Genomic DNA, 102,479 nt, shown 5'->3' on the forward strand with positions numbered 1-102,479 from the left:
TCCTTCCGCGACGGGATGATCGCGGTGTGCGGGATGGGCAGGCCGAGCGGATGCCGGAAGAGCGCGGTGACCGCGAACCAGTCCGCCAGCGCCCCGACCATCCCGCCCTCCGCAGCCGCTCGCAGGTAGGCCATCGCGGGCACCGCGTCTTCGAAGGCGAAGCCGGCGACGAACAGCGCGGCCATGAGGATGAGCGCCCCGAGTGCGACAGCTTTCATTCGGCGGAGCGATGCGCGGCGCGCCTGGTCGGCGATGGTCAGCAGCTCGGTCGGTGTGCGCGGCATGGCCCGATCCTCGCACGATGCCTTCGTGCGGCGGCAGGCGGTGCCGCTTCGCGCGCGAGGGATGTACGCTTGCGCGGTGATCGACGACATCCACAAGCGCGCCCTGCACCGCACCCGCATCCTCGAGGGACAGCTGCGCGGACTCGGCCGGATGATCGAGGACGAGGAGTACTGCATGGACATCATCACGCAGTCACGCGCCATCCAGCGCTCGCTCGAGTCGCTGAACCGGCTGATCCTCGAGAACCACCTGCGCACCCACGTGACCGACATGTTCGAGAGCGGCGGCGACGAGCGAGAGAAGGCGGTCGGCGAGCTGCTGCGCGCCTTCGACTTCGACGGGAAGTGACGCCGGCTCACGCCTCCATCGGGCCGAGCCAGGCGCTCGCGACGGTGCTGTGGGCCGACTCCGGGTCCGATGGGTGGAACGCGCCGGCGAGCACGTCGCGATAGAGACGCGACAGCTCGCTGCGTGAGAAGTAGGACGACCCGCCTCCGACGAGCATGGCCTCGTCGACGATCGTGCGCGCGGTCGTCGTCGCGCGGTGCTTGAGACCCGAGAGCAGCGAGAACCAGCGCGCGCCGTGGTCGACCCGGCCATCGACATCCGATGCGATCGCGGTCAGCTGCGGCGGAAGGGCGTCGTAGGCGAGAGCCATCTCCGCCACGCGCCAGCGGATGTCCGGATCCTGACTGTAGGGGAGGCCCGTCCGCTTCGAGCGTCGACGGTGAGCGCTCTCGATCGCGAGCTCGAGCGCGCGCCGGGCGATGCCCGTGTAGACGGAGGCGAGCAGCACCTCGAACACGGCGAAGATCGCGAAGGCGAGGGGATCGGCGCTCGGCCCGGCCGGCATCGTGCGCACCACGCGCTCGGCCGGTGCCACGACGCCGTGGAGCTCCGTCGTGCGGCTCTGCGTCCCTCGCATGCCCAGGGTGTCCCAGTCGTCGCGTGTGACGACCCGCTCGTCGCGGTCGACGAAGGCGAAGACGAGCTTCGGGCCATCCGGCGAGGTCGTGTCGAGCCCGTGCAGCCCGAGCCAGGTCCAGACCGGGGCGAGCGACGTGAAGATCTTCGTGCCGGTGAACGCGTATGACCCATCCGGCCCGGGGGCCGCCGCGGTGTCGCTGCCGAAGAGCACGAGGTCGTTGCCCGCCTCGCTGATGCCGAAGGCGAAGACCGCGCCGTCGGCGGCCTGCTCTTCCACGAATGCGAGGTCGTCGATGCCGCGATCGCGGAGGACCTTCGCCACGCCCGTCCAGACCAGGTGCATGTTGACGGCGAGTGCGGTGGCAGGGGCGGCGTGCGCCAGACGCTGCTGCAGCTCCGACGCCTGCGCCAGCGACAGCCCGGCGCCGCCGCGCTCGACGCTCACCAGGATGCGGAGGTAGCCGGCCTCACGCAGCTCGTCGAGGTCGGCCTGCGGGAAGACGTTCTCTGCGTCGACCGCAGCTGCTCGCGAGCGGATCCGCGCGAGCAGCTCGTCGGACAGGTGATCGGCAGGGTCGAAGCGAGCGCTCATGGCGCCAGCCTACGGGTGGGTCTGCACAGGCTCCGTGTCGGGGATGGGGGACGCGTCGCGATGGCGGAGGTCTGGGAAGCCCTTCACGAACACCGCCGCGACGATGAGGCCGACCAGCACGAAGGCGAAGCTCGTGAGCATCGCGCCACGCGCGCCCACGCCGTCGATCATGAAGCCCGCGACCGCCGAGCCGAGAGCTGCGCCGATGAGCTGGCCGGTGTTGATCCAGCCGTACGCCTCGGCGGTCTCGCTGAACTTCACGCTGGCCGACGTGATCGCGAACGACATCGCCAGCACCGGGGCGATGCCGAGGCCGGCGAGGGCGAGCGAGCCGCCGAGCCACCAGGCGTTCAGGGAGACCAGGGTGAGCGCGATCCCCGCGGCCACGATGGTGAACCGGCGCGCCATGGACCAGGGCGACATCGGGATGTTGCCGAAGGCGAGCCCGCCCACGAAGCTGCCGACCGCGAAGACGGCCAGGATGAAGCCCGACTCTAGGGCGCCCTCGCCGAAGGAAGCCACCACGCCGGCCTCAGCGGCCGAGGTCGCCCCGATGAGGAGGAAGCCCAGCACCGTGGTGAGGATGACCGTGGGCGTGCGCAGCACGCGGCCGAAGGACCGGCGGCTGCGGGGGATGCGCACGCGGCCGAGCTCGGGGGAGAGGATGAACCAGAGCCCGCCGGCCAGCGTGACGGCGACGATCATGAGCAGTCCGACCACGGTCGAGACCTGCGTGGAGACGAACGTGATGAGCACGGGGCCGGCGATCCAGATGATCTCCTGCAGCGAGGCATCCAGGGAGTACAGGGCAGTCAGGCGCGAGGCGTTGACCATCTTCGGGTAGATCGTGCGCACGGCCGACTGGACGGGCGGTGAGGCCAGCCCCGCGATGAGACCGAACAGGATGGTCACCGGCAGCGGGGCGGGGACGAGCGCGAGCGCGGCGATGGCCGCCGCGGTGACGAGCGTCGTCGCGACGAGCACGCGGCGCATCCCCCAGCGGCCCATCCATCGGCTGGTCACGGGGCCGGCGACGGCCTGTCCGATCGACGTCGCGGCGAGGACCGTTCCGGCGGCGCCGTAGGAGTGGTGGATGTGCTCCACGTGCAGGAGCACGGCGAGTGCCAGCATGCCGCTGGGAAGCCGAGCGGCCAGCTGCGCAGCGATGATGCGCGCGACTCCCGGGGCGCGCAGCAGATCCCGATAGCCAGACACGCTCCCACGTTATCCGCTCGCGCTGGGCGCTCGGCGCGGTCGCCGCGACACGCCGGTCTGGCTGCTTCACAGCGGGGCGGATGTCGGTGGTCGCCGATAGCGTCCGGCCTGTGGAGAACGTCGGCGGCGGGACAGGAGATCCGCGCGAACCGGGCATTTTCGAGGGCCCGTCAGCGTTGTACTCCTGTGGAGGCATCGGTGGATGGAGCTGTGGGGAACGGTGGAGAATCACACGGATGTAACTACTAGCCCTAGTGGTGCCCCCGAAGGTCGGCACCCATATGTAGTATTGGAAGCCCGGCAGGGCATGCCGGCCGAAAACGGATCTGAGGGGAAAGACATGGCGATCACGGTCTACACCAAGCCTTCCTGCGTGCAGTGCAACGCGACGTACCGCGCGCTGGACGCCAAGGGCATCGAGTACCAGGTCACCGACCTCTCGCAGGACGCCGACGCGCTCGAGCAGGTCAAGGCGCTCGGGTACCTGCAGGCGCCCGTCGTCGTCACCGACGAGGACCACTGGTCGGGCTTCCGCCCCGACAAGATCGACGAGCTCGCCGCCCGCCTGGTCTGAAGCGCCGGGGAGGGGAGCGATGTTCACATGACCGCGACTCCCACAGCCACGGCGGCGCCCCTGCTCGTGTACTTCTCGAGCGTGTCTGGAAACACGGCGCGCTTCATCGAGAAGCTCGAGCAGCGCTCGCCGGGCATCCGCTCCCGGCGCATCCCGCTGCATCCGGGTGAAGGCCCTCTTCTCGTCGACGAGCCGTACGTGCTCGTCACCCCCACCTACGGCGGGGGAGCAGGACGCGGCGAGGAGAAGGGCGCCGTCCCCAAGCAGGTCATCCGCTTCCTCAACGATGAGGGCAACAGACGACTCATCCGCGGCGTGATCGCCGCGGGCAACACGAACTTCGGCGATGCGTTCTGCCTCGCCGGCGACATCATCAGCCGCAAGTGCCACGTGCCGCACCTGTACCGGCTGGAACTCTTCGGCACTCCGGAAGACATCGATCGCGTGAGCGACGGATTGGAACGATGGTGGAAGCAACAGCACTGACCGAGGCGGACTTCAAGCACAACGCGCGGTTCGACGGCATGGACTACCACGCCCTCAACGCGATGCTGAATCTGTACGACGCCGAGGGGCGCATCCAGTTCGACGCGGACAAGCGCGCCGCTCGGGAGTACTTCCTCCAGCACGTCAACCAGAACACGGTCTTCTTCCACTCGCTGCGCGAGCGCCTCGACTACCTCGTCGAGAAGGAGTACTACGAGGGCGCTGTCATCGAGCAGTACCCCTTCGAGTTCGTCGAGAAGCTCAACGCCTTCGCCTACGGCAAGAAGTTCCGCTTCGAGACCTTCCTCGGCGCGTTCAAGTACTACACGAGCTACACGCTCAAGACGTTCGACGGCAAGCGCTACCTCGAGCGCTTCGAGGACCGCGTCGTGATGACCGCCCTCGCGCTCGCCGACGGCGATCAGGACCTCGCGTGGAAGCTCGTCGACGAGATCATCTCGGGCCGCTTCCAGCCGGCGACGCCCACGTTCCTCAACGCCGGCAAGGCGCAGCGCGGCGAGCTCGTCAGCTGCTTCCTCCTCCGCATCGAGGACAACATGGAGTCCATCGCGCGCGGCATCAACTCCGCGCTGCAGCTCTCCAAGCGCGGCGGCGGCGTGGCGCTGCTCCTGTCCAACATCCGCGAGGCGGGCGCTCCGATCAAGCAGATCGAGAACCAGTCCAGCGGCATCATCCCCGTGATGAAGCTGCTGGAAGACTCGTTCAGCTACGCGAACCAGCTCGGTGCGCGTCAGGGCGCCGGCGCGGTGTACCTCTCCGCGCACCACCCCGACATCATGCGCTTCCTCGACACCAAGCGCGAGAACGCCGACGAGAAGATCCGCATCAAGACCCTCTCCCTCGGTGTCGTCGTGCCCGACATCACGTTCGAGCTCGCGCGCAACGACGAGGACATGTACCTCTTCTCGCCCTACGACGTCGAGCGCGTCTACGGCGTGCCCTTCGGCGACATCTCGGTCACCGAGAAGTACCGCGAGATGGTCGACGACCCGCGCATCAAGAAGACGAAGATCAACGCGCGCAAGTTCTTCCAGACGCTCGCGGAGATCCAGTTCGAGTCGGGCTACCCGTACATCATGTTCGAGGACACGGTGAACCGGGCCAACCCGATCAAGGGCCGGATCAACATGTCGAACCTCTGCAGCGAGATCCTGCAGGTGAACACGCCGACGACGCTCAACGAGGACCTCTCGTACGACCAGATCGGCAAGGACATCTCCTGCAACCTGGGCTCGCTGAACATCGCGCTCGCGATGGACTCGCCCGACTTCGGGCAGACCGTCGAGACCTCGATCCGCGCGCTCACCGCGGTGAGCGACCAGAGCCACATCCGCTCGGTGCGCTCGATCGAAGACGGCAACGACAAGTCGCACGCGATCGGCCTCGGGCAGATGAACCTGCACGGCTACCTCGCTCGCGAGCGCGTCTTCTACGGCTCGGAAGAGGGCGTCGACTTCACGAACATCTACTTCTACGCGGTGCTGTTCCACGCCCTGCGGGCGTCGAACAAGCTCGCGGCCGAGCGCGGCCAGGCCTTCGACGGGTTCGAGGACTCGACGTACGCCTCGGGCGAGTTCTTCGACAAGTACATCGAGCAGGAGTGGGTGCCGCAGACGGAGAAGGTGAAGCAGCTCTTCGCGAACCACCACATCCCGACGCAGCAGGACTGGATCCTCCTGAAGGAGTCCATCCAGAAGCACGGCATCTACAACCAGAACCTGCAGGCGGTGCCTCCGACCGGCTCCATCTCGTACATCAACAACTCGACGTCGTCGATCCACCCGATCGCGTCGAAGGTCGAGATCCGCAAGGAGGGCAAGCTCGGCCGCGTCTACTACCCGGCGCCGTTCATGACGAACGACAACCTGGAGTACTACCAGGACGCGTACGAGATCGGCTACGAGAAGGTCATCGACACGTACGCCGCGGCCACGCAGCACGTCGACCAGGGCCTCTCGCTCACGCTGTTCTTCAAGGACACCGCGACCACGCGCGACATCAACAAGGCCCAGATCTACGCATGGCGCAAGGGCATCAAGACGATCTACTACATCCGTCTCCGTCAGATGGCCCTCGAGGGCACGGAGCTGGACATGTGCGTCAGCTGCACGCTCTGACCTCCGGTCACCGAGCGACGCGAGACGAAACGGAAGAGGAACAACGAGGATGACCGAGAAGCTGCAGCTTCTGGACCACGTCCAGGCGATCAACTGGAATCGCGTCGAGGACGAGAAGGACGTCGAGGTGTGGAACCGCCTCACCGGCAACTTCTGGCTGCCGGAGAAGGTGCCGCTGTCCAACGACATCCAGTCGTGGAACACGCTGACCGAGCACGAGCAGCTGCTCACCATGCGCGTATTCACGGGTCTGACGCTGCTCGACACAGTGCAGGCCACCGTAGGCGCGGTGTCGCTCATCCCCGATGCGCTCACCCCGCACGAGGAGGCCGTCTACACGAACATCGCGTTCATGGAGTCGGTGCACGCGAAGAGCTACTCGTCGATCTTCTCGACGCTGTGCTCGACGCAGGAGATCGATGAGGCCTTCCGGTGGTCGGTGGAGAACCAGAACCTCCAGAAGAAGGCCCAGATCATCATGGAGTACTACCGGGGTGACGAGCCGCTCAAGCGCAAGGTCGCCTCGACCCTGCTCGAGAGCTTCCTCTTCTACTCGGGCTTCTACCTCCCGATGCACTGGTCGAGCCGCGCCAAGCTCACCAACACCGCCGACCTCATCCGCCTCATCATCCGCGACGAGGCCGTGCATGGCTACTACATCGGCTACAAGTTCCAGAAGGGCCTCGAGCGCGTCGACGAGGCGCAGCGCGCGGAGCTCAAGGACTACACGTTCTCGCTGCTGTACGAGCTCTACGACAACGAGGTGCAGTACACGCAGGACCTCTACGACTCCGTCGGCCTCACCGAGGACGTCAAGAAGTTCCTGCACTACAACGCCAACAAGGCGCTGATGAACCTCGGCTACGAGGCGATGTTCCCGTCCTCCGTGACCGACGTGAATCCCGCCATCCTGTCGGCGCTCTCGCCGAACGCCGACGAGAACCACGACTTCTTCTCGGGGTCGGGCTCGTCGTACGTCATCGGCAAGGCCGTCGCGACCGAGGACGACGACTGGGCGTTCTGAGGAGGCCGAGTCGGAGAAGGATTCGGACATGAAAGAGGCCCCCGCCCCACTGCTCTCCAAAGAGCGGTTGGGTGGGGGCCTTTCTCATGTCTGGCCACATATCGGACACGCACACGAGGAGAGGAGGTGAACATGGCCGGAAGCGGACACGCGCGTAGCGCGATCACCGGACGCTACGTGAAGGCCCCCGGTCGGCTGCTCCTATTGAGCGGTCGACCGGGGGCCTCTTCGTCTTATGTCACCGTGGCGGCCGTCCGAGTGCACCGATGAGGAAGCGGAGCACGGTGCCCAGCGTCCAGATGGCGATGGCGGGCCATGCGGCCGCGGCGAAGACGGCTACGTGGTCGGTCAGCGTAGGTCACCGGCCCCTGTTTCCCCCATTTTTCCGCTGATGCCGTCCGAGGTGCTTCGGGGGTGAAGGGAACCACCAGCGCGACGCCGAGTGGCGGTCGCGGCGCATGAGCTTACCTCTGCCATGAGTGGCAGTCACCCCCGGTGGCTGCCGCTTCGGCCGTCGGTATCCTGCGGGCATGAACCGACTGTCTCGGACGGCGCTCACCCTGGGCGTACTCGCCCCTCTTCTTCTCTCCGGATGCAGCGCCAGGGAATCAGGAGAGGATTCGCCCGAGCCCACCGCGACCGTCACGCCCTCGGCGCAGCCGACGCAGACGTCCGACACGCACGACGCGGATGATCACGGGGACTCCGACGACCGCGATGACTCCGACGACCGTGATGGCTCCGACGACCGTGATCCCGACGACACGGACGATCCCAACGACAGATAGCGCGAATTCGAGCCCGCGTCTACCGCGGCGCCGCGGACGCCTGACGACGGCGGCAGGGGGGGCACTCGCGCCCGCGCGTGATGCGCTCGAGCCGGCTGCCGGGCTTCGGACGCTGGAAGCGATTGCAACGGGGGTCGGTCCGCAGGTGCCAGTTCTGCACGGCGGCGGCCCGCTGCGGGGTGAGGGCCTCGATTCCGATGATGATCCAGGCGCTCAGCATCGCCATCCGCCCCCGTCTCGCACAGCACGAGATTACGCGGTCCGACCTGGGACGAACCAGGAAGGGCGCGTGACACCGGCGACGTCGGAGGGGTCTCGTACCCTGGAGTCGTGCTCGTGGGTGTGATCAGAAGAGATGATGGCGGACAGCTCGAGGCCGAGGCCGAGACGCAGGCCGAGGTGAGGGAGGCGCTCGAGGCGCAGGTGCCGGCGGGCCACGTGCTCACCGATGCGCGGGTCGCCATGGTGAAGCGCTCCACGCGGATCAGCGCGGTCGGCCGCTACCGTCACACCGAGATCGCCGAGATCGAGGCCGACGACATGACGGCGCTCGAGGCGAAGGTTCCCGAGGGTTGGAAGCTCATGTCTGTCCGGTCGCTCTGACCGGAGAGGCATCGAGGGCTCCCCGCGCGCACGCGGGGAGCCCTCTGTCAGAACGCGTCAGCCCAGCGGCACCGATCCGACGAGGATGCCGACGGCGAGCATGACGAGCGAGACGACGAGGGCACGCCACAGCACCTTCTTGTGGTGATCGCCGAGGTTGACGTTCGCCAGCGAGACCAGCAGCAGGATGGCCGGGACGAGCGGGCTCTGCAGGTGGACGGGCTGGCCGATCACCGATGCGCGCGCCATCTCGACCGGCGCGATGCCGTAGGTCGCCGCGCTCTCCGCGAGGATCGGCAGGATGCCGTAGTAGAACGCGTCGTTCGACATGAAGAACGTCATCGGGATCGACAGCAGCCCGGTGATGACGGCGAAGAACGGGCCGAGCGCCGGCGGCACGATCTCGACGACCCAGTCGGCCATCGCGGTGACCATGCCCGTGCCATCCAGCACGCCGACGAGCACGCCGGCGGCCAGCACCATCGAGACGACGCCCACGATGCTCGGCGCATGCGCGACGATCTCCGCGCTCTGCTCCTTCAGCTTCGGGAAGTTCAGCACGAGGGCGACGCCGGTGCCGATCATGAAGACGAACGCGAGCGGCATGACGTCGAGCACGAGCAGCACCATGACGGCGACCGTGAGCGCGAGGTTCAGCCAGATGAGCTTCGGCCGCAGCGTCGGCCGGTCGGGGCTCAGCATGGTGTCGGCCATCGCGGTGTCGCGCTCGTCCTCGGTGAGGACCGCGGGGCCGGCCGAGCCGGAGCCCTGGATCGTCAGCATGTTCGTGGTGCCGAGCACGGCGCGCGCACCGGGGGTGCCGACGCCCGAGCGGAGCTGGGGAACGCGCATGCCGAAGCGTCCTGCGCGCGTGCTGCCGCCGTCCGCCGGGATGTCGTCGAGCGCATCGAGCGAGAGCCTGCCGATGCGGCGGCGCTCGGAGAGCCCGAGCAGCCACGACAGACCGAGCGCGACGGCGAGGCCGACGGCGAGGGACGGGATCATCGGCACGAACACGTCGGTGGGCTGCAGGCCGAGCGCGGTGGCGGCGCGGACGGTCGGGCCGCCCCACGGCACGATGTTGAGCGTGCCGTTCATGAGGCCGGCGACGCACGTGAGGACCACGGGGCTCATCCCGAGGCGCAGGTAGAGCGGCAGCATCGCCGACGTCGTGATGATGAACGTGGTCGAGCCGTCGCCGTCGAGCGAGACCGCACCGGCGAGGAGCGCCGTGCCGAGCACGACCTTCGCCGGGTCGTTGCCGAGCGTGCGCGTGATGAAGCGGATGAGCGGGTCGAACAGGCCCACGTCGATCATGATGCCGAAGTACATGATCGCGAACATCAGCAGCGCGGCGGTGGGCGCCATGTCGCCGATGGCCGAGAGGACCATGTCGCCGATGCCCAGCCCGGCGCCCGCGAAGAGGCCGAAGATGGTGGGCACGAGGATGAGCGCGACCATCGGCGTGAGCCGCTTGGTCATGATGAGCACCATGAACGCGAGGATCATGGTGAAACCGAGGATGACGAGCATCTGACGTCCTTGTCGTCGTGCCGCGTTCGCGTCGTCGCGTTGCGGCGGTGGAGCGTACGCGGCGACGATACGGCGAGCGGACGGCCCGGGTCGGGATGCGCGCATTGCGCGAGGATCTGCGCGTTGAGTCAGTTGTGCGCATTCTGCTCACTCGGTCGCGCGACGATACTCGACGTATGCGGTTCACCACGCGCGTGTTCGCGATGCAGCTCCTCGCCGCCACCGCGGTCATCGCGGTGTGCGTGTCGGCGTTCGCGCTGCTCGGCATCGGACAGCTGCGCGACGAGGCCGAGTCGACGGCGCTCGCGGTCGCCCGCACGGTCGCCAGCGACCCGCAGGTGCGCGCCGATGTGGCGGGCTTCGCGGGGCGGAGCGATCTCGACGCGGCGACCCTCGCCGACGGCGCGCTGCAGGAGTACGCGGCAGGCATCGTCGACCGCACGCAGACGCTGTTCGTCGTCGTCGCGAACGACCTCGGGCTGCGTCTCGCGCACCCGGATCCGGACCTCCTCGGTCGGCGGGTCAGCACCGACTTCGCCTCCGTGATCGCGGGCGAGGAGGTCATCGCCTGGGAGCGGGGGACGCTGGGGGAGTCGGTGCGCGCGAAGGTCCCCGTCTTCGCTCCGGATGGCGGCAGGATCGTCGGCGAGGTGAGCGTGGGGTTCGCGCCGGCTCGGGTCTTCGCCGACGCGCCGCTCCTCGTCGGCCTGTTCGTGCTGATCGCGGTGGTGGCGCTCGCGGTGGCCGCGCTCGTCTCGGTCGTCATCCGCCGTCGGCTCGAGCGCCTGACGCGCGGCGTGCAGCCGGAGGAGCTGGGCGGTCTGCTGCAGAGCAGAGCCGCGGTGCTCGAGGGGGTGCACGACGGGGTGCTCGCGGTGTCGGACGACGGGGTCGTCCGCGCGGCCAACGCGCCCGCGCTGCGGGTGGTCGGCGACGATGACGCGGTGGGGCGGCACATCGACGAGCTGGACCTCCCGCCGCGCCTCCGTACAGCGCTCGACCGCGCCCTGGGCGGCGACTCCCTCGTCACCGGCGAGCTCGTGCTGTCGGAGCAGGTCGTCTACGTCGAGGTCCGCCGGGTGGGGCACGAGGGGCGCTCGCTCGGAGTCGTCGCGGTGCTGCGCGACCGCACCGACGTGGTGGCGCTGGCGGAGCGGCTCGACGCCGTGCGCGCGGCGACCAACGCCATGCGTGCGCAGCGGCACGAGTTCGCGAACCGGATGCATGCGGTCCGCGGCATGGTCGCGGCGGGGCGGACCGCGGAGGCGCAGGAGCTCCTGTCGGAGTTCGCCGCCCGGGGTGCTCTGCCGGAGGAGGCGGGGGTGCCCGTCGCCGAGCCGTTCCTGCGCTCGTTCCTCGCGTCCAAGAGGATGGAGGCGCGCGAGCGCGGCGTGGAGCTGCGTGTGGGAGAGGACACCCTCCTCCTCGGCGTCGTCGCCGAACCCGAGGATGTGGCCGCGGTGCTGGGCAACCTCGTGGACAACGCCGTGACGGCGGCCGCCGCCGGGGAGGAGCCTCGGTGGGTGGAGGTCTCGCTGCTGGACGACCGGGACGAACTCGCGCTCACGGTGACGGACTCGGGGATCGGCGTCGACCATCCCGAATCGGTCTTCGATCGCGCTCGGGCGGCGGAGGAGGACGAGACCGGACGGGTGCACGGACGGGGGATCGGCCTTCCGCTCGCCCGCCGCTTCACGCGTCGACGGGGCGGCGAGCTCTGGCTCGCGGAGGCGCGTGGCGGCGGCCACGGCGCGGTGTTCGCCGCCCGGCTTCCCGGGGTCATGCGGGCCGCGGGCGACGACGAGCTCGATGGTGCCATCACATCGGAAGAGGGAACGGCATGACGAACGAGATCCGCGTCCTGATCGTCGACGACGACTTCCGCGTCAGCGGCATCCACCGAGACCTCGTCGCCGCTCGGCCGGGCTTCACCGCCCTGCCGCCCGTGAGGGACGCGGCATCCGCACGCATCGCCATCCGCGACATGCGCCCCGACCTGCTGCTGCTCGACGTCTACCTGCCGGATGGCGATGGCATCGAGATCGGACGGGAGGCCGGGATCGATCGGTTCGTGCTGAGCGCCGCTGACGACGTGGCGACGATCCGCCGGGCGCTGACGAGCGGCGCACTTCACTATCTCGTGAAGCCGTTCGACCCCCGCGCACTTCAGGATCGGCTCGACCGCTATGCGCGCTTCCGCAATCTGCTCTCCACCGGCAGTGCGACGCAGGAGACCATCGACCGCGCGGTGAGCGTGCTCCACGGCGGCGCCGTGCCGGCGCCGGCCCGGGCGGGGACGCAGCAGGTCATCCTCGATGCGCTCGCCGCGGGGGAGGCGTCGAGCGTGGAGATCGCCGAGCGCGTCGGCGTCTCGCGTGCGACCGCGCAACGACACCTCGCGGAGCTCGCGGCCCGTGGGGCGATCGACGTGACGCTCCAGTACGGATCCGCAGGGAGGCCCGAGCATCGGTACCGGCTGAGCTGATCCCAGTTGTTCTTCTGTTCGATTTTGTGGCGCTAATGTCGGCGGTCTGTGCTAGCGGCGAGTGCTCGCGATTGACCTTTTGATCTGGGAAAAGTGGTTGTCCTAGTCGTATCTCTGTTCTATAATGAGGGCATGGCGAAGAAGCCAGTGCATCTCGACCCGAGCGACGCGGCCCGGCAGGCCGCCGCGCAGCTCGACGGCGCTGCTCCCTCGGTTCGCGAGCTGAGGGATGCGGATCTCGTCGCCCTGGTCGGCGTCGTCGAGCATCTCGGTCGAGCCGTCGACGCTCTGCGCGTTCGAGTCGCCGGGGAAGTGGCTTTCCGGTCGTGCCGGGCGGATGACGCGGCGCTGGCAGACCGGTACGGGTGTCGCACGGGGACCGAGCTGCTCGAGCGCCTCACCGGCGCCTCGTCGCGCGAGCTGCGCGGGCGCGCTCGGCTCGATGAGAGCACCCGCACGCGCACCGCGCTCACCGGAGAGGACCTCGCGCCTCGCCTGGAGCACGTGGCCGCGGGCCTCGCCTCCGGGCTGCTGGGAATGGAAGCCGCGGCCGGGATCATGAAGGCGGTCGACACCGCTCGTCGTGGCGGTGGCGACCCGGAGCGCGTCGAGCTGATGGAGCGGCACCTCGTCGCGATCGCGACCGGGACGATCGATCCCGACGCGCAGCCCGGCGATGGGGCGGACGACGAGGAGGGCCGCTCCGAGGCGGATCCGCTGGCGACGCTCGCCCCGGTGCCGCCGCTGTCGGTCGTCAACCTGCACGCGCAGGCGTGGATCGACGTGCTCACCGCCGACGGTGCGGAACCCGATCACGACGGCGCCATGCGTCAGCGGTCGCTGACCCTCACGCCGCTTCCGAGCGGCGCGTTCCGCATCAACGGCGTGCTCGTGCCGGAGGCGGGGGCGCTGCTGCAGGCGCTGCTCTCCGCTCACACCAACCCCGCTCGGAATGTGCGCTTCACGTCGGATGGCGATGTGCGCGGGGAGAGCGATGGCGGCGGCGCGGGAGAGGGCGGCGAGGGCGGTGCTGCGCAGTGGCCGGAGGTGGAGCTCCCGCCGCCGGATGCGATGCCCGATACGCGCAGCGCGACCCAGAAGCGCCACGACGCGCTGATGGCCATGCTGGAGGCCGCGTCGCGCGCGGCGGAGACGCCGAGTCTGGGCGGGGCCGCGCCGACCGTCATGGTGCACGTCAGCGCGGATGATCTGGCCCGGCAGGCGAACGCGTCAGGGGCGGCGTTCACCCGGCCGGTGGCGCACCTGGATGGTGTCGACGCGCCGGTGCCTCTCGGGGTGGCCGAGCGCATCGGCTGCACCGGCGACATCCTCCGGGCGGTGTTCACCGCGGAAGGTCGGCTGCTGTCTCTCTCCAGCGTGCAGCGGATCTTCACCGCGACGCAGCGGAAGGCGATCGTCGCCCGCGATGGCGGCTGCGTCATCCCGGGCTGCACGATCCCGGCGGCCTGGTGCGAGATCCATCACGTGCAGGATTACGCGCAGGGTGGCCCGACGACCACGGACAACGGTGTCCTGCTCTGCTGGTGGCATCATCACCACCTCGAGCAGTCGGGATGGGCCATCCGGATGAGGGGCGGCGTGCCGTACCTCGCCCCGCCCGCCTGGATCGACCGCGCGTGCCGGCCGCGTCCCGCGCAGGGCTCCGCGACCCGGCTGCGCAGCAGGCTGCGCCGCACCCTGGTGTCGAGGCGGACGTGAGCCGCAGCGCTCGCCGGGGCAGCGAGCGGGAGGGTCCGGGTTCAGGCGTCGATGCCGAGTTCGCGGCGCAGGCGCGCCACGTGACCGGTGGCCTTGACGTTGTAGAGAGCCTTCACGATGACGCCGTCCTCGTCGAGGACGAATGTCGAGCGGATGACGCCCTGCACGATGCGGCCGTAGTTGCTCTTCTCGCCCCAGGTGCCGTACGCCTCGTGCACCGAACGCTCGGGGTCGCTGAGGAGCTCGAAGGTGAGTCCGTCTCGGTCCCGGAAGCGGCGCAGCTTCTCGGGCAGGTCGCGCGAGATCCCGACGACCGTGTACCCCGCCGACGCGAGCGACCCGAGGCTGTCGCGGAAGTCGCAGGCCTGCTTCGCGCAGCCGGTCGTGAGCGCCTCGGGGTAGAAGTACAGCACGACCCTCTGCCCGCGCAGGTCGGAGAGCGAAAGGCTCTTCTCGTCCTGGTCGAGGAGCGTGAAGTCAGGGGCGGGGGTACCGGGTTCGAGGCGGGTCGTCATAGCGTTCCAGCCTATCGACCATGACGGATGTCACGTCGCGGTCGTGACATCGGCCTCCGGCGCCGGCGACGACTCCGCGGTTGGCTGAAGGCATGAGCATCACCCATACCTCCACCGCCGCAGGCCCGGACCTGCACGCCGGCGGAACCTCGGCGATCTCGCTGTCGCGCCTTGTCCGTCGATTCGACTCGGGCGACAGCCCGGTCGTCGCTGTCGACGGCGTCGACCTGCGCATCGCGCGCGGCGAGATCGTCGCCCTCCTCGGTCCGAACGGCGCCGGGAAGACGACGACCATCGACATGATGCTGGGACTGTCCGAGCCGAACGAGGGCGAGGTGCGGGTGCTCGGCGAGGCCCCGCGTCTGGCGGTGGCCACCGGTCGCCTCTCCGCGGTGCTCCAGACCGGAGGACTCCTCGCGGACCTCACCGTGCGGGAGACGGTGGCGGTCGTCGCCGGCATCCACGGCGCCCGCGACCGCGTGGACGCCGTCATCGAACGCGCCGATCTCGCCGGCATCGCCCGCCGCCGGGTGAGCAAGTGCTCCGGCGGCGAGCAGCAGCGGCTCAAGTTCGCACTCGCGGTGCTGCCGGACCCGGACGTGCTCGTGCTCGACGAGCCCACGGCGGGCATGGACGTCACCGCGCGGCGCCGCTTCTGGGACGCCATGCGCGAGGACGCCGCGGCCGGCCGCACGATCGTCTTCGCCACGCACTACCTTGAGGAGGCGGAGCAGTTCGCCCGCCGCACCATCGTCATGAGCAGGGGGCGGATCGTCGCGGACGAGGACACCGCGCGCCTGCGCGCCTCCCTGGGCGGGCGCACCGTCTCGGCCACGCTCCCCGGTGCGTCCGAGAGCGTCGTCGCCTGCCTGCGCGAGGACGCGTCCGTCTCCGACCTCTCGCTGAGCGGCGGCCGACTGACCGCCCGCACCTCGGCATCCGACGCGCTCGCGGCGCGGCTCCTCTCCCTCGGCGCGTCCGATCTCGAGATCGCCGCCCCCACCCTGGAAGACGCCTTCACATCCCTCACGGAGGACCGCTCATGACCGCCCTCGTCTCGTCGCCGCTCTACCGCACGGAGGCCCTGCGGCAGATCCGGAACCCCTACACGCTCGTGTTCACGCTCGTGATGCCGGTGGCCATGTACGTCCTGTTCGGTGCGGGCATGGAGTACGGGTCCCAGGGGGTCGGCCACGCCAACGTCGCGTTCTACATCATGGTCTCGATGGGCGCGTTCGGCACCGCCACGGCGATGAGCTCGCTGTGCTCGCTCGCCGCCGCCGAGATCGGCCAGGGGTGGGGTCGTCAGCTCGCGCTCACCCCGCTCACCACGACGGCGTACGCCGCCACGAAGCTCCTCACCGCGCTGAGCTTCGCCGCGCTGTCGCTCGCGGCGGTCTATGTGGCCGGCCTGACCACGGGCGCCGCGGCCGACGACGCCTGGCGCTGGTTCGCCGCGGCCGGGCTCACCCTCGGACTGGGTCTCGTCTACGGGCTCTACGGTCTCGGCGTCGGCCTGGCATTCAACTCCGATTCCGGCGCCGCCCTCGCCTCGATCTCCATCTCGTTCTTCGGCTTCTTCGGCAACGTCTTCGTGCCGCTGGAGGGCGGCATGCTGGATGTGGCGAAGTTCACCCCCATGTACGGCTTCGCCGCGCTCGTGCGCTGGCCCGCGACCGCGGGGCAGCTCGTGTCGGGCGGTTCCGATCCTCTCTGGGCGGTCACGCTCAACGTGCTGGTGTGGGCCCTGCTGTTCGCCGCGCTCGTCCGCCTCGGCGTGCTGCGCTCGCGCGCGCGTCGATAGGCTCTCCCGGTGGCGGCGATGGCGATGACGGGTGCGCGGGACACAGGCGCGCCGTGGGAGCGGTGGGGATGGCTGATGGCCGTCGTCTGGATGGTCTTCCTCGTCTATCCGGTCGTCTCCCTGGTCGACTCCGTCGCCCCGCTCGGCTGGCGTCTGCTGGGCTGGGCGAGCCTGGTGCTCTTCGCCTTGCTGTACATCATCGGGTTCGTCCACGGGATGCGCGGCACCTGGCACCGGCCGGGGAGGCTGGTCGTGGCGATCTTCTGGGTGCTCCTGCTCTGCGCGGCGCTCGCCGTGCCCGCCATCGGCAGCCAGGCGCTGAGCTTCGTGCCGTTCCTGATGTCCTACGCGGCGTACGGCCTCGGGCGGACGTGGCACTGGTGGGCCTCGGCGGGCGGCCTCACCGCCGTGCTCGGCGCGATCCTCCTGACCGGCGACCTCCCGCAGCACGGCCAGATGCTCGGGATCATCGTCATGATCGCCGTCGTCAACACGATCAGCACCTGGCTGATCGGCCGGTCGCTGCGCTCGGAGGAGCTGCGGGTGCAGATGGCGGCCAGCGAGGAGCGCTCGGTGGTGGCGCGGGACGTGCATGATCTGCTCGGCCACTCGCTGACCGCCGTGAAGCTGAAAGCCGAGCTGGCGCGGAGGCTCATCGACGAGGATCCCTCCCGGACGAAAGCCGAGCTCGATGACATCGTGCGTCTGGCCACGGAGGCGATCGGCGGGGTGCGCAGCACGGTCACCGGCCTTCGGGGAGCCGGCTTCGCCGAGGAGCTGACGGCGTGTGCGGCGGCGTTCGAGGGGGCGGGCATCGCCGTCGAGACCACTGGCGACCCCGACGCGCTCTCGCCTGCGCAGTCGCTGCCGGCCGGGTGGATCCTGCGGGAGGCGACCACGAACGTCCTCCGTCATGCCGCCGCTACCGTTGTCCGCATCACGGTCGAGCCCGGGACGGTCCTCGTGGAGGACGACGGCCGCGGCCTGCGCGGACCCGCGGGGAACGGCCTGCGCGGGATGGCCGAGCGCGCCGCCGCGGCCGGAGCGACCCTGCGCGTGGAGGAAGCCGCATCCGGCGGCACGAGGGTGAGCGTGGTCTGGTGAGCGCGCCCATCCGCCTGCTTCTCGTGGACGACCAGGCGCTCATCCGCGGCGCCCTCGGCGCCCTGCTCGGATTGGAGCCCGATCTCGTCGTGGTGGGAGAGGCGGGCGACGGCGGGCGGGCGGAAGCCGAGGCCGCTCGCCTGCGCCCGGACGTCTGCCTCATGGACATCCAGATGCCCGGCATGGATGGACTCGCAGCGACCCGTGCGGTGCGCGCTTCCAGTCCGAACACGCGGGTGCTCATCGTGACGACGTTCGCCCGTCCGGGGTACGTGCGCGAGGCGCTCGCCGCGGGGGCATCCGGATTCGTGGTGAAGGACGCGCCGGCGGTCGAGCTCGCCGACGCCGTCCGCCGCGTGCACGCCGGGCTCCGCGCGGTCGATCCCGGGCTCGCGGAGGCATCGCTGTTCGACGGCGCGAACCCGCTCACCGAGCGCGAGCAGCAGGTGCTGCGCCTGTCGGTCGACGGGCGGACCGTCGCGCAGATCGCGGCGGAGGTGTTCCTCTCCGCCGGCACGGTCCGCAATCACCTCTCCTCCGTCATCGGGAAGACCGGCGGCGTGAACCGCGCGCAGGCCGCGCGCATCGCGCACGACAAGGGCTGGATCTAGAAGAGGTCGCCGAGCTCGACCCGCTCGCCGGTGGTGTCGGCGATCGCGAGGCGCGCGGCCTCCCAGCCCGCGGTCCCATGCACGCCGGGGCCCGGGGGCGTCGACGCCGACGCGAGGTACACGCCCTTCATCGGCGTGCGCCACGGCGCGGTGCTGAGAAGGGGGCGGGCGATGAGCTGCCCGAAGCTGACCGCGCCGCCCGCGTAGTCGCCGCCGATCGACGACGGGTTCTCCTCCGCGTGCTCGACGGCGGTCGTCGCGTGAGACGCGAGGATGCGATCGCGGAACCCGGGCGCGAAGCGCTCGATCTGCCGGGTGATCACCTCGGTCGCGTCGAAGGTCGAGTTGGGCGGCACGTGGATGTACGTCCACAGCACGCTCTTCCCCTTCGGTGCGCGCGTGGGGTCGAGAACGGATGGCTGCACCGTGAGCACGTAGGGGCGCTCGGAGATGCGGCCGCGCGCGACCGCGTTCTCGCTCGCCTCCACCTCCGCGCGCGTGCCGCACACGTGCACGGTGGGGGAGCGGCGCACGTCGGGATTGGTCCATGGCACGTCGCCGTCGAGCGCGAAGTCGACCTTCGCGGCCCCCGGTCCGTAGCGGTACGAGCGGATGGCGTGGGCCCAGCGAGCGGGCACGTCGGGGAGCGTCAGCGCGAGTCGCGGCGGCGCGTCCAACACGACGACGTCGCCGCGCTCGGGGTCGCCCCAGTCGAGGGTCGACAGGTCGTCGACGCGGTGCCGAGTGACGATGCGGCCGCCGTGCGCGTGCAGGTCCTCTGCCAGCGCGTCCGGGATGGCCTGGGCCCCGCCGACGGGGTAGCCCCAGCCGTCCGCATGCGCCTGAGACGCCAGCAGCAGCCCGGCCGCTGCCGCGCCGACCGTCGGCAGCCGCGTGTTCGCGTGGGCGATCACCCCGGAGATCAGCGCGTGCGCCTCTTCGGTGCGGAAGGAATGTCGGCCGAGCGCGGTCCCCAGCTCGAGCGCGCGCAGGCCGAAGCGGGCGGCCGTGACCGGATGCCGCGGGACGCGCAGCATCTGGTGGCCGGTGAAGTCGACGACGCCCTCGATGCGACGCGACAGCGGGCGGAGCATCGCCTTCCACGCCCCGGCGTCGACGCCGAGCTCCGCCGCCGTGCGGCCGATGTCGCGCCAGGCGACCGCCGCGCGCCCGCCGTCCAGCGGATGCGCGTAGGAGGCGTCGGGGACGAGCCATCCGATCTTCTCGCGCATGCCGAAGGCCTGGAAGAAGGGCGAGGTGAGGGCGGCGGGATGGACGGCCGAGCAGACGTCGTGACGGAAGCCCGGCAGCGTGAGCTGCGCGGTCCGCGTGCCGCCGCCGACCCCGTCCTGCGCCTCGAGCACCGTCACCTCGAACCCGGCGCGCGCGAGCACCACGGCCGCGGAGAGCCCATTCGGTCCGCTGCCCACCACCGTCGCCCGACGTGTCGCCATACGGCCATCCTGCCAGCCTCGGGCGGCGGTGGCTCAGACGAATGCGCCGACGCCGGTGAGATCGCGGCCGAGGAGGAGCGCCTGGACGCTCTCCGTCCCCTCGTACGTGTGGATGGCCTCGATGTCGGCCAGGTGCTGCATGACGCCGTTGTCGAGGAGGATGCCGTTGCCGCCGAGCATGTCGCGAGCGGTCCGCGCGATGTCTCGAGCGGTTCGCGTGCAGTGGTACTTCGCCAGCGACGCCTGCGTCGGCCGCATCGCGCCCGCGGCCTCGAGGTCGGCCAGACGCCGCAGGAAGAGCTGCATCGACGTCAGCTGCGCGAGCATCTGCGACAGGCGCTCCTGGATCATCTGGAAGCGGGCGAGCGGCCGCCCGAACTGCTCGCGCTGCGTCGCGTACGAGAGCGCGGCCTCGAAGCAGGCCGTGGCGTGACCCAGCGCCGACCATGCGACGCCCGAGCGCGTGGCGAAGAGCACGGTGCTGGCGTCCTTGAAGGAGTGGGAGCCGGGCAGGACGCCGTCGGCGGACAGCCGCACGTCGTCGAGGAGCACGTGCGCCTGATGGATCGCGCGCAGCGCGCCCTTGCCCTCGATGACAGTGCCGACATAGCCGGGGGTGCTCTGCTCGACGAGAAAGCAGCGCACGCTGCCGTCGTCGGGGTCGCCCGCGCACTGCACTCGCGCCCAGACGAACGAGATCCCGCCGGAGGCGCCGTTCCCGATCCACTTCTTGGCGCCGCGCAGCAGCCATCCGTCGCCGTCGCGCCGGGCGATCGTCTCGAGAGAGGTGGAGTCGGACCCGTGATCGGGCTCGGTGAGCGCGAACGAGCCGAGCACCTCGCCCCGCTGCAGCGGGCCCATCCAGCGCGCCTGCTGCTCGCGGCTGCCGAAGAGCGCCAGGGTGCGCAGCGCCAGCCCGCCCTGCACGGCGACGATCGTGCCGAGCGACCCGTCGTGACGGGAGATCTCCATGTTCACCAGCCCCGCCGCCAGCGGCGTCATCGCCGGCACGTCGGGATGGTCGACCGCGTCGGCGAAGAGGTGCGCCGCGCCGAGCTCGGGGACGACGTCGAGCGGGTACTCCGCGCGGTCCCACGCGGCGCGCATCCGCGGCGCCAGCCGCTGCCCGATCTCGCGGGCGCGGGACCAGATCTCGCGATCGGCGCCCGTGACATCGGCGAACACCGCGTAGTAGTCGACGTCGAGGATCTTCTTCGCGACGTCGTACGTCGGCACCTTCTCTCCGGGGAACAGCTCCGTTGCCATGGCCACAGGCTAGGCGCAGTCCCCGGCGCGGATCATCTAAGCTGGAGGAAGTCTTCAAGAAGGAGCAGAGATGTTCATCGTGGCTTTTGTCCTCTTCCTCGCCGGCATGGCGCTGTTCGCGGTCGCCTTCATGGTCTCGGCGTTCCAGGGGCTCGTGTTCGCCGCCGGCATCCTGCTGATCTGCCTCGCCATGGCGCTGCCCATGCACGTCAAGGCGAAATAGCCCGCGACTTCGGCATCGAAAGAAGCGGCTCCGGATCATCCGGAGCCGCTTCTTCGCGTTCGGGGCGGGGCGCCGAGGGGAGCCGCTTTCGGGCGGTAGTAGGCTGGGAGGGTCGGTCGAGATATCTCGACGTCGAGACGTTTCCACGCGTCTTGCCCCGTCGCCCCATCGAAGGAATGCAACGTGGATCTGTACGAGTACCAGGCTCGAGACCTTTTTGAGAAGTACGACGTGCCGGTGCTCGCCGGCATCGTCGCCGACACCCCGGAGGAGGTGAAGGCGGCAGCCGAGAAGATCGGCGGCGTCGTGGTGGTCAAGGCCCAGGTCAAGACCGGCGGTCGCGGCAAGGCCGGCGGCGTCAAGGTCGCGAAGACCCCCGACGAGGCGTACGAGGCGGCCCAGGCCATCCTCGGGCTCGACATCAAGGGCCACGTCGTCAAGCGCGTCATGGTCGCCCAGGGCGCCGACATCGCGCGAGAGTTCTACTTCTCGGTGCTGCTCGACCGCGCCAACCGCACCTACCTGTCGCTCGCGAGCGTCGAGGGCGGCATGGAGATCGAGCAGCTCGCCGTCGAGAAGCCCGAGGCGCTCGCGCGCGTCGAGGTGAACGCCCTCACCGGCATCGACCACGCCAAGGCGCTCGAGATCGCCCGCGCCGGCGGCTGGGAAGAGGACCTCGTCGAGAAGGTCGCCGACGTCTTCGTCAAGCTCTACAACGTCTACAAGAGCGAGGGCGCGACCCTCGTCGAGGTGAACCCGCTCGTCCTCACCGGCGCCGGCGACATCGTCGCCCTCGACGGCAAGGTGTCGCTCGACGACAACGCCAGCGAGGTGCGCCACCCCGAGCACGAGGAGCTCGAGGACAAGGGCGCGGCCGACCCGCTCGAGGCGAAGGCCAAGGAGTCCGGCCTCAACTACGTGAAGCTGGATGGCCAGGTCGGCATCATCGGCAACGGCGCGGGCCTCGTCATGTCGACGCTCGACGTCGTCGCGTACGCCGGCGAGAAGCACGGCGGCGTGAAGCCGGCGAACTTCCTCGACATCGGCGGCGGAGCCTCGGCGACCGTCATGGCCGCGGGTCTCGACGTCATCCTCGGCGACGAGCAGGTCAAGAGCGTCTTCGTCAACGTCTTCGGCGGCATCACCAGCTGCGTGGCCGTGGCGGAGGGCATCGTGAAGGCCCTCGAGATCCTCGGCGACGCGGCCACCAAGCCGCTCGTCGTGCGACTCGACGGCAACCAGGTCGAAGAGGGCCGTGCCATCCTCGCCGGGGCGAACCACCCGCTGGTCACCCTCGCGGCGAGCATGGACGACGGCGCCGACAAGGCCGCCGAGCTGGCGAACGCCTGAGACGGAAGAGGACACACAGAACATGTCGATCTACCTCAACAAGGACTCCAAGGTCATCGTCCAGGGCATCACGGGCGGTGAGGGCACCAAGCACACCGCCCTCATGCTCAAGGCCGGGACGAACGTCGTCGGCGGCGTGAACGCCCGCAAGGCCGGCACCACGGTCACGCACCAGGACAAGGACGGCAACGACGTCGAGCTGCCCGTCTTCGGATCGGTGGCCGAGGCCATCGAGAAGACCGGCGCCGACGTGTCGATCGCGTTCGTGCCCCCCGCGTTCACGAAGGACGCCATGGTCGAGGCCATCGACGCCGAGATCGGCCTCCTCGTCGTGATCACCGAGGGCGTGCCCGTCGGCGACTCGGCCGAGGCGTGGGCGTACGCGATCGAGAAGGGCAACAAGACCCGGATCATCGGCCCGAACTGCCCCGGCATCATCACCCCCGGCGAGGCGCTCGTGGGCATCACGCCCGCGAACATCACCGGCAAGGGCCCGATCGGCCTCGTGTCGAAGTCGGGCACGCTGACCTACCAGATGATGTTCGAGCTGCGCGACCTGGGCTTCTCCACCGCCATCGGTATCGGCGGCGACCCCATCATCGGCACCACGCACATCGACGCCCTCGAGGCGTTCGAGGCCGACCCCGAGACGAAGGCCATCGTCATGATCGGCGAGATCGGCGGCGACGCCGAGGAGCGCGCTGCCGAGTACATCAAGGCCAACGTCACCAAGCCGGTCGTCGGCTACGTCGCGGGCTTCACCGCCCCCGAGGGCAAGACGATGGGCCACGCCGGCGCGATCGTGTCCGGCTCCGCCGGCACCGCGCAGGCGAAGAAGGAGGCCCTCGAGGCCGCCGGCGTCAAGGTCGGGAAGACCCCGAGCGAGACCGCCGCGCTGATGCGCGAGATCATCGAGTCGCTGTAACACGCAGCGAGCGAAGCGAGCCGATCCCGGGACTTCCCGGGGTCGGCTCGCTGCATTCAGGGCTTCTTCGCCCGGGACGGCTGCACGCGGGGCGGCTCGCCGGGCATCTTCGGGAACTCGGGCGGGAACGGCAGCTCGCCCAGGCCGTCCGCCAGATCCCGCTCCCACCAGCCGAGGAGCGCGTCGATGCGGCCGGGCTTCGCCTCCCGCAGCGCCGCCCAGGGGTCGCCGACCTCGGCGAGACGCCGCGGCGTGGTCTTCACCGTGAAGGCGAGCGGGTCCACTCCGTCGAGCTCGTCCCACGTGACGGGCGTCGACACGGTCGCCTGCGGCAGGGCGCGCGGACTGTAGGCGCCCGCCATCGTCCGGTCGCGGTTGGTCTGGTTGAAGTCGACGAAGATGCGCTCGCCGCGCTCCTCCTTCCACCAGCTCGTCGTCACGCGGTCCGGGTGACGGCGCTCCAGCTCGCGCCCCGCGGCGATGACGGCGTGCCGCACGTCGAGGAACTCCCACTCGGGCTCGATCGGGCTGAACAGGTGGATGCCGCGGTTGCCGCTCGTCTTGATCCACGACTCGAGCCCCGCCTCGCCCAGCACCTCGCGCATGGCGTGCGCGGCGAAGACGGCGTCGGCGAAGTCCGTGCCGGGCTGGGGGTCGAGGTCCACGCGCAGCTCGATCGGGTGGTCGGAGTCGCCGGCAGCGGACGACCACGGGTGGAAGACGACGGTGTTCATCTGCGCCGCCCACACCACCGCCGCGGGTTCCGTGAGCACGAGCTGCGGATGGCGGCGCCCGCTGTTGTAGGTGACCGTCACCGACTCGACGTAGTCGGGAGCGCCCTTCGGAGGGTTCTTCGAGAAGAAGCTCTCGCCATCCACCGAGCCGGAGTAGCGCTCGAGCGACACGGGGCGGTCGCCGTTGTGGGCGAGGAACGGGCCCGCCACCGCGATGAGGTACTCGGCGAGGTCCCGCTTGGTGACTCCCGCCTCGGGCCAGACGAGCCGCCCAGGGCTGGAGAGCCCGATCTCGCGGTCGCCGTGCGGGCCGGGGACGGTGAGGGCGATGCGCTCGGATGCCATGACCCGACCCTAGGCCGCGCGGGCGCCGCCCGTCACTCCCCGAATCCCGAGGCGACGAGCTCGCCGATGGCGTCGATCGCGCGGTCGGCGTCAGGGCCCTCCGCGGTGACGTCGATGGCGTCGCCCTTGCGCGCGCCGAGAGCCATGAGCCCGACGAGGCTGCGGCCGTCGACCGCCGGCTTCGTGGCGGTGCCGATGCGCACGACCGCGTCCAGGCCGCGCAGGGCGCCGGCGAGCGCCGCGGCGGGGCGCGCGTGCAGGCCGATCTGGTTCGTCAGCACGAAGGACTCCGACCGGCCGCGCGGCTCGGGCAGCTCCTCCGCCGCCGGGTCCACGCCGAGGTGACGCAGCTTCGCCTCCAGTGCGCGGCGCGCCTCCCGCTCGACCTCCGCGAGGTCGCCGCCCGCGGCGGCGCGCGCGACGGCCGCGACGAGCCCCTCGACGAGGGGAGCGGCGGCGAGACGCACCTCGCCCGCGTCGACGAGCTCGAGCGCGAGCTCCGCGCTGAGGATGGCGGAGCCGAGGTCGGTGAAGACGAGCGTCCCGTCGTCGGAGGCGACCGATTCGATCGCGCGGGCGATGAGCGCGGCGTCCGTGCCCGTGCCGCCGTCGGCGGTGCCGGCTGCCACCGCGATGGGCGGCGGGGTCGGCGTGGCCATCTCGCTCGCGAGGGCGACGGCCGCCTCGGCGAGCGCCACGCTGTGGGAGACGACGACGAAGCCGATCATGCGCGCTCCTCCGCGAGGGCGTCGGCGAGCGCTTCGAACAGCAGCGCCGACGAGACGGATCCGGGATCGAGGTGGCCGGCGCTCCGCTCGCCCAGGTAGCTGGCCCTGCCGCGGCGGGCGACGAGCGCCTCGGTCGCGTCGCTGCCCTCTCGGGCCGCGCGAGCGGCGGCCGCGGCAGCGGCTGCGATGTCGTCGGCACCCGCCTCGAACGCGGCCACGGCCGGAGCGAGCGCGTCGATCATCGTCTTGTCGCCGGGTTCGGCCCGCCCGCGCGAGACCACGCCGTCGAGCCCCGCGCGCAGCGCGCGGGCGAGAGCGGGGCCGTCGAGCTCGTCCAGGCCGTCGCCGGCGGTGCCGAGGCGGAGGAAGAAGGTGCCGTAGAGCGGGCCGCTGGCTCCGCCGATCGACGAGACCAGGGCCATGCCGACCGCCTTGCCGAACTCGGCGACCGTCTTCGGCCGCGTCTCGGCGACGTTCGCGGCGGCGGCCATGGTGCCGCGTGCCATGTTCGCGCCGTGGTCGGCGTCGCCGATGGCGGAGTCGAGGGCGGTGAGCCGCTCCTGCTCGGCCGCGATGCGGTCGCGGAACAGCGCGACCCAGCGGGTGAGCGCGGTGATGTCGGCGGCCATGTCACCGCCCCCAGCGCAGGCCGGGGGTCTCGACGGGCGCGTCCCACAGGCGCAGCAGCTCGTCATCCGCGCGCAGCAGGGTGAGCGAGCACCCCGCCATGTCGAGGGAGGTGATGTAGTTGCCGACGAGCGTGCGCGCGACGGAGACGCCCGCCTTCTCGAGGAGCTTCGCGACCTCCCCGTACATGAGGTAGAGCTCGAGCAGGGGAGAGCCGCCCATGCCGTTGAGCATGGCGATCACGGGCTCGCCGCCCGACGGGAGATCGGCGAGCACGGGCTCGACGAGCATCTCCGCGATCCGCGGCGCGGGGGCGAGCTTCTCGCGGTGCCGGCCCGGCTCGCCGTGGATGCCGACGCCCACCTCCATCTCGTCGTCGGGGAGGTCGAACGTGGGGCGGCCGGCGGCGGGCACCGTGCCGCTCGTGAGCGCCACACCCATCGAACGGCCCTGCGCCGACACCTTCTCCGCGACGCGCACGACCTCGTCCAAGGGGCGTCCCTCCTCGGCGGCCGCGCCGGCGATCTTCTCCAGGAAGACGGTGAGCCCCACGCCGCGGCGCCCCGCGGTGTACGTGGAGTCCTCCACGGCGACGTCGTCGTGCACGAGCACGGACGCGACCGAGGCGCCCTCGGCGAGCTCGGCGGCCATCTCGAAGTTCATGACGTCGCCGGTGTAGTTCTTCACGATGTGCAGCACGCCGGCGCCGCGGTCGACCGCCGTCGTGGCGGCGAGCACCTGGTCGGGCGTGGGGGAGGTGAACACCTCGCCCGCGCATGCCGCATCGAGCATCCCGAATCCGACGAAGCCGCCGTGGAGCGGCTCGTGTCCGGAGCCGCCGCCGGAGACCAGCGCGACCTTGCCCTCGTCCTTCGGCGTGGCCCGCAGCACGACGCGGTTCTCATGGTCCACGCGCACCTGCGGCAGCGCGGCCTCGATGCCGACGAGGGCATCCGCCACCACCGCGCCCGGATCGCCGATCAGCTTCTTCATCGCGGGCACCTCCCGGTCGTGCCGCTTCCGGACATCCCGCTTCCTCGCGTGCCGTCTTCTCTCGCAACATGCCGATTCGCCTGCATGCCTCACTATCGGCAGGACCAGCTCGGGGTGTCAAGGCCCGCGCCTCCCGTGGGGAGCTTCCCACCCGGCGCGCCGGGGCAATAGGCTCGCGGCATGCCGCTTCAGGGAGAGTACGCACCGAGCACCGACGACGGGGCGCGGGAGCAGGCCGAGACATACGAGGCGACCGCCGGCGCCGAGGCGAACGTGCTCGCGGGCACCGACTGGCCGATCATCGTGCTGACGAACGTGGGGGCGAAATCGGGCAGGCTCCACAAGACCCCGCTCATGCGCGTCGAGCACGACGGCCGCTACGCCGTGGTCGCCTCCAAGGGCGGCGCCCCTCGCCCGCCGGCCTGGTACGCCAACGTCACGGCGCACCCGCACGTCGAGCTGCAGGATGGCGCCGTCAAGCGCGACTACTCGGCGCGCGAGCTCGACGTGGACAGCGACGAGTACGCCGAGTGGTGGGAGCGCGCGGTCGCCGCCTACCCGCCGTACGCCGAGTACCAGGAGCGCACGTCGCGCCACATCGCGGTCTTCGTCCTCGAGCCGATGGCGGGGTAGCCGCTCCCCGGCGCGGATCCGGGGTTCTCCCGGCGCCCGCGGGTAGGGTCGATTCGCCATGCATCGGATCCTCATCGCCCTGCTCGCCGCATTCGACGCGATCGTGGCGGGCCTGGTCGGCCTCGCGGTCGTGCTGGCCCCGCTCACGCTGCTGTGGATCTTCACGCTGGGCGTGACCGCCGACTGGGCGGGCCTGTGGCCGGCCACCGCGCGCATCTGGGAGCTCGGGAACCTCGTCCCGCTCGCGCTGCGCTTCGACGCGGACGCTCTGCTCGCGCTGGGGCTGCCCGATGAGGCCGCCTCGTTCGCCCTGACCCTCGCGCCGTGGGCGTTCGCCGCGTTCGCCGCGATCTTCGCCGCGCGCTCGGGCGTCCGCGCGGTCCGCGCGGGGTCGGGGATCACCGGCGTGCTCGCGGGGACGGCCGTCACGGCGGGCATCGCCGCGCTCGTCCTGGTGACCTCGGGCAACGCCCTCGCCGACGTCGTGCCCTGGCAGGCCGTCGTCCTCCCCACGGCGGTGTACGGCGTCGGCGCGCTCTGCGGCGCCTGGGCGGAGGCCTGGAGCGAGGGCGACGGCGGCCTCGTCGACGCACTGCATGAGCGCGCGGACGACTGGTCCAGCTCGTGGCGCGAGGTGCCGTCGCTCGCCGTGCGCGGCGGGACGATCGCGATCGCCGGCGTCGTGGGCGCAGCCGCGCTCGCCCTCGTCGTGGCGGTGATCCTGCGCGCCGACGCGGTGATCGGGCTCTTCGAGCAGGCGCAGGTCGACGTGCTCGGCGCCACCGCGGTCGCTCTCGCGCAGCTGGTCTACCTGCCCACGCTGCTCGGATGGGCGGTGTCGTGGGTCGCCGGCCCCGGTTTCGCCGTCGGCGCCGCCACGACGGTGTCGCCCGCCGGCACGCAGCTCGGCGCGGTCCCCGGCGTCCCCGTGCTGGGCCTCCTGCCCGAGCAGGGCTCCGGATGGCTCCTCCTCGTCGCGCTGCTGCCGGTCGCCGCGGGCGCTGCGGCGGGCTGGCACGCTCGTGCCGTGCTCGCGGCGGAATGGGAGAGCGACCCGCCTCTTCACGACGGCCATCCTCACGAGCCGGTGTCGCCGCGCATCGTCGTCGCCGTCGCGACGGCGGTCATCGCGGGCGCGATCGCGGCGCTCCTGGCCGCACTCTCGTCAGGGTCGATGGGTCCGGGGCGGCTGGCGGTGGCGGGACCAGATCCCGGCGCGGTCGCGCTCGCCGTCGGCCTCGAGGTGCTCCTCGGCGCGGCCATCCTCCTCCTCGCCCCGCAGGGGCGACGGACCGCCGCCGACGAGCAGCCCGCCGACAGCGGCGCATTCGCTCGCCGGTAGACTGGCCGCGTGCTCTCGGTCGCCGTCCTCATCTCCGGAACCGGCTCGAACCTCCGCGCCCTTCTGGAGGCGGCGAGCGAACCCGGATATCCCGCCCGCATCGTCGCCGTGGGCGCCGACCGCGACGCCGCCGGTCTCGCGCACGCCGCGGAGTTCGGCGTCGAGACCTTCACCGTGCCCTACCGCCAGCACGCATCGCGCGAGGAGTGGGGCGCCGCGCTCGCCGAGCACCTCCGCCGCGTCGACGCCGACCTCATCGTCCTCAGCGGTCTGATGCGCCTGCTTCCCGCCGATCTCGTCGAGGAGTTCTCGCCGCGCATCATCAACACGCACCCCGCGTTCCTGCCGGAGTTCCCCGGCGCGCACGGGGTCCGCGACGCGCTCGCGGCGGGCGCCGTGCAGACCGGCGCCAGCGTCATCATCGTCGACAACGGCGTGGACAGCGGCCCCATCCTCGCGCAGGAGCGCATCCCCGTGCTCGACGGCGACGACGAGGCGACGCTGCATGAGCGCATCAAGCCCGTCGAGCGGCGCCTCCTCATCGACGTCGTGCGGCGCATCGCCGAGGGCGACATCGATCTCGCGCATCCCGTCCGCTGACGCCCCCGAACCCCCGCAGCCGAATCCTCGACAAGGAGTCCTCATGGCCGGCCCCCGTCACGACCACTCGCTGTACCGCGACCGAGACGTCGTCCCCATCCGACGCGCGCTCGTGTCGGTGAGCGACAAGACCAACCTCCTGCAGCTCGCCGAGGCGCTCGCCGGCGCCGGCGTCGAGATCGTGTCGACGGGCTCGACGGCGTCGACGATCCGCGATGCGGGCTACGACGTCACCGACGTCTCGAGCGTGACCGGCTTCCCCGAGTCGCTCGACGGCCGGGTGAAGACGCTGCACCCGAGCGTGCACGCGGGGCTCCTGGCCGACCTGCGCCTCGAGGACCACGAGCGCCAGCTCGGCGAGCTCGGCATCGCGCCCTTCGAACTCGTCGTGGTGAACCTGTACCCCTTCGTCGAGACCGTCCGCTCGGGCGCGGAGGGCGACGACGTCGTCGAGCAGATCGACATCGGCGGGCCCGCCATGGTGCGCGCATCGGCCAAGAACTACGCCAACGTCGCGATCGTCGTCTCGCCCGAGTCGTACCCCGCGATCGTCGAGGCCGTGAACTCGGGCGGCACGTCGCTCGGACAGCGCAAGGAGCTCGCCGCTCGTGCGTTCGCGCACACCGCGGCGTACGACACCGCGGTGGCGGCATGGTTCTCGGAGGGCACCATCGGCAGCCAGGTCGAGCTGCCCGAGCACCTCACCATCAAGGCCGAGAAGCTCGGCGACCTCCGCTACGGCGAGAACTCGCACCAGCGCGCGGCCCTGTACTCCCGCCAGGGCGGGCACGGCATCGCGCAGGCCACGCAGCTGCAGGGCAAGGAGATGTCGTACAACAACTTCGTCGACGCCGACGCCGCTCTGCGCGCCGCCTACGACTACGTCCTGCCGGCGGTCGCGATCATCAAGCACGCGAACCCCTGCGGGATCGCCGTCGCGACGCCGAGCGCCCTCGACCCGATCGCGAGCGCGCACCTGCGCGCCCACGAGTGCGACCCGCTGTCGGCCTTCGGCGGCGTCATCGCCGCCAACCGCCCCGTCACGCTGAAGATGGCGGAGAACCTCCGCGACATCTTCACCGAGGTGATCGTGGCGCCCGACTTCGAGCCCGCGGCGCTCGAGGTGCTCAAGGCGAAGAAGAACCTCCGGCTCCTCAAGCTGCCGGCCGACTGGCGCCAGGAGGAGATGGATGTCCGCCTCGTCTCCGGCGGGCTCCTCCTGCAGGACGCCGACCGCTTCCCCGACGACATCGAGTCCGTCGCCCAGAGCTGGGAGCTCGTCTCGGGCGAGCGGCCGTCGGACGAGGAGATGGTGGACTTCATCTTCGCGTGGAAGACCTGCCGCGCGGTGAAGTCGAACGCCATCGTCCTCGCCAAGGACTCCGCGACGGTCGGCGTCGGCATGGGCCAGGTGAACCGCGTGGACTCCTGCCGTCTCGCGGTCGAGCGCGCGGGCGACCGCGCGCAGGACTCCATCGCCGCGTCCGACGCCTTCTTCCCGTTCTCCGACGGGCCCGAGGTGCTCATCAACGCCGGCGTGCGCGCGATCATCCAGCCCGGCGGATCCGTCCGCGACGAGGAGACGATCGCGCTCGCGCGCGAGCACGGCGTCACGATGTTCTTCACGGGCGAGCGCCACTTCTTCCACTGACCCGATGGTGTGAGGCGGGGCGGCGACGAGATCGCCGCCCCGCCTTCGCCGTGATGTCCGAAAACCGCCAGCCTCGACCGCGCGGAGGTGCGAGGCTGGGGGCATGACGACGAGCATGACCTTCGACGAGCGGTACCGCGCGATCTCCGCGCGTGACACCCGCTTCGACGGCCAGTTCGTCACCGCGGTGCGGACGACCGGCATCTACTGCCGCCCCAGCTGTCCCGCGCGCACGCCGAAGCCCGACAACGTGCGGTTCTTCGCCACGAGCGCCGCCGCGCACGAGGCGGGTTTCCGCGCGTGCAAGCGGTGCCTGCCGGAGGCGGCACCGGGATCACCGGAGTGGAACCTCCGCGGCGACGTCGTCGCGCGCGCCATGCGGCTCGTCGCCGACGGGGTCGTCGAGCGCGAGGGCGTCGCAGGCCTGGCCGCGCGCGTGGGGTACTCGTCGCGCCATCTCTCGCGGCTCCTCGCCGACGAGCTCGGAGCGGGCCCGCTCGCCCTCGCCCGTGCGCAGCGCGCCCACACCGCGCGCCTGCTGCTCGTCGGCACCGACCTCGCGGCCTCCGACGTCGCGCACTCCGCCGGCTTCGCGAGCGTGCGGCAGTTCAACGACACGGTGCGGGAGGTGTTCGGCCTCACGCCGACCGCGCTCCGCGCGAGCCGGCGCGGACACGCCTCCACCGCCGGCATCTCGCTCGCTCTGCCCGTGCGCGAGCCGTTCGACCACGTCGGGCTGTTCGACTGGATGGCCGTGCGCGCGCTTCCGGGGATGGAGGCGGGAGACGCCGTCTCGTTCGAGCGCGCCGTGCGCCTGCCCGGGGGAGCGGGGTGGTTCCGCCTGCGCTTCGACGGCCGGCTCCGGATGGACGCGCAGCTGCAGAGCCTGCCCGACCTCGCCGCCCTCGTCGCCCGCGTGCGGCGTCTGTTCGATCTCGACGCCGACCCGGTGGCCGTCGACGCCGCGCTCTCCGCGCACGAGGAGCTGCGGCCGCTCGTTTCCGCCGTGCCGGGCATGCGGCTTCCGGGAGCCGCCGATCCGCACGAGATGCTCATCCGCGCGATGGTCGGGCAGCAGATCTCGGTGGCCGGCGCGCGCACGCACCTCACGCGGCTCGTGGCCGACCTCGGCGAGGACGTCGAGCTCGACGGGCGCACGCTGCGGCTGTTCCCGACCATGACCGCCATCGCCGAGCACGGCGCCGAGGTGCTGCGCGGCCCTGCGGCGCGCATCCGCGCGATCGCAGGGGCGGCGGGAGCACTGGCCTCGGGAGAGCTCGCGCTGACGCCGGGAGACGACCCGATCGCTCAGCGCGAAGCGCTCCTCGCGCTGCCCGGCATCGGCCCATGGACCGCGGACTACGTGCGCATGCGCGTCCTCGGCGACCCCGACATCGTGCTCCCCGGCGACGTCGCGCTGCGGACGGGGGCGGCCGCGACCGGGCTGCCCGCCACGCCGAGCGAGCTGGTCGCCTGGGCCGCGAGGGCCGCGCCATGGCGGTCATATCTCTCCATGCACCTCTGGCGAGCCGCCCTCGCCGCCCGTCCCGTCAAGGAGGCCCGTTCATGACCGCCGTCGTCCAGACCCTCGACACCCCCGACGGCCCGTTCACGCTCGTCGCCGACCGCGACGGCGCCGTCCTCGCCTCCGGCTGGTCCGCCGACGCCGCTGCCGTCACCGCCCGCATCCCGACGGCGCTGCGCCCCGACGACGTCCGCGAGGGCGTCCTCGCCGCGGCCGACGCCGTGGCCGCGTACTACGACGGCGACGTGGACGCCATCCGCGCGGTCGCGGTGCGGCAGACGGGCACGCCCCTTCAGCTGGCGGGCTGGCGAGCGCTGCGCGACATCGAGCCGGGGGTGCCGCTGACCTACACGGCGTTCGCCGCCGCGCTCGGCGCGCCCCGCGCCATCCGCGCCGCCGCGTCGATCTGCGCACGCAACGCGCCCGCCCTGTTCGTGCCGTGTCACCGCGTGCTCCGCGGCGACGGGAGCCTCGGGGGCTTCGCGTGGGGAGCCGACGTCAAGCGCGCGCTGCTGGGACGGGAAAGCGTGAAAGCCTTTCCCGACGCTCCGCCGAGAGGATAGGCTGGCGGGCTGGCCCCCGTTCGGGTGCCGGAAAGCCTGCCACACGGATCCGTCGTCGGATCCGCCACGAGGATCATGTCGCGCCCCATCACGCCTGCCCACAGACGGTCGACCCTGCATTCGCTGCTGCGACTGCTCCCGTTCGCGAGACCCGTGCTGCCGCGCCTCGCGCTCGGCGGCCTCAGCGCCCTGACCGCCGCGGTCCTCGCGCTGCTCATCCCGATCGTGCTCGAGCGCGTGGTCGCCGGACCGATCGCCTCGGGCTCGGTGACCGCGATCGCATGGGGCGCCGTGGGCGTGCTCGCCCTCGGCCTCGCCGAGGCGGGCATGGTCTGGATGCGGCGCTGGCTCGTCCTCGGCCCCGCCACCACGGTGGAGTACGACGTGCGCACGCGGTTCTACAACCGCCTCCAGCGCCTGCCCATCGAGTTCCACGACCGGTGGCAGGGCGGTCAGCTGCTCAGCCGCATGATGCAGGACATCGGCGTCATCCGCCGGTGGATGGCCTTCGGCCTCATCATGCTCGTCGTCAACACGCTGACCGTCGTCATCGGCGCCGCGCTGCTGTTCCAGTGGCACTGGGCGCTCGCCGTGGTCTTCATCGTCTCGGGCGCGCCGATCTGGTACCAGGGCTTCCGCTTCGAGCAGACGTACGGTCTGCTCAGCCGGCAGAGCCAGGACCAGCAGGGCGACCTCGCCACGAGCGTCGAGGAGAGCGTGCACGGCATCCGCGTGCTGAAGGCGTTCGGCCGCGGCGGGCACGCGCTGCGCCGGTTCACGCGTCAGGCGGAGAATCTGCGTGACACCGAGATGCGGAAGGCCGGCGCGATCGCGCGCATCGACTTCTGGCTCGTCGCGATGCCGGAGCTCGCCTTCGCCGTCTCGCTCGTGATGGGCATCTGGCTGGCCTCCGTCGACCGCATCACGGTGTCGCAGCTGTTCGCGTACTTCGCCATGGCCACCGTGCTGCGGTGGCCGATGGAGTCGATCGGGTTCCTCTTCTCCTTCCTCCTCGACGCGCGCACGGCCGCCGACCGCGTCTTCGAGGTCTTCGACGCCGTGGACACGATCGCCGATCCCGAGCGGCCCGTCGCCCTCGCGCGGCCGCGCGGCGCCCTCGCCTTCGAGGACGTGCACTTCCGCTATCAGGACGCGGGGCCATCCGAACCCGACCTGCTGAACGGGATCGACCTCGCGCTGCGTCCGGGGGAGACGATGGCGCTGGTCGGGCTGACGGGCTCCGGGAAGACGACCCTCACCACGCTGCCCACGCGCCTCTACGACGTCACCGGCGGCCGCGTCACGCTCGACGGCGTCGACATCCGCGACCTGTCGCTCGTCGAGCTGCGGCGGCACATCGCGACCGCGTTCGAGGACGCCACGCTCTTCTCCGCGTCCGTCCGCGAGAACGTGCTGCTGGGGCGCGACGACCTCGACATCCGGTCGGAGGAGGCCGACCGGGTGCTGCAGGAGGCGCTCGGGGTGGCGCAGGCGGAGTTCGTCGCGAGCCTCCCGGATGGCGTGGAGACGATGATCGGCGAGGAGGGCATGAGCCTGTCGGGCGGCCAGCGGCAGCGCCTCGCGCTCGCCCGCGCGGTCGCGGCGCGGCCGACCGTGATCGTCATGGACGACCCGCTGTCGGCTCTCGACGTCGACACCGAGGAGCGGGTGCAGGTGGGCTTGCGCCGCGTCCTCGAGGGGACGACTGCTCTCATCGTCGCGCACCGGCCGTCGACGGTCGCGCTCGCGGATCGCGTGGCGCTCCTCGAGGGCGGACGCGTCGCGGCCGTCGGCACGCACACCGAGCTCATGGCGACCTCGCCGCACTACCGCGGCGTGATCTCCAGCTTCGAGCGGGAGGACTCCGAGGACAGCGCGCGGCGCATGGACCCGCAGCACGGCTTCGACGTGGTGACGGGCGCGATCCCGATCGTCTCCACCGGGGCGACCGCACACGACAGCGACGAGGAGACGAGCCGATGAGCAGCACCGTCCACGGGACCGCGGGCGAGGACCGCTCGGAGTTCACGCGCGAGGAGAGCCGCGCCATCCGCCGACGCTCGTGGCGCCTGCTGCTGTCGCTGCTCGCCCCGCTGAAGCGCCAGGTGGTGCTCGTCGCGGTGGTGGTCGTGGCGCAGACCGCGGTGCGGGTCATCGGGCCCGCCCTCATCGGCATCGGCATCGACCGGGCGCTGCCGTCCGTCCTCGAGCAGGCGGACTGGGGCCCGGCGTGGCTCGTCGGCGGCGCGTACGTCGTCACGGCGGTCGGGGGCGCCGCGCTCCTCGCCTGGTACGACCTGCTGGCGGCGCGGGTCACGCAGAACGTCCTGCTCGATCTGCGCACGCGCGTGTTCCGCCACACGCAGCGGCTGAGTCTGGAGTTCCACGAGACGTACACGTCGGGCCGCATCATCTCCCGTCAGACGAGCGACCTCGACACCATCCGCGAGCTGCTGAACGGCGGGCTGAACCAGCTCGTGCACGGCGTCCTCTACGGCCTGTTCACGTTCATCGCGCTCGCGCTCGTCGACTGGCGCTCGTCGCTGGTGCTGGTGGTCTCGTTCGTCCCGCTGGCGCTCCTCATGCGGTGGTTCTACGTCAACTCGCAGCGCGCGTACCGCGTCTCGCGCGTGGTGAGCGCCAAGCTCATCGTGAAGTTCGTCGAGACGATGACGGGCATCCGCGCGGGCAAGGCGTTCCGCACCGAGCCGCGCAACGAGCGCGAGTTCGGTGGGCTCGCGAAGGAGTACCGCGAGGTGAACATGCGGTCGATCCGCCTGTTCGGCACCTTCGAGCCCGGGCTGATGGCGATCTCGGCGTGCGCGATCGGCGCCGTCGTGCTCTGGGGCGGCGTGCGGGTCACCACCGGCGAGTTCACGGCCGGGCTGCTGCTGAGCGCCGTGCTCTACGTCCGCAACTTCTTCACGCCGCTGCAGGAGGTGGCGATGTTCCTCAACTCCTTCCAGGCGGCCTCCGCCGCGCTGGAGAAGGTGTCGGGGGTGCTGGAGGAGGAGCTCACGGTCGCCGAGCCGGACTCCCCGACGCCGCTTCCGCGCGCACGCGGGCACGTGCGCTTCGATGGCGTGTCGTTCGGATACGGCGGCGGGCGCACCATCCTGCCGGCGTTCGACCTCGACATCCCCGCCGGGCAGACCGTGGCGCTGGTGGGCACCACGGGCGCCGGCAAGTCCACGCTCGCGAAGCTGCTCTCCCGGTTCTACGACCCCACCGAGGGGCGTGTGACCCTCGACGGCGTCGACCTGCGCGAGCTCGAGGGGCGCGATCTCCGCCGCGCGATCGTCATGGTGACGCAGGAGGCGTACCTCTTCAGCGGCACCGTCGCCGACAACATCGCGCTCGGCCGGCCCGACGCGACCATGGACGAGATCACCGCGGCCGCGCGCGCGGTGGGCGCCGACGCGTTCATCCGCTCCCTGCCCGACGGCTACGACACCGACGTGAACAAGCGCGGCGGGCGCGTGTCGGCCGGGCAGCGGCAGCTCATCTCGTTCGCGCGCGCGTTCCTCGCCGACCCGGCCGTGCTCATCCTCGACGAGGCGACGGCGTCGCTCGACATCCCGTCGGAGCGCATGATCCAGAGCGCGCTGCAGACGCTGCTGTCGGACCGCACTGCGATCATCATCGCGCACCGGCTCTCGACGGTCGCGATCGCCGATCGCGTGCTGGTGATGGAGCACGGTCGCGTCATCGAGGACGATGCGCCCGACGCCCTCATCGCGGGAACCGGCAAGTTCGCGCAGCTGCACGCCGCGTGGAAGGGCTCCCTGGTGTGACCGGCTAGAGGCGGATCTCGGCGATGACCTCGCCGTACTCCGTCTCGCCCACGGGGGCGAACCCGACGCGGTGGAAGAACGCCTCGGGTCCGCCCTCGCCCGCCTCGTAGATGACGTTCAGGCGGTCGAACTCGCGATCGCGGGCCTCCGAGAGGAGTCCCGCCACGGCGAAGCGGCCCACACCGCGACCCTGGTCGTCGGCGTCGACGTTGATCCGCCACAGCACCGACTGGAAGTGCTCGGGCTTCGCCTCGCGGTCGAAGTTCGCGCTCACGAAGCCCACGACGTCCGACCCGTCCAGGACGACGCGCTGCCACGTCGTCTTGGGATTGAGGACGGAGGCGGCGATGCCGTACGAGACCGGCGCGAGGAACTGCTCCTGGCCGGGCTTGAGCGACAGATTGTTCACCTGGACGATGGTGTCGGCCGAGAGTTCGACGAGGCGCAGGTCGGTCATAGCGACAGGCTAGCGTGCGATCACGCGTGGACCCACACCTCGGTGCCGGTCTGCGCGAAGTAGTAGACGCGCTGCGCGGCGTCGATCGTCATGTTCACGCAACCGTGGCTCATCATGGCGCCGGGGCCGAAGTTGCTGTGCCAGTACGTGCCGTGGAAGCCCTGATCGCCGTTGAAGTACGTCACCCACGGGACGTCCTCCGTGCAGTAGCCGAACCCGTAGTCGCCGTTGCAGTCGCCCATGTCCTGCTGGGTGAGCTGGCCGTAGACCTTGAAGTGCCCCTCCTGGGTGTCGTGCCCGGGCTTGCCGAGCGCGATCGAGTAGGTGTCGACGACCTTGTCGTTCTCGTAGAGGGTGGTCGTGCCCGCGCTCTTGTCCACCTCGATGCGGCGGAAGAGGAGGGCGGTGTCGTACTCGACCTCCGTCACGGGCAGCTCGTAGGCAGCCTGGCCGGACGCCAGCTGCGCGGCGAAGCCGTCGGCGATGCCGTCGGTGGACTCGAGGGCGCGTCCGTTCTCGCCCTCCTGCACGGTCCGCAGGTGCTTGCCGTCGGAGTCCGTGACGATCTTCTCCTCGACGACCTCGCGATTCACGCGCTCGGGGAGCGACGCGACGGTGTCGGCGACGGCGGCCGCTGCCGCCCCCTCGTCGACGGTGACGGCGAGCTCGTCGCCGGTCGCATCGACCGTGATCCACTGCGCGGCCTCGGCGGGGTCGACGCCCACGACCTTCTCATCGCCCACGTAGAAGCCGGCGTCGGCGACGAGGGTGTTGAGGCTGTCGGCTTCGGCCTGCGCGTCGGCGGCCGTGATCGGCGCCTCGATGGCGGTGGTGCTGGCCTCGACGGTGACATCGCCGCCCTCGGCGAGCGCACGGGTGATGTCCGCGGCGAGGGCGTCGACGTCGATCCCCGAGCCGTCGCGGTCCTCGACGACGGCGTAGGAGCCGTCGGAGAACGCGATCTGCGCGTTCGTCGGGGCGGTGAAGAGCTCGGGCAGCTCGGCCTGGACCGCCTCGAGCGCGGTGTCGGCGTCGATCGAGACGTCCACGGGCACGGCGCCGGGGTTCCAGGCGCCGACGTTCCAGAGCGGATGGTCGCCGAACACGCGCTCGGCGGCCGCGTCGGCGTCGACGGATGCCCCGAGCTCGGCCCCGGTGAAGGTCGCGTCGCCCTCGGGGGAGGTGATCGTCACCTCGGTGTCGGAGATGCCGGTGGCGATCGCCTCGGTGGCGGCTCCCGCCGTGTGCCACCCGACGTCCGCGCCGGCGGCGACGACACCGGGGGCGATGAGGATCGCGGAGCAGGCCGCCGCTCCCGCGACGACGAGGCCCGCGGGGATCCCCAGCCAGAGTCCGAGACGCCGACGGCGAGGTGCCGGCTCGGCGGGCGCCCACTCGACGGGCGGGTTCGCGGCCTGATCGCCGGCGTCGTCGGCGCCCGGTGACGGCTTGGTCGCGAGATCGGTCATGTCTTACCCCCAGATGCCCGCCGCGGTGCGCGGCATGGTCCGGTTCTCATCGTAAGGGCGGACACCTTACCTCAACCCGTGCGGGAATCACGATGTGGGCACGATCGGGCAGACCCGCATATCGGTTGCGGGTGCAGGTGCGGGGTCCACGGCGCGGGTGAGAGGATCGGGGAGCCGACGGCGTCCATGCCCGCACCTCCGCGGCCCGCGCCGCGGTCGAAGGAGGCATTCGCATGGCAGAAGTCGTCATCGTCCCCGACGCCGCGCGCGCGGGAGCGATCGTCGCCGACGAGATCGTCGCCCTCATCCGCCGTCGCCCGGACGCCGTGCTCGGGCTCGCCACCGGATCCACGCCGCTGCCGGTGTACGAGGCGCTGCACGGGCGCATCGACGGCGTGGACGTCTCGCAGGTGCGCGGCTTCGCGCTGGACGAGTACGTGGGCCTGGATCCCGCGCACCCGGAGTCGTACCGCTCAGTCATCACCCGCGAGGTCGTCGAGCCGCTCGGGCTCGACCCCGACCGCATCCGCACCCCGGACGGATCCCTCGCGGGCATCGAGCACGCGGGCGAGGACTACGAGGCGGCCATCGAGGCGGCCGGCGGCGTGGACCTGCAGATCCTCGGGGTGGGCACGGATGGCCACATCGGCTTCAACGAGCCCGGCTCGTCGTTCGCCTCCCGCACCCGCGTGAAGACGCTCACCCGCCGCACCCGGGAGGACAATGCGCGCTTCTTCGACACCGTCGACGAGGTGCCCCGTCACTGCATCACGCAGGGGATCGGCACCATCCTGCGCGCGCGTCACCTCGTGCTGCTCGCGTTCGGGGAGGGGAAGGCGGCCGCCGTCGCCGGCGCCGTCGAGGGGCCGGTGACCGCGTCGCTCCCGGGCTCGGCCATCCAGCTGCACCCGCATGTGACCGTCGTCGTCGACGAGGCGGCCGCCTCGCGTCTCGAGCGCGCCGACTACTACCGCTTCGCGTGGGACAACAAGCCGGTGTGGCAGGGGATCTGACGCTCAGGGCGTGAAGACCTTGCCCGGGTTGAGGATGCCGCGCGGGTCGAACACGTGCGCGATGTCGCGCTGAAGCCGCCACTGGTCGTCGCCGAGCTCGTCGGCCAGCCAGCGGCGCTTCAGCACGCCCACGCCGTGCTCGCCGGTGAGCGTCCCGCCCAGCCGAAGGGCCGCGCGGAAGAGGTCGTCGGCCGCGGCCCAGACCCGCTCGGGCACCTCGGCGCCGTCGAACACGAAGTTCGGGTGCAGGTTGCCGTCGCCCGCGTGCGCGACCGTGGGGATGACGACGTCGTGCTCGCGGGCGACCCGCTCGATCTCGTCGAACATCTCCGCCATCCGGCTGCGGGGCACCGACACGTCCTCGATGAGCGCGGTGCCGAGGGTCTCCATCGCGGGATGCATCGCGCGTCGGAACGCGAGGAGCCGCTCGCCCTCCTCCGGATCGGCCGTGAGCGCGACCCGGCCGCCGGCCTCGCGCAGCACGCGCGCGATGGTGTCCGCCTCGGCAGCCGCAGCCGGACCATCCGTCTGGATCGTGAGCTGCGCGGCGCCGGCCGCGACGTCGGGGACCCGGAGGAGCGCGCTGATCGCCGCCACCGACGCGGCGTCGAGGAGCTCCATGATGGCCGGCTGCACGCCCGCGGCCGTGACGGCGGCGGACGCCGCGGCGGCCGAGCGCACGTCGGGGAAGAGCGCCGTGAGGGTGCACACCGCGCCCGCGACCCGACGGCGCAGCTTGAGGGTCGCGCCGACGACGACGCCGAGCGTCCCCTCCGACCCGATGAGGAGCGCGGTGAGGTCGAGGCCCGTGACGCCCTTCACGCTGCGGTGGCCGGTGCGGATGAGGCGTCCGTCGGCGAGGACGACGTCCAGGGCCAGCACCGCGTCGCGCACGACGCCGTACTTCGCGCAGAGGAGGCCGCCGGCGCCCGTGGCGATGTTGCCGCCGACGGTCGAGATCGCGCGGCTCGCGGGATCGGGCGCCCACCACAGGCCGTGCGGGGCGAGCGCCGCGTCGAGGTCGCCGTTGAGGATGCCCGGCTCGACGACCGCGAGGAGATCGTCGGGGGAGACCTCGAGGATGCGCGTCATGCGCCGCAGCGACAGGGCGATCTCGCCGGGGCCCGCGTTCGCGCCGCCCGCGAGTCCGGTGCCCGCCCCGCGGGTGACGACGGGGGTTCCGGTGGCGTGCGCGATGCGCAGCACGGTCTGCACGTCGGCGACGGACTCGGCGTGCACGACCGCGAGCGGGGCGCCCGCGGAGCGGAACCCCGATCGGTCGGCGCGCGCGGCCTCGACGGTCTCCGCTCCGGTGTCGACGCGCTCGCCGAGGGCCGCCCGGAGCCGCGCGAGCGCCTCGCTCATCCCAGGGCGCGTCGGTTGTGGAGGAGTCCCACGACGACGGCCACGACGCCGAAGCCGACGCCCGCCCACGGCAGGCCGAGGTCCCACAGCGCGATGGTGGCGGCGAGGAAGACGGCGAGCTCGACGATCGCCCGCACGAACGGGTGCACCGCGATGACGGCCTTGGGCGACACGAACAGCGCCCACGCGAGGATGGCGAGCACGGGCGCGCCGATCCCGACCACGATGTTCCACGGGGCGGCCCACGCGAGGAAGCCCCACACCGCCAGGGACGCGAGCGCCGCGAGCTCGGTGAGCAGACGCAGCACGTCGAGGACCGAGACGCGTCGAGGGGTCACACCGGGGGTCGCGGGCGCAGCGGAATCGGGCATGCCCCCAGTCTAGGTCGCCCGTTCCGCGCGCCCGCGGCCGGCGGTCAGGCGTCGGCGCCGGGCTCGGCCCCCCGCACGCTCGTGTCGGGCTCGACCATCGCCTGGCGGACGAGGGACTCCATGTCCTGGTCCTTCACGGGGATGCCCACGTCGCTCAGGCGCCGCTCGAGCATGCGCCGCACCTCGCCCTCCGGGATGCGCCGGGTCGAGAGGTCGGCCTGGACCTGGACGAGGATCCCCTGCAGGCGCGCGTCCTCGGTGGTGTCGTGCACGTCCTGCCGCGGCGCCGTCTGCAGCCCGTCGCGCGCCTCCGAGGTGACCGGCTCGACGCCCGCGATGTCGTTCTGCTCGCCCTCCTCGGGCGAGGCGGGCGCTGTGCCCTCGACGCCCACGAGATCGGCTGCCCCGCTGTCGGCGCCGCCGCGGCCGGCCGGCACCTCGCCGGAGTGCGCCTGGCGCTCGTCCATGCTGTCGTCGGGAGTGGTGCGATTCTCGTGCATCAGACGTTCTCCTCGCTCTCGGTGACGAAGACCTCTTCTTCGCCCGCGTATCCCTCATCGATCTCGCGCTCGTCGTCGGGCAGCACCGGATGGTCGGTGGCGGCCTCCGGAAGCGGCCCGCGGTCGTCCGCGAGGTCCGCGGGCTCCCGGTCGTCCTCGAGCGCATCGAGGTCCGCATCGGCCGGCACGTCGTGCGGCTGGATGGGGCGGACCGGGAAGTCGGGATCGGTTCCCTCCACGTGTGCCATGTCGTCCTCCTCGAGTCGGGATTCCAGGGTGCCGCGCCGCCGTGACCGTCGCCAGGGGTTGACAGTGCGCTCCGACCCGTCGATTCGCGCGCCGCGTCGGCCTCGATAGGGTGGCGGCGAGACCGCCAGCGTTCGACGCGCCCCGATCGGTGCGCCGCGGGCGGTCGTGAAGGGTGTCGTCCATGGAGGGATTCATCGCCGCGGCGGGAGGTGCGGGAGCGGTGGTCGCGATCGCGGTCGTCGCCGTCGTGCTCATCGTCGCCGCGCTCATCGGCACGCTGGTGCTGCGGGGCTGGTACAAGGTCGCACGGGCCGACGAGGCGCTCATCATCGTCGGCAAGAAGCAGAAGAGCAAGGACGGCACGCCCTCGAACGTGTCGGTCATCCGCGGCGGCGGCGCCGTGGTGAACCCGATCACGCAGCGGGCGGAGACGCTGTCGCTGCGCGCGCGGCAGATCATGGTGAAGCCCACCGCCCAGTCGATCCAGGGCGTGACGGTCGACGTCACCGGCGTCGCGCTGGTCAAGGTGGGATCCACGCCCGACGCGATCGCCAGCGCGGCCGAGCGGTTCGTGTCGCAGGACGACGCCATCGAGGTCTTCACCACCGAGCAGCTGGAGGGCGCGCTGCGCGGCGTCGTGGCCACGCTCACCGTCGAGCAGCTCATGCGCGACCGGCAGGAGCTGTCGGATCAGATCGCCGCGCTCATCAAGAGCGACCTCGAGGATCAGGGGCTCGTGCTCGACAGCTTCCAGATCCAGGGCATCACCGACCAGAACGGCTACATCGACGCACTGGGCGCGGAGGAGGTCTCCAAGGTCAAGCGCCAGGCGGAGATCGCGCGCATCGACGCCGAGCGCCAGATCAAGGCGCGCGAGATCGCCACGAGCGAGGAGACGCTCATCGAGCAGACCGCGTTCGACCGCAACTCGGCCGCGGCTGCGGCCGACGTTGGTCAGGCCCGCGCGGAGGCGGAGCAGGCGGAGGCGCTCGCCCGCGCCCGCGCCCAGCAGGGCGTGCTCATGCAGGAGGCGGAGAACAAGCAGGCCGAGCTGGACGCCGACGTGAAGCGCGTGGCCGACGCCGCGCTGTACGAGCGCCAGAAGCGCGCGGACGCCGACGCGTACGCGCGCGTGAAGGAGGCCGAGGCGGCCGCCCTCATCGCCGAGCAGGACGCGCGGGCCATCCGCATCAAGGCCGAGGCCGACGCCGAGGCCGTGCGGGTCGAGGGCGACGCGAAGGCGGCCGCCATCGAGGCGGAGGCCGCGGCGCTCGCGAAGAACCAGGACGCGTTCCTCGCGCAGCGCGCGCTCGATGCGCTCGTGCCGATGATGACGGAGTTCGCGAAGGGCTACGCGAACGTCGGCAGCGTCACCGTTCTCGCCGGCGGCGGCGCGGAGGGCGCGAGCACTCACCTCGCCGGGGAGACCGCCGCGGGCATGCGGTCGATGTTCGACAGCGTGCGCGCGGCGACGGGCGTCGACCTGTCGGCGGTCATCCAGGGCCACGCCGTCGGCCGCGGGATGGCCGCGGGCGCGCGTGTCGAGGAGACGGCGCCTGCGGCGCGCACCGAGGAGCCGGCCGCACCGCGCGTCACGGCTGCGGAGACGCAGGAGACCGTGGAGTCGGCAGGCGCGCCGTCCTGACGGATGCAGAAGACCCCTCGCCGCGATCGCGGCGAGGGGTCTTCTGCATCCCGGTCTCAAGCGGGGCGGTACTGCGAGGCCATCGGGCAGTCGAACGGATCGCGGGCGGCGAGCCCGACTCGGTTCAGATAGTCGATGACGATGCCGTACGAGCGCAGCAGGCTCGTCTCGGTGTAGGGCACGTCGTTGGTCGCGCAGAAGTCGCGCACGATCTCGCGCGCCTGCGCGAGGTGCGGGCGCGGCATGCTCGGGAACAGGTGGTGCTCGACCTGGTAGTTGAGCCCGCCCATGAGCCACGTCGCCCACCAGCCGCCGGCGATGTTGCGCGAGGTGCGCACCTGCTTGGAGAAGAAGTCCAGGCGGGCGTCGGGGGCGATCACCGGCATGCCCTTGTGGTTGGGGGCGAACGAGGCACCCATGTACACGCCGAAGACGGCCATCTGCACGCCGAGGAAGGCGAAGGCCATCCCGACCGGCAGCAGCAGGAACAGCGGCACGAGCAGCACGGCGAAGCGCGCGGCGATGATCGAGAGCTCGGTCCAACGGCCCTTGACGGGGCCGCGCGAGAGCAGGTGCGTGAGGCTGAGGCGGTGCAGGTTCAGGCCCTCGAGCGTGAGCAGGGGGAAGAACAGCCAGCCCTGGTGGCGGGTGATGAACCGGAGCGGGCCCCGGGCCTTCGCCGCGTCCTCCTCGAGGAACGACACGGTGTCCACCTCGATGTCGGGATCCTTGCCGACCCGGTTGGGGTTCGCGTGGTGACGGCTGTGCTTGGAGTCCCACCAGGAGTAGCTCATGCCGATGCTGCCGGCGAGGATGCGCGCGAGGCGGTCGTTGGCCGGGCCGCTCGTGAGGATCTGCCGGTGCGCGGCCTCGTGGGCGAGGAAGGCGACCTGCGTGAAGATCACGCCGAGCGCGGCGGCGATGAGCAGCTGGAACCAGCTGTCGCCGAGGAGGAGGAAGCCCGTGACCGCGCCGCCCAGGGCGACGAGGATGCCGGCGCCCACGAGAGCGTAGAAGACGTGCGCACGGCGGAGGAGGCCCGTCTCGCGCACGACCTGGGAGACCTGGGTGTATGCGCGGGCCATGGGGGGGAACGTCTCTGTTCCCGCATACGTCTGGCGCACAGCGCCGAGACGGGAGGTGACGGGTGCGGTCTGGGTGTGGGGAATCGACTTCTCCTGTCGATCGGAGCCTGCGGCCGTGGAAGCCAAAGGCGGACGCCGATCGCTGCTCTCACCGTAGCGGCGTGCGTATGCGAAGGACGGTATACGGATGGGGCTGCCAGGCTACGGTCCGGCGATACCCAGGCGGCGGGGGTCGACACGGGGGTGCGCGCGGGGGCATGCTGGTGCGGAATGCGCCCGCGACGGGAGGAGCAGCGCATGGCGAGTCCGGTCATCACCGCCGTCCACGGCGACATCACGGCCCAGGACGTGGACGCGATCGTCAATGCCGCCAACCGCGCCATGCGGGGCGGGGGCGGCGTCGACGGCGCCATCCACCGGGCCGGCGGGCCGGAGATCCTGCGGGACTGCATCGCGCGCTTCCCGCACGGGCTCGCCACGGGAGACGCGGGCTGGACGACGGCGGGTCGGCTGCCCGCGCGCTGGGTCGTGCACACGGTCGGGCCCAACCACGCCGCCGGCGAGCGCGATCGGGCGCTCCTGGAGTCCTGCTACCGGCGCAGTCTGGCGGTCGCCGACGAGCTCGGCGCGCGGACGATCGCGTTCCCGCTCATCAGCGCGGGCATCTACGGATGGCCGAGGGCCGATGCCATCGCCGCCGCGATCGAGACGATCGCCGCCGCCGACACGGGGGTCGAGGAGGCGCGCATCGTCGCGTTCGGCGCCGACGCGCTCGCGGAGGTGCGCGCGGCGCTCGCCGCGTTCTTGGGCGACTGACCCCGGCCGTTCACCCGGGCGTCGGCCGCCGTGCACGCGGCCGTCACCGCGGTGCGCGACGGTCGAGGCATGAGCACCCGGATGGCCGAACACCCGCTGCCCGACCATGTCCTCGTGCACATCTCCGACACCCACCTCGTGCCGCCCGGGGAGCGCCTCTACGGCGCGGTGGAAGCCGGGGAGCGCCTGCACGACCTCCTGCGCTCGCTTGCGACCATGGCCATCCGCCCCGACGCCCTCGTCTTCACGGGCGACCTCGCCGACCGCGGCGATGCGGCGGCGTACCGGCAGCTGCGCGAGATCGCCGAGGAGGCCGCGGCGCGCCTGGGATCTCGCATCGTGTGGGTGATGGGCAACCACGACGACCGCGCCACCATGCGCCGTGAGCTCCTCGACGCCGCGCCGACGACCGAGCCGTACGACCGCGTGGCGTGGGTGGACGGGCTGCGGCTCGTGGTGCTCGATTCGACCGTGCCGGGCGCCGCGCACGGCGAACTCGACCCGGCGCAGCTGGAGTGGCTGGCGGGCGTGCTGGAGACGCCGGCGCCGGAGGGCACGATCATCGCCATGCACCACCCGCCGGTGCCCTGCGTGCAGGACCTCGCCGTGACGGTGGAGCTCCGCGACCAGCGCGCGTTCGGCGACGTCGTCCGCGGAACCGACGTGCGGGCCATCCTCGCCGGTCACCTGCACTACAGCACCACGGCCGTGTTCGAGGGGATCCCGGTGTCGGTCGCGTCCTCCACCTGCTACACCCAGGACCTCTTCACGCCGGGCCGCGGCACGCGCGGCCGCGACGCCGCGCAGAGTCTCAACCTCGTGCACGTCTACGAGCGGACGATCCTGCACACCGTCGTCCCCGCCGCGGGCGGCGAGACGGTCGGGGCGTTCGTCGACGCGGAGCGGACCGCGCGCGTGCTGCGCGAGGAGGGGATCGTCATCCCGCGCTCGCCGCAGCCGCGGGCGCGGGCCGCGCTCCGCTGACGGGTTCGTGGCGAGCGGACGACAGGGGTACCGTCGAGGGGTGGCAGGGAGCGCATCGTGACGGAGTCGCCGGAATCCAGCATCGACCAGGGGCGCGAGGGCCGGCCGAAGCGCTACGCCTCGCTCGACGAGGCGCTGCAGCGGCACGGCGTGCCGCCCGAGAACCAGGCCGTCGTCCGGCGCATCGCGGAGAACGCCGACGTCACCGGCTACGTCGGCTACCGCACGTACTTCAAGCTCGAGCGGCGCGGGAGCGCCGCGCTCGAGGTGCACGCGGGGTACACGAACGGGTTCCGCTCCGAGGCCGACGCGCAGCGCCTGGCGGGGGAGCTCGAGCGGTGGCCCAGCCGCCGCTTCCACGGCGCCTGGGGTGTCACGCACCCGGTCGCGCGGCCGCTGCCGACCGTCGCGCCTCGGCGGGAGAGCACGCGCAGGCCGGCCGCTCCCGAGCGCGTCGCGGCGGTCTGCCCGACCTGCTTCATGGAGATGCCGCTGACGGGCGTCTGCCCGAACTGCGGGTGAGCGCGCGGCGGCTGCCGCTCCTCGCGCTCGTCGTCGGCCTCGTCCTCGCGGCGTCGGCGATGCTCGCCGCGCTCGCCGGCGGCGGTGCGGATGGCGGCAGTGCGGCGGGCGGCGTCGCGGATGACGGGGGTGCGGCGGGCGGCGGCGTGGCGGTCGACGACGCGACGGCCGCGGAGGTGCTGGCGACGCTTCCCGTGAAGGGCAGCGCGCCCGGCACCGGCTACGACCGTGTGGGCGACTTCGGCGAGTCCTGGCTCGACGTCGACGGCAACGGGTGCGGCACGCGCGACGACATCCTGCGACGGGATCTCGCCGACGCGGTGACGGACGACGGCTGCGTGGTGCGGGCGGGGGAGCTGGACGACCCGTACACCGGGCGGACGATCGCGTTCGAGCGCGGCGTCGACACGTCGCACCTCGTGCAGATCGACCACGTCGTGGCGCTGAAGGACGCGTGGCGCACCGGCGCGCAGCGGCTGAGCGCCGAGCGGCGCGTCGCGCTCGCGAACGACCCGTTGAACCTGCTGGCCGTCGACGGCTCCACCAACGCGCAGAAGGGCGCGGGGAACGCCGCCACGTGGCTGCCGCCGCACAAGGCGTTCCGCTGCGCCTACGTGGCGCGGCAGATCTCGGTGAAGGCGGCCTACGGGCTGTGGGTGGTTCCCGCCGAGAAGGACGCCATGGCGCGCGTGCTCGACGCGTGCCCCGACGAGCCCGCCCTCGCCGCGTCCGCCGCTCCGCCGTCGACGGCGACCGGGCCATCCGCCCCGTACGAGAACTGCGCGGCCGCGCGAGCGGACGGCGCGGCTCCCGTGCGGCGCGGCGACGACGGCTACGGGCCGCACCTCGACCGCGATGGCGACGGCGTGGCCTGCGAGTAGAGCGCGCGTGACGAGGCGGCGTTCACCCCGTGATAAAGTCTTCCCCTGGAAGCGTGTCCGAGCGGCCTAAGGAGCTTGGCTGGAATCCAAGTATGCGGGGTAACTCGCATCGCAGGTTCAAATCCTGTCGCTTCCGCCGATGAGGTCCCGTCCGGTTCTGCCGGACGGGACCTCTCTCATTCAGGCGCCTCGCACCTCGGCGTACAGCGCACGGGTGCGGTCGGCGATCGCGCCCCACGAGAACTCGCGCTCGGCGCGCTCGCGGCCGGCGGCTCCCAGCGCGCGGGCGCGCTCGGGGTCCGACACCATCTCGGTGAGCGCCGCGGCGAGATCCGCCACGAAGCGGTCGGGGTCGAGCGGGGTGCCGGTGCCGTCGTCCATCTGCTCGATCGGGACGATCGTGCCGGTGACGCCGTCGGCGACGACCTCGGGGATGCCCCCGGTGCGCGTGCCGACGACCGGCGCGCCGCACGCCATCGCCTCGAGGTTCACGATGCCGAGCGGCTCGTACACCGACGGGCACACGAACGTCGTCGCCGCGCTCAGCAGAGCGCAGAGCTCGGCGCGCGGGAGGTGGCGGTCGATCCAGACGACGCCGTCGCGCTCGCCGCGCAGCTCGGCGACGAGTCCCTCGACCTCGGCCATGATCTCGGGGGTGTCGGGAGCGCCCGCGCACAGCACGAGCTGCACCTCCGGCGGCAGCGAGCGCGCGGCGCGCAGCAGGTACGGCAGGCCCTTCTGACGCGTGATGCGGCCGACGAACACGACCGACGGCCGGTCGGGGTCCACGCCGAGCGCGCGCACGGCGTCGGCATCGTCCACGCGCTGCCAGCCGTCGAGGTCGATGCCGTTGTAGACGACCTTCACGCGGTCGGGCTCGAGCTCCGGGTACACGCGCAGCAGATCGCGGCGCATGCCCTCGCTGACCGCCACGACGGCGTCGGCCGACGTGAGCGCCTCGCGCTCGATCCAGCTCGAGAGGCGGTAGCCGCCACCGAGCTGCTCGGCCTTCCACGGTCGCAGCGGCTCGAGACTGTGCGCGGTGGCCACGTGCGGGATGCCATGCAGCAGCTTCGCGACGTGGCCGCCGAAGTTCGCGTACCAGGTGTGGGAGTGGACGAGGTCGGCGCCGGCGACATCGCGGGCGATCGCGAGATCGGTGCCCATCGTCTGCAGGGCGCCGTTGGCGCCGGCCAGCTCGGCGAGCGAGCCGTACGAGAAGACGCCCTCCTCGTCGCGGGGAGCGCCGAAGGCGCGGACCACGACGTCGATGTCCCGGCGCAGCGCCTTCACGAGCTCGGCGACATGGACACCGGCACCGCCGTAGACCTCGGGCGGGTATTCGCGGGAGAGGAGATCGACTCGCATGCAGTCAACCTAGCGCTCGGAGGGGGCACGTGGTGGAGATCGACACTTGCACATTTCGCCACGCAACGCGAGGTCTGCTTTTCTCCTTCGGACATCACTATGGTGAGGCCATGTCTAAGTACTTCGGCATCGTGCTCGCAGGCGGAGAAGGCAAGCGCCTCATGCCCCTCACCGAGGACCGCGCGAAGCCGGCGGTGCCGTTCGGCGGCCAGTACCGGCTCATCGACTTCGCGCTGTCCAACCTCGTGAACTCGGGCCTGCGCCAGATCGTCGTCCTCACGCAGTACAAGTCCCACAGCCTCGACCGGCACATCTCGCAGGTGTGGCGCATGAACGGCATCCTCGGCTCGTACATCACCTCGGTGCCCGCGCAGCAGCGCCTCGGAAAGCGCTGGTATCAGGGCTCGGCCGACGCCATCCTGCAGAGCCTGAACCTCATCTACGACGAGCGCCCCGACTACATCGTCGTGGTCGGCGCCGACCACGTGTACCGCATGGACTTCGACCAGATGATCGACGCGCACATCGCCTCCGGAGCCGATGCCACGGTCGCGGCCATCCGCCAGCCGATCTCGCTCGCCGACCAGTTCGGCGTCATCGACATCGATCCCGAGCAGCCCACGCGCATCCGCGAGTTCCTGGAGAAGCCCAAGGCCCCGGAGGGGCTGCCGGACTCCCCGAACGAGGTGCTCGCCTCCATGGGCAACTACGTCTTCACCACCCAGGCCCTCATCGACGAGGTGCGGCGTGACGAGGACCGCCCGGGGTCGAACCACGACATGGGCGGCGACATCATCCCCGCGTTCGTCGAGCGCGGCACCGCCGGCGTCTACGACATGAAGCTCAACACGGTGCCCGGCGCATCGGCGCGCGACCGATACTACTGGCGCGACGTGGGCACGATCGACTCCTACTTCGAGGCGCACCAGGACCTCATCTCGGTGCTGCCGGTGTTCAACCTGTACAACCAGGAGTGGCCGATCTTCACGCAGCAGGTCAACATGCCGCCGGCGAAGTTCGCCCGCGACGCACGCGGCACGCTGAGCACCGTGATCGACTCGATCGTCGCCGGCGGCAGCGTCATCTCGGGCGCGCACATCGAGCGCAGCGTGCTCGGCGCGAACGGCATCGTCGAGTCCGGCGCCCACGTGAGCGACTCGATCGTGTTCGACAACGCGCGGATCAAGCCGGGCGCGACCGTGCGCCGGGCCATCCTCGACAAGAACGTCGTCGTGGAGGCCGGGGCCTCGGTCGGCCTCTCGCGCGAGGCCGATGCCGCCCGCGGCTACGTCATCACGCCGAGCGGCATCACGCTGGTCGGGAAGGGCACCGTCGTCAAGGCCCCCTGAGCCCGTCTCAGACGAGCTCGTCGACGGACGGCCGGACGACGAGCGATCGGGGAGCGGCCGCGGCCCGCAGTCGATCGGCCGGCCGGGGCAGGATGGCGCGGCGCGCGGCCCGGAGCGCATCGGCCGTCGCGGACGCGGGCAGGTCATCGCCCTCCCTGGCGTACGCCGCGCGTTCGACCGCGCCGACCAGCAGGGCGACCTGCGGCGCCGGCGCACCGGCCTCCGCGACGAGACGCGCGCCCAGCGCGCGGGGCGACTCGCTCGCGCTGACGTCGTATCCGGCGTCGATCGCGGTGTCCACCAGCTCGCGCCAGGCGGCCTCGGCGCGGCGGCCGTCCGGAGCGCGGAGGCGCCCGCGCCGTCGCCCGACCCGCACGAGGAACGGCACGAGCAGGGCGAGCACGAGGGCGGTGGCGACGCCGAGCGCGGTCGAAGCCCCTCCGCTCCCGCGCGCGCCTCCGGCCGAGCTCGCGTCGGCCGCGTCGGCTCCGGGAGCGGCGGTCGCCGTCGTCGTCGGGGTCGGCCGCGGCGTGGCCCAGCGCCCTTCGAGCTCGTCCGTCGGCGTCTGCGCGCCGGTGGGCGTCTCCGGCAGGAAGTTCGTCGGCACCCCGAGCGAGGCGGTGGGGTCGAACGCGACCCAGCCGATGCCGTCGAGGTGCGCCTCGGGCCAGGAGTGTAGCTGACCGCTCGTGACCGAGTAGGTCATCGTGCCGTCGGCGCCCGGCTGGCCCGTCGACGTGCCGGGGAGGTATCCCACCACGACGCGGGTGGGGATGCCCAGCGTGCGCGCCATGACGGCGAAGGCCGACGCGAAGTGCACGCAGTAGCCGGCCCGCTCGTCGAGGAATCGCGCGATCGCCTCCACGCCCGACCCGTCGAAGCCCTCCTCGACGGGTGCGTTCAGGGAGTAGCGGAACGCGCCGCCGCGGAACCAGCCCTGCAGGGCGCGCAGCTGGTCGTACGGGCTCTCGGCGCTCTCGGTCACCTCGGCGGCCAGCTCCGGAATGACGGCGGGCAGCGCGGGCAGCTCGAGCGCCTGCGCGGGTGCGCCCTCGCCGCCGACCGTGGCCTGCTGGGCCTCCTCGCGCGTGGGCGCCGGGCGCTCCCACGACACCGTGTACTGCGCGTCGAGGGAGGTGGCCGAGTTCGTGACGAGGGTGCGGTTCGCGGTGAGCAGCGACCACGCCTCGTCGACGCCCTCGAGCTCCACCGCCGCGTAGGGCAGGGGGAGGTACGAGCCGGCGAGCTTGGTGACGTCGATCCGCGCGGTGCCCGCCACGCGCTCGGCCGAGCTGCGCTCGAGCGGGGGGAGGCCGGCGGCCACCGAGGTCAGCGCGCCGGTGTCGGGGGTCCAGACCTCTCCGTCGAACGACGACAGGGTCGCCACGCGCAGGTACGGCGCGGAGCCCGCGTCGGTCGTGACCCGCAGCACCTCGGTCTCCGCGGGCTGGCGCAGGCTCGCGCCGAGGTCGAGATCGGCGTCGATGGTGGTGGTCGGGCCGATGCCCGTGCCCGCCTTGGCGACCGGCTGGGGGAGGAACGGGGGGATGGCCAGGGCCGCGACGACCGCGACGACGCCGACGACCGCGGCGACCGCCGAGGCCGAGGCCGCGTGCGCGAGCCCGTCCCGGGGGTCGCGCGCCCGGGTGTCCGCCCGCAGGAGGAGCAGGATCGCCACCGCCAGCGGCACGAAGTAGACGACATCCACCCGCTGGGGCACGACGAGCGACGGGATGAGCGCCACGGCGATGAGCCCGGTGGCGGCCAGGAGCGGCAGGCGCGCGGTGAGGGCGACGTGCGCCATGGCGATCGCGAGGAGCCCGATCGCCGCGGTGATGGTCCATGACAGCGCGGGAGTGGGCCGCACCGGCGCGACGCCGCGCAGCAGCTCGTCGACCACCGCGCTCAGCATGGCGCGCACGGCGGGGACGGTGTCGAGGGAGGGGACGACGACGAGCCGCGGGATGGCGGCCGGCAGCACCACGGTCACGGCGACGAGCCAGGCCGCCGCTTCGGCCAGGATCGGCCAGGAGAGCCGCGCACTGCGTCGCACCGCCCAGCCCGCCGCCGTGACGACCGCGACGACGAGCACGGTCTGCGGCAGCCACGAGGGCAGGACGACGCGCGAGATAGGCAGGGCGGCGGCGAGCACGGCGACCGCCGTCCACAGCGCCAGCCCGGGATCGCCGCTCGCACGTCCTCGGGCGGCAGCGCCCTCAGCGGCCGACATGGGTCGCCTCCGTGCCGCGCAGCCACGTGTCCTCGACGTCGTCCCCGAGAGCCGCGACCCGCCATCCGGCCCGCCGCGCCTCGGCGAGCGCGTCGAGGCGCGGGTCGGCGGCGAACAGCAGCGGCAGCGCGCCGCGATGGCCGAGCCGGGCGAGGACCGGGGCGTCGTCGCCCTCCAGGCGCCCGGCGATCACGATGAGCGGGCCCACGGTCCTGCCGACGAGCGCGCGATCCAGGTGCGGCAGGGTGTCGGCCGAGCGGGTGCCGAGGGTCGCGAACGCACGCGCGAGCTGGTCGCGCTCGTCCGCGCCCGGCGCTGCGGCGAGCGCGGCCAGCGCCAGGCCGTCTCCGTCCACGACCTCGACGACGTAGCCGTCGTTCGCGAGCCGCCACGCGATCGACACGCACAGCGACACGGCGACCTCGAAGGCGGGGTCGCCGCCGGGCGCCGCGGCCGCGGCCGCCCACCGGGAGGTGCCGCGGTCCAGCACGACGAGCGCCTGCGGGGAGGACTCCTGCTCCTCCTCGCGCACCATGAGTTCGCCGAGCCGCGCGGAGGCGCGCCAGTGGACGCGGCGCATCGAGTCGCCGGGGGCGTACGGGCGGGGGATGAGGTTGTCCGCTCCCTGCCCGCGCCGCTCGGCGGTCGCGAGCGCGACCCCCGCATCGCCGCCCACGCGGCTCAGCGAGGCGAGCGGGGCGACCCGCGGCGTGACGGTGACGGGGGTGGCGCCGCCCAGGCGCCGGGTGCGGCGCGCGAGGCCGAACGGGTCGTGCTCGACGACGGTGAGGGGGCCGAGGGTCCAGGGCCCGCGTCGCAGCCCGGTGACCGTGTACCCGAGCTCGAGCGTCTCGCGCATGCCGGGGGTGAGCGAGGCGGGCAGAGATCCCGACGCGGTGCCGATGAGGCCCGCCGGCACGACGTCGGTCCACGTGCCGCCCGGCGTCGGCAGGGGCGAGCGGCCGGAGATCCGCAGCGACACCGCGCACTCCTCGCCGACGGCCACCGCCTCCGGTCGCAGGGTCCGCAGGACGCGGGCGGGGCTCCGTCGCAGGTAGAGCGAGAGCAGACACGCGACGGCGAGTGACACCAGGAGCACGCCGAACGCCAGCGCCTCCGGGGAGCCCGCGGCGTGGGCGCCCGCGCACAGTGCGAGACCGAGAGCCAGCGCTCCCGCTCCGCGCGAGGTGAGGGGTCCCCGGCGCATGATCGTCAGCGGGCCGCGGCCAGCGGGACGGGGACCGAGCGCACGATGCGCTCGAGGACGGCGGGCACCACGTCGTCGTCGCCGTGCCGTGCGACGGCGGTCCGCGTGGGGATGAGCCGGTGCGCGAACACGGGCGCGAGCAGGGCCATGAGGTCGTCGGGGATCACGTACTCGCGCCCGTCGAGCGCGGCGCGCACCTTCGCCGCGCGCACGAGCTGGATCGTCGCGCGGGGGCTGGCGCCCAGGCGCAGATCGGGGTGGTGCCGGGTGGCCTGAGCGAGGGCGACCGCGTACTGCTCGATGACGGGCGCGACGTGCACGGAGCGAGCCCAGGCGATGAGGTCCGCGACCGTCCCGACATCCACGACCGCGCGCAGGGCGTCCAGGGGGTCGCCGGTGTCGCGCTGCCGCAGCATCAGCGCCTCGGCCTCCGCGTCGGGGTATCCCATCGAGATGCGCATCATGAACCGATCGCGCTGCGCCTCGGGGAGCGCGTACGTGCCCTCCATCTCCAGGGGGTTCTGCGTCGCCACGACGAGGAACGGCCGGGGGAGGGGATGCGTGCGCCCGTCGACGGTGACCTGCGCCTCCTCCATCGCCTCCAGGAGCGCCGACTGCGTCTTGGGAGAGGACCGGTTGATCTCGTCGGCGATGACGATGTGCGCGAACACCGCGCCCGGCTTGAACTCGAACTCGCGCGTTCCCGGATCGAACACCGACACGCCCGTGACGTCGCTGGGCAGGAGATCCGGCGTGAACTGGATCCGCCGGACGGTCGCCGCGATCGTCGTGGCGAGCGCGCGGGCCAGCTGCGTCTTCCCGACCCCCGGGACGTCCTCGATGAGGAGGTGCCCCTCGGCGAGCAGGGCGGTCACCGCGCTGCGCACGGCCTCGGGCTTCCCGTCGATCACGCGGGAGATCGACGCGGTGATCTCGCCCGACGCCTGCAGGAATCTGTCGGCCGTCATCGTCTCTGGCACGGGCCACCTCGCATTCGGGGTTAGACTATCTCCAGCTCTCCGCGTGGCGGCATCCAGGCCAACTCCCCCAGGACGGAAACGTAGCAAGGGTAACCGGGCTCTGTCGGGTGCGCGGAGAGCCTTTTCATGCCCGGACGGATCCGTCATCTCCCCGTCCCGGCCGCGTTCTCGCCCGTAGGCTGGAGGACGTGGCGAGAAGCATCTACATCACGTCGGCGGAGGGCCACTCCGGCAAGTCAACGGTCGCTCTCGGAGTGCTCGACGCGCTGAGCAGGGCGACGCCCCGCGTGGGCGTCTTCCGCCCCATCGCGCGCTCGACGGATGAGCGGGACTACGTCCTCGAGATGCTCCTCGATCACGACGGCGTCGACCTCGCCTACGACGAGTGCGTCGCGGTCACGTACGACGACGTCCGCGCCGACCCGGAGGCCGCCCTCGCCCGCATCGTCGAGCGCTTCAAGGCCGTCGAGGCCAAGTGCGACGCGGTCGTGGTGCTCGGCAGCGACTACACCGACGTCGGGAGCCCCGCCGAGCTCGCCTACAACGCCCGGGTGGCGGTGAACCTCGGCACGCCGGTGCTCCTCGTGCTCGGCGGGCGCGCGCACCAGGGCGGCAGCGAGCAGCTCGGCACCACCTCGGCGCGCACGCCGGAGGAGGTCGCCCAGATCGCCGCGCTCGCCGTGCCCGAGCTCGCCAGGGAGCGGGCGGAGCTGCTGGCGACCGTCGTGAACCGCGCCGACGACGCGCGCCGCGACGACATCATCCGGGCGGTGCGCCAGGCGACGCCGAGCGCACCGGTGTGGGCGGTCCCCGAGGACCGGATGCTCGTCGCGCCGTCGATGGGCGACGTGCTCCGCGCGGTCGGCGGGCGGCTCATCCACGGCGACGAGGAGCTCCTCACGCGCGAGGCGCTCGGCGTGGTCGTCGCGGCGATGTCGATGGAGAACGTGCTGCCGCGCCTCACCGAGGGCGCCTGCCTCATCGTGCCGGGCGACCGCAGCGAGGTGCTCCTCGCGGCGCTCCTCGCGAACGCCTCCGGCACCTTCCCGTCGATCGCCGGCATCATCCTCAACGGGCCCTTCGACATCCCGGAGTCCGTCTCCCGCCTGCTGGAGGGGCTCGGCTCGCGCCTGCCCGTCATCCGCTCGGAGGGCGACACCTACACCACGGCGGTGCAGGTGATGAGCGCGCGCGGACGGCTGGCGGCGAGCTCGCCGCAGCGGTACAACCTCGCGCTGTCGCTGTTCGAGACCCACGTCGACACCGCCGAGCTCACGCGCGTGCTGGGCGTGGCGCACGCGAGCGTCGTCACGCCGCTGATGTTCGAGTACACGCTGCTGGAGCGCGCGCGCTCCGACCGGCGTCACATCGTGCTGCCGGAGGGCGACGACGACCGCGTGCTGCGGGCGGCGGGCATCCTCCTGCAGCGGGGCGTGGCGCAGCTCACGATCCTGGGCGAGCCGTTCGAGGTGCGTGCCCGGGCCATCGAGCTCGGCGTCGACCTGCGCGACGCGCATGTGCTCAGCCCCTTCGACGCGGTGCACGTGCACAAGTTCGCGACGGAGTACGCCGCGCTGCGCGCGCACAAGGGCATGACCTACGAGCGCGCGGCCGACACCGTCACCGACCCCAGCTACTTCGGCACCATGATGGTGCATCTCGGCCTCGCCGACGGGATGGTGTCGGGAGCCGTCCACACGACGGCCCACACCATCCGCCCCGCGTTCGAGATCATCAAGACGAAGCCGGGCGTCTCGGTCGTCTCCAGCGTCTTCCTCATGGCGCTGGCCGACCGCGTGCTCGTGTACGGCGACTGCGCGGTCATCCCCGACCCCACCAGCGAGCAGCTCGCCGACATCGCCATCTCCTCCGCGGAGACCGCGCGGCAGTTCGGCGTCGAGCCGCGGGTGGCGATGCTGTCGTACTCGACGGGGGAGTCGGGCTCCGGCGCGGACGTCGACAAGGTGCGGGAGGCGACGCGGCTCGCGCGCACGCGCGCGCCGCAGCTGCCGATCGAGGGGCCGATCCAGTACGACGCCGCGGCCGACGCCGCCGTCGCCCGCGCCAAGCTGCCCGACTCGGAGGTCGCGGGGCGCGCGACGGTGTTCGTCTTCCCTGACCTCAACACCGGCAACAACACGTACAAGGCCGTGCAGCGCTCGGCCGGCGCGGTCGCCATCGGGCCGGTCCTCCAGGGCCTCAACAAGCCCATCAACGACCTCTCGCGCGGCGCGCTCGTGGAGGACATCGTGAACACGGTCGCCATCACCGCGATCCAGGCGCAGGGGGAGTGACCATGGGCGGCACGAGCGTTCTCGTCGTCAACAGCGGCTCGTCGTCGTTCAAGTACCAGCTCATCGACATGCAGACCGAGCGCGTGCTCGCCTCGGGCCTCGTGGAGCGGATCGGGCAGGACCGCGGCGCGGCGCGGCACACCGTGCGGTACGCGGCAGGCGCGGGGGAGCCCGCCCCCGCGATCGCGGAGGCGACGCACACCCGCGAGACGGCCATCCCCGATCACACCGCCGGCTTCCGCGTCATGCTCGACGCGTTCGCCGAGCACGGGCCGCTGCTCGATCCCGCCGACCTCGCCGCGGTGGGCCACCGCGTGGTGCACGGCGGCGCGCGCTTCTTCGAGCCCACGGTCGTCACCGATCTCGTGGAGATCAACATCGACGAGCTCTCGGTGCTCGCGCCGCTGCACAATCCCGGTGCGCTCCAGGGCATCAGGGCCGCGCGCCGCGCGTTCCCCGGCGTCGCGCACGTGGCGGTCTTCGACACCGCCTTCCATCAGACGCTGCCGCCCGCCGCCTACACGTACGCCATCGACCGCGAGGTCGCCGCCGCGCACCGCATCCGCCGGTACGGCTTCCACGGCACGAGCCACAAGTACGTCGCCGAGGCCGCCGCCCGCCACGTCGGGCGCCCGCTGACCGAGCTGCGGCAGATCGTGTTCCACCTGGGCAACGGCGCATCGGTCACGGCCGTCGACGGCGGCCGCTCGGTGGAAACGTCGATGGGCATGACCCCGCTCGAGGGGCTGGTGATGGGCACCCGCTCCGGCGACCTCGATCCGGCGGTGCTCTTCCAGCTCGCCCGGCGCGCGGACATGACCACCGGCGAGCTCGACCGGCTGCTGAACACCCGCAGCGGCCTGAAGGGGCTCGCGGGGGTCTCCGACATGCGCGACGTGCAGGAGCGCCGCGCGGCAGGGGACGAGGCCGCGCAGCTCGCGTTCGACGTCTACGTGCACCGCCTGCGCGCCTACGCGGGCGCCTACCTCGCGCAGCTCGGCGGGGTCGACGTCATCTCGTTCACGGCCGGGGTGGGCGAGAACGCGCCGCAGGTGCGGGCGGCGGCGCTCGCGACGCTGGGGTTCGCGGGCGTGGAGATCGACGAGGCCCGCAACGAGAGCGCTTCCCGAGGGGAGATCGCCGTGATCTCGACCGATGCCTCCCGCGTCGCGGTGCTCGTCGTGCCGACCGACGAGGAGCTGGAGATCGCTCGTCAATCCCTGGCCGCCGCGAGTTGAGCGCCACTACGCTGGTCGGACACCGACAGCCCGCGACGGAGGATCTGTGACCTCACTGCCCGATGCGAACCTGCCCGACCTCAGACGCTGCGACGCCGTGCTGTTCGATCTGGACGGGGTGATCACGCCCACGGCCGAGGTGCACATGCACTCGTGGCGCGCCATGTTCGAGGAGCTGTTCGCGCAGTGGGGGATCGAACCCGCCTACACCGACCAGGACTACTTCGACCACCTCGACGGCAAGAAGCGCTACGACGGCGTCGCCACCCTGCTGCGCAGCCGCGACGTCGAGGTCCCGTGGGGAGACCCGTCCGACGATCCGTCGCTCGACACCGTGTGCGGGATCGGCAACCGCAAGAACATCGTGTTCTCGCGCGTGCTGGCCGAGGAGGGGATCGCGGCCTACCCCGGATCCCTCGCGCTGCTCGACGCGCTCGCCGCGGTCGGCACGCCGGTCGCGGTCGTGTCGAGCTCCAAGAACGCGCGGGACGTGCTCACGGCGGCGGGGATCCTCGACCGCTTCCCCGTGATCGTCGACGGGGCGACCGCCGAGCGCGACGGCCTGCCCTCGAAACCCGCGCCCGACATGTTCCTCGCCGGCGCCCGGCAGCTGCAGGCCGTGCCCGCGCGGTCCGCGGTCCTCGAGGACGCGCTGAGCGGGGTCGCGGCGGCCGCCGCGGGCGGCTTCGGACTCGTCATCGGCGTGGATCGCGGCGCGGGAGCGGCGACGCTGACCGCCGCCGGCGCGCACGTGGTCGTCGGCGACCTGGCCGAGCTCGTCGGCCCCGCCACCCGCTAGCGCACGCGGCCGTCCCGGCCACCGCCATCCGCCGCCTTCTCGGCCACCGCCATCCCGGAGCTTCTCGCATGATCGATCGCGACCGATTTCCCATCGACCCCTGGCGTCTCGTGGAGACCCGCTACTCCGAGGAGGACGCGGGCGTCACCGAGACGCTGTTCGCCGTCGGCAACGGCTTCCTCGGCCTCCGGGGCAACTACCCGGAGGGACGCCACGCGCACGAGCACGGCACCTTCATCAACGGGTTCCACGAGACCTGGCCGATCCGCCACGCCGAGAGCGCGTACGGCTTCGCCGAGGTCGGACAGACCATCGTCAACGTGCCCGACCCCAAGGTCATGCGCGTGTACGTGGACGACGAGCCGCTCTCGCTCGACCTCGCCGACGTGCGCGAGTACGAGCGCACGCTGGACTTCCGCGACGGCGTCATGCGGCGCCGGCTGCTGTGGGTCACGCCCTCGGGCAAGGAGGTGCTCCTCGAATCCGACCGTCTCGTGCCCTTCGAGGACCGCCACGTCGCGGTGGAGCGGATGACGGTCACGGTGCGGAACGCCGACGCGCCCGTCACCGTCGACTGCCAGCTCATCAACCGGCAGGACGGGCAGGACGTCTACGGCGGCCATCCGCACGGGCCGGGCGTCGCCGACCCTCGCCGCGCCGAGCGGATCGACGCGGAGCGCGTGCTCCTGCCGCAGGAGCACTGGCAGAACGGCACGCGCACGGCGCTGTCGTACCGCACGGCGTCGTCCGACATGTCGATCGCCGTGCTCGCCGACCACCTCATCGCAACCGACAACGAGCACTCGCACGAGTCCCACCTCGAGCCCGACATCGCCCGCAACGTGTTCCGCGTGGAGGCGAAGGCCGGCGTCCCGGTGACGCTGACGAAGGTCATCAGCTACCACTCCTCGCGCAGCGTGCCGACGGGGGAGCTCATCGACCGCAGCCTCCGCACGCTCGACCGCGTGGTCGCGGCGGGCGTCGAGGGGCTCTACGCCGCCCAGCGGCGCTGGATGGACGACTTCTGGCAGCGCTCGGATGTCCGGATCACGGGGCACGACGACCTGCAGCAGGCGACGCGCTGGTGCCTCCTGCAGCTCGCGATGGCCTCGGCGCGGGCGGACGGGTGGGGCATCCCCGCCAAGGGCGTGACCGGATCCGGGTACAGCGGGCACTACTTCTGGGACACGGAGATCTACATCCTGCCGTTCCTCGCGTACACGACCCCGCTCTGGGCGCGGAACGCCATGCGCATGCGCACGAAGATGCTGCCGGCCGCGCGGCGCCGCGCAGCCAAGATGAGCGAAGCCGGCGCGCTCTACCCCTGGCGCACGATCAACGGCGAGGAGGCGTCGGCGTACTACGCCGCCGGCACCGCGCAGTACCACATCAACGCCGACATCGCCTTCGCCCTGGTGCGCTACGTCCGCGCCACGGGGGATCTCGACTTCATGGCGCGGGAGGGGGCGGACGTCCTCGTCGAGACCGCGCGGATGTGGACGACGCTGGGGTTCTGGCGCCAGAACGAGGGCGAGGAGAGCTTCCACATCCACGGCGTCACCGGCCCCGACGAGTACACGACGGTCGTCAACGACAACCTCTTCACGAACGTCATGGCGCGGTTCAACCTGCGCGCGGCCGCGCAGGTCGTGCGCCTGATGGCCGAGCGAGCGGGGCGCGAGTACCGCGATCTCGTCGACCGGGTGCAGCTCGACCCGGGGGAGCCGGAGGCGTGGGAGCGCGCCGCGGACGCCGTCTACATCCCCTACAACGAGAAGCTCGGGATCAATCCGCAGGACTCGCTGTTCCTCGAGCGCGAGGTGTGGGACGTCGAGAACACGCCGCACGAGCAGCGCCCGCTGCTGCTGCACTTCCACCCGCTCGTCATCTACCGCTTCCAGGTGCTGAAGCAGGCCGACGTCGTGCTGGCGCTGTACCTGCAGGGCGACCAGTTCAGCGCCGAGGAGAAGCTGGCGGACTTCGAGTACTATGACCCGCTGACGACCGGCGACTCGACGCTGTCGGCGGTCGTGCAGTCGATCCTCGCCGCCGAGGTGGGGTACCAGGACCTCGCGCTGGACTACTTCGAGCACGCGCTGTTCGTCGACCTCGCCGACCTGCACGGCAACGCCTCGGACGGCGTGCACGTCGCCTCGGCGGGCGGCGTCTGGACGGCGCTCGTCGCCGGCTTCGGCGGGATGCGCGACCACGACGGCGAGCTCAGCTTCGACCCGCGCCTGCCGCGCGACTGGCCGGAGCTGCAGTACGCGCTCTCGTGGCAGGGATCGCAGCTCGACGTCACGCTGCGCCGTGACGAGATGCGGGTGAAGGTGCGCGCGGGCGACCCCGTCACATTCCGCGTGCGCGGCGCCGTCCACATCGCGAGCGCGGACGCCGAGGCCGTGGTGCCGCTGGCCGACCAGGGGCCGGTCATCCACGGGCGGCCGACCATGCGCAAGTACTCCTCGATGCACAGGGAGGACGGCTCGCATCTCGAGCCCACGCTGCCCCCGGTGACCTCGGCCATCCCGATCGTCGCCGACGACCTGATGGAGCGCGCGACGGATCCGCACTCGCTGGACTGACGCCGATCGGAGCGCCTCCCGGCCGCCCGCACGGGCGGCTGGGAGACCGACCGGGGCGATGTCGGCGGGGAGCCGTAGGCTGGTTTCCGTGACCACAGCCTTGTATCGCCGCTATCGGCCGGAGACCTTCGGGGAGATGATCGGCCAGTCGCAGGTCACGGATCCGCTGATGACCGCGCTGCGCGGAGATCGCATCGGCCACGCCTACCTCTTCTCCGGTCCCCGCGGGTGCGGCAAGACCACGTCGGCCCGCATCCTCGCCCGCTGCCTGAACTGCGCGGAGGGGCCGACCGACGTGCCGTGCGGGCGCTGCGACAGCTGCGTCGAGCTCTCGCGCGCGGGGGGCGGATCGCTCGACGTCGTCGAGATCGATGCCGCCAGCCACAACGGCGTCGACGACGCCCGCGATCTGCGCGAGCGGGCCATCTTCGCGCCCGCGCGCGACCGCTTCAAGATCTTCATCCTCGACGAGGCCCACATGGTCACGCCGCAGGGGTTCAACGCGCTGCTGAAGCTCGTCGAGGAGCCTCCCGCGCACGTGAAGTTCATCTTCGCGACCACCGAGCCCGACAAGGTGATCGGCACCATCCGCTCGCGCACGCATCACTACCCGTTCCGGCTCGTGCCGCCGGCGGCGATGCTCGCTTACGTCGAGAAGCTGTGCGCCGAGGAGGGCGTCTCCGTGGCGCAGGGCGTGCTGCCGCTCGTCGTGCGCGCGGGCGGCGGATCGCCGCGCGACACCCTCTCGATCCTCGACCAGCTCATCGCCGGGTCGGAGAACGCGAGCGTGACCTACGAGCGGGCCGTGGCGCTGCTCGGCTACACGCACGCCGAGCTGCTGGACGAGGTGGTCGACGCGTTCGCCGTCGCCGACGCCGGATCGGCGTTCGGCGCGGTGGACCGGGTCGTGCAGACCGGGCAGGACCCGCGCCGCTTCGTCGACGACCTGCTCGAGCGCCTGCGCGACCTCATCGTCATCGCCGCGACCGGTGCCGGCGCCTCGGCCGTGCTGCGCGGCATCCCCGCTGACGAGCTCGAGCGGATGGGCCAGCAGGCCGACCGCTTCGGCGCGGACCGCCTGTCGCGCGTCGCCGACATCGTCAGCGCCGCCCTCGACGGGATGACCGGCGCGACCTCGCCGCGTCTGCAGCTCGAGCTCATGATCGCGCGGGTGCTCACGCACGGAACGGCGGTCGCCGGCATGGCCGGCGATGCGGGGCGGGGGAGCGGCGCCGCGGCGCCGGCCGGGGCTTCTCGGGGCGCGGGGGCTGCGGCGCCGACCGCGGCGCCGACTGCTGCTCCTGCCGCGGCGCCAACTGCTGCTCCTGCCGCGGCTCCGCAGACGGCGGCTCCGGCTGCGGCGCCCGCTGCCGCTCCTGCCGCTGCCGCTCCTGCCGCTACTGCGCCGGCCGCTGCACCTGCCGCTCCTGCCGTGGCACCTGCACCTGCCGCTGCGCCGGCCGCTGCTGCGGCACCTGCCGCTGCGCCGACTGCTGGTCCTGCCGCCGCTGCGGCCCCGACCGCCGCGCCCACCATGGCTTCGCGGCCGGCTGCCGCCGTGCCCGCGGCTGCTCCCGCGTCGACAGCCGCTCCCGTCGCGTCGCCTGCGGCTCCCGCCGCGGCCTCGCCGAAAGCTCCGGGCACGGAGGCGGCGACAGCTCCGGCTGCGGCAGCGTCCCCGTCGGGAACGGCCGACGACGGGACCGTCCCCGCGGCCGGATGGGCGACCATCCCACCCGGCGGCGACGGCCCGGCCGAAGAGCGCGCGGCCCAGCGGTCGCCAGGGCCGCGCGTGATCGACGACGCGCCGCTTCCCCGTCCCGAGGACGAGCCGCCGTACGACCCCTACGACGAGCCGCCCGTCCGCGACGCCGCTCCTCGGTCGTCGGCCCCCGCGCAGCAGGAGAAGCCGGCCCCCGCGTCGACCGAGCTCACCCTGCCGGCCGTGCAGGCCGTCTGGTCGGGAGTCCTCGCTCGCCTCGAGCACGTGAGCCGGTCGTCCTGGCTCGTCCTGCAGAGCGCTCGCCCGGTCGCCGCGGCGGGCGACGTGCTCACGCTCGCGTTCACGAATCAGCGGGACCTCGCCACCTTCAAGGAGCGCACCCCGCAGGGCGGCGGGGTCAGCGAGGATCTGCGCGGCATCATCCTCGAGGTGCTCGGCGTCCGTGTGAAGTACCTCGCGCGGCACGACGGCGGCGCCGCGGGCGGCCCCGGTGGTGGCGGTTCCGGTGGTCCCGGCTCCGGCCGGCCCGACGGCAGCGGCCCGCAGCAGGGCGCTGCCCCGCAGCAGGGCGCTGCCCCGCAGCAGGGCGCTGCCCCGCAGCAGGGCGCTGCCCCGCAGCAGGGCGCTGCCCCGCAGCAGAGCTCTGCCCCACGGCGGGAGCAGGCTCCGCAGCGGAGCGCACCCGCCGTCGATCGGCCATCCCGCGCCGCCGGCCCCGCGAACGCGGCCGGCGGCGCGCCCGTCGCCGCGGCGGCACCCGTCACCGAGTGGGCGGTCGCCGCCATCCCCGGCGGCGTCGTCGGCACCCTGGCCGTCGACGACGACCCCGAGGAGGCCGCGGTGCCCGTCGACGCACGCGTGGCGGCCCCGGCGCCCGACGGTGGGGTGGTGGCGCCCGCGCCGCTCACCGCCGACGAGGACGACGCGGACCCGGGCGACGTCCCTCCGGAGCCCGCGGAGGCGATCGCCCCGCATCCCGCTCCGCAGCCGCGCGTGCAGGCGCGCAGCGTCGGACCGGACGGCATCCAGCGCTACGGCGAGGCCGTCGTCCGGCAGGTGCTCGGCGCGACCTTCCTCCACGAGGAGCCCTACGAGCCGCCCACGCGGTTCGCCTGATCCTCTCCTCACCTCTTCCTCGTAAGGACACCACCCCGGTATGTACGACGGCATCGTCCAGGAGCTGATCGACGAGCTCGGTCGCCTCCCCGGCATCGGCCCGAAGTCCGCCCAGCGCATCGCGTTCCACATCCTGCAGACGCCGACCTTCGACGTGTCACGGCTCTCCGTGCTCCTGCGCGAGGTGCGCGAGCGGGTGAAGTTCTGCGAGATCTGCGGCAACGTCTCCGAGAGCGACACCTGCGGCATCTGCCGCGACCCGCGCCGCGACACCTCGCTCATCTGCGTCGTGGAGGACGCGAAGGACGTCGCCGCCATCGAGCGCACGCGCGAGTTCCGTGGCCGCTACCACGTGCTCGGCGGCGCCATCAGCCCCATCGCCGGGATCGGCCCCGACGACCTGCGCATCCAGCAGCTCATGACGCGACTGGCGGATGGCACGGTGCAGGAGGTCATCCTCGCCACCAACCCGAACCTCGAGGGCGAGGCCACCGCCGCCTACCTCAGCCGGCTGCTGACGGCGCTCGACATCGCGGTGTCGCGCCTGGCGTCGGGGCTCCCCGTCGGGGGCGACCTCGAGTACGCCGACGAGGTGACGCTCGGCCGCGCGTTCGAAGGGCGCCGCCGCCTGTAACGGGTATGTCCGCGGCAGCATGCGGGCTTCTCTAGGATTGACGGGTGGACGCGGTCGGCGTCCGCTCACCCCGCGAACGCATCGAGGAGCATCACGTGGCGCTGATCGTCCAGAAGTTCGGCGGCTCGTCCGTGGCCGACGCCGAGAGCATCAAGCGCGTCGCCAAACGCATCGCCGACACCCGCCGCGCCGGTCACGACGTCGTCGTGGCGGTGAGCGCGATGGGCGACACCACCGACGAGCTGCTCGACCTGGCCTCCCAGGTGGCGCCGATGCCCGCGCCGCGCGAGCTCGACATGCTGCTCTCCAGCGGAGAGCGCATCTCGATGGCCCTCCTGGCCATGGCCATCCACTCGATGGGGTACGAGGCGCGTTCGTTCACGGGCAGCCAGGCCGGCATGATCACGACCGCCGACCACGGTTCGGCGCGGATCGTCGACGTCACGCCCGTGCGCCTGCGCGCGGCGCTCGACGACGGCGCCGTGGTCATCGTCGCCGGCTTCCAGGGGTTCAATCGCGACACCAAGGACATCACCACGCTCGGCCGCGGCGGCTCGGACACGACCGCGGTCGCGCTCGCCGCCGCGCTCGACGCCGACGTGTGCGAGATCTACAGCGACGTCGACGGCATCTTCACCGCCGACCCGCGCGTGGTCCCGCTGGCCCGAAAGCTCGGGCACATCACGGCGGAGGAGATGCTCGAGCTCGCCGCCAACGGCGCGAAGGTGCTCTACATCCGCGCCGTCGAGTACGCCCGCCGCCACGGCGTGCTCATCCACGCCCGGTCGACCTTCACGTCGAACGAGGGCACCTATGTTCTGGGCGAGGGGATGAAGGCCCCCCGCGATGCCAAGGGAGAGACCATGTCGGACGACGCCATCGGAATGGAAGAGCCGGTCGTCGCCGGTGTCGCCATCGACCGCAGCCAGGCCAAGATCACGGTGCTCGGGGTTCCCGACGTCCCGGGCTCCGCCGCGGCGATCTTCACGCTCGTCGCGAAGACCGGCGCGAACATCGACATGATCGTGCAGAACGTGCAGTCGGCGAAGGCCGGCCGCACCGACATCTCCTTCACGCTGCCGAAGCAGTCCGCCGCCGACGTGGCGAAGGCGCTCACGGCCGCGCAGGACGAGGTCGGCTTCGAGAACCTCGTCTACGACGACCAGGTCGGCAAGCTCTCGGTGGTCGGCGCGGGCATGCGCACGCACGCCGGCGTCTCGCTGACCCTGTTCGAGGCGCTGAGCGGGGCGGGCATCAACATCGAGATGATCTCCACGAGCGAGATCCGCATCTCGGTCATCCTCCGCGACACCGAGCTCGACGAGGCCGCGCGCGTGGTGCACAGCGCCTACGGCCTCGACGGCGAGATCGAGGCGACCGTCTACGCGGGAACCGGCCGCTGACATCCTCTCGGCGAAGGCCCCGACCCTCCGCGGTCGGGGCCTTCGCCGTCTCCGCTGCGCACGGAGTGAGACATCGCATGACGGGCGGAGTCGGCAGGCGCCCGCAGCGCGGATTAGACTCGAGCAACCCGTCGCGCTTCCCCGAGGAACCTCATGACCCGCATCTCTGATTCAGGACTCTCCGTCGCCGTCGTCGGCGCCACCGGCCAGGTCGGCGCTGTGATGCGCGAGATTCTCGCGGAGCGCCGGTTCCCGATCCGCGAGCTGCGGCTGTTCGCGTCCGCGCGCTCGGCCGGGAAGACCATCGCGTTCGGCGGCGCCGACGTCATCGTGGAGGACGTCGAGACCGACGACCTCTCCGGCATCGACATCGCCCTGTTCTCCGCGGGCGGCTCCGCCTCCAAGCAGCACGCACCGCGCTTCGCCGCGGCCGGCGCGATCGTCATCGACAACTCCAGCGCCTGGCGCATGGACCCCGAGGTGCCGCTGGTCGTCAGCGAGGTCAACCCGCACGCCATCGACGACGCCCCCAAGGGCATCATCGCCAACCCGAACTGCACGACCATGGCCGCCATGCCCGTGCTGAAGCCGCTCGACGCGGAGGCCGGCCTCGAGCGCCTCATCGTCTCGACGTACCAGGCGGTCTCGGGCTCCGGCCTCGCCGGTGCGCAGGAGCTGCTCGGTCAGGTCGAGGGCGTGCTCGCGCAGGGCGACACCCTCCGCCTCGTGCGCGACGGCTCCGCCGTGAACTTCCCGGAGCCGGACACCTACGTCGCGCCCATCGCCTTCGACGTGCTGCCGTTCGCCGGCAACCTCGTCGACGACGGCCTCAACGAGACCGACGAGGAGAAGAAGCTCCGCAACGAGAGCCGCAAGATCCTCGAGCTGCCCGACCTGCGGGTGGCGGGCACCTGCGTCCGCGTGCCGGTCTTCACGGGCCACTCGCTCAGCATCAACGTCGAGTTCGCGCGCGAGCTCAGCCCCGAGCGCGCGCGCGAGGTGCTGGCGGATGCCCCGGGCGTGGTCCTCGAGGACGTCCCGACTCCGCTGCATGCCGCCGGCAAGGACCCGAGCTTCGTCGGACGCATCCGCGCCGACCAGTCCGCTCCCGAGGGCCGCGGGCTCGTGCTGTTCATCTCGAACGACAACCTCCGCAAGGGCGCCGCACTGAATGCGGTGCAGATCGCCGAGATCGTCGCGACGAAGCTCGGCGCGGTCGCCGCGCGCTGACGGGGCGCCGCCGGGCGGTTCGCCGTACGGTGAACTTCCGGGGTTCTTTCGGCCCCGGATGGTCCGGGGTGCCGGAAAGACGGGAATAGGATTGACGGGTGAGTGAAACCGTCGATGTCGTGCTGATCGGCGGCGGGATCATGTCCGCCACGCTCGGCACCCTCCTCAAGGAACTGCAGCCCGACTGGAAGATCGTCGCCTTCGAGCGCGATGGGGAGGTCGCGCAGGAGAGCTCCAACGCGTGGAACAACGCGGGCACCGGGCACTCCGCCCTGTGCGAGCTCAACTACATGCCCGATGCGTCGGATCCCTCTAAGGCGATCGCCATCAACGAGCAGTTCCAGCAGAGCCGACAGCTCTGGTCCGCGCTTGTGGAGAAGGGCATCCTCGACGAGCCCTCGACGTTCATCAGCACCACCCCGCACATGACGTTCGTGCGGGGCGAGAAGGACGTGGCCTACCTCAAGGCCCGTTACGAGACCCTCCGCGCGCAGCCGCTCTTCGAGGGCATCGAGTTCTCCGACGACTCCCGCGTCATCCACCAGTGGGCGCCGCTGCTCATGGAGAAGCGGCCCAAGGCCGACGAGCCCTTCGCCGCCACGCGCGTGCCCGCAGGCACCGACGTCGACTTCGGCTCGCTGACCCGTCAGCTCTTCGATCACCTCCGCGACGGCGGAGCGGAGGTGCTCCTCAACCACGAGGTGAAGAACCTCAAGAAGCAGAAGGACGGCACCTGGGAGGTCAGCTACCGCAACCGCGTGGGCAGGACGCCGGGCAAGATCTCCGCGCGCTTCGTCTTCGTCGGGGCCGGCGGCTGGGCCATCAAGCTCCTGCAGAAGGCCGGGATCCGCGAGATCCGCGGCTACGGCGTCTTCCCGATCGGCGGCCAGTTCCTCAAGACGAGCAACCCCGCCCTCGTGAAGAAGCACCAGGCCAAGGTCTACTCGCAGGCGGCCGTCGGCGCACCGCCGATGTCGGTGCCGCACCTCGACACCCGCATGGTCGACGGCGAGGGCTCGCTGATGTTCGGTCCGTTCGCGACGTTCAGCCCGAAGTTCCTCAAGAAGGGCTCCTGGCTCGACATCGTCTCGCAGGTGCGCCCGCACAACCTCGGCTCGATGCTCAAGGTCGGTGCGACGAATCTCGACCTCGTCAAGTACCTCGTCAGCGAGCTGCTGAAGAGCCGCGCGAAGAAGATCGACAGCCTGCGCGAGTTCGTGCCCACCGCGAAGGGCGAGGACTGGGAGCTCATCCAGGCCGGCCAGCGTGCGCAGGTCATGAAGGGCGGCAAGCTGCAGTTCGGCACCGAGGTGGTCTCGGCGGCGGATGGCTCGATCGCCGGTCTCCTGGGAGCGTCGCCGGGAGCATCGACGGGCGCGACCATCATGCTCGACGTGCTGAAGGCGTGCTTCCCCGACCGGATGCCCGCGTGGGAGCCGCAGCTCAAGCAGCTGATCCCCACCTACGGCGAGACGCTCAACATCGACCCCGAGAAGGCGCGCTCGGTGACGGATCGCACCGCCGAGGCGCTCCGCATCGCCGCGTGACGGCGGCGCCGGAGGCGGCCTCCGGCCCGCTCATCACGGTGGCCGCGATCGCCTTCCTGCGTGCGGATGGCCGGGTGCTGACCGTCCGCAAGCGCGGCACGTCGGCGTTCATGCTGCCCGGCGGCAAGCCGGAGAATGGCGAGAGCGCCGTCGAGACGGCCATCCGCGAGGTGCATGAGGAGCTGGGCATCCGCGTGGCCGCGACGCAGCTGAACCTGCTCGGCGCATTCGCCTCGCGCGCCGCCAATGAGGCCGGGCACGCCCTGCTGGCCACCGTGTTCACCTCGCGCGCCGCAGTGGCCCCGGTGGTGCAGGCGGAGATCGACGAGGCGCGCTGGGTGCTGCCCGCGGCGGCCATCGACGACGCGACCGAGGCGCCCCTCAACCGCGAGCACGTGTTCCCGCTTCTCGCGGGCCGCTGAGCCGACGCGGACTACACTCTTCCGGTGGCCAAACTCTACTTCCGCTACGGCGCGATGAACTCGGGGAAGTCCACGGCGCTCCTCCAGGCCGCCTACAACTACGAGGAGCGGGGGCAGGCGGTGCTGCTCGCGAAGCCCGCCATCGACACCAAGGGCGCCGATCAGGTGGCGTCGCGCCTCGGCATGACCCGGCAGGTCGACTTCCTCATCGGCGCGGGCGACGACGCGGGGGAGCTCTTCGCCCGGCACCGCGAGAACGTGCGGCGCTCCGCCGCGGATGCGCTCATCCCGGGCGGCCGGGCGACGGACGTCGCCTGCCTCCTCATCGACGAGGCGCAGTTCCTCACGCCCGCGCAGGTCGACGAGGTGTTCCGCATCGCCGTGCTCGAGGACGTGCCCGTGATGGCCTACGGGATCCGCACCGACTTCCGCACGCAGGCGTTCCCCGGCTCCCGCCGCCTCCTCGAGATCGCGCACGCGCTCGAGGAGCTGAAGACGATCTGCCGGTGCGGCAGGAAGGCGCTCTTCAACGGCCGGCGGATCGCAGGGCGCTTCGTCTTCGACGGCGACCAGGTGGCGATCGACGCGGAGGGCGCCCCCGTGCGCGACGAGCACTTTGTGACCTATGAGTCGCTGTGCGGCGTCTGCTATCTCGAGGAGTCCGGGGGAGTGCTCACGCCCGGGTGAGCATGTTGACGTCAACATGACGTGCGGCCTACGCTGAGGGCATGCGAGTTCTCCTTGCCGGCGGAGCCGGATACATCGGTGCGCACACCGCGGTGGCGCTTCTCGAGGCCGGCCACGAGGTCGTGCTGCTCGACAACCTCGACAACACCAGCGACGTGGTGGCCGAGCGGCTGCAGCAGATCACGGGCACGCCGGTGACGCTGGTGGTCGGCGACGCGGCCGACGACGAGGTGGTGGAGGGCGCGTTCGCCGCGCACGGGCCCTTCGAGGCCATCATCCACTTCGCAGCCCACAAGGCCGTCGGGGAGTCGACGCAGAAGCCGCTGCAGTACTACGCGAACAACCTCGACTCCACGTTCGCGCTCCTGCGGGTGGGGCTCGCGCACGGCATCCGCTCGTTCGTGTTCTCCTCGACCGGGACGGTCTACTCCAACCCCGCCGACCTGCCGTTCGCCGAGAGCGCCACGCGCGACCTCGTCGAGCTGTCGAACCCGTACTCGAAGAGCAAGCTCATCAACGAGGTCATCCTCGCCGACGTGCAGCGGGTGAACCCCGAGCTCAACGTGACGCTGCTGCGCTACTTCAACCCGGTCGGAGCGCACGAGTCCGGCCTGATCGGCGAGGACCCGCAGGGCATCCCCAACAACCTCATGCCCTTCGTCGCGCGCGTCGCGGTGGGCTCGCTCCCGGAGATCAACGTCTTCGGCGACGACTACGACACCCCGGACGGCACGGGCCTGCGCGACTACATCCACGTCGTCGACCTCGCTGAGGGTCACGTCGCGGCGCTCGAGAAGGCCGAGCCCGGCCTGAAGAGCTACAACCTCGGCACCGGCCGCCCCGTCAGCGTGCTCGAGCTCATCGCATCGTTCGAGAAGGCCGTCGGGCGCGAGCTGCCGAAGGTCGTCGCGCCCCGCCGCCCTGGCGACCTCGCCGCGACCTACTGCGACCCCTCGCAGGCCGAGCGCGAGCTGGGCTGGAAGGCGCGGTTCGGCATCGACGACATGACGACGAGCGTGTGGGCGTGGCAGCAGAAGAACCCGCGCGGCTACGCCGGCTGACGGCCCCGCAGACAGCAGAACGGCTCCCGGAGATCCTCCGGGAGCCGTTCTGCTGTTCCGTCGCGTCAGGCGCGTGCGGGGAGGGTGGGGATGAGCTCCTCGAGCTTGGCTGCGGTGTCCTCCCAGCCGGTCACGGAGACGCAGGAGACGCCCATGGCGAGGACGGGGTAGTCGTTGCCGTCGGCGTCGAGGCGGTCGCCGTAGAAGAGCATGTCATCGAGGTCGATGCCGGTCTCCTCCGACAGCTGCCGCATGCCGTAGGCCTTGTCGATGCCCTTCCGGGTGATGTCGACGGAGGTGGAGCCGCCGGAGCGGACCTCGAGGTCGGGCACGCGGGCGGCGACGGCGTCGCGGAGGGCGGACTTCTTCTCGCTGGTCGGGTCCCACGCCTTCTTGATGTCGACGGGGGCTGCCTGGCCGAGGGCGGAGAAGGTGATCTGCGAGCCGCGGTCTTCGAGGATGGGCCCCCAGGTCTCGGACTCCCAGTAGCCCAGGCGCCTGGCCTCCTCCTCGACGGCGGCGAGGGCGCGGTGCTTCTCGTCGTCGGTCAGCTCGCGGGCGTACACGGGGGTGAAGTCGCCGCCCTCGTGCCGGAAGTACTGCGTGCCGCAGGTGGGCAGCAGGTGGATGTGCGCGACCGCGTCGGAGGCGGGCAGGCGGTCGACGACCTGGTTCCGGAACTGCTGGATCTGCCCGCCGGAGATCACGGCGACCTCGACGCGCTCGGCGAGGGCGATGAGCAGCTCCCCGATGCGCGGCTCGATGGGCGACTTCGAGGGGGCGAGGGTGTCGTCGAGATCGAAGGCGACGAGGCGGGGGATGGCAGGCATGACTCTCCGGATGGCGGAAGGGCGCGAACCGCACCAGCCTACGCGACGCGCATGGGCCATCCCGGGGAGCCGGCGGGAACGAGAAGAGGGACCCGCTCTCGCGGGTCCCTCTTCTCGTTCTGGTCGGGGTGACAGGATTTGAACCTGCGGCCTCGTCGTCCCGAACGACGCGCGCTACCAAGCTGCGCCACACCCCGTGGCAACCCGTCTACTCTACCCGATCCCGAGCCGTCCGCCGAATCGGCGTGTCCCCGGGAGCGCCGCGGTCACCGGCTGCGCGGCGCCAGCGTGAGGAGCGAGACCTCGGGCGGGCACGCGAAGCGCACGGGGGAGTAGATGGAGTGGCCGAGGCCGGCACTGACGTTGAGCGGCACGGTGCGGCCGTCGTGCGTCCATGTGGAGAGCCCGCGGGCCTGCCGGGTGGGGAGGTCGCAGTTCGACACGAGAGCGCCGTAGAACGGCACCCGCACCTGGCCGCCGTGCGTGTGGCCGGCGAGGATGACATCCGCTCCGACGTCGGCGAAGCGGTTCAGCACGCGCTGGTACGGCGCGTGGGTGACGCCGAGCGTGAGCGGCGCCTGCGGCAGGGCCGCCACGAGGCCGGGGAGGCCGTCGAGGTCGTCGAGCCGATGGTGCGCGTCGTTCACGCCGAACACGTTGACGGGCGTGCCGTGGATCTCGACGGTGCCGGCGGCGTTGTTCAAGCCGGTCCAGCCGAGCTCGTCGGCGAAGAACGTGTCGAGGGCGTCGGTGTCGAGCGGGGGTGCGGACTGGCGGCGCTTCGAGGGCCCGGTGATGTACCGCAGCGGATTGCGGGGAGACGGCTCGTACAGGTCGTTCGATCCGTGCACGAAGACGCCCGGCACGCCGCGGAAGGGCGCGAAGGCGCGGCGGATGCCGTCGAGGCCCTCGGGGTGCCCGAGGTTGTCGCCCGTGTTGACGACGAGGTCGGGACGCAGCGACGCGAGCCGCGCCATCCACTCCTGCTTGCCGCGCTGCCACGGCGCCATGTGGGCGTCGGAGACGTGCAGGATGCGGATCGGGTCCGCCCCCGGCTGCAGCACGCGCACCGTGTGGTGGCGGACCGTGTAGAGGTGCCGCTCGATGCCGATGCCCCAGACGGCGGCCGCGGCCCCGGCGCCCGCGAGGGCGCCGAGGGTCGCAAAACCGGCCCGTGCTGCCGGCATCAGTCGTCGTCCTTGCTCTTGTCGTCCTTCTTGTCGCCGCCCTTGTCGTCGCCGCACGACTTCGCCGCGTAGTTCACGCGGATGGTCGTGTCGGGCGACGCGACCGCGCCGGCTTCGGGGTCGGTCGAGGTGGCCTTGCCGTCGCCCGCATTCGGCTGCTTCTCGCAGCTGCCGCGCTCGACGTTGGAGAAGCCGGCGCCGGTGATCGCGGCGAACGCGGCCTTCATCGACATCCCCGACACGTCGGGCACGGCCGAGGCCTTGCCGTCGCTCGGGAAGATCGTGACGTTGGCGCCGCCGGCGGCCTGGCCCGCACCCGGGTCCTGACGCTGGATGGTGCCCTTCGGCTGGTCGCCCGAGACGGTGTCGCCGACGGTCACGCCGAAGCCCTTGCCGCGCAGGACATTGGTCGCCTCCTCGACGGACATGCCGGTGACGTCGGGCAGGTCCACGAGGATCCGGCGCGTGAGGTTCGAGTCGGGCGTCGGGAACGGTGCGCCGGGGTAGTGCTGGTTCGCAGCGGCCTGGATGGGGCGAGCCAGCTCGTAGCGCACGTCGTTGCCGAGGATCCCGTTGCTCCAGACGCGACGGAGGTCCGTCGTGCCCCGGGTGTTGCCCACCCACACCGCGGTGGTGGCGGCGGTCGAGGACTCGATCATCATGGTCGAGATGTTCTCGTGCGTGCCGGTCTTGCCGATGAGCTCGGTGCCGTCGCCCGGGTTCGCCCGCGAGCCGGTGCCGCCGCCGGCCATGACGGTCTTCAGCGCCGCGGCGGCGGTGGCCGCGATGTTCGGCTCGATGACGGGCTCGCAGCCCGTCTCGGGAACCTGCACCTCCTCGCCCTTCACATCGGTGATGTGATCGATGGCGTGGGGCGTGCAGCGCACGCCGTTGTTGGCGATGGTCGCGTAGGCCGACGCCATCGAGAGGGGGGCGATGGCCTTCGAGCCGAGCACATCGTAGAGAGCCGGCGTCTCGGTCACCGCGCCGCCGTTGCCGAGTCGGACGCCGAAGCGCTCCGCGACGCGGTTGATCTCGCACACGTCCAGCTGCTCGGCCATCGCGAGGAAGCCGGAGTTCAGCGAGTCGCGCGTGAAGTTGGAGATCGTGCCGGTGTAGCCGCCGCTGTTGCCGAAGTTGCCGATCTTCGTGCTGTTGGACTGCGGGGCGCCGTCGCACTTCCACTGGAAGACGCGGTTGTTCCCGTTCAGCACCTCGTTGATCGACCGGCCGTTCTCGAGCCAGTCGATCAGGGTGAAGAGCTTGTACGTGGAGCCGACCGCGAAGCCGTTGGACGAGCCGTGCGCGTAGTCGGCGGCGTAGACGAGCGAGGAGTACCCGGGCTGGGTCGTGACGACCTTCTCGTCCTCGGAGAAGTGGGTGTTCTGCGCCATCGCGAGGATCTTGCCCGTGCCGGGTTCGACGGTCACCGCCGCGGCGCCGAACTCGATGCCGTCGATATGCGAGGCGGCCGTGGCCTTCATCGCGTTCTCGGCGGGCATCTGGATGTTGAAGTCGAGCGTCGTGTAGACGTCGAGGCCGCCGCGACGCAGGGTCTCCCAGCGGTCCGCCTTCTCCTTGCCGAAGGCCGGGTCGTTGAGGATCGTCTCCTGCACGTACTTGCAGAAGTAGGCCGAGCCGCCGGCGGCCTCGCAGCCGGTCTCCCGCGGGTTGATCTTCGGCTCGATGGCCTCCGCGATCGCCTCGTCGTGCTGCTCCTGCGTGATCTTGCCGTCTTCGAGGAGCCGCCCGAGGACGTAGTCGCGGCGCTGCTTCGTCGAGGCGTAGCCGTCCTCGGCGCCGTTGTGGGCGACGCCCTCGCCATCCGTGTACGAGCCGTCCGGCAGATCGACGCGGTAGCGGTTCGGGTTCTGCACCATGCCGGCGAGTGTCGCGGCCTGGTTGAGCGTCAGCTTCGCGGCGGTGGTGCTGAAGTAGTACTGCGCTGCCGCCTCGATGCCGTAGGTCGAGCCGCCGAAGTTGGCGATATTGAGGTACCCGATGAGGATCTCGTCCTTCGAGTACTCCTGCTCGATGGAGATCGCGTACCGCATCTCCTGGAGCTTGCGCTCGTAGCCCTCCGCGCCATCCGCCTCGGTCGCCTCGTAGTAGCAGGCCTGCTGCTCCTCGGAGCCGAACGGGGCCTCCTGCTCGCACTTCTGGATGAGCACGTTCTTGACGTACTGCTGGCTGATCGACGAGCCGCCCTGCCCGTTCGACCCGCTCTGCAGGTTGCTGAGGAGCGCGCGCGTGGTGCCGATGAGGTCGACGCCGCCGTGCTCGTAGTAGCGCGGGTCCTCGCTGGAGAGGATCGCGTCGTACATCGTCTGCGTGACGTCCTCGTACTCGAGGGGGATGCGGTTCTGGTCGTAGAACGACGTGAGGGCGAAGTCCTTGCCGTCCAGACCCTTCGCGTAGATCGTGGTCGGCAGCATGGGCGTATCCACCTCGAGATACGCGGGAAGCTTGTCGAACATCGTGATCGCGCTGGACGCGGCAGAGCCGGCGACGGCGATCGCGGGGGTGACGGTGGCGGTGACGAGGACACCGGCGATGGCGCTCAGGCCGACGAGGCCGAGCATCCCGCCGAGCACACCGCTCGCAGTCTTTTTCACTCCGGGCATAGGCTGATCGTAGGGGAGTTCCCTGAGCATCCCGCCGTTCGCGGCGCTCTCGCGCCGCATTCCCAGTGCCGTCTCGGCCTCGACGACAGGAGTTCCATGACCACGTGGGAGTACCTCACCACGCCGCTTCTCATCCACAACACCGCGGCCATCCTCAACAACTGGGGCAAGCAGGGCTGGGAGCTCGTGCAGGTCGTCCAGGGCCCCGAGGGCGGTCTGGTCGCCTACCTCAAGCGCCCGCTCACCGAGGCGGGGCCGTCGAACACCGGCCTCGGCGCCGCCGCCGATGCCGCCCGCCAGTTCGAGGGCGGCGCGCAGTGACGGTCTCCGCGCGCCTGGCCGAGCTCGGCATCGAGCTGCCGGCCGTCGTCGCGCCGGTCGCGGCCTACATTCCGGCCAAGGTGCACGGCGACGTCGTGCAGACCTCGGGTCAGCTCCCGATGGTGGCCGGCGCCCTGCCGCAGACCGGAAAGGTCGGCGCGGGCGTCTCCGCGGAGGACGCGAAGGGCCTCGCCCGCACCTGCGCGCTGAACGCGCTCGCCGCCGCCGCCGACGCCGTGGGCGGCGTCGACCGGCTCACGGGTGTGCTGAAGGTCACCGGCTTCGTCGCCTCCGACCCGGCGTTCACCGGGCAGCCCGGTGTCATCAACGGCACGAGCGAGGTGCTCGGCGAGATCTTCGGCGAGGCCGGGCGCCACTCCCGCTCGGCGGTCGGCGTGCCCGTGCTGCCGCTCGACTCGCCCGTCGAGGTCGAGGTGGCCTTCCTCTTCGAGTGAGCCATGACGTGAACGGGCCGGGCATTCCGCAGAATGCCCGGCCCGTTTCGTCTCACGTCGCCCGCTCGACGTCCGAAGACGTCAGCGCACCTGCGCGGAGATGACGCTCATCACGGCGGTGTCGGCGAGGGTCTGCGTGTCGCCGACCTCGCGGCCCTCGGCGACGTCGCGCAGCAGGCGCCGCATGATCTTGCCGGAGCGGGTCTTCGGGAGCTCGCCCACGATGTAGACGTCGCGCGGGCGCGCGATCGGACCGATCTGCTCGCCGACCCATGCGCGCAGCTGGTTGGCGAGGCCATCCGGGCCGTGCTGCGTGAGGTAGCTCTCCTTGAGGATGACGAAGGCGACCACCGCCTGGCCCGTCGTCTCATCCGAGGCCCCGACGACGGCCGCCTCCGCCGTCGCCTCGTGCGCGACGAGCGACGATTCGATCTCCGCCGTCGAGAGACGGTGCCCGGAGACGTTCATGACGTCGTCGACGCGGCCCAGCAGCCAGACGTCGCCGTCCTCGTCCAGGCGCGCGCCATCCCCGGCGAAGTAGTAGCCGTGGCTCTCGAACTTCTCCCAGTACGTCTCGCGGTAGCGCTCGGGGTCGCCCCAGATGCCGCGCAGCATGCTCGGCCAGGGCTCCGTGACGACGAGCAGGCCGCCGTTGCCGTTGCCGACGTGCTCGGCCTTCTCGTCGACGACGTCGATGGAGATGCCGGGAAGCGGCACCTGCGCGCTGCCGGGCTTCGTCTCGGTGACGCCCGGCAGCGCCGACACCATGATCGCGCCGGTTTCCGTCTGCCACCACGTGTCGACGATGGGGGTCTTCCCGCCCCCGATGACATCGCGGTACCAGACCCAGGCCTCGGGGTTGATGGGCTCGCCGACCGACCCCAGCACGCGCAGGCTCGACAGATCGCGCTGCTGCGGGATGACGCGGCCCTGCTTCATGAATCCGCGGATGGCGGTGGGCGCGGTGTAGAGGATGGTCACGCCGTACTTCTCGACGATGTCCCACCAGCGGCCGGGCTTCGGGAACTCGGGCGTCCCCTCGTAGAGCACCTGGGTGGCGCCGTTGGCGAGCGGGCCGTACGTCACGTACGTGTGCCCGGTCACCCACCCGATGTCAGCGGTGCACCAGTAGACGTCGGTCTCGGGGTGGAGGTCGAACACGTTCCGGTGGGTGTAGGCGGCCTGCGTGAGGTAGCCGCCCGAGGTGTGGAGGATGCCCTTCGGCTTCCCGGTGGTGCCGGACGTGTAGAGGATGTAGAGCGGGTTCTCCGCGGGGAACGCCTGCGCGACGTGGTCGGCGGGGGCGGCGGAGACGGCCTCGTGCCACCAGAGGTCCCGGCCCTCGGTCCACTCCACGTCGTTCTCGCCGCGGCGCACGACGAGCACGTGCTCGACGGTGAGCTGCGCGCCGTCGCCGCGGTCGGCGAGCGCCTGGTCGACGGCCGGCTTGAGCGCCGAGACCTTGCCCTTGCGGTAGCCGCCGTCGGCGGTGATGACGAGCTTCGCGCCGGCGTCGTCGATGCGCGAGCGCAGGCTGTCGGCGCTGAAGCCGCCGAAGACGACGGAGTGGATGGCGCCGACGCGGGCGACGGCGAGCATCGAGGCGATCGCCTCGGGGATCATCGGCAGGTAGATCGCCACCCGGTCGCCGGCCTCGATGCCGAGGTCGGTGAGCACGTTCGCGAGGCGCTTGACCTCGTCGGTGAGCTCCGCGTAGGTGACGCGGCGGCTGTCGCCCGGCTCGCCCTCCCACAGCAGCGCCACCCGGTCGCCGTTCCCGGCCTCCACGTGCCGATCGAGGCAGTTGTAGGCGACGTTGAGCTCGCCGTCTGCGAACCACTTGGCGAACGGCGGCGTCGACCAGTCGAGCACCTGCGTGAACGGCTTCTCCCAGTGCAGCAGCTCTTGCGCCTGCTCGCCCCAGAACCCCTCCCGGTCTGCCTTCGCGCGCTCGTACAGGTCGGCGCCGGCCACCGCCTGCGCGGCGAACTCGGGGGATGGCGCGAAGCGCCGGCTCTCGGTGAACAGGTGGTCGATCTGGCTGGACATTCGATCGCTCCTTCGCGGACAGTCTCTCGGGCCGCGACGACGCGGCGACGGCGATCACGCCGTTCCCCCGAATGTACGTCGGGCGGCAGGTGGTCGGTACCGCCGAAAGTCGGGGGCTCGTCGTGTGCCCAGGCGGCGTGTCCCCGCGCGGTTCTCCACGGATGGCCGCAGCGGCCGTTCTCGAGACGCCGGTCTCCGTAGCGTCGGAGCATGGCCGTCCCCTTCATCGTCCAGCCGCGCGGACGCCCCCGCCGCGCCGCGGACGGGCGTGCGGAGAGCCCGCACCGGGACGACCAGGCGGCGCGAGCGGACCTCGGTCCGCTCGCGCCGTACCTCGCCGACGGCGGGGTCACCGATCTCTTCGTCAACGGCACGGCGGGACTGTTCGTCGACCGGGGGTCCGGTCCGGAGCGGGAGGCGAGCTGGCGTGCCTCCGAGCGCGAGGTGCGCGATCTCGCGACCGCGCTCATCGCCCGAGGCGGGCGGCACATCGACGAGGCGACTCCGTGCGTGGACGTGCGCCTCACCGGCGGTCTGCGCGTCCACGCGGTGCTGCCGCCGGTGAGCTCCGGCGGCACGGCGCTGTCCATCCGCATCCCTCGGCTCGCCCACGCCGACCTCGCCGGCCTCTGCCGCGGCGGCACCTTCGCCGCGGAGGTGCGGGACTGGCTGATCGAGGTCGTCCGCGCGCGGCGGAACGTGCTGGTGACCGGGGCCGCGGGCACGGGGAAGACCACGCTGCTCGCCGCCATGCTCTCGCACGCACCGGCCAACGAGCGCATCGTCACGATCGAGGATGTCGCCGAGCTCCGCATCGCGCATCCCCATCACATCGCCCTCGAGGTCCGGCAGCCGAATCTCGAGGGCGTCGGGGAGATCGGCCTCGCGCGGCTCGTCCGCGAATCCCTGCGGATGCGACCCGACCGCATCGTCGTGGGCGAGTGCCGAGGGGAGGAGGTGCGCGAGCTCCTCACCGCGCTCAACACCGGACACGACGGCGGCGCGGGAACGCTGCACGCCTCCGGTCTCGACGACGTGCCCGCCCGGCTGGAGGCGCTCGGCGCGCTCGCCGGCATGGACGACCACGCGGTCGCGCGGCAGGTGGAGAGCGCGATCGCGTTCGTCCTGCACCTCAAGCGCGATCGCGCGGGGCAGCGCCGCCTCGCCAGGGTCGGGCGCTTCCGCGAGTCGGGCCAGCGCCTCGGCATCGAGGAGGTGGAGCCGTGGCGCTGAAGCGCGGTGAGGATCGCACGGCCGCGGTGGCGGAGACCGTGCTGCGGCTGGCCGTGCTGCTGCAGGCCGGGGCGGCGCCGGCCTCGGCCTGGCGACACCTCGGGGAGGCCGGAGATCGAGACGCGGAGGCGATCGTCGCGCGGGCGGCGAGCGGCGTGCCCCTCGTCGAGGCGATCGAGGCCCAGGCGACCGAGGGGAGGAGCCCTGCGCAGACGCGACTGGCGACCGCGTGGCGCGACGTGGCGGCGGCCTGGGAGGTGTCGATCGCGGTCGGTGCGCCGCTGGCCGAAAGTCTGCGCGCCATGGCGGGCGCGCTGCGCGACGCGCAGGAGAGCGGAGACGACGTGCGGGTCGCCCTCGCCGAGCCCGCCGGCACGGCGCGCCTCATGGGATGGCTGCCGCTCTTCGGCCTGCTCATCGGGGGTGCGCTCGGCTTCGACACGCTCGGCGTGCTCTTCGGCGACCCGATCGGGCTCGTCTGCCTGGGCGCGGGAGCTTCGCTTCTCATCCTCGCCCGCGTCTGGACGGCGCGGCTGGTGCGAGCGGCCCAGCCGCCGCCCGGCACGCCGGGCATGACAGCCGAGCTCGTCGCCATCGGCCTCGCCGGCGGCGTCTCCGTGGAGCGCGCCCGGCGTCTCGTCGATGAGGCGCCGGGCGGCCCGCGCGGAGATGACGGGACCGCCCCGGTGCTGGCGCTGTCCCGCTCGGCGGGCGTGCCCGCCGTCGAGCTGCTGCGCGCGTCGGCCGCGCACGATCGACATGACGCGCGAGTGCGCGGGCGGATGCGCGCCGCGCGGCTCGGGTCGCGGCTGCTGCTGCCCCTCGGCGTCTGCACGCTCCCCGCGTTCCTGTGCCTGGGCGTCGCGCCCATGATGCTCAGCGTCCTCCGCTCGACGCCGCTACCCGTCCTCGGCGGCTGAAACCCCCTCCACCCGGAGAACCCCACAGAGAGAAGGAGCATATGACCGAGAGAACTGGAACTCCGTCGCGGCTCGTCGCGCTGCTCGACGACGACACCGGAGCGTCGACCGCGGAGTACGCGATCGTCACGATGGCCGCCGTCGCATTCGCCGGCATGCTGGTGATGATCATGCGGTCGGGGGAGGTGCAGCAGATCCTCACCGATCTCGTGCGCCGCGCCCTCACGGTGCCCTGATGCCGAGGGCGGTGCGACGGCGGCTTCCCCTGCTCGACGACCGCGGCGCGGTCGCAGCGGAGCTCGCCGTCGCACTGCCTGCCGTCCTCCTCGTCGTCGCGCTCGGAATCGCCGGTCTCGGCGCGAGCGCGCGGCAGGTGCAGCTGCAGGATGCGGCCGCCGACGCGGCGCGCCTCCTCGCCCGAGGGGAGGGTCACGGCAGGGCGGCCGGAGTCGCCGCCGCCGTGGACGGCGCGCTGTCCGTGGCGCACGAGGGCGACCTCGTCTGCGCCACCGTCGCCGCGACGGTGCGGCTGGGCGGTGCCGCACTCCCGCTCTCGGCGTCCAGCTGCGCGCTCGCGGGAGGGGTGTGATGGCCGGGTCCGCGATCGGAGCGGGCGTCATCGCCGTCGCCGGACTGCTCGTGCTGGGGCTCTCGGCCGCGGGCGGCGCCGCGGCCGAGAGCCAGCGCCTCGCGGGCACGGCCGACGCCGCCGCGCTCACCGCGGCCGACGGCCTGAGCGGTGCCGTGCCCGGAGACGCCTGCGGGCTCGCCGCCGCGGTCGCCGCGTCCGCGAGGGCGGAGGTGGCGTCCTGTAGCGTGGACGGTCTCATCGCAACGGTCTCCGTCCGCTCCGGATTCGGCGGATTCACCGTGGTGGCCGCCGCCCGAGCCGGGCCGCCGCCGTCGTGAGCAGCGACCCTCTCCTCTGAGAGCCGCGTCGGTGCGCGCTGTGTATGGTGTGCTTCGAGGAAAGGACGCCCCTTGGCATCAGGCAAGACGGCAGCGGGCAAGGCCCCGGCCGGCAAGACTCTCGTCATCGTCGAGTCTCCGACGAAGATGCGCTCTATTCAGGGCTATCTCGGCGACGGATACGAGGTGCTGAGCTCGGTGGGGCATATCCGCGACCTCGCCGACAAGCGCGACATCCCCGAGAAGGATCGCGAGGCGTACGGCAAGTACTCGATCGACATCGAGCACGGCTTTGAGCCGTACTACGTGGTGAGCGACCGCAAGACGAAGACCGTCTCCGAGCTCAAGCGCGCGGTGAAGGAGGCCTCCGAGCTCCTGCTCGCCACCGATGAGGACCGTGAGGGCGAGGCCATCGCCTGGCACCTCCTGGAGACGCTGAAGCCCAAGATCCCGGTGAAGCGCATGGTCTTCCACGAGATCACGCCCGACGCCATCCGCGCGGCGGTCGACAAGACGCGCGAGCTCGACCTCGCGCTCGTCGACGCCCAGGAGACCCGCCGCATCCTCGACCGCCTGTATGGGTGGGACGTCTCGCCCGTGCTGTGGCGCAAGATCGGCTCGGGCAGCTCCGGCAGCGCGTTGAGCGCCGGCCGCGTGCAGTCCGCCGCCACGCGCATGGTCGTCGACCGCGAGCGCGAGCGCATGGCTTTCGTCTCGGCCTCCTACTGGGGCATCGAGGCGACCGCCGCCCGCGACGCCGAGGCCTTCGCCGTGCGCCTCGTGCGGATGGACGGCTCGCCGTTGGCGACCGGCCGCGACTTCGACGACAAGGGCGAGCTCAAGCGCGCCGTCGTCGTGCTCGACGAGGACGCCGCCCGGAAGCTGTCGGCCGCCATCGACGCCGCCGGCTCCGGGCGCGTGACGAAGGTGGAGGCGAAGCCGGGCACGCGCCGCCCGTCCGCGCCGTTCACGACGTCGACCCTCCAGCAGGAGGCGGGGCGCAAGCTCGGCATGTCGGCGAAGATCACCATGTCGGTCGCGCAGAGCCTCTACGAGCGCGGCTACATCACCTACATGCGCACCGACTCGACGAACCTCAGCGCGCAGGCGATCAGCGCCGCGCGCGAGCAGGCCGTCGGCCTCTACGGCGAGCAGGCCGTGCCGCTGAAGCCCCGCTCCTACGCCTCGAAGAGCAAGAACGCGCAGGAGGCGCACGAGGCCATCCGCCCCTCGGGCGACCGCTTCCGCACCCCCGGCGAGGTCTCCGGCCAGCTGGGGCGCGATGAGCAGCGCATGTACGACCTCATCTGGAAGCGCACCATCGCGAGCCAGATGTCCGACGCGAAGTTCGAGACGACGACGGTCACGCTCGAGGCGGACGCCGACGGCGCCAAGGTCGAGTTCACGGCCTCGGGCACGGTGTACACCTTCAAGGGCTTCCTCGAGGCCTACGAGGAGGGCCGCGACGAGAAGCGCGGCGACGCCGACGAGGCCAAGGAGCAATCGCTCCCCAAGGTCGCCGAGGGCGACGTGCTCGCGCTGCGCGAGGCGAATGCGAAGGGCCACGAGACCACTCCGAAGCCCCGGTACACCGAGGCCAGCCTCGTGAAGGCGCTGGAGGAGCGCGGCATCGGCCGCCCCTCCACGTTCGCGAGCATCATCGGCGTCATCCTCGACCGCGGCTACGTCGTCAAGCGCGGCCAGGCGCTCGTCCCCACGTGGATCGCGTTCAGCGTGATCCGGCTGCTCGAGGACCACTTCGCCGAGCTCGTGGACTATGACTTCACCGCGGAGCTCGAGGACGACCTCGATGCGATCGCCCGCGGCGAGCAGCGTCGTGTGGACTGGCTGAAGTCCTTCTACTTCGGCGGCGAGGGGCATCCGGGCCTGCGCAACATCGTCGACAACCTCGGCGAGATCGACGCGCGGGCCATCAACTCGATGCCGATCACGGAGACCGCCACGCTGCGCGTGGGCAAGTACGGCCCGTACCTCGAGGTCGTCGACCCGGCGCACCCCGACGAGAAGCCGCGGATCGTCAACGTCCCCGAGGACCTCGCCCCCGACGAGCTCACGCCCGCGAAGGCGCAGGAGCTCATCGACGCCCCGGTCGTCAGCGACCGCGTGCTCGGCGAGAACCCCGAGAACGGCAAGATCGTCGTCGTGAAGGACGGCCGGTACGGCCCCTACGTGCAGGAGCAGGACCCGCCCTCTGCCGAGGACGCCGATCCCGCCACCGGCGAGGTCGTCGAGGAGGCGCCGAAGAAGCGCGGCGCGAAGAAGGCCGCGGCTCCCAAGCCCCGCACGGCGTCGCTGTTCAAGAGCATGACGCCGGAGTCGGTGGACCTCGACACCGCGCTGCGCCTGCTGTCGCTGCCGCGCGTGGTCGGCGCCGACCCGGAGACCGGCGACGAGATCACCGCGCAGAACGGCCGGTTCGGGCCGTACCTCAAGAAGGGCGCCGACTCGCGCTCGCTCGAGAGCGAGAGCCAGATCTTCGACATCACGCTCGAGCAGGCGCTGGAGCTGTACAAGCAGCCGAAGTACGGCGCGAAGCGCGCCTCGAGCGCCCTCAAGGAGTTCGACAACGACCCCGTCAGCGGCAAGCCGATCCGCGTGAAGGACGGTCGCTTCGGTCCGTATGTCACCGACGGCGAGACGAACGCGACGATCCCGCGAGGCGAGACGGTCGACGAGGTGGACTTCGAGCGCGCCAAGCAGCTGCTGGCCGACAAGCGCGCGAAGGGCCCTGTCAAGAAGCGGACGACCACGCGGAAGACCACGACCGCGCGCAAGCCGGCCGCGAAGAAGAAGTGACGGTGGCGCCGGGCCTCTGGGTCACCTTCGAGGGCGGCGACGGCGTCGGCAAGACGACGCAGGCGGCTCTGCTCCAGCAGTGGCTGGAGCAGAGCGGCCGCGCGGTCGTCCGCACCCGGGAGCCGGGCGGGAGCGAGGTGGGACAGCTCATCCGCGACATCGTCCTGCATCACCGCGGCGACATCGCCCCGCGGGCGGAGGCGCTCCTGTACGCCGCCGATCGCGCCCACCACGTGCAGACGGTCGTCCGGCCGGCGCTCGCACGCGGCGACGTCGTCATCCAGGACCGCTATCTGGACTCCTCGGTCGCCTACCAGGGCGCCGGCCGCGTGCTCGACGCGGCGGAGGTCCGAGGGCTGTCGCTCTGGGCCGCGGAGGGCGCGCTGCCCGACGTAACGGTGCTGCTCGACCTCGAACCCCGGGCCGCGCGCGCGCGACTGGACGCCGCGGACAAGCCGTTCGACCGCCTCGAGGCCGAGAAGGAGGACTTCCACCGACGGGTGCGGGAGGCCTTCCTGGCCCTGGCGGCGGCGGAGCCGGCGCGCTTCTTCGTCGTCGACGCGAGCCGGTCTGCCGAGGACCTCGCCCAGGCCATCCGCTCGCGCGTGGCCGAGCGGCTCTGAGACGCGACGTGCTGTCGGAGGCCCTCGTTAGGCTGGCGGTATGACCTCGCTCGCCGCACCCGCCCCGCCCTGGAGCGACGTGTGGGGGCAGGACCAGGCGGTCGAGATCCTGCAGACGGCCGCGTCCGGCACGGCCGCGCTCTCGCACGCCTGGCTCATCACGGGTCCTCCCGGCTCCGGGCGCTCGACCCTCGCCCGCGCCTTCGCCGCGGCGCTCATCGCGTCGGGGCCTGACGACACCGCGACGATGCGGCAGGTGCTCGCCGGCACGCATCCCGATCTCACGGCGCTGCGCACCGAGGGCGTCATCATCACGATCGCGCAGGCGCGCTCGCTCGTCGAGCGGTCGTACTTCTCGCCGTCCACCGGCCGGTACCGCGTCATCGTCGTCGAGGACGCGGATCGGATGAGCGAGCGCACGTCGAACGTGCTCCTCAAGGCGCTCGAGGAGCCGCCGCCGGAGACGATCTGGGTGCTCTGCGCGCCCAGCGACGCCGACCTGCTCCCGACCATCCGCTCGCGCGTGCGGCTGCTGCGGCTGCGCGAGCCCGAGGTGGCCGACGTCGCCGCCCTCATTCAGGCGCGCACGGGCGTGGATGCCGCGACCGCCGAGCAGGCGGCGCGTCATGCCCAGCGCCACATCGGCATGGCGCAGCGGCTCGCGACGGATCCCGCGTCGCGTCGTCGGCGCGACGAGACGCTGCGCGCGGTCCTGCGCGTGCGCGGCATCGGCGACGTCGTCGAGGTGGCCGGGGAGATCGTGCAGGCAGCGGGCGACGACGCGAAGGCGCTGACGGCCGAGCGCGACGAGGCCGAGCGCGCCTCCCTCCTGCGGACCGTCGGCGTGGTCGAAGGAGCGCGCATCCCGCCGGCGGTGCGCTCGCAGATCACCGCCCTGGAGGACGAGCAGCGCAAGCGCGCCACGCGCAGCCTCCGCGACGGCATCGACCGCGTGCTCACCGACCTGCAGTCGCTGTATCGCGACATCGTGCTCCTGCAGCTCGGCCGCGAGGAGGGGCTCATCAACCTCGAGCTCGTCGACGACCTGCGCGCGCTCGCGAGCGCCTGGAAGCCGCAGCGCACGCTCGTCGTGCTCGACCACATCGCCGAGACGCGCGACGCGCTCGAGCAGAACGTGCAGCCCACGCTCGCGCTCGAGAGCCTCCTCGTCACGATCGTCAGCGGAAGGAAGCCATGACCGCTCGCCACCCCCGGAGCACGCGGTTGACACGGCTTCCGGTCGCCGTCGCCGGGCTCGTCACCGCCGCGCTCGCGCTGTCGGGCTGCCTGTTCGCGGATCCCGACACGACCACGCAGGCCGCGCCCACCGCCGGCGCGGAACCCGTCGTCGAGGGGGTGCCCGACGAGCTGCTGCCGTTCTACGACCAGCGCCTCGAGTGGGCGGCCTGCGCCGAGGGCTTCCAGTGCACGACCGTCACCGCGCCGCTCGACTGGGACGACCCGGACGCAGGCGAGATCGACCTCGCCGTCATCCGCCAGCGCGCGCTCTCGGGCGAGGCCGAGGGGTCGCTGCTGACCAACCCCGGCGGGCCGGGCGCCAGCGGGGTGTCGTTCGTCCGCGACAGCATCGACTTCTCCATCGGCGACGCGCTGCAGGAGAGCTACGACGTCGTGGGCTGGGACCCGCGCGGCGTGGGGGAGTCGACGGCGGTCCGCTGCTTCGACGCTCCCGAGATGGACGCCTACCTCTACGACATCCCGGCGGGCGGGCGCGACTCCGCCGAGTGGGATGCCGACCTCGAGAAGCGCGCGGAGGCATTCGCCGACGCGTGCGAGGAGAACAGCGGCGGCATCCTGCCCTTCATCACCACCGAGCAGTCCGCGCACGACCTCGACCTCCTCCGCGCCGTCCTCGGCGAGAGCGAGCTGGACTACCTGGGCTTCTCCTATGGCACGTTCCTCGGCGCGACCTACGCGAAGGACTTCCCCGATCGAGTCGGCCGCCTCGTGCTGGATGGCGCGATCGACCCCGCCGCGTCCGGCGAGGAGGTGGGTGTGGCCCAGGCGATCGGCTTCGAGGCGGCGCTGAAGACGTACATGGGCGCTTGCGTCGCGGGCGACACCGGAGCGGCGTGCCCGTTCGCGGGAACCGCGGACGACGCGATGCAGGACCTCGGGGCGCTGCTCTCCGCGGTCGACGCCGCTCCGCTTCCCGCGCAGGACGGCCGCGAGCTCGGCGCCGACAGCCTGATGACCGCCATCATCGCGGCCCTCTACAACCAGGGGAACTGGCCCTACCTCACCGAGGCGCTCACGGGAGCGCTCGAGGGAGACCCCACCGCCGCGTTCTTCCTCGCCGACTTCTACAACGGGCGGGAGGGCGGGGAGTACTCCGACAACTCCACCGAGGCGTTCAACGCCTACAACTGCATGGACTATCCCGAGGATCCCGAGGAGGCGGTCGAGGAGACCGAGCGCCGCATCGCTGAGGAGGCGCCCACCATCGCCCCCTACTGGTCCGGCGCCTCGGTGTGCGAGCACTGGCCGTATCCGCCGACCGGCACGCGAGAAGAGATCGCGGCTCCGGGTGCTGCGCCCATCCTCGTCATCGGCACCACCGGAGACCCTGCGACCCCCTACGCGTGGGCCGAGGCGCTCGCCGGCCAGCTCGAATCGGGAGTCCTGCTCACCCACGAGGGAGAGGGGCACACCGCCTACAACGGCTCCAGCGACTGCGTGAACGAGGCGGTCGAGAGCTTCCTCGTGGCAGGCACGGTGCCGCAGGACGGCCTCGTCTGCTCCTGAGCAGCACGCGGTCGGCGGCGAAACGCCCGGATGGCCGCGCCGGTTCGCGACGCGCCCTCCGAACCGGTATGCTTGGTTCTCGTGCCGCTCGCGCGGTGCGAAATCGCCACCTTAGCTCAGTCGGCAGAGCGATTCACTCGTAATGAATAGGTCGTCGGTTCGATTCCGACAGGTGGCTCCGAAGAAGGCCCGGTCAGATGCACATCCGACCGGGCCTTTCGTGTGTCCGCCGGCCCCTCCTCCCTCGCGCCATGGCTCAGGTCCGCTCAGATGGCAAGGGGTTTCCCCGAGAACTGCGCGCTGTTTATCTGGGATCCGGAGGAACCCATGCAGCGCATCACGCTCACCGTCAATGACACGTCCCATCCCCTCGCACAGGGGCAGGACATCGAGACCATCCAGGCCGCCGCGGTCGAGGCCCTTCACAAGGGCGGGGAGGTCATCACCGTCACGCTCTACGGCAACCGCGAGCTGGCCATCCTTGTCTCACCCGGGGTCCCGCTCACCTTCGAGGTGGAGGAGGTGCCGGACGAACCGCGGGACGACGGCGATCTCACCAAGCCGTTCGAGCCCTACTCGGAGCTCGACGCGGGCTTCGCCGTCTAGCTGTAGTGCCCAGAGGGGAGGCGCCGGCCACGGCGGTGGCGGTGGGCGTCCCCTCGTCCGCCTGCGCCCGGGCGTCGAGCGCCCGTCGCGTAGGCTGGGATCCCCGGGAAGACGCGGCATCCGCGGACACGGGACGCCCGAGGAACGAGAGCCCCATGGACGCCAGCCACGTGATCGGCGCGATCACCGAGATCTTCTCGTGGATCGGCCTGGGCGCGACCATTCTGCTCGGTCTCGCGGCGATCGTCGCCCGGCTGGCCGACGGCACCTGGGTGCCCGTGCGCGCGTTCGTGCTCTCGGATGCTGAGCCTCCGGCCATCCGCTGGTTCTCGGCGGGGCACGAGGTGGGTCATGCGCCGCTCACGCCCGAGGTCCGACGGGCGGCGGGCGATGCCGACGAGGTCGACGTCTTCACCAACCCGCGGCGGCCTGGCTCCGTGCGCCTGCATCGGCACTCACCGCTGCCGCGTCTGCTGGGCTGGGGGGCGGTCGCGTTCGCCGCCCTCGGCATCGTGTCGAGCGTCACGCAGCTCGTGCTGGTCGCCCTCGGCTGACGGCGCTCAGGGGGTGGGACAGTGCAGCTCGCCCTCGACCAGGCGGTGCTCGGCCTTGAAGGCGCCGCAGCGGTGGCAGGGCGTGCCGCGCCCCTCGCCCACCTGGGCGGGGCCGGCGAGGCCGATGAGGGTGGTGTTGAACCACTGGTAGAAGCCGCCCGCTTCGCGGATGCGCGTGCGCAGGGGCTTCCGGTCGGCTGCTCGTCCCATGATCATTAGTGTACTAACAATCCCGGCGGTAGGATGGACGGGTGACCGATCCCGACGCCCTGCTGAAGCTGGACAACCAGCTCTGCTTCGCGATCGTGACCGCCGCCCGCAACGTCGTGTCGATCTACCGCCCCGTGCTGGAGCCGCTCGGACTCACTCATCCGCAGTACCTCGTCATGCTGGCGCTGTGGGAGGAGTCGCCGCGCACGCTCGGCGAGATCGCCACCGCCCTCGCGCTCGAGCCGGCCACGGCGTCGCCGCTCGTGAAGCGCCTGGAGCGACAGGGTCTGGTGCGTCGTGAGCGCAGCGCCCGCGATGAGCGGCGCCTGGAGATCGGCCTGACCGAGGACGGGGCCGCACTGCGAGAGCGGGCGCTGGCCGTGCCCGAGCAGATCATGGCGCGCGTGGGGCTGGACGTCGCGCAGCTGGCCGCGCTCCGCGACGCCCTCCGGCCGTTCGCGGGACATCTGGAGGCCTGACGCCTCGGGCGTCTACGCTCGGGGCATGACCCGAGCGCTTCTCATCGTCGACGTGCAGAACGACTTCACCGAGGGCGGTGCCCTCGGAGTGTCCGGCGGTCACGCGGTGGCCGAGGGCATCACCCGTCACCTCGCCGCGCATGCGGCGGACTACACCGCGATCATCGCCTCGAGGGACTGGCACGACGCCACCGGCGACAACGGCGGCCACTTCGCCCGCGGTGTCCCGGACTTCGTCGACACCTGGCCTGTGCACTGCGTGGCCGATACCACGGGGGCCGAGTACGATCCCGGGCTCGACACCGCGGCGATCACGCACCACGTGAAGAAGGGGCAGGGGCGAGCGGCGTACTCCATGTTCGAGGGCACGACGGATGGCGGCGGCACCGTCATGGACCTGCTCGCCGACCACGGGATCGAGTCGGTCGACATCGTCGGGATCGCGACCGATCACTGCGTGCGCGCCACCGCCCTCGATGCGCTCCGGTACGGGCAGCACGTGCGCGTGCTCTCCGACCTGGTCGCGGGGGTCGCCCCCGAGCCGTCCGAGGACTCCCTCGCCGAACTCGTCCGCGCGGGCGCGGAGGTCGTCTGAGTCATCCGGTCACCGGCTGACGCAGGATGGTCCGCCGGCGCTCCGCGGGGACGCGGCGGAAGTCGCTGAGGTAGATCTCGTGATGCACCCCGGTCATGCGCAGCCCCTGCTCGCGGATCGCCTCGCGGTGCATCCGCTCGAGGACCGGCCCCTCGTCGTCGAACGACCCCACGTGCAGCGTCTGCACGCAGCGGCCCTCCGCCAGCGAGATCCACCGCAGGGCATCGATCCGGGGCGGGCGCTTCGCCGCGGCCCGCGCGATCGCGCGCTCGACGGCATCCGCGTCCACGGGGTACGGCGTGTGGATGAGCAGCGTCCACTCCCACGCCGCCTTGTCCCGCGCCGTGGTGAAGACCGCGGGATCCTCGGCGTGCCAGAGCCCCTCGAGCGGCGGCACGACGATGTCGAGGCCGGTCTCGTCGCGCAGGGCGAACTTGAGCGCGTACGCGACGGGGTACAGCGTCTCGACTGCCGCCGTGAACGCCGGCGACGTGTTCGGATCGCCCCTGCCGTCGACGGCGAGGTACGCCATCTCGGGGACTGTCACGGTGCGGAAGATGCCCTGCCGAGCGCGGTACCCGTCGAACTCCCGACGCACGTCGAGCTTCTCGGCCATGCCGCCAGGGTAGAGGAGATCGGTCCTCGCTGGCGCCGCTGCCGCTCCGGCGTCAGAGGTACCTTCCGGCGAGCCGCAGCGCCGAGCGCGTGTAGCCGCCGCGGAAGAGGTGAGCATGCATGATGACGATCCCCAGCTGATGCAGCTCCACGCGCTCGCGCCATCCGGAGGCGAGGGGAGACGCCTCGTCGTAGCCGGCGCAGACCTCCGCCAGGTGCGGGAACCCGAACACCGCGAGCGTCGCGAGGTCGGTCTCGGCATGACCGCCGTGCGCGAGCGGGTCGATGAGGGCGGCTCCGGTCGGGCCCGCGTCGTACAGCACGTTGCCCGCCCACATGTCGCCGTGCACCCGTGCGACCGGATGGCCGGCTGCCGAGACGAGGGCCGGCTGCGGATGGTCGAGGGCGCCGTCTCGCAGGCGCTCGCAGAGCCGGTCGAAGACGCGCGCGTCGTCGGCGTCGATGACACCGTCCGCGCGCAGCCGGCGGGCGAACACCTCGACGCGATGCTCGGCGTAGAACGCCCCCCACGTCGAGGGAGCGGCGCTGCGGTCGAGGACGAGTGGCGTCCGCGAGCGTCCCATGGTGAGCGACCCTGGCCATCCGTCGGGCGGACAGCCCCACCAGTCGGCACCGGCGGCATGCGTGCGGGCGAGGGCCGCGCCGAAAGCGCGCGCCGCCGCGGCCGACGGCGCGACCTCGTCGATCGATTCCAGCACGAGCCGGTCGTCGTCGACGTCCACGACGTGTGCGATGCGCGCGCCGCCGTCGGCCGCCGCCAGCCACCGCAGCCCCGCGGCCTCGCCCCGGGGATCGTCGCCGGCGCGCCGCGGCTTGGTGAAGAGGCGATCGGCGGTCACGGCGCTCCTCTCGACGACCTGCTGCGACCCTAGCGCCTGCCGCCGCCGCCCCCTCTCCGCGAGGCCGATGACGCGCGCGGGCGCCGCCGATAGAATCCGCGTCATGGTCCGGCGTGCGCACGAGTACCGCGGTCTCACGCAGATGAGCCGACTGCGCCTCCTGCGCGCCGTGCAGCGGCAGCCGGGACGACTGGTGCAGGAGCTCGCCGAGGACACCGGCCTCCACGTCAACACCGTGCGCGACCATCTGCGCGTCCTCGAGGACGAGGGGCTCGTCGTCGCCCGCACCGTCCGCACCGGCGGAAGGGGCCGCCCGCCGGTGGTCTTCCACCCCGTCCGGGAGGCCGACGCGAGCCCGGCCGTCGAGGAGCGTCTCGAGCAGGCGCGCGAGCGCGGAAATCTGCTCCGTCGTCTCCAGCCGGAGCTCGACGTCACCGAGGACCTCGGCGAGGACGCAGTGCACCAGCTGGACGCGCTGTACGAGCACCTGGAGGATGCCGGCCTCCAGCCGCGCATCGATGAGCCGTCGCTCACGGTGGGCCTCGTGCCGTGCGCCTACCACGCCGCGGTCGCCGAGAACCAGTCGCTCGTGTGCTCGGTCCACGCCCGGCTCGTCCAGGACGTGCTGACGCAGGTGCCGGGGCCCGTGCGATTGCGGCGCGTCGACCCGTTCGTCACGCCCCACAGCTGCATGATCGCGCTCAGCATCTCCGGCAGGTCGCGCGAGACCGGCGGCGATCCGGACGCGGCGTCCTCCGCGGAATAAACACGGCCATCCCGCCCGCGGCGCGCGGCACGCGCGCGGCATGATCGTCGCGAAGGACTTCCGAGCCGCGAAGGGGATCATCATGGAGCTGTCCGCAGAGTCGAAGGCCGTCGTCGCCGCCACCGCCGGCGTCGTCGCCGAGCACGCCGAGGAGATCACCCGCGTCTTCTACCCGACGATGTTCGCCGACCACCCCGAGTTGCTGAACGTCTTCAACCGCGCGAACCAGGCGATCGGGGAGCAGCCGAAGGCGCTCGCCGCGTCGGTCGTCGCGTTCGCCGTGCAGCTCATCGACCCCGACGCCCCGGACTTCACTCCCGTGATGCAGCGGATCGCGCACAAGCACGTGTCCCTGGGCATCCGCGCCGCGGACTACCTCGTCGTGGGCCGCTACCTGCTGGGAGCGGTGAAGACGGTGCTCGGCGACGCGATCACGCCCGACGTCGCGGCCGCCTGGGACGAGGTGTACTGGCTCTTCGCCACGACGCTGATCGCCGAGGAGGCCCGCCTGTACGCGCTGGGTGGCACGAACCCCGACGAGCCGTGGCGGAAGTACCGGGTCGTCGAGCGGTTCGACGAGTCGGAGGAGGTCGTCTCGCTCCTCCTCGCGCCCGTCGAGGGCATCGTGCCCTCGCACCACACGGGTCAGTACGTCGCGATCGCCGTCGACCTGCCGGATGGCACGCGTCAGCCGCGGCAGTACACGATCTCCTCCGGCCCCCGCGGCGACTCGCTGCGCGTGACGATCAAGCGCGTGCGCGGCCTCGACGGGCTGCCCGACGGCCAGGTGTCGACGTGGCTGCATGAGAACGCGCACCCCGGCACCGTGCTGGATGTGTCGCAGCCAGCGGGCGACGTTGTGCTCGACGAGTCCGACGCTCCGCTCGTGCTCGTCTCGGCGGGCATCGGCATCACGCCCATCGCGGCCATCCTCGAGGACCTCTCGCGTCGCCAGCCGGACCGCACGGTGCGGCTCTTCCACGCGGACAGGTCGCACGGCACGCACGCGCTGTACGAGGGCCTGCGCCGTCAGGTGCTCGCGATGAGCGACGCCCGGGCGCAGAACTGGTACGAGGAGGGTGCGGAGGCCGCTCCGACGCTCCACCCCGCCCGCAGCGGCTTCATGGACCTGTCCGACATCGAGGTGCCCGAGGAGAGCCAGGTCTTCATGTGCGGACCGCTGCCGTTCATGCAGGCGATGCGTCGCACGCTGCTGCGGAAGGGCATCCCGGCCGAGAGCATCCACTACGAGGTGTTCGGCCCCGACCTCTGGGCGCAGAACCCCGCGGACTGAGGGACGACAGGAGCCTCTGCCGGACGGCGTCCGGCAGAGGCTCCTGTCGTGCGGGGTGGGCCCAGAGGGGCTCGAACCCTCGACCTACGGATTAAAAGTCCGCTGCTCTACCGACTGAGCTATAGGCCCACGACCACTTTACGCGGCCGGGGTGGTAGCTTCGGCGCATGCTGGGCAGACGCACCTTCAGCGACGAGGAGCAGGCCCGCGCGCGGGAGTGGTTCGAGGAGACGCTGCGCGCGGCCCGCGACGTGCACACGATCGGGGAGCGGAGGGCGTCCGAGGGGATCCTGCTGGCGCTCGACCGCTGGTTCATCCATCGGGTGCGCAGCGTCGCGGGGGAGGACACCAACCCGCTCACGGAGCTCGTGCTCGTGGTCGAGGCGATCCTCGCCGACGGCGTCCTCCGCGAGCAGCCGCCGATCATGTACGACCGGGCGCGCTCCGTGCTGGCGAACCCGGTCGGACAGCATCTGACTCTCACGTTCGACGACGTGGAGCGGCTGGGCGGCGCGTTCCTCGACGCCATCGCCGAGCGCTACTCCGAGCCGCGCTGACGCATCCGATCCGCCCCGCCATCCTATCGGCCGAGGGTGTGCACGGCCCCGGAGACGACGGGACCGGTGCGGCGTAGCCTGTTCCGGATGAGTGCGGAGTTCAGCAAGCCGGTGCGCCGGCCCTCGGAGATGTTCGACCGGCTGTTCGCGGGCAGCGACCCGGCCGAGATCTCGCGCGCCGCGCACGCCACCGCGGTCGCGCTCCTGTCGCGCGTGCGCGACGAGGCCGACGCCGACGTCGTGCAGCGGCTCATCTCCTTCACCGCCCGCCACGGCATCGACGACATCGCCGAGCTGTGGTCGCAGTCGCCGGCGCGCTCGCTGCCCGGGTCGCTGTGGCGTCTCTACCTCGTGCAGCTGTCGATCCACGACGACCCCGAGACCTCGTCGCTCCTCTACGAGCGGGGCCGAATCGAGCTGCCCTCCGCGGACGTCGTCGTCGCCGGCGCCCCGACTCCCGCGGGCCCGCAGGAGCTCATGGTCCTCATCGACACCATCCTGCACGGCGCGTTCACGGGCGACTACGCCGTCGCGCTCGACCGCACGGCGTCGTTCTGCCGTGTCGTCGCATCGGGCGCCACGCACCTGGCCGACGACTACGAGGCGACCGAGCCGCACCGGTCGTCGACGCTGACGACGCGGGCGCTGCGCCTGTCGGCGTTCGCGGCCGATCTGACGGCGGCCGCTCGCCTCTGGCGGCGCGACGCGCTCGAGTGAGGCGGGGCGCTCGTACGACGCGATGTCGCATCCGAGCGCGGACATGAAAAAGGCCGAGCCGCAGAAAACGCCTCTCGGCGAAAGGCCGCTCGCAGCGGCAGAATTTGGAGCCCGGGGTTACTGCGGCCCGGCTTGTCCAGTCTAACAAACGCGATCCGGCCGAGGGCCGGCGTGGCGGATCCGGAACGGAAGGACCGGATGGCCGGGGCGTCCTCGCGGAGCCGGCCCCGGCCATCCGCGGTTCAGCCGAAGCGGCCGGAGACGTAGTCCTCGGTGGCCTGCACGGAGGGCGTCGTGAAGATCCGCGTGGTGTCGTCGTACTCGATGAGCTTGCCGGGCTTGCCGGTGCCGGCGATGTTGAAGAAGGCCGTCTTGTCGCTCACGCGCGATGCCTGCTGCATGTTGTGCGTGACGATGACGACGGTGTAGTCGTTCTTCAGCTCGCTGATGAGCTCCTCGATCGCGAAGGTGGAGATCGGGTCGAGGGCGGAGCAGGGCTCGTCCATGAGGATGATGTCGGGCGACACCGCGATCGCGCGCGCGATGCAGAGGCGCTGCTGCTGCCCGCCGGAGAGCCCGGAGCCGGGCTTGTCGAGCCGGTCCTTCACCTCGTTCCAGAGATTGGCGCCGGTCAGCGACTTCTCGACGAGCGCGTCGGCGTCGCCCTTCGAGATGCGCTTGTTGTTGAGCTTCACGCCCGCCAGCACGTTCTCGCGGATGGACATCGTGGGGAACGGGTTCGGCCGCTGGAACACCATGCCGACCTGGCGGCGCACGAGCACCGGGTCGACGCCGGGGCCGTAGAGGTCCTGCCCGTCGACGAGCACCTGGCCCTTCACGGAGGCGCCCGGGATGACCTCGTGCATGCGGTTCAGGGTGCGCAGGAACGTGGACTTGCCGCAGCCCGACGGGCCGATGAAGGCGGTGACGGTGCGGGGCTGGATGTCGATGGACACGCCCTCGACGGCGAGGAAGTCGCCGTAGTAGACGTTGAGGTCGTTGACTTCGATGCTCTTGGACACGGGGGTTCCTTCGGGATGGTCGGAGAGAGTCTGCGGGGTGCTCAGCGGCCGGCGGTCTTCGGCGCGAAGAGCCGCGCGATGAGGCGGGCGACGAGGTTGAGCACCATGACGATGGCGATGAGGGTGAGCGCGGCGGCCCATGCGCGCGCCACGGCCGCATCGGGGTTCGTGCCCTGGTTCATGTACTGGTTGTACGCGAACACCGGCAGGGTCATCATCTGCCCGTCGAACAGGTTGGTGTTGAGGCTGAGGGTGTAGCCCGCGGTGAGGAGCAGGGGCGCGGTCTCGCCGATGACGCGTGCGATGGCGAGCATGACCGTCGTCGTGATGCCGGCGATCGAGGTCGGCAGGACCACCTTCACGATCGTCAGCCACTTCGGCACGCCGAGCGCGTAGGCGGCTTCGCGCAGCTCGTTCGGCACGATCCGCAGCAGCTCCTCGCTGCCGCGGACGACCACGGGGATCATGAGCACGGCGAGGGCCAGGGCGCCCATGAAGCCCATGGAGATGCCGGGGCGGACGAACAGGGCGAAGACCGAGTAGATGAACAGGCCCGCGACGATCGAGGGGATGCCCGTCATCACGTCGACGAAGAAGGTGATCGCGCGCGCGACGCGGCCGCGGCCGTACTCGACGAGGTAGATCGACGTCATGAGGCCCACCGGCACCGCGATGAGGGCGGCCAGCAGCGTGATGAGGACCGTGCCCCAGATGGCGTGGACGATGCCGCCGCCCTCGCCGACGATGTTGCGCATCGAGAACGTGAAGAACTCCGCGTCGAAGCGCTGGATGCCGTTGACGACGACCGTCCACAGCAGCGAGACGAGCGGGAGGAGGGCGATCACGAAGGCGGTCGAGACGAGCGCGGTCATGATGCGGTCCATCGCCTTGCGGCTGCTCTCGGCGATCGATGAGACGACGGCGATGAGGACGATGTAGAGGATCATCCCGACGATCAGCGTGCCGGCGATGTTGAAGTCCGCGAGGTCGCCTCCGGCGGCGGCGACGCCGAAGACCACGGCGGCGGCGGCGAAGGAGCCCAGCAGGAGCGCCCAGGGCGCCCACTTCGGCAGGCGGCCGGACGTCAGGCGCATGCTCTGCGCGGAGGCGGCGATGGCGGCCATGTCAGTTCGCTCCGGAGAACTCGGCGCGGCGCGCGACGATCCAGCGCGCGAACGCATTGACCGCGAAGGTCACGATGAAGAGGATGAGGCCGGTCGCGATGAGGGTGTTGATGCCCTCGTCGTGCGCCTCCGGGAACGCCAGCGCGATGTTGGCGGGGATCGGCGTCGGGTTCGTCGACGTGAGGAGCTCGACGGTCACCGCGCCGGAGACCGAGAGCACCATGGTCACGGCCATCGTCTCGCCGAGCGCGCGGCCGAGGGCGAGCATCGCCGCCGACACCATGCCGCCGCGCGCGAACGGCAGCACGGCCATCCGGATCATCTCCCAGCGCGTGGCGCCGAGCGCGAGCGCGGCCTCCTCGTGCAGCTTGGGGGTCTGCAGGAAGACCTCGCGGCAGATGGCGGTCATGATCGGGATGATCATCACCGCGAGGACCAGCGAGGCGGTGAAGATCGTGCGCCCGGTCGCCGAGACCTGGCCGCTGAAGAGCGGGATCCACCCGAGGTTGTCGTTCAGCCACACGAACAGCGGCTGCAGCACGGGAGCGAGCACGAGGCCGCCCCAGAGGCCGAACACCACCGACGGCACCGCCGCGAGGAGGTCGATGACGTAGCCGAGCGTGGCGGCCAGCCGTCGCGGGGCGTAGTGCGAGATGAACAGCGCGATGCCGATCGCGATCGGGGCGGCGATGACGAGAGCGATGATCGACGACCACACCGTGCCGAAGACGAGCGGGCCGACGTAGGTCCAGAACGACTCTCCGCGGAGGATGTGGTTGTCGCTCGTGTCCGCCCGGAACGCAGGGATGCTCTGGATGACGAGGAAGACCGCGACGGCGGCGAGCACGACGAGGATGATCGTGCCGGCGCCGAGCGCGGTGCCGGAGAAGAGGCGGTCGCCGAGGCGCTGCTTCGCCTTGATCGGCGCTCCCGGGCCCGCGGGCTCCGGGGCGTCGGACGGCGCCTGCGATGCCGTCTTCTCAGTGATGCTCATGTGGTCCCAGTCCTCGGGTCGGCGAAGGGATGCGGATGGTGGGGGCGGCGGCTTCCGCGACGATGCCCTCGCGCCATCCTGACGGGGAGGATCTCCCGGACAAGGGCGCGAGGGCACCGGCTACGGCGTCAAGCGGGTCAGCCGACCTGGATGCGGTCGACCGCGGCGAGGACCTGCTCGCGGAGACCGTCGGAGATGGGCGCGCTGCCGGCGTTCTCGGCGGCCGCGCTCTGGCCGTCCTCGCTCGCCATGTACTCGAAGTACGCCTTGACGAGCTCGGCGGTGGCGGCGTCCTCGTACTCCTCGCACCCGATGAGGTAGCTCACCAGCGCGATCGGGTAGGCGCCGTCGGTCGCCGCGGCGGGGTCGACGTCGAAGACGAGGTCGCCCTCGCCGCGGCCCTCGACGAGGGGCGAGTTCTCGACGAGCGCGGACGCCGCCTCTGCGGAGTACGCGATGTACTCGCCGTCGACGCCCACGTGGACCTGACCGAGGTCGCCGATCTGCGACGCGTCGGCGTAGCCGATGGCGCCGTTGCCGGAGGTGATGGCCTGGACGACGCCGGAGGTGCCCTGCGCCGCCTCGCCGCCGTCGATCGGCCACTCGCCGGAGACCTCGTACGTCCACACGTCGGAGGCGGTGGCGGCGAGGTAGGTGGCGAAGGTCTCGGTGGTGCCCGAGTCGTCGGAGCGGTGGACGGGCGAGATCGCCAGGTCGGGCAGCTCGGCGTCGGGGTTCGCCTCCGCGATGGCGGGGTCGTTCCAGTTCGTGATCTCGCCGGCGAAGATGCCCGCGATCGTGGCGGCGTCGAGGTTCAGCGTGTCGACGCCCTCGAGGTTGAAGGCCACCGCGACGGGGGAGATGTAGAGGGGGACCTCGACGATGGCGTCGCTGGTGCAGGCGCCGAAGCCGCCCGCGGCGACCTCCTCGTCGTCGAACGCCCGGTCGGACCCGATGAAGTCGCTCGCTCCGGAGAGGAAGTTCTCACGGCCGGTGCCGGAGCCGGTCGGCTCGTAGTTCACCGTCACGTCGGGGTTCGCCGTCTGGAAGCCGGCGACCCAGGCCTCCTGCGCGGCGGTCTGCGACGACGCGCCGGTGGCGTCGAGCGTTCCGCTGAGCGTGCTCTCCTCGGTGCTGTCGCCGGCGGGTGCGGCCGAGCCGCCCTCGTTCGCGGCGCAGCCGGCGAGCGAGAGTGCGGCGATGGCGCTGACGGCGGCCAGGCTCGAAAGACGAGTGATCTTCACGGTGAATCCTCATTCGGTTCAGGGGAGCCCCGCCGGGTTCGCGGGGCACGTGAGGACGCTAAGAGGGCGTGGTGAAGAGACTGCGGTGCGCGGGTGAACGGCAGGTGAACGCGCGGGAGACGGATGGCGCGGGTCAGAACGCGTAGTCGACGACGACCGGAGCGTGGTCGGTCCAGCGCTCCGCGTAGGACGCCTGCCGGTCCACGCGGTAGGCGGCGACCCGCTCCGCGAGGGCGGGGGTCGCCAGCTGGTAGTCGATCCGCCAGCCCGAGTCGTTGTCGAACGCCTGGCCGCGCTGCGACCACCAGGTGTAGGGGCCGGGCACATCGCCGTGGAAGCGGCGGCCCACGTCGACCCAGCCGAGTCCGGTGCCCGTGGTCCCATCGGCGCACGCGACGCTCTCGCCGGCGGCGCCGAGCCATCGGTCGAAGTAGGCCCGCTCGCGCGGGAGGAAGCCCGCCTTCTTGAGGTTGCCCTTCCAGTTCTTGATGTCGAGCTCGCGGTGCCCCACATTGAGGTCGCCGGTGACGACCGCGAGCGCGCCGTCGGCGGCGAGCTCGGGCAGGCGCGCGTCCATGGCCTCGAGGAACGCCCACTTCTGCTCCTGCTTCGGGGTGCCGACCTCGCCCGTGAAGACGTAGGCGCTCACCGCGGTGAGGGTGCGTCCTTCCACCTCGAAGTCGGCCTCCAGCCACCGCCCGTTCGACTCGAGCGACTCGCCGCCGAGCGCGATGCGCGAGGCGGTCGGCTCCAGGCGGCTGGCGATCGCGACGCCCGCGCGCCCCTTCTGCAGGGAGCGGTCCTCGAGGATGTGCCATCCGGGGAGGGCCGCGTCGAGGTGCTCCCGCTCGCCGCGCACCTCCTGCAGCGTGAGGATGTCCACATCGGCGGTGTCCAGCCATCCGGCCATCCCCTTGCGGGCGGCTGCGCGGATCCCGTTGACGTTGACGGCGGCGACGCGGAGGGTTCGAGGCATGGTCTCGAGCCTATCGAGGGCCTCCGACAGCGCTCGCCTCCGAGGGCGGGTCGCGGGGCTGCGGCCGTTCTGCAGGACGCTGTCGCGGTCGTTCTACAGAACGCTGTCGCGGCCGCCCTCGTGCAGGCGGCCGACGACGCCCTTCACGCGCTGGGCGTGCTCGTTCGTGGTGACCAGCAGCGCGTCGTCGGTGTCGACGACGATGAGGTCGGCGACGCCGATCACCGCGATGACGCGGTTGGAGTGCGAGACGATGAGGCCGGTGGACTCGTCGACGATGACCTTGTCGTTCGGGCCGAGCACGCTCATCCGCGCGCTGTCGCCATCCGAGACGAGGTTCGAGAGGCTGGCGAAGTCGCCGACGTCGTCCCAGTCGAACTGGCCGGGCACGACGGCGAGGCGGCGCTTGGCGGCCGCGGGCTCGGCGACCGCGTAGTCGATCGCGATCTTCTTCAGGCCCGGCCACACGCGGGCCACGGTCTCGTCCTTGCGCGCCGGGTCGTCCCATGCCTCGGCGATCTCCATGAGACCCGCGTGCAGCTCGGGCTCGTTCGCGTGCAGCTCGTCGAGGAGCACATCCGCGCGCGAGATGAACATGCCGGCGTTCCAGAGGAACGAGCGGTCGGCGTAGTAGCGGCGGGCGGTCTCGAGATCGGGCTTCTCGACGAACGTGTCGACCATGGCGGCCAGCGGGGCGTCCTCGACGAACAGCTCGGCGCCGGTCTTGATGTAGCCGAAGCCGACGG

Annotated in this window: 98 protein-coding genes, 4 tRNA genes and 1 other RNA gene (1 of these 103 only partly in view); 65 read left to right on the forward strand and 38 right to left on the reverse strand. The window is 71.7% G+C overall.

What is annotated here, in order from left to right:
• Positions 1-284 carry the 5' portion of a DUF445 domain-containing protein gene (locus tag D7D94_RS13715; protein ID WP_156243145.1) on the reverse strand. 988 nt of this gene lie to the left of the window's left edge, so the window shows 284 of its 1,272 coding nt (coding positions 1-284); the start codon lies at positions 282-284; its stop codon lies off the left edge, out of view.
• A gap of 76 nt (positions 285-360) precedes the next feature.
• On the opposite strand from D7D94_RS13715, the gene D7D94_RS13720 reads away from it, so the two are divergent.
• Complete coding sequence (locus tag D7D94_RS13720) at positions 361-633, forward strand: metal-sensitive transcriptional regulator (RefSeq protein ID WP_156243146.1); 273 nt, start codon at positions 361-363, stop codon at positions 631-633.
• A 7-nt stretch (positions 634-640) separates the two neighbouring features.
• On the opposite strand, the gene D7D94_RS13725 is transcribed toward D7D94_RS13720, so the two are convergent.
• Positions 641-1,804, reverse strand: coding sequence for an acyl-CoA dehydrogenase family protein (locus D7D94_RS13725; protein WP_156243147.1), 1,164 nt, complete (start codon positions 1,802-1,804; stop codon positions 641-643).
• A gap of 9 nt (positions 1,805-1,813) precedes the next feature.
• Positions 1,814-3,019, reverse strand: coding sequence for an MFS transporter (locus D7D94_RS13730; RefSeq protein ID WP_156243148.1), 1,206 nt, complete (start codon positions 3,017-3,019; stop codon positions 1,814-1,816).
• Between the two features lie 340 nt (positions 3,020-3,359).
• Here D7D94_RS13730 and nrdH point away from each other — a divergent pair, with 340 nt between their 5' ends.
• Genes nrdH through nrdF form a run of 4 tightly spaced genes read left to right on the forward strand, consistent with a single transcriptional unit; the run spans position 3,360 to position 7,241 of the window.
• Complete coding sequence (gene nrdH / locus D7D94_RS13735; protein ID WP_156243149.1) at positions 3,360-3,593, forward strand: glutaredoxin-like protein NrdH; 234 nt, start codon at positions 3,360-3,362, stop codon at positions 3,591-3,593.
• Positions 3,594-3,620: 27 nt separating this feature from the next.
• Entirely contained in the window at positions 3,621-4,079 is a 459-nt protein-coding gene (gene nrdI / locus D7D94_RS13740) for a class Ib ribonucleoside-diphosphate reductase assembly flavoprotein NrdI (RefSeq protein WP_156243150.1), read from the forward strand.
• Complete coding sequence (gene nrdE / locus D7D94_RS13745; RefSeq protein ID WP_156243151.1) at positions 4,058-6,217, forward strand: class 1b ribonucleoside-diphosphate reductase subunit alpha; 2,160 nt, start codon at positions 4,058-4,060, stop codon at positions 6,215-6,217. The genes nrdI and nrdE overlap by 22 nt, the downstream gene beginning before the upstream one ends.
• 49 nt (positions 6,218-6,266) lie before the next feature.
• The gene (gene nrdF / locus D7D94_RS13750) at positions 6,267-7,241 is read left to right on the forward strand and encodes a class 1b ribonucleoside-diphosphate reductase subunit beta (protein WP_156243152.1); all 975 of its coding nucleotides are present in this window, start codon (positions 6,267-6,269) and stop codon (positions 7,239-7,241) included.
• An 807-nt stretch (positions 7,242-8,048) separates the two neighbouring features.
• Here the strand turns inward: nrdF and D7D94_RS13755 are convergent.
• Positions 8,049-8,255, reverse strand: a complete 207-nt coding sequence (locus D7D94_RS13755) for a hypothetical protein (RefSeq protein WP_156243153.1) — start codon at positions 8,253-8,255, stop codon at positions 8,049-8,051.
• A 104-nt stretch (positions 8,256-8,359) separates the two neighbouring features.
• Between D7D94_RS13755 and D7D94_RS13760 the strand changes: the two genes are divergently transcribed.
• A complete protein-coding gene (locus D7D94_RS13760) occupies positions 8,360-8,632 on the forward strand; it encodes a hypothetical protein (RefSeq protein WP_156243154.1) in 273 nt (90 codons plus the stop codon).
• A gap of 57 nt (positions 8,633-8,689) precedes the next feature.
• Here the strand turns inward: D7D94_RS13760 and D7D94_RS13765 are convergent, their stop codons facing one another.
• Positions 8,690-10,165, reverse strand: a complete 1,476-nt coding sequence (locus tag D7D94_RS13765; protein ID WP_156243155.1) for a CitMHS family transporter — start codon at positions 10,163-10,165, stop codon at positions 8,690-8,692.
• Positions 10,166-10,341: 176 nt separating this feature from the next.
• On the opposite strand from D7D94_RS13765, the gene D7D94_RS13770 reads away from it, so the two are divergent.
• From D7D94_RS13770 to D7D94_RS13780, 3 genes are all read left to right on the forward strand, one after another.
• Positions 10,342-12,009 (forward strand): sensor histidine kinase, encoded by a 1,668-nt coding sequence (locus tag D7D94_RS13770; protein WP_156243156.1) that lies wholly within the window; start codon positions 10,342-10,344, stop codon positions 12,007-12,009.
• The gene (locus tag D7D94_RS13775; RefSeq protein ID WP_156243157.1) at positions 12,006-12,650 is read left to right on the forward strand and encodes a response regulator; all 645 of its coding nucleotides are present in this window, start codon (positions 12,006-12,008) and stop codon (positions 12,648-12,650) included. The genes D7D94_RS13770 and D7D94_RS13775 overlap by 4 nt, the downstream gene beginning before the upstream one ends.
• Before the next feature lie 132 nt (positions 12,651-12,782).
• Positions 12,783-14,369, forward strand: coding sequence for an HNH endonuclease signature motif containing protein (locus tag D7D94_RS13780; RefSeq protein ID WP_156243158.1), 1,587 nt, complete (start codon positions 12,783-12,785; stop codon positions 14,367-14,369).
• A 41-nt stretch (positions 14,370-14,410) separates the two neighbouring features.
• Here the strand turns inward: D7D94_RS13780 and bcp are convergent, their stop codons facing one another.
• Positions 14,411-14,884: a thioredoxin-dependent thiol peroxidase gene (gene bcp / locus D7D94_RS13785; RefSeq protein ID WP_156243159.1), complete on the reverse strand. Its 474-nt coding sequence runs from the start codon at positions 14,882-14,884 to the stop codon at positions 14,411-14,413.
• Between the two features lie 92 nt (positions 14,885-14,976).
• Here bcp and D7D94_RS13790 point away from each other — a divergent pair, with 92 nt between their 5' ends.
• Genes D7D94_RS13790 through D7D94_RS13805 form a run of 4 tightly spaced genes read left to right on the forward strand, consistent with a single transcriptional unit; the run spans position 14,977 to position 18,403 of the window.
• Positions 14,977-15,930, forward strand: a complete 954-nt coding sequence (locus tag D7D94_RS13790; RefSeq protein ID WP_156243160.1) for an ABC transporter ATP-binding protein — start codon at positions 14,977-14,979, stop codon at positions 15,928-15,930.
• Entirely contained in the window at positions 15,927-16,688 is a 762-nt protein-coding gene (locus D7D94_RS13795; RefSeq protein ID WP_156243161.1) for an ABC transporter permease, read from the forward strand. The genes D7D94_RS13790 and D7D94_RS13795 overlap by 4 nt, the downstream gene beginning before the upstream one ends.
• Before the next feature lie 18 nt (positions 16,689-16,706).
• Complete coding sequence (locus D7D94_RS13800; RefSeq protein WP_156243468.1) at positions 16,707-17,792, forward strand: sensor histidine kinase; 1,086 nt, start codon at positions 16,707-16,709, stop codon at positions 17,790-17,792.
• Positions 17,789-18,403, forward strand: coding sequence for a response regulator transcription factor (locus tag D7D94_RS13805; protein ID WP_156243162.1), 615 nt, complete (start codon positions 17,789-17,791; stop codon positions 18,401-18,403). Before D7D94_RS13800 ends, D7D94_RS13805 begins: the two co-directional genes overlap by 4 nt.
• On the opposite strand, the gene D7D94_RS13810 is transcribed toward D7D94_RS13805, so the two are convergent.
• Both D7D94_RS13810 and D7D94_RS13815 read right to left on the reverse strand, forming a co-directional pair.
• Positions 18,400-19,857: a phytoene desaturase family protein gene (locus D7D94_RS13810; protein WP_156243163.1), complete on the reverse strand. Its 1,458-nt coding sequence runs from the start codon at positions 19,855-19,857 to the stop codon at positions 18,400-18,402. The genes D7D94_RS13805 and D7D94_RS13810 overlap by 4 nt on opposite strands.
• A 33-nt stretch (positions 19,858-19,890) precedes the next feature.
• Positions 19,891-21,123 carry an acyl-CoA dehydrogenase family protein gene (locus D7D94_RS13815; RefSeq protein WP_156243164.1) on the reverse strand — a complete coding sequence of 411 codons (1,233 nt, stop codon included), beginning with the start codon at positions 21,121-21,123 and terminating at the stop codon, positions 19,891-19,893.
• 70 nt (positions 21,124-21,193) lie between these two features.
• On the opposite strand from D7D94_RS13815, the gene D7D94_RS14320 reads away from it, so the two are divergent.
• The 3 genes from D7D94_RS14320 (at position 21,194) to sucD (ending at position 23,621) form a co-directional block, all read left to right on the forward strand.
• Positions 21,194-21,346, forward strand: a complete 153-nt coding sequence (locus tag D7D94_RS14320) for a hypothetical protein (protein WP_173024345.1) — start codon at positions 21,194-21,196, stop codon at positions 21,344-21,346.
• Positions 21,347-21,529: 183 nt separating this feature from the next.
• Complete coding sequence (gene sucC / locus D7D94_RS13820; RefSeq protein WP_156243165.1) at positions 21,530-22,696, forward strand: ADP-forming succinate--CoA ligase subunit beta; 1,167 nt, start codon at positions 21,530-21,532, stop codon at positions 22,694-22,696.
• Positions 22,697-22,718: 22 nt separating this feature from the next.
• Positions 22,719-23,621, forward strand: coding sequence for a succinate--CoA ligase subunit alpha (gene sucD, locus D7D94_RS13825; RefSeq protein ID WP_156243166.1), 903 nt, complete (start codon positions 22,719-22,721; stop codon positions 23,619-23,621).
• Positions 23,622-23,677: 56 nt separating this feature from the next.
• On the opposite strand, the gene ligD is transcribed toward sucD, so the two are convergent.
• From ligD to dhaK, 4 genes are read right to left on the reverse strand one after another with little or no spacing between them, the layout of a single operon-like run.
• Entirely contained in the window at positions 23,678-24,700 is a 1,023-nt protein-coding gene (ligD, locus tag D7D94_RS13830) for a non-homologous end-joining DNA ligase (protein WP_156243167.1), read from the reverse strand.
• A gap of 32 nt (positions 24,701-24,732) precedes the next feature.
• Complete coding sequence (gene dhaM / locus D7D94_RS13835) at positions 24,733-25,428, reverse strand: dihydroxyacetone kinase phosphoryl donor subunit DhaM (RefSeq protein WP_156243168.1); 696 nt, start codon at positions 25,426-25,428, stop codon at positions 24,733-24,735.
• Positions 25,425-26,057 carry a dihydroxyacetone kinase subunit DhaL gene (gene dhaL, locus D7D94_RS13840; protein ID WP_156243169.1) on the reverse strand — a complete coding sequence of 211 codons (633 nt, stop codon included), beginning with the start codon at positions 26,055-26,057 and terminating at the stop codon, positions 25,425-25,427. Before dhaL ends, dhaM begins: the two co-directional genes overlap by 4 nt.
• A gap of 1 nt (position 26,058) precedes the next feature.
• Positions 26,059-27,048 (reverse strand): dihydroxyacetone kinase subunit DhaK, encoded by a 990-nt coding sequence (gene dhaK, locus D7D94_RS13845; protein WP_156243170.1) that lies wholly within the window; start codon positions 27,046-27,048, stop codon positions 26,059-26,061.
• 180 nt (positions 27,049-27,228) lie between these two features.
• Here dhaK and D7D94_RS13850 point away from each other — a divergent pair, with 180 nt between their 5' ends.
• From D7D94_RS13850 to D7D94_RS13885, 8 genes are all read left to right on the forward strand, one after another.
• Positions 27,229-27,681: a nitroreductase family deazaflavin-dependent oxidoreductase gene (locus tag D7D94_RS13850; RefSeq protein ID WP_156243171.1), complete on the forward strand. Its 453-nt coding sequence runs from the start codon at positions 27,229-27,231 to the stop codon at positions 27,679-27,681.
• Between the two features lie 58 nt (positions 27,682-27,739).
• Entirely contained in the window at positions 27,740-29,023 is a 1,284-nt protein-coding gene (locus tag D7D94_RS13855; protein ID WP_216648672.1) for a cell division protein PerM, read from the forward strand.
• A gap of 9 nt (positions 29,024-29,032) precedes the next feature.
• Positions 29,033-29,623 (forward strand): phosphoribosylglycinamide formyltransferase, encoded by a 591-nt coding sequence (purN, locus tag D7D94_RS13860; RefSeq protein WP_156243172.1) that lies wholly within the window; start codon positions 29,033-29,035, stop codon positions 29,621-29,623.
• A 43-nt stretch (positions 29,624-29,666) separates the two neighbouring features.
• A complete protein-coding gene (purH, locus tag D7D94_RS13865; protein WP_156243173.1) occupies positions 29,667-31,274 on the forward strand; it encodes a bifunctional phosphoribosylaminoimidazolecarboxamide formyltransferase/IMP cyclohydrolase in 1,608 nt (535 codons plus the stop codon).
• Between the two features lie 103 nt (positions 31,275-31,377).
• On the forward strand, positions 31,378-32,844 hold the full coding sequence (locus D7D94_RS13870) for an AlkA N-terminal domain-containing protein (protein WP_156243174.1): 1,467 nt from the start codon (positions 31,378-31,380) through the stop codon (positions 32,842-32,844).
• Positions 32,841-33,362: a methylated-DNA--[protein]-cysteine S-methyltransferase gene (locus tag D7D94_RS13875; protein WP_156243175.1), complete on the forward strand. Its 522-nt coding sequence runs from the start codon at positions 32,841-32,843 to the stop codon at positions 33,360-33,362. Before D7D94_RS13870 ends, D7D94_RS13875 begins: the two co-directional genes overlap by 4 nt.
• A gap of 75 nt (positions 33,363-33,437) precedes the next feature.
• Positions 33,438-35,345, forward strand: a complete 1,908-nt coding sequence (locus D7D94_RS13880; RefSeq protein ID WP_156243176.1) for an ABC transporter ATP-binding protein — start codon at positions 33,438-33,440, stop codon at positions 35,343-35,345.
• Entirely contained in the window at positions 35,342-37,156 is a 1,815-nt protein-coding gene (locus D7D94_RS13885; RefSeq protein WP_156243177.1) for an ABC transporter ATP-binding protein, read from the forward strand. Before D7D94_RS13880 ends, D7D94_RS13885 begins: the two co-directional genes overlap by 4 nt.
• A 4-nt stretch (positions 37,157-37,160) precedes the next feature.
• Here D7D94_RS13885 and D7D94_RS13890 read toward each other — a convergent pair whose 3' ends face one another.
• Both D7D94_RS13890 and D7D94_RS13895 read right to left on the reverse strand, forming a co-directional pair.
• Positions 37,161-37,613, reverse strand: a complete 453-nt coding sequence (locus tag D7D94_RS13890) for a GNAT family N-acetyltransferase (protein WP_156243178.1) — start codon at positions 37,611-37,613, stop codon at positions 37,161-37,163.
• 20 nt (positions 37,614-37,633) lie between these two features.
• Positions 37,634-39,082: a L,D-transpeptidase family protein gene (locus D7D94_RS13895; protein WP_156243179.1), complete on the reverse strand. Its 1,449-nt coding sequence runs from the start codon at positions 39,080-39,082 to the stop codon at positions 37,634-37,636.
• A gap of 233 nt (positions 39,083-39,315) precedes the next feature.
• On the opposite strand from D7D94_RS13895, the gene D7D94_RS13900 reads away from it, so the two are divergent.
• Positions 39,316-40,095: a glucosamine-6-phosphate deaminase gene (locus tag D7D94_RS13900; protein ID WP_156243180.1), complete on the forward strand. Its 780-nt coding sequence runs from the start codon at positions 39,316-39,318 to the stop codon at positions 40,093-40,095.
• Positions 40,096-40,098: 3 nt separating this feature from the next.
• On the opposite strand, the gene D7D94_RS13905 is transcribed toward D7D94_RS13900, so the two are convergent.
• The 4 genes from D7D94_RS13905 to D7D94_RS13920 are packed head-to-tail and all read right to left on the reverse strand — an operon-like array spanning position 40,099 to position 42,579.
• Positions 40,099-41,460, reverse strand: a complete 1,362-nt coding sequence (locus tag D7D94_RS13905; protein ID WP_156243181.1) for an FAD-binding oxidoreductase — start codon at positions 41,458-41,460, stop codon at positions 40,099-40,101.
• Positions 41,457-41,831 (reverse strand): YrdB family protein, encoded by a 375-nt coding sequence (locus D7D94_RS13910; RefSeq protein ID WP_156243182.1) that lies wholly within the window; start codon positions 41,829-41,831, stop codon positions 41,457-41,459. The genes D7D94_RS13905 and D7D94_RS13910 overlap by 4 nt, the downstream gene beginning before the upstream one ends.
• 44 nt (positions 41,832-41,875) lie before the next feature.
• Complete coding sequence (locus D7D94_RS13915) at positions 41,876-42,331, reverse strand: hypothetical protein (protein ID WP_156243183.1); 456 nt, start codon at positions 42,329-42,331, stop codon at positions 41,876-41,878.
• The gene (locus tag D7D94_RS13920) at positions 42,331-42,579 is read right to left on the reverse strand and encodes a hypothetical protein (protein ID WP_156243184.1); all 249 of its coding nucleotides are present in this window, start codon (positions 42,577-42,579) and stop codon (positions 42,331-42,333) included. The genes D7D94_RS13915 and D7D94_RS13920 overlap by 1 nt, the downstream gene beginning before the upstream one ends.
• Positions 42,580-42,761: 182 nt before the next feature.
• On the opposite strand from D7D94_RS13920, the gene D7D94_RS13925 reads away from it, so the two are divergent.
• The gene (locus tag D7D94_RS13925; RefSeq protein ID WP_156243185.1) at positions 42,762-44,225 is read left to right on the forward strand and encodes an SPFH domain-containing protein; all 1,464 of its coding nucleotides are present in this window, start codon (positions 42,762-42,764) and stop codon (positions 44,223-44,225) included.
• 56 nt (positions 44,226-44,281) lie between these two features.
• Here D7D94_RS13925 and D7D94_RS13930 read toward each other — a convergent pair whose 3' ends face one another.
• A complete protein-coding gene (locus D7D94_RS13930; RefSeq protein ID WP_156243186.1) occupies positions 44,282-45,310 on the reverse strand; it encodes a fatty acid desaturase family protein in 1,029 nt (342 codons plus the stop codon).
• Between the two features lie 297 nt (positions 45,311-45,607).
• Here D7D94_RS13930 and D7D94_RS13935 point away from each other — a divergent pair, with 297 nt between their 5' ends.
• The 5 genes from D7D94_RS13935 to D7D94_RS13955 all read left to right on the forward strand — a co-directional run bounded on the left by D7D94_RS13935 (position 45,608) and on the right by D7D94_RS13955 (position 48,649).
• A complete protein-coding gene (locus tag D7D94_RS13935; RefSeq protein WP_156243187.1) occupies positions 45,608-46,126 on the forward strand; it encodes an O-acetyl-ADP-ribose deacetylase in 519 nt (172 codons plus the stop codon).
• Between the two features lie 69 nt (positions 46,127-46,195).
• Positions 46,196-47,110, forward strand: coding sequence for a phosphodiesterase (locus D7D94_RS13940; protein WP_156243188.1), 915 nt, complete (start codon positions 46,196-46,198; stop codon positions 47,108-47,110).
• Positions 47,111-47,167: 57 nt separating this feature from the next.
• On the forward strand, positions 47,168-47,632 hold the full coding sequence (locus tag D7D94_RS13945; RefSeq protein WP_156243189.1) for a hypothetical protein: 465 nt from the start codon (positions 47,168-47,170) through the stop codon (positions 47,630-47,632).
• Positions 47,629-48,513, forward strand: coding sequence for a GmrSD restriction endonuclease domain-containing protein (locus D7D94_RS13950; protein WP_246171812.1), 885 nt, complete (start codon positions 47,629-47,631; stop codon positions 48,511-48,513). Before D7D94_RS13945 ends, D7D94_RS13950 begins: the two co-directional genes overlap by 4 nt.
• A gap of 47 nt (positions 48,514-48,560) precedes the next feature.
• Positions 48,561-48,649: transfer RNA gene (locus D7D94_RS13955), tRNA-Ser, on the forward strand.
• Positions 48,650-48,693: 44 nt separating this feature from the next.
• Here the strand turns inward: D7D94_RS13955 and glgA are convergent.
• Entirely contained in the window at positions 48,694-49,881 is a 1,188-nt protein-coding gene (gene glgA / locus D7D94_RS13960) for a glycogen synthase (RefSeq protein ID WP_156243190.1), read from the reverse strand.
• Positions 49,882-49,991: 110 nt separating this feature from the next.
• On the opposite strand from glgA, the gene glgC reads away from it, so the two are divergent.
• Positions 49,992-51,230: a glucose-1-phosphate adenylyltransferase gene (glgC, locus tag D7D94_RS13965; RefSeq protein ID WP_156243191.1), complete on the forward strand. Its 1,239-nt coding sequence runs from the start codon at positions 49,992-49,994 to the stop codon at positions 51,228-51,230.
• 7 nt (positions 51,231-51,237) lie between these two features.
• Here glgC and D7D94_RS13970 read toward each other — a convergent pair whose 3' ends face one another.
• From D7D94_RS13970 to D7D94_RS13980, 3 genes are read right to left on the reverse strand one after another with little or no spacing between them, the layout of a single operon-like run.
• Positions 51,238-53,460 (reverse strand): transglutaminase TgpA family protein, encoded by a 2,223-nt coding sequence (locus D7D94_RS13970; RefSeq protein WP_156243192.1) that lies wholly within the window; start codon positions 53,458-53,460, stop codon positions 51,238-51,240.
• Complete coding sequence (locus tag D7D94_RS13975; RefSeq protein ID WP_156243193.1) at positions 53,447-54,667, reverse strand: DUF58 domain-containing protein; 1,221 nt, start codon at positions 54,665-54,667, stop codon at positions 53,447-53,449. Before D7D94_RS13975 ends, D7D94_RS13970 begins: the two co-directional genes overlap by 14 nt.
• A gap of 5 nt (positions 54,668-54,672) precedes the next feature.
• Entirely contained in the window at positions 54,673-55,635 is a 963-nt protein-coding gene (locus tag D7D94_RS13980) for an AAA family ATPase (RefSeq protein ID WP_156243470.1), read from the reverse strand.
• Positions 55,636-55,677: 42 nt separating this feature from the next.
• Here D7D94_RS13980 and ffs point away from each other — a divergent pair.
• The 13 genes from ffs (at position 55,678) to galE (ending at position 72,386) form a co-directional block, all read left to right on the forward strand.
• An RNA gene (gene ffs, locus D7D94_RS13985) (signal recognition particle sRNA small type) lies at positions 55,678-55,774 on the forward strand.
• Positions 55,775-55,835: 61 nt separating this feature from the next.
• Positions 55,836-57,941 (forward strand): phosphate acetyltransferase, encoded by a 2,106-nt coding sequence (pta, locus tag D7D94_RS13990; protein ID WP_156243194.1) that lies wholly within the window; start codon positions 55,836-55,838, stop codon positions 57,939-57,941.
• Positions 57,942-57,943: 2 nt separating this feature from the next.
• On the forward strand, positions 57,944-59,179 hold the full coding sequence (locus D7D94_RS13995) for an acetate/propionate family kinase (RefSeq protein WP_156243195.1): 1,236 nt from the start codon (positions 57,944-57,946) through the stop codon (positions 59,177-59,179).
• Between the two features lie 55 nt (positions 59,180-59,234).
• The gene (locus D7D94_RS14000; RefSeq protein ID WP_246171952.1) at positions 59,235-59,978 is read left to right on the forward strand and encodes a beta-phosphoglucomutase family hydrolase; all 744 of its coding nucleotides are present in this window, start codon (positions 59,235-59,237) and stop codon (positions 59,976-59,978) included.
• Positions 59,979-60,046: 68 nt separating this feature from the next.
• Positions 60,047-62,563, forward strand: coding sequence for a glycoside hydrolase family 65 protein (locus D7D94_RS14005; protein WP_156243197.1), 2,517 nt, complete (start codon positions 60,047-60,049; stop codon positions 62,561-62,563).
• An 88-nt stretch (positions 62,564-62,651) separates the two neighbouring features.
• On the forward strand, positions 62,652-65,402 hold the full coding sequence (locus D7D94_RS14010; protein ID WP_216648673.1) for a DNA polymerase III subunit gamma and tau: 2,751 nt from the start codon (positions 62,652-62,654) through the stop codon (positions 65,400-65,402).
• A 40-nt stretch (positions 65,403-65,442) separates the two neighbouring features.
• The gene (gene recR, locus D7D94_RS14015) at positions 65,443-66,036 is read left to right on the forward strand and encodes a recombination mediator RecR (protein WP_156243199.1); all 594 of its coding nucleotides are present in this window, start codon (positions 65,443-65,445) and stop codon (positions 66,034-66,036) included.
• A gap of 95 nt (positions 66,037-66,131) precedes the next feature.
• A complete protein-coding gene (locus D7D94_RS14020) occupies positions 66,132-67,439 on the forward strand; it encodes an aspartate kinase (protein ID WP_156243200.1) in 1,308 nt (435 codons plus the stop codon).
• Between the two features lie 153 nt (positions 67,440-67,592).
• Complete coding sequence (locus D7D94_RS14025) at positions 67,593-68,669, forward strand: aspartate-semialdehyde dehydrogenase (RefSeq protein WP_156243201.1); 1,077 nt, start codon at positions 67,593-67,595, stop codon at positions 68,667-68,669.
• 98 nt (positions 68,670-68,767) lie between these two features.
• Complete coding sequence (mqo, locus tag D7D94_RS14030) at positions 68,768-70,216, forward strand: malate dehydrogenase (quinone) (protein WP_156243202.1); 1,449 nt, start codon at positions 68,768-68,770, stop codon at positions 70,214-70,216.
• On the forward strand, positions 70,213-70,638 hold the full coding sequence (locus tag D7D94_RS14035; RefSeq protein ID WP_156243203.1) for an NUDIX hydrolase: 426 nt from the start codon (positions 70,213-70,215) through the stop codon (positions 70,636-70,638). Before mqo ends, D7D94_RS14035 begins: the two co-directional genes overlap by 4 nt.
• Positions 70,639-70,662: 24 nt before the next feature.
• Positions 70,663-71,325: a thymidine kinase gene (locus tag D7D94_RS14040; RefSeq protein ID WP_156243204.1), complete on the forward strand. Its 663-nt coding sequence runs from the start codon at positions 70,663-70,665 to the stop codon at positions 71,323-71,325.
• 41 nt (positions 71,326-71,366) lie between these two features.
• Positions 71,367-72,386, forward strand: a complete 1,020-nt coding sequence (galE, locus tag D7D94_RS14045) for a UDP-glucose 4-epimerase GalE (protein WP_156243205.1) — start codon at positions 71,367-71,369, stop codon at positions 72,384-72,386.
• A gap of 65 nt (positions 72,387-72,451) precedes the next feature.
• On the opposite strand, the gene D7D94_RS14050 is transcribed toward galE, so the two are convergent.
• The 4 genes from D7D94_RS14050 to D7D94_RS14065 form a co-directional block, all read right to left on the reverse strand.
• Positions 72,452-73,216, reverse strand: a complete 765-nt coding sequence (locus D7D94_RS14050; RefSeq protein ID WP_156243206.1) for an HAD-IIB family hydrolase — start codon at positions 73,214-73,216, stop codon at positions 72,452-72,454.
• 120 nt (positions 73,217-73,336) lie between these two features.
• A tRNA-Pro gene (locus tag D7D94_RS14055) sits at positions 73,337-73,413 on the reverse strand.
• A 69-nt stretch (positions 73,414-73,482) separates the two neighbouring features.
• A complete protein-coding gene (locus D7D94_RS14060) occupies positions 73,483-74,403 on the reverse strand; it encodes a metallophosphoesterase (RefSeq protein WP_156243207.1) in 921 nt (306 codons plus the stop codon).
• Positions 74,403-77,027, reverse strand: a complete 2,625-nt coding sequence (locus D7D94_RS14065; protein WP_156243208.1) for a transglycosylase domain-containing protein — start codon at positions 77,025-77,027, stop codon at positions 74,403-74,405. Before D7D94_RS14065 ends, D7D94_RS14060 begins: the two co-directional genes overlap by 1 nt.
• Positions 77,028-77,123: 96 nt before the next feature.
• Between D7D94_RS14065 and sp36 the strand changes: the two genes are divergently transcribed.
• Together sp36 and D7D94_RS14075 are read left to right on the forward strand one after the other, a co-directional pair.
• The gene (gene sp36 / locus D7D94_RS14070) at positions 77,124-77,348 is read left to right on the forward strand and encodes a Sp36 family protein (RefSeq protein ID WP_156243209.1); all 225 of its coding nucleotides are present in this window, start codon (positions 77,124-77,126) and stop codon (positions 77,346-77,348) included.
• Positions 77,345-77,803: a RidA family protein gene (locus D7D94_RS14075; protein ID WP_156243210.1), complete on the forward strand. Its 459-nt coding sequence runs from the start codon at positions 77,345-77,347 to the stop codon at positions 77,801-77,803. The genes sp36 and D7D94_RS14075 overlap by 4 nt, the downstream gene beginning before the upstream one ends.
• 81 nt (positions 77,804-77,884) lie before the next feature.
• On the opposite strand, the gene acs is transcribed toward D7D94_RS14075, so the two are convergent.
• On the reverse strand, positions 77,885-79,852 hold the full coding sequence (acs, locus tag D7D94_RS14080; protein ID WP_156243211.1) for an acetate--CoA ligase: 1,968 nt from the start codon (positions 79,850-79,852) through the stop codon (positions 77,885-77,887).
• 210 nt (positions 79,853-80,062) lie between these two features.
• Between acs and D7D94_RS14085 the strand changes: the two genes are divergently transcribed.
• From D7D94_RS14085 to D7D94_RS14140, 12 genes are all read left to right on the forward strand, one after another.
• Positions 80,063-81,085: a TadA family conjugal transfer-associated ATPase gene (locus tag D7D94_RS14085; protein WP_156243212.1), complete on the forward strand. Its 1,023-nt coding sequence runs from the start codon at positions 80,063-80,065 to the stop codon at positions 81,083-81,085.
• On the forward strand, positions 81,076-82,005 hold the full coding sequence (locus D7D94_RS14090) for a type II secretion system F family protein (RefSeq protein WP_246171813.1): 930 nt from the start codon (positions 81,076-81,078) through the stop codon (positions 82,003-82,005). Before D7D94_RS14085 ends, D7D94_RS14090 begins: the two co-directional genes overlap by 10 nt.
• Positions 82,006-82,046: 41 nt before the next feature.
• Entirely contained in the window at positions 82,047-82,241 is a 195-nt protein-coding gene (locus D7D94_RS14095; RefSeq protein WP_156243213.1) for a DUF4244 domain-containing protein, read from the forward strand.
• Positions 82,241-82,594, forward strand: a complete 354-nt coding sequence (locus tag D7D94_RS14100; protein WP_156243214.1) for a TadE family type IV pilus minor pilin — start codon at positions 82,241-82,243, stop codon at positions 82,592-82,594. The genes D7D94_RS14095 and D7D94_RS14100 overlap by 1 nt, the downstream gene beginning before the upstream one ends.
• Positions 82,594-82,914 (forward strand): helicase, encoded by a 321-nt coding sequence (locus D7D94_RS14105; protein ID WP_156243215.1) that lies wholly within the window; start codon positions 82,594-82,596, stop codon positions 82,912-82,914. Before D7D94_RS14100 ends, D7D94_RS14105 begins: the two co-directional genes overlap by 1 nt.
• A gap of 147 nt (positions 82,915-83,061) precedes the next feature.
• Positions 83,062-85,731, forward strand: a complete 2,670-nt coding sequence (topA, locus tag D7D94_RS14110) for a type I DNA topoisomerase (protein WP_156243472.1) — start codon at positions 83,062-83,064, stop codon at positions 85,729-85,731.
• 2 nt (positions 85,732-85,733) lie between these two features.
• On the forward strand, positions 85,734-86,354 hold the full coding sequence (gene tmk / locus D7D94_RS14115) for a dTMP kinase (protein WP_156243216.1): 621 nt from the start codon (positions 85,734-85,736) through the stop codon (positions 86,352-86,354).
• Between the two features lie 40 nt (positions 86,355-86,394).
• On the forward strand, positions 86,395-87,552 hold the full coding sequence (locus D7D94_RS14120) for a DNA polymerase III subunit delta' (protein WP_156243217.1): 1,158 nt from the start codon (positions 86,395-86,397) through the stop codon (positions 87,550-87,552).
• Positions 87,549-89,120: an alpha/beta hydrolase gene (locus tag D7D94_RS14125; RefSeq protein WP_156243218.1), complete on the forward strand. Its 1,572-nt coding sequence runs from the start codon at positions 87,549-87,551 to the stop codon at positions 89,118-89,120. Before D7D94_RS14120 ends, D7D94_RS14125 begins: the two co-directional genes overlap by 4 nt.
• A 105-nt stretch (positions 89,121-89,225) precedes the next feature.
• Positions 89,226-89,298: transfer RNA gene (locus D7D94_RS14130), tRNA-Thr, on the forward strand.
• Between the two features lie 149 nt (positions 89,299-89,447).
• Positions 89,448-89,726, forward strand: coding sequence for a hypothetical protein (locus D7D94_RS14135; protein WP_156243219.1), 279 nt, complete (start codon positions 89,448-89,450; stop codon positions 89,724-89,726).
• Between the two features lie 155 nt (positions 89,727-89,881).
• Entirely contained in the window at positions 89,882-90,280 is a 399-nt protein-coding gene (locus tag D7D94_RS14140; RefSeq protein ID WP_156243220.1) for a hypothetical protein, read from the forward strand.
• Positions 90,281-90,286: 6 nt separating this feature from the next.
• On the opposite strand, the gene D7D94_RS14145 is transcribed toward D7D94_RS14140, so the two are convergent.
• Positions 90,287-90,490 (reverse strand): hypothetical protein, encoded by a 204-nt coding sequence (locus tag D7D94_RS14145; protein WP_173024206.1) that lies wholly within the window; start codon positions 90,488-90,490, stop codon positions 90,287-90,289.
• A 41-nt stretch (positions 90,491-90,531) separates the two neighbouring features.
• On the opposite strand from D7D94_RS14145, the gene D7D94_RS14150 reads away from it, so the two are divergent.
• Positions 90,532-90,969, forward strand: coding sequence for a MarR family winged helix-turn-helix transcriptional regulator (locus D7D94_RS14150; RefSeq protein WP_246171814.1), 438 nt, complete (start codon positions 90,532-90,534; stop codon positions 90,967-90,969).
• A 25-nt stretch (positions 90,970-90,994) separates the two neighbouring features.
• The gene (locus tag D7D94_RS14155; protein ID WP_156243222.1) at positions 90,995-91,564 is read left to right on the forward strand and encodes an isochorismatase family protein; all 570 of its coding nucleotides are present in this window, start codon (positions 90,995-90,997) and stop codon (positions 91,562-91,564) included.
• A 1-nt stretch (position 91,565) separates the two neighbouring features.
• Here D7D94_RS14155 and D7D94_RS14160 read toward each other — a convergent pair whose 3' ends face one another.
• Positions 91,566-92,180, reverse strand: a complete 615-nt coding sequence (locus D7D94_RS14160) for a GyrI-like domain-containing protein (RefSeq protein WP_156240643.1) — start codon at positions 92,178-92,180, stop codon at positions 91,566-91,568.
• A gap of 52 nt (positions 92,181-92,232) precedes the next feature.
• Positions 92,233-93,039 (reverse strand): fructosamine kinase family protein, encoded by an 807-nt coding sequence (locus D7D94_RS14165; RefSeq protein WP_246171815.1) that lies wholly within the window; start codon positions 93,037-93,039, stop codon positions 92,233-92,235.
• A 103-nt stretch (positions 93,040-93,142) separates the two neighbouring features.
• Between D7D94_RS14165 and D7D94_RS14170 the strand changes: the two genes are divergently transcribed.
• Positions 93,143-93,805, forward strand: a complete 663-nt coding sequence (locus D7D94_RS14170) for a helix-turn-helix transcriptional regulator (RefSeq protein WP_173024207.1) — start codon at positions 93,143-93,145, stop codon at positions 93,803-93,805.
• Positions 93,806-93,845: 40 nt separating this feature from the next.
• Positions 93,846-95,099 carry a globin domain-containing protein gene (locus tag D7D94_RS14175; RefSeq protein WP_343032137.1) on the forward strand — a complete coding sequence of 418 codons (1,254 nt, stop codon included), beginning with the start codon at positions 93,846-93,848 and terminating at the stop codon, positions 95,097-95,099.
• A gap of 56 nt (positions 95,100-95,155) precedes the next feature.
• On the opposite strand, the gene D7D94_RS14180 is transcribed toward D7D94_RS14175, so the two are convergent.
• A tRNA-Lys gene (locus D7D94_RS14180) sits at positions 95,156-95,228 on the reverse strand.
• 38 nt (positions 95,229-95,266) lie between these two features.
• Here D7D94_RS14180 and D7D94_RS14185 point away from each other — a divergent pair.
• Both D7D94_RS14185 and D7D94_RS14190 read left to right on the forward strand, forming a co-directional pair.
• On the forward strand, positions 95,267-95,656 hold the full coding sequence (locus tag D7D94_RS14185) for a hypothetical protein (protein WP_156240646.1): 390 nt from the start codon (positions 95,267-95,269) through the stop codon (positions 95,654-95,656).
• 87 nt (positions 95,657-95,743) lie between these two features.
• Positions 95,744-96,373, forward strand: coding sequence for a DNA-directed RNA polymerase subunit beta (locus D7D94_RS14190; protein ID WP_156240647.1), 630 nt, complete (start codon positions 95,744-95,746; stop codon positions 96,371-96,373).
• Between the two features lie 242 nt (positions 96,374-96,615).
• On the opposite strand, the gene pstB is transcribed toward D7D94_RS14190, so the two are convergent.
• The 6 genes from pstB to D7D94_RS14220 all read right to left on the reverse strand — a co-directional run.
• On the reverse strand, positions 96,616-97,395 hold the full coding sequence (gene pstB, locus D7D94_RS14195) for a phosphate ABC transporter ATP-binding protein PstB (RefSeq protein WP_156240648.1): 780 nt from the start codon (positions 97,393-97,395) through the stop codon (positions 96,616-96,618).
• 41 nt (positions 97,396-97,436) lie between these two features.
• A complete protein-coding gene (pstA, locus tag D7D94_RS14200; protein ID WP_156240649.1) occupies positions 97,437-98,519 on the reverse strand; it encodes a phosphate ABC transporter permease PstA in 1,083 nt (360 codons plus the stop codon).
• 1 nt (position 98,520) lies between these two features.
• Positions 98,521-99,513 carry a phosphate ABC transporter permease subunit PstC gene (pstC, locus tag D7D94_RS14205; RefSeq protein WP_156240650.1) on the reverse strand — a complete coding sequence of 331 codons (993 nt, stop codon included), beginning with the start codon at positions 99,511-99,513 and terminating at the stop codon, positions 98,521-98,523.
• A gap of 137 nt (positions 99,514-99,650) precedes the next feature.
• On the reverse strand, positions 99,651-100,757 hold the full coding sequence (locus tag D7D94_RS14210) for a phosphate ABC transporter substrate-binding protein PstS (protein ID WP_156240651.1): 1,107 nt from the start codon (positions 100,755-100,757) through the stop codon (positions 99,651-99,653).
• A gap of 133 nt (positions 100,758-100,890) precedes the next feature.
• Positions 100,891-101,733: an exodeoxyribonuclease III gene (locus D7D94_RS14215; RefSeq protein ID WP_156240652.1), complete on the reverse strand. Its 843-nt coding sequence runs from the start codon at positions 101,731-101,733 to the stop codon at positions 100,891-100,893.
• A 93-nt stretch (positions 101,734-101,826) separates the two neighbouring features.
• On the reverse strand, positions 101,827-102,479 hold a 653-nt coding region (locus D7D94_RS14220; RefSeq protein WP_246171816.1), incomplete at its 5' end, for a sugar phosphate nucleotidyltransferase.

The sequence above is a fragment of the Microbacterium oryzae genome (assembly GCF_009735645.1).
In the GTDB taxonomy this organism is placed as follows: domain Bacteria; phylum Actinomycetota; class Actinomycetes; order Actinomycetales; family Microbacteriaceae; genus Microbacterium; species Microbacterium oryzae.

Excerpts from the sequence above, each read along its gene's own strand:
- D7D94_RS13725 (WP_156243147.1), bottom strand. The coding sequence starts at position 1,804 with ATGAGCGCTCGCTTCGACCCTGCCGATCACCTGTCCGACGAGCTGCTC.
- nrdH (WP_156243149.1), top strand. The coding sequence starts at position 3,360 with ATGGCGATCACGGTCTACACCAAGCCTTCCTGCGTGCAGTGCAACGCG.
- nrdI (WP_156243150.1), top strand. The coding sequence starts at position 3,621 with ATGACCGCGACTCCCACAGCCACGGCGGCGCCCCTGCTCGTGTACTTC.
- nrdE (WP_156243151.1), top strand. The coding sequence starts at position 4,058 with ATGGTGGAAGCAACAGCACTGACCGAGGCGGACTTCAAGCACAACGCG.
- nrdF (WP_156243152.1), top strand. The coding sequence starts at position 6,267 with ATGACCGAGAAGCTGCAGCTTCTGGACCACGTCCAGGCGATCAACTGG.
- D7D94_RS13755 (WP_156243153.1), bottom strand. The coding sequence starts at position 8,255 with ATGGCGATGCTGAGCGCCTGGATCATCATCGGAATCGAGGCCCTCACC.
- D7D94_RS13765 (WP_156243155.1), bottom strand. The coding sequence starts at position 10,165 with ATGCTCGTCATCCTCGGTTTCACCATGATCCTCGCGTTCATGGTGCTC.
- D7D94_RS13770 (WP_156243156.1), top strand. The coding sequence starts at position 10,342 with ATGCGGTTCACCACGCGCGTGTTCGCGATGCAGCTCCTCGCCGCCACC.
- D7D94_RS13775 (WP_156243157.1), top strand. The coding sequence starts at position 12,006 with ATGACGAACGAGATCCGCGTCCTGATCGTCGACGACGACTTCCGCGTC.
- D7D94_RS13780 (WP_156243158.1), top strand. The coding sequence starts at position 12,783 with ATGGCGAAGAAGCCAGTGCATCTCGACCCGAGCGACGCGGCCCGGCAG.
- bcp (WP_156243159.1), bottom strand. The coding sequence starts at position 14,884 with ATGACGACCCGCCTCGAACCCGGTACCCCCGCCCCTGACTTCACGCTC.
- D7D94_RS13790 (WP_156243160.1), top strand. The coding sequence starts at position 14,977 with ATGAGCATCACCCATACCTCCACCGCCGCAGGCCCGGACCTGCACGCC.
- D7D94_RS13795 (WP_156243161.1), top strand. The coding sequence starts at position 15,927 with ATGACCGCCCTCGTCTCGTCGCCGCTCTACCGCACGGAGGCCCTGCGG.
- D7D94_RS13800 (WP_156243468.1), top strand. The coding sequence starts at position 16,707 with ATGGCGATGACGGGTGCGCGGGACACAGGCGCGCCGTGGGAGCGGTGG.
- D7D94_RS13810 (WP_156243163.1), bottom strand. The coding sequence starts at position 19,857 with ATGGCGACACGTCGGGCGACGGTGGTGGGCAGCGGACCGAATGGGCTC.
- D7D94_RS13815 (WP_156243164.1), bottom strand. The coding sequence starts at position 21,123 with ATGGCAACGGAGCTGTTCCCCGGAGAGAAGGTGCCGACGTACGACGTC.
- D7D94_RS14320 (WP_173024345.1), top strand. The coding sequence starts at position 21,194 with ATGTTCATCGTGGCTTTTGTCCTCTTCCTCGCCGGCATGGCGCTGTTC.
- sucD (WP_156243166.1), top strand. The coding sequence starts at position 22,719 with ATGTCGATCTACCTCAACAAGGACTCCAAGGTCATCGTCCAGGGCATC.
- ligD (WP_156243167.1), bottom strand. The coding sequence starts at position 24,700 with ATGGCATCCGAGCGCATCGCCCTCACCGTCCCCGGCCCGCACGGCGAC.
- dhaM (WP_156243168.1), bottom strand. The coding sequence starts at position 25,428 with ATGATCGGCTTCGTCGTCGTCTCCCACAGCGTGGCGCTCGCCGAGGCG.
- dhaL (WP_156243169.1), bottom strand. The coding sequence starts at position 26,057 with ATGGCCGCCGACATCACCGCGCTCACCCGCTGGGTCGCGCTGTTCCGC.
- dhaK (WP_156243170.1), bottom strand. The coding sequence starts at position 27,048 with ATGAAGAAGCTGATCGGCGATCCGGGCGCGGTGGTGGCGGATGCCCTC.
- D7D94_RS13850 (WP_156243171.1), top strand. The coding sequence starts at position 27,229 with ATGCCGCTTCAGGGAGAGTACGCACCGAGCACCGACGACGGGGCGCGG.
- D7D94_RS13855 (WP_216648672.1), top strand. The coding sequence starts at position 27,740 with ATGCATCGGATCCTCATCGCCCTGCTCGCCGCATTCGACGCGATCGTG.
- purH (WP_156243173.1), top strand. The coding sequence starts at position 29,667 with ATGGCCGGCCCCCGTCACGACCACTCGCTGTACCGCGACCGAGACGTC.
- D7D94_RS13870 (WP_156243174.1), top strand. The coding sequence starts at position 31,378 with ATGACGACGAGCATGACCTTCGACGAGCGGTACCGCGCGATCTCCGCG.
- D7D94_RS13875 (WP_156243175.1), top strand. The coding sequence starts at position 32,841 with ATGACCGCCGTCGTCCAGACCCTCGACACCCCCGACGGCCCGTTCACG.
- D7D94_RS13880 (WP_156243176.1), top strand. The coding sequence starts at position 33,438 with ATGTCGCGCCCCATCACGCCTGCCCACAGACGGTCGACCCTGCATTCG.
- D7D94_RS13885 (WP_156243177.1), top strand. The coding sequence starts at position 35,342 with ATGAGCAGCACCGTCCACGGGACCGCGGGCGAGGACCGCTCGGAGTTC.
- D7D94_RS13890 (WP_156243178.1), bottom strand. The coding sequence starts at position 37,613 with ATGACCGACCTGCGCCTCGTCGAACTCTCGGCCGACACCATCGTCCAG.
- D7D94_RS13895 (WP_156243179.1), bottom strand. The coding sequence starts at position 39,082 with ATGACCGATCTCGCGACCAAGCCGTCACCGGGCGCCGACGACGCCGGC.
- D7D94_RS13900 (WP_156243180.1), top strand. The coding sequence starts at position 39,316 with ATGGCAGAAGTCGTCATCGTCCCCGACGCCGCGCGCGCGGGAGCGATC.
- D7D94_RS13905 (WP_156243181.1), bottom strand. The coding sequence starts at position 41,460 with ATGAGCGAGGCGCTCGCGCGGCTCCGGGCGGCCCTCGGCGAGCGCGTC.
- D7D94_RS13910 (WP_156243182.1), bottom strand. The coding sequence starts at position 41,831 with ATGCCCGATTCCGCTGCGCCCGCGACCCCCGGTGTGACCCCTCGACGC.
- D7D94_RS13915 (WP_156243183.1), bottom strand. The coding sequence starts at position 42,331 with ATGCACGAGAATCGCACCACTCCCGACGACAGCATGGACGAGCGCCAG.
- D7D94_RS13920 (WP_156243184.1), bottom strand. The coding sequence starts at position 42,579 with ATGGCACACGTGGAGGGAACCGATCCCGACTTCCCGGTCCGCCCCATC.
- D7D94_RS13925 (WP_156243185.1), top strand. The coding sequence starts at position 42,762 with ATGGAGGGATTCATCGCCGCGGCGGGAGGTGCGGGAGCGGTGGTCGCG.
- D7D94_RS13930 (WP_156243186.1), bottom strand. The coding sequence starts at position 45,310 with ATGGCCCGCGCATACACCCAGGTCTCCCAGGTCGTGCGCGAGACGGGC.
- D7D94_RS13935 (WP_156243187.1), top strand. The coding sequence starts at position 45,608 with ATGGCGAGTCCGGTCATCACCGCCGTCCACGGCGACATCACGGCCCAG.
- D7D94_RS13940 (WP_156243188.1), top strand. The coding sequence starts at position 46,196 with ATGAGCACCCGGATGGCCGAACACCCGCTGCCCGACCATGTCCTCGTG.
- glgA (WP_156243190.1), bottom strand. The coding sequence starts at position 49,881 with ATGCGAGTCGATCTCCTCTCCCGCGAATACCCGCCCGAGGTCTACGGC.
- glgC (WP_156243191.1), top strand. The coding sequence starts at position 49,992 with ATGTCTAAGTACTTCGGCATCGTGCTCGCAGGCGGAGAAGGCAAGCGC.
- D7D94_RS13970 (WP_156243192.1), bottom strand. The coding sequence starts at position 53,460 with ATGTCGGCCGCTGAGGGCGCTGCCGCCCGAGGACGTGCGAGCGGCGAT.
- D7D94_RS13975 (WP_156243193.1), bottom strand. The coding sequence starts at position 54,667 with ATGCGCCGGGGACCCCTCACCTCGCGCGGAGCGGGAGCGCTGGCTCTC.
- D7D94_RS13980 (WP_156243470.1), bottom strand. The coding sequence starts at position 55,635 with ATGACGGCCGACAGATTCCTGCAGGCGTCGGGCGAGATCACCGCGTCG.
- D7D94_RS13995 (WP_156243195.1), top strand. The coding sequence starts at position 57,944 with ATGGGCGGCACGAGCGTTCTCGTCGTCAACAGCGGCTCGTCGTCGTTC.
- D7D94_RS14005 (WP_156243197.1), top strand. The coding sequence starts at position 60,047 with ATGATCGATCGCGACCGATTTCCCATCGACCCCTGGCGTCTCGTGGAG.
- recR (WP_156243199.1), top strand. The coding sequence starts at position 65,443 with ATGTACGACGGCATCGTCCAGGAGCTGATCGACGAGCTCGGTCGCCTC.
- D7D94_RS14025 (WP_156243201.1), top strand. The coding sequence starts at position 67,593 with ATGACCCGCATCTCTGATTCAGGACTCTCCGTCGCCGTCGTCGGCGCC.
- galE (WP_156243205.1), top strand. The coding sequence starts at position 71,367 with ATGCGAGTTCTCCTTGCCGGCGGAGCCGGATACATCGGTGCGCACACC.
- D7D94_RS14050 (WP_156243206.1), bottom strand. The coding sequence starts at position 73,216 with ATGCCTGCCATCCCCCGCCTCGTCGCCTTCGATCTCGACGACACCCTC.
- D7D94_RS14060 (WP_156243207.1), bottom strand. The coding sequence starts at position 74,403 with ATGCCGGCAGCACGGGCCGGTTTTGCGACCCTCGGCGCCCTCGCGGGC.
- D7D94_RS14065 (WP_156243208.1), bottom strand. The coding sequence starts at position 77,027 with ATGCCCGGAGTGAAAAAGACTGCGAGCGGTGTGCTCGGCGGGATGCTC.
- sp36 (WP_156243209.1), top strand. The coding sequence starts at position 77,124 with ATGACCACGTGGGAGTACCTCACCACGCCGCTTCTCATCCACAACACC.
- acs (WP_156243211.1), bottom strand. The coding sequence starts at position 79,852 with ATGTCCAGCCAGATCGACCACCTGTTCACCGAGAGCCGGCGCTTCGCG.
- D7D94_RS14085 (WP_156243212.1), top strand. The coding sequence starts at position 80,063 with ATGGCCGTCCCCTTCATCGTCCAGCCGCGCGGACGCCCCCGCCGCGCC.
- D7D94_RS14095 (WP_156243213.1), top strand. The coding sequence starts at position 82,047 with ATGACCGAGAGAACTGGAACTCCGTCGCGGCTCGTCGCGCTGCTCGAC.
- D7D94_RS14100 (WP_156243214.1), top strand. The coding sequence starts at position 82,241 with ATGCCGAGGGCGGTGCGACGGCGGCTTCCCCTGCTCGACGACCGCGGC.
- D7D94_RS14105 (WP_156243215.1), top strand. The coding sequence starts at position 82,594 with ATGGCCGGGTCCGCGATCGGAGCGGGCGTCATCGCCGTCGCCGGACTG.
- topA (WP_156243472.1), top strand. The coding sequence starts at position 83,062 with ATGCGCTCTATTCAGGGCTATCTCGGCGACGGATACGAGGTGCTGAGC.
- D7D94_RS14120 (WP_156243217.1), top strand. The coding sequence starts at position 86,395 with ATGACCTCGCTCGCCGCACCCGCCCCGCCCTGGAGCGACGTGTGGGGG.
- D7D94_RS14125 (WP_156243218.1), top strand. The coding sequence starts at position 87,549 with ATGACCGCTCGCCACCCCCGGAGCACGCGGTTGACACGGCTTCCGGTC.
- D7D94_RS14135 (WP_156243219.1), top strand. The coding sequence starts at position 89,448 with ATGCAGCGCATCACGCTCACCGTCAATGACACGTCCCATCCCCTCGCA.
- D7D94_RS14140 (WP_156243220.1), top strand. The coding sequence starts at position 89,882 with ATGGACGCCAGCCACGTGATCGGCGCGATCACCGAGATCTTCTCGTGG.
- D7D94_RS14145 (WP_173024206.1), bottom strand. The coding sequence starts at position 90,490 with ATGGGACGAGCAGCCGACCGGAAGCCCCTGCGCACGCGCATCCGCGAA.
- D7D94_RS14155 (WP_156243222.1), top strand. The coding sequence starts at position 90,995 with ATGACCCGAGCGCTTCTCATCGTCGACGTGCAGAACGACTTCACCGAG.
- D7D94_RS14160 (WP_156240643.1), bottom strand. The coding sequence starts at position 92,180 with ATGGCCGAGAAGCTCGACGTGCGTCGGGAGTTCGACGGGTACCGCGCT.
- D7D94_RS14170 (WP_173024207.1), top strand. The coding sequence starts at position 93,143 with ATGGTCCGGCGTGCGCACGAGTACCGCGGTCTCACGCAGATGAGCCGA.
- D7D94_RS14175 (WP_343032137.1), top strand. The coding sequence starts at position 93,846 with ATGATCGTCGCGAAGGACTTCCGAGCCGCGAAGGGGATCATCATGGAG.
- D7D94_RS14185 (WP_156240646.1), top strand. The coding sequence starts at position 95,267 with ATGCTGGGCAGACGCACCTTCAGCGACGAGGAGCAGGCCCGCGCGCGG.
- D7D94_RS14190 (WP_156240647.1), top strand. The coding sequence starts at position 95,744 with ATGAGTGCGGAGTTCAGCAAGCCGGTGCGCCGGCCCTCGGAGATGTTC.
- pstA (WP_156240649.1), bottom strand. The coding sequence starts at position 98,519 with ATGGCCGCCATCGCCGCCTCCGCGCAGAGCATGCGCCTGACGTCCGGC.
- pstC (WP_156240650.1), bottom strand. The coding sequence starts at position 99,513 with ATGAGCATCACTGAGAAGACGGCATCGCAGGCGCCGTCCGACGCCCCG.
- D7D94_RS14215 (WP_156240652.1), bottom strand. The coding sequence starts at position 101,733 with ATGCCTCGAACCCTCCGCGTCGCCGCCGTCAACGTCAACGGGATCCGC.